The 112,860-nt window shown below is 65.4% G+C and carries 108 protein-coding genes and 3 tRNA genes (2 of these 111 only partly in view); 63 read left to right on the forward strand and 48 right to left on the reverse strand.

From position 1 onward, the window contains the following. Positions 1-224 carry the 3' portion of a hypothetical protein gene (locus QCE88_RS07025; RefSeq protein ID WP_309831672.1) on the forward strand. It extends 19 nt beyond the left edge of the window, so 224 of the gene's 243 nt are visible here — the last part of the coding sequence; its start codon lies beyond the left edge, outside the window; its stop codon occupies positions 222-224. Positions 225-259: 35 nt separating this feature from the next. Here QCE88_RS07025 and QCE88_RS07030 read toward each other — a convergent pair whose 3' ends face one another. Beyond that, the gene (locus tag QCE88_RS07030; RefSeq protein ID WP_309900437.1) at positions 260-766 is read right to left on the reverse strand and encodes a PRC-barrel domain-containing protein; all 507 of its coding nucleotides are present in this window, start codon (positions 764-766) and stop codon (positions 260-262) included. A gap of 165 nt (positions 767-931) precedes the next feature. On the opposite strand from QCE88_RS07030, the gene QCE88_RS07035 reads away from it, so the two are divergent. Continuing rightward, the gene (locus QCE88_RS07035; RefSeq protein ID WP_309900439.1) at positions 932-1,612 is read left to right on the forward strand and encodes a ribonuclease HI family protein; all 681 of its coding nucleotides are present in this window, start codon (positions 932-934) and stop codon (positions 1,610-1,612) included. Positions 1,613-1,628: 16 nt separating this feature from the next. On the opposite strand, the gene QCE88_RS07040 is transcribed toward QCE88_RS07035, so the two are convergent. Continuing rightward, positions 1,629-2,384, reverse strand: coding sequence for an SDR family oxidoreductase (locus QCE88_RS07040; RefSeq protein ID WP_309900441.1), 756 nt, complete (start codon positions 2,382-2,384; stop codon positions 1,629-1,631). 321 nt (positions 2,385-2,705) lie between these two features. Here QCE88_RS07040 and QCE88_RS07045 point away from each other — a divergent pair, with 321 nt between their 5' ends. The 4 genes from QCE88_RS07045 to QCE88_RS07060 all read left to right on the forward strand — a co-directional run bounded on the left by QCE88_RS07045 (position 2,706) and on the right by QCE88_RS07060 (position 6,696). After that, positions 2,706-3,785: a porin gene (locus tag QCE88_RS07045; RefSeq protein WP_409018104.1), complete on the forward strand. Its 1,080-nt coding sequence runs from the start codon at positions 2,706-2,708 to the stop codon at positions 3,783-3,785. Between the two features lie 66 nt (positions 3,786-3,851). Then, entirely contained in the window at positions 3,852-4,484 is a 633-nt protein-coding gene (locus tag QCE88_RS07050; RefSeq protein WP_309900445.1) for a LysE family translocator, read from the forward strand. 542 nt (positions 4,485-5,026) lie between these two features. Further along, positions 5,027-6,580 (forward strand): oligopeptide:H+ symporter, encoded by a 1,554-nt coding sequence (locus tag QCE88_RS07055; RefSeq protein ID WP_309900447.1) that lies wholly within the window; start codon positions 5,027-5,029, stop codon positions 6,578-6,580. Between the two features lie 39 nt (positions 6,581-6,619). Beyond that, positions 6,620-6,696, forward strand: a tRNA-Met gene (locus QCE88_RS07060). A 396-nt stretch (positions 6,697-7,092) separates the two neighbouring features. On the opposite strand, the gene rpsU is transcribed toward QCE88_RS07060, so the two are convergent. The 4 genes from rpsU to QCE88_RS07080 form a co-directional block, all read right to left on the reverse strand. Next, entirely contained in the window at positions 7,093-7,305 is a 213-nt protein-coding gene (gene rpsU, locus QCE88_RS07065) for a 30S ribosomal protein S21 (protein ID WP_006999077.1), read from the reverse strand. 163 nt (positions 7,306-7,468) lie between these two features. Then, positions 7,469-7,771 (reverse strand): 2Fe-2S iron-sulfur cluster-binding protein, encoded by a 303-nt coding sequence (locus QCE88_RS07070; protein WP_309903437.1) that lies wholly within the window; start codon positions 7,769-7,771, stop codon positions 7,469-7,471. Positions 7,772-7,809: 38 nt separating this feature from the next. Beyond that, entirely contained in the window at positions 7,810-8,403 is a 594-nt protein-coding gene (locus QCE88_RS07075) for a YigZ family protein (protein WP_309900449.1), read from the reverse strand. Positions 8,404-8,436: 33 nt separating this feature from the next. Further along, positions 8,437-8,997 carry an N-acetyltransferase family protein gene (locus QCE88_RS07080; RefSeq protein WP_309900452.1) on the reverse strand — a complete coding sequence of 187 codons (561 nt, stop codon included), beginning with the start codon at positions 8,995-8,997 and terminating at the stop codon, positions 8,437-8,439. A 285-nt stretch (positions 8,998-9,282) separates the two neighbouring features. Between QCE88_RS07080 and QCE88_RS07085 the strand changes: the two genes are divergently transcribed. The 12 genes from QCE88_RS07085 to astE all read left to right on the forward strand — a co-directional run bounded on the left by QCE88_RS07085 (position 9,283) and on the right by astE (position 22,335). Beyond that, on the forward strand, positions 9,283-10,890 hold the full coding sequence (locus QCE88_RS07085; protein ID WP_309900453.1) for an EAL domain-containing protein: 1,608 nt from the start codon (positions 9,283-9,285) through the stop codon (positions 10,888-10,890). A 65-nt stretch (positions 10,891-10,955) separates the two neighbouring features. Further along, the gene (locus tag QCE88_RS07090; RefSeq protein WP_309900455.1) at positions 10,956-11,372 is read left to right on the forward strand and encodes a hypothetical protein; all 417 of its coding nucleotides are present in this window, start codon (positions 10,956-10,958) and stop codon (positions 11,370-11,372) included. A 239-nt stretch (positions 11,373-11,611) separates the two neighbouring features. Continuing rightward, positions 11,612-12,301 carry a histidine ABC transporter permease HisQ gene (locus QCE88_RS07095; RefSeq protein ID WP_309900457.1) on the forward strand — a complete coding sequence of 230 codons (690 nt, stop codon included), beginning with the start codon at positions 11,612-11,614 and terminating at the stop codon, positions 12,299-12,301. A 31-nt stretch (positions 12,302-12,332) separates the two neighbouring features. Continuing rightward, positions 12,333-13,064 (forward strand): ABC transporter permease, encoded by a 732-nt coding sequence (locus tag QCE88_RS07100; protein WP_309900459.1) that lies wholly within the window; start codon positions 12,333-12,335, stop codon positions 13,062-13,064. A gap of 31 nt (positions 13,065-13,095) precedes the next feature. Beyond that, entirely contained in the window at positions 13,096-13,923 is an 828-nt protein-coding gene (locus QCE88_RS07105; RefSeq protein ID WP_309900461.1) for an ABC transporter ATP-binding protein, read from the forward strand. 61 nt (positions 13,924-13,984) lie between these two features. After that, positions 13,985-14,953 carry a GlxA family transcriptional regulator gene (locus QCE88_RS07110; protein WP_309903439.1) on the forward strand — a complete coding sequence of 323 codons (969 nt, stop codon included), beginning with the start codon at positions 13,985-13,987 and terminating at the stop codon, positions 14,951-14,953. Between the two features lie 120 nt (positions 14,954-15,073). Beyond that, positions 15,074-16,300, forward strand: coding sequence for an aspartate aminotransferase family protein (locus QCE88_RS07115; protein WP_309900463.1), 1,227 nt, complete (start codon positions 15,074-15,076; stop codon positions 16,298-16,300). A 16-nt stretch (positions 16,301-16,316) separates the two neighbouring features. Beyond that, positions 16,317-17,381 (forward strand): arginine/ornithine succinyltransferase subunit alpha, encoded by a 1,065-nt coding sequence (gene aruF / locus QCE88_RS07120; protein WP_309903441.1) that lies wholly within the window; start codon positions 16,317-16,319, stop codon positions 17,379-17,381. After that, positions 17,378-18,409: an arginine N-succinyltransferase gene (astA, locus tag QCE88_RS07125; RefSeq protein ID WP_309900466.1), complete on the forward strand. Its 1,032-nt coding sequence runs from the start codon at positions 17,378-17,380 to the stop codon at positions 18,407-18,409. The genes aruF and astA overlap by 4 nt, the downstream gene beginning before the upstream one ends. A gap of 12 nt (positions 18,410-18,421) precedes the next feature. Beyond that, on the forward strand, positions 18,422-19,894 hold the full coding sequence (gene astD / locus QCE88_RS07130) for a succinylglutamate-semialdehyde dehydrogenase (RefSeq protein WP_309900468.1): 1,473 nt from the start codon (positions 18,422-18,424) through the stop codon (positions 19,892-19,894). Between the two features lie 64 nt (positions 19,895-19,958). After that, positions 19,959-21,323 (forward strand): N-succinylarginine dihydrolase, encoded by a 1,365-nt coding sequence (gene astB / locus QCE88_RS07135; protein ID WP_309900469.1) that lies wholly within the window; start codon positions 19,959-19,961, stop codon positions 21,321-21,323. Next, entirely contained in the window at positions 21,307-22,335 is a 1,029-nt protein-coding gene (gene astE / locus QCE88_RS07140) for a succinylglutamate desuccinylase (RefSeq protein WP_309900471.1), read from the forward strand. The genes astB and astE overlap by 17 nt, the downstream gene beginning before the upstream one ends. 30 nt (positions 22,336-22,365) lie before the next feature. Here astE and QCE88_RS07145 read toward each other — a convergent pair whose 3' ends face one another. From QCE88_RS07145 to QCE88_RS07165, 5 genes are all read right to left on the reverse strand, one after another. After that, on the reverse strand, positions 22,366-22,566 hold the full coding sequence (locus QCE88_RS07145) for a hypothetical protein (RefSeq protein WP_309900473.1): 201 nt from the start codon (positions 22,564-22,566) through the stop codon (positions 22,366-22,368). A gap of 186 nt (positions 22,567-22,752) precedes the next feature. Then, positions 22,753-23,616 carry an HlyD family secretion protein gene (locus QCE88_RS07150; RefSeq protein WP_309831711.1) on the reverse strand — a complete coding sequence of 288 codons (864 nt, stop codon included), beginning with the start codon at positions 23,614-23,616 and terminating at the stop codon, positions 22,753-22,755. Between the two features lie 42 nt (positions 23,617-23,658). Further along, positions 23,659-23,862, reverse strand: coding sequence for a DUF1656 domain-containing protein (locus QCE88_RS07155; RefSeq protein WP_309807987.1), 204 nt, complete (start codon positions 23,860-23,862; stop codon positions 23,659-23,661). Further along, entirely contained in the window at positions 23,849-26,032 is a 2,184-nt protein-coding gene (locus QCE88_RS07160; protein ID WP_309900475.1) for an FUSC family protein, read from the reverse strand. The genes QCE88_RS07155 and QCE88_RS07160 overlap by 14 nt, the downstream gene beginning before the upstream one ends. 11 nt (positions 26,033-26,043) lie before the next feature. Then, complete coding sequence (locus QCE88_RS07165; RefSeq protein ID WP_409018053.1) at positions 26,044-27,567, reverse strand: efflux transporter outer membrane subunit; 1,524 nt, start codon at positions 27,565-27,567, stop codon at positions 26,044-26,046. A 169-nt stretch (positions 27,568-27,736) separates the two neighbouring features. Between QCE88_RS07165 and QCE88_RS07170 the strand changes: the two genes are divergently transcribed. After that, on the forward strand, positions 27,737-28,675 hold the full coding sequence (locus tag QCE88_RS07170; RefSeq protein ID WP_309900479.1) for a LysR family transcriptional regulator: 939 nt from the start codon (positions 27,737-27,739) through the stop codon (positions 28,673-28,675). Between the two features lie 116 nt (positions 28,676-28,791). Then, the gene (locus QCE88_RS07175; protein WP_309900481.1) at positions 28,792-28,956 is read left to right on the forward strand and encodes a hypothetical protein; all 165 of its coding nucleotides are present in this window, start codon (positions 28,792-28,794) and stop codon (positions 28,954-28,956) included. Between the two features lie 23 nt (positions 28,957-28,979). Here QCE88_RS07175 and QCE88_RS07180 read toward each other — a convergent pair whose 3' ends face one another. From QCE88_RS07180 to wrbA, 5 genes are all read right to left on the reverse strand, one after another. Next, the gene (locus QCE88_RS07180) at positions 28,980-29,690 is read right to left on the reverse strand and encodes an SOS response-associated peptidase (protein ID WP_309900483.1); all 711 of its coding nucleotides are present in this window, start codon (positions 29,688-29,690) and stop codon (positions 28,980-28,982) included. A gap of 86 nt (positions 29,691-29,776) precedes the next feature. Continuing rightward, the gene (locus QCE88_RS07185; protein ID WP_309900485.1) at positions 29,777-30,580 is read right to left on the reverse strand and encodes a metallophosphoesterase; all 804 of its coding nucleotides are present in this window, start codon (positions 30,578-30,580) and stop codon (positions 29,777-29,779) included. After that, positions 30,577-32,031 carry an FAD-binding oxidoreductase gene (locus QCE88_RS07190; RefSeq protein ID WP_309900487.1) on the reverse strand — a complete coding sequence of 485 codons (1,455 nt, stop codon included), beginning with the start codon at positions 32,029-32,031 and terminating at the stop codon, positions 30,577-30,579. The genes QCE88_RS07185 and QCE88_RS07190 overlap by 4 nt, the downstream gene beginning before the upstream one ends. A 160-nt stretch (positions 32,032-32,191) precedes the next feature. Continuing rightward, a complete protein-coding gene (locus QCE88_RS07195) occupies positions 32,192-32,587 on the reverse strand; it encodes a DUF2069 domain-containing protein (RefSeq protein ID WP_309900489.1) in 396 nt (131 codons plus the stop codon). Positions 32,588-32,595: 8 nt separating this feature from the next. Continuing rightward, positions 32,596-33,213 carry an NAD(P)H:quinone oxidoreductase gene (gene wrbA, locus QCE88_RS07200; protein WP_309900491.1) on the reverse strand — a complete coding sequence of 206 codons (618 nt, stop codon included), beginning with the start codon at positions 33,211-33,213 and terminating at the stop codon, positions 32,596-32,598. A gap of 142 nt (positions 33,214-33,355) precedes the next feature. On the opposite strand from wrbA, the gene QCE88_RS07205 reads away from it, so the two are divergent. Then, complete coding sequence (locus tag QCE88_RS07205; RefSeq protein WP_309900493.1) at positions 33,356-34,663, forward strand: YihY family inner membrane protein; 1,308 nt, start codon at positions 33,356-33,358, stop codon at positions 34,661-34,663. 4 nt (positions 34,664-34,667) lie between these two features. On the opposite strand, the gene QCE88_RS07210 is transcribed toward QCE88_RS07205, so the two are convergent. The 3 genes from QCE88_RS07210 to QCE88_RS07220 all read right to left on the reverse strand — a co-directional run bounded on the left by QCE88_RS07210 (position 34,668) and on the right by QCE88_RS07220 (position 37,277). Beyond that, the gene (locus tag QCE88_RS07210; RefSeq protein WP_309900495.1) at positions 34,668-34,988 is read right to left on the reverse strand and encodes an Mpo1-like protein; all 321 of its coding nucleotides are present in this window, start codon (positions 34,986-34,988) and stop codon (positions 34,668-34,670) included. Positions 34,989-35,112: 124 nt separating this feature from the next. Beyond that, the gene (locus QCE88_RS07215) at positions 35,113-35,955 is read right to left on the reverse strand and encodes an alpha/beta hydrolase (protein WP_309900497.1); all 843 of its coding nucleotides are present in this window, start codon (positions 35,953-35,955) and stop codon (positions 35,113-35,115) included. Then, on the reverse strand, positions 35,952-37,277 hold the full coding sequence (locus QCE88_RS07220) for an O-acetylhomoserine aminocarboxypropyltransferase (protein ID WP_309900499.1): 1,326 nt from the start codon (positions 37,275-37,277) through the stop codon (positions 35,952-35,954). Before QCE88_RS07220 ends, QCE88_RS07215 begins: the two co-directional genes overlap by 4 nt. 373 nt (positions 37,278-37,650) lie before the next feature. On the opposite strand from QCE88_RS07220, the gene QCE88_RS07225 reads away from it, so the two are divergent. The 3 genes from QCE88_RS07225 to aroC all read left to right on the forward strand — a co-directional run bounded on the left by QCE88_RS07225 (position 37,651) and on the right by aroC (position 41,416). After that, on the forward strand, positions 37,651-38,103 hold the full coding sequence (locus tag QCE88_RS07225; RefSeq protein WP_309831746.1) for a CBS domain-containing protein: 453 nt from the start codon (positions 37,651-37,653) through the stop codon (positions 38,101-38,103). A gap of 197 nt (positions 38,104-38,300) precedes the next feature. Next, positions 38,301-40,241: an MFS transporter gene (locus QCE88_RS07230; RefSeq protein ID WP_309900501.1), complete on the forward strand. Its 1,941-nt coding sequence runs from the start codon at positions 38,301-38,303 to the stop codon at positions 40,239-40,241. A gap of 68 nt (positions 40,242-40,309) precedes the next feature. Next, positions 40,310-41,416 (forward strand): chorismate synthase, encoded by a 1,107-nt coding sequence (aroC, locus tag QCE88_RS07235; RefSeq protein ID WP_309900503.1) that lies wholly within the window; start codon positions 40,310-40,312, stop codon positions 41,414-41,416. A 176-nt stretch (positions 41,417-41,592) separates the two neighbouring features. Here the strand turns inward: aroC and QCE88_RS07240 are convergent, their stop codons facing one another. Further along, a complete protein-coding gene (locus tag QCE88_RS07240) occupies positions 41,593-43,266 on the reverse strand; it encodes an electron transfer flavoprotein-ubiquinone oxidoreductase (RefSeq protein WP_309900505.1) in 1,674 nt (557 codons plus the stop codon). A 208-nt stretch (positions 43,267-43,474) separates the two neighbouring features. Between QCE88_RS07240 and QCE88_RS07245 the strand changes: the two genes are divergently transcribed. Continuing rightward, entirely contained in the window at positions 43,475-44,248 is a 774-nt protein-coding gene (locus QCE88_RS07245; protein WP_309831755.1) for an SDR family oxidoreductase, read from the forward strand. Between the two features lie 57 nt (positions 44,249-44,305). Next, on the forward strand, positions 44,306-44,743 hold the full coding sequence (locus tag QCE88_RS07250) for a thioesterase family protein (RefSeq protein WP_309900508.1): 438 nt from the start codon (positions 44,306-44,308) through the stop codon (positions 44,741-44,743). A 10-nt stretch (positions 44,744-44,753) separates the two neighbouring features. Here QCE88_RS07250 and QCE88_RS07255 read toward each other — a convergent pair whose 3' ends face one another. After that, positions 44,754-45,299, reverse strand: a complete 546-nt coding sequence (locus tag QCE88_RS07255; RefSeq protein WP_309900509.1) for a LuxR C-terminal-related transcriptional regulator — start codon at positions 45,297-45,299, stop codon at positions 44,754-44,756. A gap of 265 nt (positions 45,300-45,564) precedes the next feature. Between QCE88_RS07255 and QCE88_RS07260 the strand changes: the two genes are divergently transcribed. From QCE88_RS07260 to QCE88_RS07330, 15 genes are all read left to right on the forward strand, one after another. Next, positions 45,565-46,269 (forward strand): CoA transferase subunit A, encoded by a 705-nt coding sequence (locus tag QCE88_RS07260; RefSeq protein ID WP_309808011.1) that lies wholly within the window; start codon positions 45,565-45,567, stop codon positions 46,267-46,269. A gap of 2 nt (positions 46,270-46,271) precedes the next feature. Further along, a complete protein-coding gene (locus QCE88_RS07265; RefSeq protein WP_309900511.1) occupies positions 46,272-46,913 on the forward strand; it encodes a CoA transferase subunit B in 642 nt (213 codons plus the stop codon). A 208-nt stretch (positions 46,914-47,121) separates the two neighbouring features. After that, the gene (locus QCE88_RS07270) at positions 47,122-48,042 is read left to right on the forward strand and encodes an alpha/beta hydrolase (protein ID WP_309900513.1); all 921 of its coding nucleotides are present in this window, start codon (positions 47,122-47,124) and stop codon (positions 48,040-48,042) included. A 71-nt stretch (positions 48,043-48,113) separates the two neighbouring features. Further along, a complete protein-coding gene (locus QCE88_RS07275) occupies positions 48,114-48,467 on the forward strand; it encodes a RidA family protein (protein ID WP_309900515.1) in 354 nt (117 codons plus the stop codon). A 35-nt stretch (positions 48,468-48,502) separates the two neighbouring features. Continuing rightward, on the forward strand, positions 48,503-50,746 hold the full coding sequence (locus tag QCE88_RS07280) for a bifunctional (p)ppGpp synthetase/guanosine-3',5'-bis(diphosphate) 3'-pyrophosphohydrolase (protein WP_309900518.1): 2,244 nt from the start codon (positions 48,503-48,505) through the stop codon (positions 50,744-50,746). A gap of 137 nt (positions 50,747-50,883) precedes the next feature. Beyond that, positions 50,884-50,960, forward strand: a tRNA-Val gene (locus QCE88_RS07285). A 306-nt stretch (positions 50,961-51,266) separates the two neighbouring features. Next, entirely contained in the window at positions 51,267-53,174 is a 1,908-nt protein-coding gene (gene thrS / locus QCE88_RS07290; protein WP_309900520.1) for a threonine--tRNA ligase, read from the forward strand. Between the two features lie 47 nt (positions 53,175-53,221). Beyond that, entirely contained in the window at positions 53,222-53,749 is a 528-nt protein-coding gene (gene infC / locus QCE88_RS07295; protein WP_309903444.1) for a translation initiation factor IF-3, read from the forward strand. 231 nt (positions 53,750-53,980) lie between these two features. Next, positions 53,981-54,178 (forward strand): 50S ribosomal protein L35, encoded by a 198-nt coding sequence (gene rpmI, locus QCE88_RS07300; RefSeq protein WP_006052501.1) that lies wholly within the window; start codon positions 53,981-53,983, stop codon positions 54,176-54,178. Positions 54,179-54,204: 26 nt separating this feature from the next. Then, positions 54,205-54,564 (forward strand): 50S ribosomal protein L20, encoded by a 360-nt coding sequence (gene rplT / locus QCE88_RS07305; RefSeq protein ID WP_008350196.1) that lies wholly within the window; start codon positions 54,205-54,207, stop codon positions 54,562-54,564. A gap of 193 nt (positions 54,565-54,757) precedes the next feature. Beyond that, positions 54,758-55,771 (forward strand): phenylalanine--tRNA ligase subunit alpha, encoded by a 1,014-nt coding sequence (gene pheS / locus QCE88_RS07310; protein WP_309831771.1) that lies wholly within the window; start codon positions 54,758-54,760, stop codon positions 55,769-55,771. Positions 55,772-55,853: 82 nt separating this feature from the next. Next, positions 55,854-58,286 carry a phenylalanine--tRNA ligase subunit beta gene (gene pheT, locus QCE88_RS07315; RefSeq protein WP_309900523.1) on the forward strand — a complete coding sequence of 811 codons (2,433 nt, stop codon included), beginning with the start codon at positions 55,854-55,856 and terminating at the stop codon, positions 58,284-58,286. Positions 58,287-58,355: 69 nt separating this feature from the next. Then, positions 58,356-58,760: an integration host factor subunit alpha gene (locus tag QCE88_RS07320; protein WP_309808019.1), complete on the forward strand. Its 405-nt coding sequence runs from the start codon at positions 58,356-58,358 to the stop codon at positions 58,758-58,760. Positions 58,761-58,859: 99 nt separating this feature from the next. Continuing rightward, entirely contained in the window at positions 58,860-59,243 is a 384-nt protein-coding gene (locus tag QCE88_RS07325; protein ID WP_309900525.1) for a MerR family transcriptional regulator, read from the forward strand. A gap of 182 nt (positions 59,244-59,425) precedes the next feature. Further along, the gene (locus QCE88_RS07330) at positions 59,426-60,025 is read left to right on the forward strand and encodes a short chain dehydrogenase (protein WP_309900527.1); all 600 of its coding nucleotides are present in this window, start codon (positions 59,426-59,428) and stop codon (positions 60,023-60,025) included. Here QCE88_RS07330 and QCE88_RS07335 read toward each other — a convergent pair. The 7 genes from QCE88_RS07335 to QCE88_RS07365 all read right to left on the reverse strand — a co-directional run bounded on the left by QCE88_RS07335 (position 60,022) and on the right by QCE88_RS07365 (position 65,087). Continuing rightward, on the reverse strand, positions 60,022-60,438 hold the full coding sequence (locus tag QCE88_RS07335) for a hypothetical protein (RefSeq protein ID WP_309900528.1): 417 nt from the start codon (positions 60,436-60,438) through the stop codon (positions 60,022-60,024). The genes QCE88_RS07330 and QCE88_RS07335 overlap by 4 nt on opposite strands. Positions 60,439-60,516: 78 nt before the next feature. Beyond that, positions 60,517-60,771: a hypothetical protein gene (locus QCE88_RS07340; protein ID WP_309900530.1), complete on the reverse strand. Its 255-nt coding sequence runs from the start codon at positions 60,769-60,771 to the stop codon at positions 60,517-60,519. A gap of 121 nt (positions 60,772-60,892) precedes the next feature. Continuing rightward, positions 60,893-60,969: transfer RNA gene (locus tag QCE88_RS07345), tRNA-Pro, on the reverse strand. Positions 60,970-61,673: 704 nt separating this feature from the next. Next, positions 61,674-62,180: a hypothetical protein gene (locus tag QCE88_RS07350; protein ID WP_309900532.1), complete on the reverse strand. Its 507-nt coding sequence runs from the start codon at positions 62,178-62,180 to the stop codon at positions 61,674-61,676. Between the two features lie 139 nt (positions 62,181-62,319). Next, positions 62,320-63,213, reverse strand: a complete 894-nt coding sequence (locus tag QCE88_RS07355; RefSeq protein ID WP_309900534.1) for a LysR family transcriptional regulator — start codon at positions 63,211-63,213, stop codon at positions 62,320-62,322. A 65-nt stretch (positions 63,214-63,278) separates the two neighbouring features. Next, positions 63,279-64,202 carry a LysR family transcriptional regulator gene (locus tag QCE88_RS07360; protein ID WP_309900536.1) on the reverse strand — a complete coding sequence of 308 codons (924 nt, stop codon included), beginning with the start codon at positions 64,200-64,202 and terminating at the stop codon, positions 63,279-63,281. Between the two features lie 42 nt (positions 64,203-64,244). Beyond that, on the reverse strand, positions 64,245-65,087 hold the full coding sequence (locus tag QCE88_RS07365) for an IclR family transcriptional regulator (protein ID WP_309900538.1): 843 nt from the start codon (positions 65,085-65,087) through the stop codon (positions 64,245-64,247). Between the two features lie 240 nt (positions 65,088-65,327). On the opposite strand from QCE88_RS07365, the gene QCE88_RS07370 reads away from it, so the two are divergent. From QCE88_RS07370 to pcaC, 6 genes are all read left to right on the forward strand, one after another. After that, complete coding sequence (locus tag QCE88_RS07370; RefSeq protein ID WP_309808028.1) at positions 65,328-66,020, forward strand: 3-oxoacid CoA-transferase subunit A; 693 nt, start codon at positions 65,328-65,330, stop codon at positions 66,018-66,020. A gap of 36 nt (positions 66,021-66,056) precedes the next feature. Next, a complete protein-coding gene (locus QCE88_RS07375; RefSeq protein ID WP_309831825.1) occupies positions 66,057-66,713 on the forward strand; it encodes a 3-oxoacid CoA-transferase subunit B in 657 nt (218 codons plus the stop codon). Between the two features lie 65 nt (positions 66,714-66,778). After that, positions 66,779-67,981, forward strand: a complete 1,203-nt coding sequence (pcaF, locus tag QCE88_RS07380) for a 3-oxoadipyl-CoA thiolase (RefSeq protein WP_309900540.1) — start codon at positions 66,779-66,781, stop codon at positions 67,979-67,981. 4 nt (positions 67,982-67,985) lie between these two features. Beyond that, complete coding sequence (locus QCE88_RS07385; protein WP_309900542.1) at positions 67,986-69,362, forward strand: 3-carboxy-cis,cis-muconate cycloisomerase; 1,377 nt, start codon at positions 67,986-67,988, stop codon at positions 69,360-69,362. 3 nt (positions 69,363-69,365) lie between these two features. Next, entirely contained in the window at positions 69,366-70,154 is a 789-nt protein-coding gene (gene pcaD, locus QCE88_RS07390; RefSeq protein ID WP_309900543.1) for a 3-oxoadipate enol-lactonase, read from the forward strand. Positions 70,155-70,156: 2 nt separating this feature from the next. Then, positions 70,157-70,540, forward strand: coding sequence for a 4-carboxymuconolactone decarboxylase (gene pcaC / locus QCE88_RS07395; RefSeq protein WP_309900545.1), 384 nt, complete (start codon positions 70,157-70,159; stop codon positions 70,538-70,540). Positions 70,541-70,614: 74 nt separating this feature from the next. Here pcaC and QCE88_RS07400 read toward each other — a convergent pair whose 3' ends face one another. Together QCE88_RS07400 and QCE88_RS07405 are read right to left on the reverse strand one after the other, a co-directional pair. Continuing rightward, positions 70,615-71,919, reverse strand: a complete 1,305-nt coding sequence (locus tag QCE88_RS07400; RefSeq protein ID WP_309900548.1) for a DUF3443 domain-containing protein — start codon at positions 71,917-71,919, stop codon at positions 70,615-70,617. A 9-nt stretch (positions 71,920-71,928) separates the two neighbouring features. Beyond that, positions 71,929-72,345 (reverse strand): DUF2844 domain-containing protein, encoded by a 417-nt coding sequence (locus tag QCE88_RS07405; RefSeq protein ID WP_309900549.1) that lies wholly within the window; start codon positions 72,343-72,345, stop codon positions 71,929-71,931. 467 nt (positions 72,346-72,812) lie between these two features. On the opposite strand from QCE88_RS07405, the gene bamC reads away from it, so the two are divergent. Both bamC and QCE88_RS07415 read left to right on the forward strand, forming a co-directional pair. Further along, entirely contained in the window at positions 72,813-74,063 is a 1,251-nt protein-coding gene (bamC, locus tag QCE88_RS07410; RefSeq protein ID WP_409018056.1) for an outer membrane protein assembly factor BamC, read from the forward strand. Positions 74,064-74,558: 495 nt separating this feature from the next. Then, on the forward strand, positions 74,559-74,849 hold the full coding sequence (locus QCE88_RS07415) for a putative quinol monooxygenase (protein ID WP_309808037.1): 291 nt from the start codon (positions 74,559-74,561) through the stop codon (positions 74,847-74,849). A 30-nt stretch (positions 74,850-74,879) separates the two neighbouring features. Here QCE88_RS07415 and QCE88_RS07420 read toward each other — a convergent pair whose 3' ends face one another. The 3 genes from QCE88_RS07420 to QCE88_RS07430 all read right to left on the reverse strand — a co-directional run bounded on the left by QCE88_RS07420 (position 74,880) and on the right by QCE88_RS07430 (position 77,799). Continuing rightward, positions 74,880-75,140: a DNA-binding protein gene (locus QCE88_RS07420; protein ID WP_309831840.1), complete on the reverse strand. Its 261-nt coding sequence runs from the start codon at positions 75,138-75,140 to the stop codon at positions 74,880-74,882. Between the two features lie 161 nt (positions 75,141-75,301). After that, entirely contained in the window at positions 75,302-76,903 is a 1,602-nt protein-coding gene (gene aceB / locus QCE88_RS07425; protein WP_309903448.1) for a malate synthase A, read from the reverse strand. 74 nt (positions 76,904-76,977) lie between these two features. Further along, the gene (locus QCE88_RS07430; RefSeq protein WP_409018057.1) at positions 76,978-77,799 is read right to left on the reverse strand and encodes a haloacid dehalogenase type II; all 822 of its coding nucleotides are present in this window, start codon (positions 77,797-77,799) and stop codon (positions 76,978-76,980) included. A 138-nt stretch (positions 77,800-77,937) separates the two neighbouring features. Between QCE88_RS07430 and QCE88_RS07435 the strand changes: the two genes are divergently transcribed. Together QCE88_RS07435 and QCE88_RS07440 are read left to right on the forward strand one after the other, a co-directional pair. Continuing rightward, entirely contained in the window at positions 77,938-78,852 is a 915-nt protein-coding gene (locus QCE88_RS07435; protein ID WP_309900552.1) for a LysR family transcriptional regulator, read from the forward strand. Between the two features lie 102 nt (positions 78,853-78,954). Next, the gene (locus QCE88_RS07440; RefSeq protein WP_309900554.1) at positions 78,955-79,389 is read left to right on the forward strand and encodes a universal stress protein; all 435 of its coding nucleotides are present in this window, start codon (positions 78,955-78,957) and stop codon (positions 79,387-79,389) included. A 112-nt stretch (positions 79,390-79,501) separates the two neighbouring features. Here the strand turns inward: QCE88_RS07440 and aceA are convergent, their stop codons facing one another. The 3 genes from aceA to QCE88_RS07455 all read right to left on the reverse strand — a co-directional run bounded on the left by aceA (position 79,502) and on the right by QCE88_RS07455 (position 83,695). Next, the gene (aceA, locus tag QCE88_RS07445; RefSeq protein WP_309900556.1) at positions 79,502-80,809 is read right to left on the reverse strand and encodes an isocitrate lyase; all 1,308 of its coding nucleotides are present in this window, start codon (positions 80,807-80,809) and stop codon (positions 79,502-79,504) included. A 395-nt stretch (positions 80,810-81,204) separates the two neighbouring features. Continuing rightward, on the reverse strand, positions 81,205-82,890 hold the full coding sequence (locus tag QCE88_RS07450; RefSeq protein WP_309900558.1) for a DEAD/DEAH box helicase: 1,686 nt from the start codon (positions 82,888-82,890) through the stop codon (positions 81,205-81,207). Positions 82,891-83,425: 535 nt separating this feature from the next. After that, a complete protein-coding gene (locus tag QCE88_RS07455) occupies positions 83,426-83,695 on the reverse strand; it encodes an acyl-CoA-binding protein (RefSeq protein WP_309900560.1) in 270 nt (89 codons plus the stop codon). Between the two features lie 169 nt (positions 83,696-83,864). Here QCE88_RS07455 and tsaB point away from each other — a divergent pair, with 169 nt between their 5' ends. Genes tsaB through QCE88_RS07475 form a run of 4 tightly spaced genes read left to right on the forward strand, consistent with a single transcriptional unit; the run spans position 83,865 to position 87,265 of the window. Continuing rightward, the gene (tsaB, locus tag QCE88_RS07460) at positions 83,865-84,677 is read left to right on the forward strand and encodes a tRNA (adenosine(37)-N6)-threonylcarbamoyltransferase complex dimerization subunit type 1 TsaB (RefSeq protein ID WP_309900562.1); all 813 of its coding nucleotides are present in this window, start codon (positions 83,865-83,867) and stop codon (positions 84,675-84,677) included. After that, complete coding sequence (gene rimI, locus QCE88_RS07465; protein ID WP_309900564.1) at positions 84,674-85,168, forward strand: ribosomal protein S18-alanine N-acetyltransferase; 495 nt, start codon at positions 84,674-84,676, stop codon at positions 85,166-85,168. The genes tsaB and rimI overlap by 4 nt, the downstream gene beginning before the upstream one ends. Next, positions 85,155-86,282 (forward strand): uracil-DNA glycosylase family protein, encoded by a 1,128-nt coding sequence (locus QCE88_RS07470; protein WP_309900567.1) that lies wholly within the window; start codon positions 85,155-85,157, stop codon positions 86,280-86,282. The genes rimI and QCE88_RS07470 overlap by 14 nt, the downstream gene beginning before the upstream one ends. Next, on the forward strand, positions 86,282-87,265 hold the full coding sequence (locus QCE88_RS07475; protein WP_309900569.1) for a DUF1853 family protein: 984 nt from the start codon (positions 86,282-86,284) through the stop codon (positions 87,263-87,265). The genes QCE88_RS07470 and QCE88_RS07475 overlap by 1 nt, the downstream gene beginning before the upstream one ends. Before the next feature lie 522 nt (positions 87,266-87,787). On the opposite strand, the gene thiD is transcribed toward QCE88_RS07475, so the two are convergent. Genes thiD through lplT form a run of 4 tightly spaced genes read right to left on the reverse strand, consistent with a single transcriptional unit; the run spans position 87,788 to position 91,417 of the window. Then, a complete protein-coding gene (gene thiD / locus QCE88_RS07480) occupies positions 87,788-88,600 on the reverse strand; it encodes a bifunctional hydroxymethylpyrimidine kinase/phosphomethylpyrimidine kinase (protein WP_309900571.1) in 813 nt (270 codons plus the stop codon). Positions 88,601-88,607: 7 nt separating this feature from the next. Beyond that, positions 88,608-89,255, reverse strand: coding sequence for a thiamine phosphate synthase (gene thiE / locus QCE88_RS07485; RefSeq protein ID WP_309900574.1), 648 nt, complete (start codon positions 89,253-89,255; stop codon positions 88,608-88,610). Positions 89,256-89,257: 2 nt separating this feature from the next. Then, on the reverse strand, positions 89,258-90,073 hold the full coding sequence (thiM, locus tag QCE88_RS07490) for a hydroxyethylthiazole kinase (protein ID WP_309900576.1): 816 nt from the start codon (positions 90,071-90,073) through the stop codon (positions 89,258-89,260). A gap of 36 nt (positions 90,074-90,109) precedes the next feature. Next, entirely contained in the window at positions 90,110-91,417 is a 1,308-nt protein-coding gene (lplT, locus tag QCE88_RS07495; protein WP_309900578.1) for a lysophospholipid transporter LplT, read from the reverse strand. A gap of 280 nt (positions 91,418-91,697) precedes the next feature. Here lplT and alr point away from each other — a divergent pair, with 280 nt between their 5' ends. From alr to QCE88_RS07510, 3 genes are all read left to right on the forward strand, one after another. Continuing rightward, positions 91,698-92,768 carry an alanine racemase gene (gene alr, locus QCE88_RS07500; protein WP_309900580.1) on the forward strand — a complete coding sequence of 357 codons (1,071 nt, stop codon included), beginning with the start codon at positions 91,698-91,700 and terminating at the stop codon, positions 92,766-92,768. 59 nt (positions 92,769-92,827) lie between these two features. Then, positions 92,828-94,213, forward strand: coding sequence for a DNA repair protein RadA (gene radA, locus QCE88_RS07505; RefSeq protein WP_309900582.1), 1,386 nt, complete (start codon positions 92,828-92,830; stop codon positions 94,211-94,213). Between the two features lie 209 nt (positions 94,214-94,422). After that, a complete protein-coding gene (locus QCE88_RS07510) occupies positions 94,423-94,686 on the forward strand; it encodes a DUF2866 domain-containing protein (RefSeq protein ID WP_309900584.1) in 264 nt (87 codons plus the stop codon). Here the strand turns inward: QCE88_RS07510 and QCE88_RS07515 are convergent. Next, a complete protein-coding gene (locus tag QCE88_RS07515) occupies positions 94,683-95,720 on the reverse strand; it encodes a CaiB/BaiF CoA-transferase family protein (protein ID WP_309900586.1) in 1,038 nt (345 codons plus the stop codon). The two genes, QCE88_RS07510 and QCE88_RS07515, sit on opposite strands and share 4 nt — an antisense overlap. 16 nt (positions 95,721-95,736) lie before the next feature. Next, positions 95,737-97,674 carry an ATP-binding cassette domain-containing protein gene (locus QCE88_RS07520; protein WP_309900588.1) on the reverse strand — a complete coding sequence of 646 codons (1,938 nt, stop codon included), beginning with the start codon at positions 97,672-97,674 and terminating at the stop codon, positions 95,737-95,739. 168 nt (positions 97,675-97,842) lie between these two features. Between QCE88_RS07520 and QCE88_RS07525 the strand changes: the two genes are divergently transcribed. Beyond that, positions 97,843-98,346, forward strand: a complete 504-nt coding sequence (locus tag QCE88_RS07525; protein WP_309900590.1) for a glutathione peroxidase — start codon at positions 97,843-97,845, stop codon at positions 98,344-98,346. A 4-nt stretch (positions 98,347-98,350) separates the two neighbouring features. On the opposite strand, the gene cls is transcribed toward QCE88_RS07525, so the two are convergent. From cls to dapC, 6 genes are all read right to left on the reverse strand, one after another. Further along, positions 98,351-99,841, reverse strand: coding sequence for a cardiolipin synthase (cls, locus tag QCE88_RS07530; protein WP_309900592.1), 1,491 nt, complete (start codon positions 99,839-99,841; stop codon positions 98,351-98,353). Positions 99,842-99,975: 134 nt separating this feature from the next. Then, positions 99,976-100,860: a 50S ribosomal protein L3 N(5)-glutamine methyltransferase gene (gene prmB / locus QCE88_RS07535; RefSeq protein ID WP_309900594.1), complete on the reverse strand. Its 885-nt coding sequence runs from the start codon at positions 100,858-100,860 to the stop codon at positions 99,976-99,978. Between the two features lie 43 nt (positions 100,861-100,903). Then, a complete protein-coding gene (dapE, locus tag QCE88_RS07540) occupies positions 100,904-102,040 on the reverse strand; it encodes a succinyl-diaminopimelate desuccinylase (RefSeq protein ID WP_309900597.1) in 1,137 nt (378 codons plus the stop codon). Positions 102,041-102,137: 97 nt separating this feature from the next. Beyond that, a complete protein-coding gene (locus QCE88_RS07545; RefSeq protein WP_309900598.1) occupies positions 102,138-102,509 on the reverse strand; it encodes an ArsC family reductase in 372 nt (123 codons plus the stop codon). A 2-nt stretch (positions 102,510-102,511) separates the two neighbouring features. Then, positions 102,512-103,339: a 2,3,4,5-tetrahydropyridine-2,6-dicarboxylate N-succinyltransferase gene (gene dapD, locus QCE88_RS07550; RefSeq protein WP_309900600.1), complete on the reverse strand. Its 828-nt coding sequence runs from the start codon at positions 103,337-103,339 to the stop codon at positions 102,512-102,514. Between the two features lie 94 nt (positions 103,340-103,433). Beyond that, positions 103,434-104,654, reverse strand: coding sequence for a succinyldiaminopimelate transaminase (gene dapC / locus QCE88_RS07555; protein ID WP_309900602.1), 1,221 nt, complete (start codon positions 104,652-104,654; stop codon positions 103,434-103,436). A 189-nt stretch (positions 104,655-104,843) separates the two neighbouring features. Here dapC and QCE88_RS07560 point away from each other — a divergent pair, with 189 nt between their 5' ends. The 4 genes from QCE88_RS07560 to ligA all read left to right on the forward strand — a co-directional run. Then, positions 104,844-105,887, forward strand: a complete 1,044-nt coding sequence (locus QCE88_RS07560; RefSeq protein WP_309900604.1) for a DMT family transporter — start codon at positions 104,844-104,846, stop codon at positions 105,885-105,887. Between the two features lie 124 nt (positions 105,888-106,011). Then, positions 106,012-109,527, forward strand: coding sequence for a chromosome segregation protein SMC (gene smc / locus QCE88_RS07565; protein WP_309900605.1), 3,516 nt, complete (start codon positions 106,012-106,014; stop codon positions 109,525-109,527). A gap of 178 nt (positions 109,528-109,705) precedes the next feature. Next, the gene (locus tag QCE88_RS07570; protein ID WP_309900608.1) at positions 109,706-110,962 is read left to right on the forward strand and encodes a cell division protein ZipA C-terminal FtsZ-binding domain-containing protein; all 1,257 of its coding nucleotides are present in this window, start codon (positions 109,706-109,708) and stop codon (positions 110,960-110,962) included. A gap of 214 nt (positions 110,963-111,176) precedes the next feature. After that, positions 111,177-112,860, forward strand: partial view of an NAD-dependent DNA ligase LigA gene (ligA, locus tag QCE88_RS07575; protein ID WP_309900610.1) — the 5' portion only. The gene runs 395 nt beyond the window's last position; the window shows 1,684 of its 2,079 coding nt (coding positions 1-1,684); the start codon lies at positions 111,177-111,179; the stop codon falls past the right edge of the window.

A 112,860-nucleotide genomic window follows, 5' to 3' on the forward strand; every position in this document is an offset into this window, starting at 1 on the left:
CTTTCATCGATTCGGACGACCCGCACTTCCAACACGCACGCGCGTTGAGTCTCTCGGTAGGCGCGATTCGCCGGGCGCAGGGGAAGAGCAATCCGAACGACTTCGACGTCGGCACGCTCGAGTGGCATCTCGCCATAGAAGACTTCGCGTCCGATGTGCTCCGCGCCCTCACCGATGAAACGGAAGGCACCAACATGCAAGTCGGCGAGCGACCGCGCGACTGATCGCGGCGGCCGGTCAACGCTGTCGGATTGCTCCGCTAGAGCTTGACTCCGCCCGCCTCGGGCGCATCGACCCCCTCGGGCGGAATGGCCCCCGACGGGCTCACGTCTCTCGCACGATCAGTCGCCCAGTACGGCTCGCGCCCATAGTGCTGATGCACGGTGCTGGCCCAGACGTGATCGGCCATGGACGGCCACGCGTCCTTGTCGAAACCCGGTGAATTCCGAACCTGTTCAGCCGTTGCATCGAGGCGAAAGCAGCGGTTGTCCGTGTCGAGCGTGAGCGCGCTCCATGGAATCGCGAGCAATTTATTGCCGATTCCAAGAAATCCCCCGCTCGACAGCACCGCATACGCAATCTGCCCGTTGCTCACGTCGAGCATGATGTCCTTCAGCGAGCCGACGTCGTGGCCATCGCTGCTGATCACCGAATTGCCATCGAGCGTGCTGGCAGCCATCACATCCGGCCCCGGTCCCGCGGCGGTTGCCGCGCCCTTGCCGACGATCTTCGCGCCGCCGGAAGACGATCCCATCGAATCACTCATGTTCTGCTCCTTGGCTCAGTTGCGGACAGACCTCCCGCGTCTCCTGGACTGCGCGCGACGGTCCTGCCTTGAACCAGCAACGGCCGTACCCATACGGACGGGTGCCGCACGGCCACGCCGTACCGGTCTGCTAAGCTCGGCGTTCGCTCATTTCACCCGGGACACATGATCGATTTCGAAGAACTGCTGGCCGTTGCTTACAAACGCGAGCGCATGCAAAGCCGCAGGCTCGCGCGGGGCGCGGCCATCAGCGAACATGCGGCGCTGCTCAGGACGCTTACCAAGGCCGCTGCCGGACAGACCGTGCAAGCGCTCGTCGATGCGCGCCGGGCAGCCCAGCGCAAGGATGAAGCGGCACGGCGCCTGCGCGAGATGCATCGCGCCGAACGGTCGATCGCCGCGCCGCAGCGCGAACCCGAGTCCGTCGCGGGCGGATGGCGCGCGTGGTTCGACGGCTCGGCGCTGCCGAATCCGGGCCGGCTCGGCATTGGCGGGGTATTGGTCGGGCCGTGCGGCCTAACGGTGGAGATCAGCGCCGCCTGCGGCCATGGCGACAGCAGCGTGGCGGAATACCGCGCCCTTATCGCGGTGCTCGAAGCCGCGCTGCGCGAGCGGGCGCAGGGCGTCGTGATTCATGGCGACAGCCGCGTCGTGATCGATGACGTGAACGGGCCCGAACACATGGGCATTCGCACGCTCGCGGCTTACGCGCACCAGGCGCGCGCGCTCATTGCCCAACTCGGCGATGCGCGCATCCAGTGGCTTCCCCGTGCCCGCAACCAGCGCGCGGACGCGCTTTCGCGCGCCGCTCTCGAGCTGCCTCCCGCAGCGGGCGCGGCGGCCTGAGAGGGCGCATCCGCGCTCAGGGCAACTCGCGGACATCGGCGGTCGGGTGACTGCCGAAGGTATCGCTCAGGAGATATTGAACGAGCTTGCGCGCTGATTCTTCCGGCGTCGCGAGCTGGCCGTCGCGTTTCAGGGCGTCGAAGCGTTCCCGCAGCGGAAAGCGGTCGAGACCGATGCCGCGGATCTCCGCCTGCATGTCGGTATCGACGACGCCCGGCGCCACACTGCATATGCGCACCGACGGGTTGCCGTCCAGCGCGACCGCACGGGCGTGCTGATCGAGCGCGGCCTTGGTCGCGCAGTAGATGCTCCATCCGGGATAGGCATTGCGCGCGGCGCCGCTCGACACATGGACGATGCGCGTTTCCGGCGCCTGCCCGCCGGAACGGGCGGCCGATTCCGCGACGGCCGCCGCCAGCATCAAAGGTGCAGCGACGTTCACGCTCACCGCGCGCGCCACCTGCGCGGGCGGCTGCGCGGCAAGGGCGCCGACCGGCGCGAGCACGCCGGCATTGTTCACGAGCAGCACCTGTTGCGCGCCGTTCATGAAGCGGCTCAGCGTGTCGCCCGCGAGCCAGTCGGCGAGCGCGGACAAGTCGGCGAGATCCAGGTCGATCTGGCTCAGCGTTTCGGGATGGCGGGCGGCGAGCTCGGCATTCGCTGTGCGCGAGAGGCTAAGCACCTCGATATCCTGGGCCAGCAGTTGCGCGGCGATTGCGGCGCCGAGTCCGCGTGTGTGGCCCGTAAGAATGGCGCGAGTCGGGTAGGGCATGGTGGCTTTGACGAGTGGGCAAGTGAGGAAACGGCGTGTCGATTCTAGCGGCAAGCCGGAAGCACCGTCGGCTAGGCTCAAGCGCGGCGAATCGGCAAGACAAAAAAAGCCGCAGAACGACTGTTCGTTGGTTCCAGGACACAGATGCAGGCACGTCGGAATTTTTTCTGACAAGCCTCTTCACAAAACTGACAATCTTTCTCAAACGGAGAAACAACGGAGACTGTCATGCCGACCCGACCAAGCGCTCTCCCAGCTGTGTCGTTGTACTCCGAAGCAGACGCTCCATTCACTCCATTCACGGCCGTGCGGGCGTTGTCCATCGCGGCGGCCACCGCCCTGTTCGGCGCGCCCTGTGGCGCTTGGGCGCAGAGTTCGGTGCAACTGTATGGCGAACTCGACACTGGGCTCGCCTGGACCAACAACGTCGGCGGTCATTCGCAGTATCGGCTGACGACCGGCACCATCGACGGCAGCTACTGGGGCCTGCAGGGCTCGGAAGACCTGGGCGGAGGCGCCCGGGCGATCTTCCGTCTCGAACGCGGCTTGTCGGTCGCCACCGGCGAAGGCCTCAACGATCATCCGATCTACGTCGGCATCGGCTCGGACCGGCTCGGCACGGTCACCTTCGGCCGCCAGTACGATTCCATCCACGATTATTTCCAGACCTTCACGCTGACCGGCAACATCGGCGGCACGGCGTTCGCGCATGTGCTCGACAACGACAACGCCAACAATTCGTTCCTGGCATCGAATTCGGTCAAGTACACGAGCGCCAGCTACGGCGGCTTCAGCTTCGGCGGCCTGTATGCGTTTTCCAATGAAGCGGGGGCGTTCTCGGACAATCGCGCGTACAGCGTCGGCGCGAATTATTCGCTCGGTTCCTTCAATGCCGGCGCGGCCTATCTGCACAACAACGGCCGCGGCAACACGACGACCGGCGCCTACGAAGCTCTCACGCTGCCCGGCACGACGTCGGGCAGCGTGTTCACCGCCAATGTGCAACAGCAGAACACCTTTGGCGTCGGCATGAGTTACGAGCTGGGCGAATTCACGCTGAGCGGGGCGGTTTCGCGCGCGATCAACTCCGGCGTCATCGATGCCGACAGCGGCGACCTGGTGCCGTCGCTCGGGCTCAACAACTACGAGATCAACGGCATCTACAAGCTGACGCCGGCCATCATGCTGGCCGGCATGTACGTCTACACGAATGGCGGCGGCGCGCACTGGCACGAAGGCGCGCTGCAGGTCGACTATCTGCTCTCCAAGCGCACCGACGTCTATCTGGAGTCGATCTATCAACGCGCATCCTCGAACGCACCGGCGGTGATCAACACCAACGATCCGTCCAGCGGACGCAATCAATTGATGATCGGCACGGGCATCCGGCATCGTTTCTGACGCTTTCGCGAGCAGGACGCGCGTGCTAGCTTGACGGCTTCTCTTCGTCCGTCCCGCGGGTGTCCCATGTCGCTGCAAAGCTTCCTTATCTTCCTGCCCGCCTGCTTCGCAATCAACATGGCCTTCGGGCCGAACAACGTATTGTCGCTGTCGAACGGTGCCCGCGATGGCGTGCGCACGTCGGTGCGGGCGTCGTTCGGACGGCTCGTTGCCTTTGCGATCATGATCGCCATCGCCGGACTGGGGCTCGGTGCGCTGTTGCTGGCGTCGCAGACGCTGTTCACGGCGATCAAGTTCGCGGGAGCCGGCTATCTCGTGTGGATCGGCGTGAAGCTGATCCGTTCGGGACCGGCGCTGATCGCGACGGAGCCCGGAACTGAGGCGGGTACGGCCAGCATCGCGCGGCTGACGAAGCAGGAGTTCTGGGTGGCCGCGGGCAATCCGAAGGCCATTCTCGTCTTCACCGCCTTCTTCCCGCAATTCGTCGACCGAAGCGCCTACGCAACCAGCTTCGCCATCCTCGGCGCCACCTTCCTGCTGCTCGAACTCGTGGCCATTGTCATTTACGCGCTGCTGGGGGCGCGGCTCGGCTCGATGTCGCGGGGCGCGCGCGGTTTCGCGTGGTTCAACCGGATCAGCGGTGCGCTGATGATCGGCTTTGGCGTCATGCTGGCATTCGTTCGCCGGCCGGCCGCCTGATTATGTCCTTTTATTACGATTGCAATTTTCCGATTATCACTTCTGGTTATCGGGAATCAGCGAAGATTAATGCGTCAGGGCTATTCCCGAGTGACCGTGTGCACGAATCACCGGAAAATCCGGCACTCGTCATTCGCAATAAGCTTGCGATTGGCTTAAATCAACTGACACGCCCGAAAGCGATCCTTTTGAGTGCGTCGAGAGCCGAGAACATCGTCTTGCGATAAATTCGTGGAACGATGTGGCAATGGACGGTCGATGAATACTCCCTCTCCGCTCGTCCGGCGCGCCCGCGCCGCACGCTGCTCCCGCATCAATCTACGAAATTGTCAGTTTCACCCTTTGCGGATTGTCATTGCTCCGGCGACGGCTACTATCTGTGATTCGCAATAATCACGAGTTCTGCTTTCACGCTGAATTTTTTCGTCGCGCATTCATGATCGCGGTGAAAGCCGTGTTCATGCATTGCCGTGCTTTGTGCCGAAGAAGGCGTATCTCATCTGGCCGTTTCACCTGCCGCTGTTCGAAGGAATTCCTTGCTCATGATTAACTCATCGCCCGGTATGTCGCAGACACGCTCATTCACCACCGTCTCCCTGATCGAGATGTGGGAGCGTTTTGGCTATTACGGCATGGCCGCGTTGCTCGTGCTGTTCATGATCGACAAGATCGGTTTCGCCGACGATCACGCCAACCTGACCTGGGGCGCCTTCACCGCGCTGGTGTTTTCCGCGCCGTCGATCGGCGGCTGGATCGGCGACAAGGTGCTCGGTGCGCGCCGCACGATGATTGCGGGCGCCTTGGTGCTCGCGGGCGGCTATCTGATGCTGGCCCTGCCGGTGGACACGCTCGGCTTCATGTATGCGTCGCTTGGCGTGATCGTGGTCGGCAACGGTCTGTTCAAGTCGAACGCGGCGAACCTGGTGCGCCGCATCTACGAGGGCGACGATGCGCGCATCGACAGCGCGTTCACCCTCTACTACATGGCGGTCAATATCGGCTCGACGTTCTCGATGCTCGCCACGCCGTGGATCAAGGATCACTGGGGCTGGCACGCGGCATTCGCCGTGTGTTGCGGCGGCATGCTGCTCGGCTTGCTGAATTTCGCGCTGCTGCGCCGGTCGCTCGCACACGTCGGCTCCGCGCCGGACGACGAACCGCTGCGCGGGTCGCGCGTGTTCGCGGTGATCGCGGGATCGGTTGCGCTGGCGGCATCGACGGTCTTCATCCTGCAGCACAAGGAGGTCGCGGTGGCCTGCGTGTACGCGGCGGGCGTCGCGATCCTGGCGATCTTCGGTTTCATGCTCAAGACCTGCGACCGCAGCGAGCGCGCCGGCCTGATCGCCGCGCTGATCCTGACGCTCCAGGTGATCCTGTTCTTCGTCTTCTACCAGCAGATGTCGACGTCGCTCACGCTGTTCGCGCTGCGCAACGTTGACCCGGCGTTTTCGATCGGCGGCATTGCATTGTTCACGTGGAGCGCGGCCCAGTTCCAGGCGCTCAACCCGATCTGGATCATGGTGCTGAGCCCGCTGCTCGCCGTCGTGTACGCGCGTCAGGCCCGGCGCGGACGCGACATGCCGGTGGCGGCGAAGTACGCGCTGGGCTTCGTGGTGGTGGCCATCGGCTTCTTCGTGTTTGGCCTGAGCGGGCGCTATGCGGTGGAAGGGCGCGTTTCGTCGTGGTTCATGGTGGCCGGCTACGGGCTGTACTCGTTCGGCGAACTGCTGGTTTCCGGTCTGGGGCTCGCGATGATCGCCCGGTACGTGCCGGCGCGCATGGGCGGCTTCATGATGGGCGCGTTTTTCGTCGCGACCGGCGTGTCGCAGTATCTCGGCAGCGTTGTCGCGAACTTCGCACGCATGCCGGCCGGCAATCTCGATGCCGCGCAGTCGCTGCCGCTGTACACGCAGCTGTTCCTTGGGCTGGGCTGGCTGGCGGCGGGCGGAGCGGTGGTGGCCATCGCGCTGCTGCCGCTGCTGGGCAAGCTGTCGAGGGCGCATCAGCGGGCCGCGCAGACGGCGGCTCAGCATGCTGCAGGCCGACACGAATCAGTGAAGCCGGCCGCGGTATCGCTGAATGTAAAGAGCGTTTGACTCTGATCCTCGCTTCGGTCTATAATTTAATTCTTCAGACGCGGGGTGGAGCAGTCTGGCAGCTCGTCGGGCTCATAACCCGAAGGTCGTAGGTTCAAATCCTACCCCCGCAACCAAATCGTCAAGCAAAGAGCCCGGTTAAGCCGGGCTCTTTGCTTTTGTGCGTTCAAGTTTGCGTGTTGTGTCTACTGTCGGGTGTCTACTCTCGGTGCGTATCCGCGGCGTCTATCCGCCGTCCAGGGTGGACCACGCGCATTGACCCGCATCGTCCGCGCAGCCAAAAACACCTTCTCTCAAAAACTTTCACCCCGGAAACACGAAAAGCCTGCATGAGCATTCACTCATGCAGGCTTTGAGCAATCTTGCCGACTTTCACCGACCGGGGCGCACCAGACTGTGCGTCACTCCGCGAGCTTTCGCGCGATGTTCTCCGCGCGAAACCGCGACCCGATCGAACTCAGGCGACGATGCCGAACTGATGTGATCCGATGCGGGCAGGGCCCCGCAATCGATCAATAGAACTTCTTCGGCAGTTGTGCGCGGCGGATCTGCTTGCGCAGGCGAGCAACAGCAGCAGCTTTCTTGCGCTTGCGCTCGGTGGTGGGCTTTTCATAAGCCATGCGCGACTTGAGTTCCTGGATCAGGCCCGTACGCTCGACGGTACGGCGGAAGCGGCGCATTGCGACGTCAAACGGTTCGTTTTCTTTCAGCAGAACTTTTGTCATTGAAATCTCGGTTGATCTGGCCCTGCCAGAATTTTGGGCAAAGCGCAATTGTACACTTTTTGAGAGCCGCTCTGCACGCCCTTTGCGTGGATTGTTCCTGCGCCGGCTCCGGGAATCCAATCGTAGATCGTTGATTCAAGACGACAATACCGACAAACCCGGGTCAGAAGCCGCGCGGGCGCACGGGGCGCGTGTCCGCGATGGCCTCGCGTGTGTCGGGCTGATCGATCGTCACGTCGCCGCGCGCCAGAGCCACACAGGGCAGGATCCAGCCCTGCGCCTGTTCTTCCCGGGTCAGCCCCGGCCAGTCGATGCGATACGCAACCGCGCCATCGACGAGCCGGCACATGCAGGCGCGGCACGTGCCGTTGCGGCACGAGCGCGGCAGCGACAAGCCTGCGCGCAGCGCGGCTTCGAGCAGGCTCTCACCGTCCCTGACGGCGACCAGGTGTCCATCCGGCTCGATGACGAGGGCAAAAGCGCCTGGATCGGCGGTGGGCTGCGTCACGTCCGCACCTCGATGCCCGCGCGGCCGTTCGTCAGGTCGCGCAGTTCGAGCGCCGCCGGTTCGCGTGCAGCGGCGGCCATGCGCACGACGAGACGCACCGTCATCCCATACGCGCTCTCGACGAGTTCCGCTTCATGCTGCTCGATCCAGCGACGCACCCGCGCTTCGTCGGCGTAGTCGAGCTCGATGCCGATCAGCCCGCGCTCGACCCGCTCCACGCGCTCGGCCTGCTGCATCGCGGTGGCGATCGCGTCGGTGTAGGCGCGCACGAGGCCGCCCGCGCCCAGCTTGATGCCGCCGTAGTAACGCACGACCGCCGCCAGCACGCCGTCCACCTCGTGATGGCGCAGCACTTCCAGAATCGGGCGGCCGGCGGTGCCGGAGGGTTCGCCGTCGTCGGACATGCCGGACTGGCCGCCGGCGAGCAGTGCCCAGCAGACATGCGTCGCGCCTGGATGCGTGGTGCGCAGGCTATCGAGTTCACGCATGGCTTCGTCGCGATTGGCCACGGGAAGGGCGTACGCGATGAAGCGGCTCTTGCGGATGTCGATTTCCGCGCTGACGGAGGAGGCGAGGGTGTAAGTCGGCAAGGCTGGAAAGGCGCGGGACGTAAAGCTCGAATCTTAGCTGCTGTGCGCGGGCGGTCGCGCGGCAGTCTGAAAAACCGGGCCGAGCGTGCGCTGCATCAGCACGGTATCGACCCATTGGCCGTGCTTGAAGCCGACCTGGCGCAACACGCCCGCATGCGCGAAGCCGAGCCGCGCGTGCAGCGCGATGGAACCCGCATTGCCGCTGTTGCCGATCACCGCGATCATCTGCCGCCACGGCCCGCGCTCGCAGCGGCCAATGAGCGCCGCCAGCAACGCCCGACCGATGCCGCGTCCATGAAAACCATCGGCGACATAGACCGAATCCTCGACGGTATGCCGGTACGCCGAGCGTGGCCGGTAAGTCGACGCGTAGGCATAGCCCGCGATCACGCCGTCGACTTCGGCGACCAGATACGGCAAACCGGCCGCCGAAATCGCTGCGTGGCGCGCGCGCAGGTCGTCGGCGGACGGCGGCACTTCCTCGAAGGTCGCCAGCGCGTGTTCGACGTAATGGGCATAGATCCGGGCGATGCCGTCGAAGTCGGCGGGGTCGGCGTCGCGCACGAGCGGGGTGGAGGACAAGTCTTGGGCCATGGCGGTAACGGCGCAACGATCAGCGCAAAAAAGGAGAAATTCGCACCGGCGATTCTCGCATGGCATGACAGCGGCAAAAAAAGGACCAGGGAGCCGTGCGGAAGCCCACCAAAACGGTGTGCTTTCGGGCAAAGAAATCGTTGAACGCGGCCGGGCGCGCCCCCTACACTAAGTCGTTTGTCCGGGACTGCGCGGTGACGGCGTGCGATGCGCCGTGTCACTGTCGTCGGGGAACGAGAAAACGCGCGCGATCGGCCTGCCTCGCGCCGCGGACCATAACACGCAATGAACAACTCTCAACGTGGGGCGCTGGCGGCGCTTCTGATCGTCATCGTGGTGATTGCGGCGCTGGCGCCGGCGGGAATCGGCTTTTTGTTCGCCCAGCGCAACCAGCGGCTCGAGGAAACCGAGCGTCTCAACCTGTTCGCCGATGCCACGCTGCGCCGCGCCGAGGATCTCACCCGGCATCTCTTGGGCGCGCTCGGCGAGATCGGGCAGGTGTCGGCGGCGCCGTGCTCGCGGCCGTACCTGACCGAACTGCGGCGCATCGCGCTCGCGCATGCGCAGGTGCGCGACGCCGGCGCCTATGACCAGGACGGCCACTGGCAATGTTCGTCGCTGCTGGGCGCGGTGTCCGTGGGCGCGCTCGACGGCGTCACGGGCGGCCTCATGCTGCCGCCGCCGGACTGGCGTTCGCGCGACGGCATGCTCGCCTGGTACGGTCTCGCGCGGCTGCCGGGCGGGAAGGCGTCGCTCGTCATGGGGCGCAACGGCTTCTACATCGCCGCCGATCCCGCGCTCTACGTGGACAGCCACGGCGCGCCCGCCGCGCCGGTGGACGGCGTCGCGGTCATCAATACGGAAGTGAGCCGCGTGATCGCGAGCGCCCCGGCCGCCGATGCCGCCGCCACCGCCGCCGTCCTCGCCGTGTACCGGACCGCGCCGCCCGTGCGCGACTGTTCGCCCTACGTGGTGCGGCGCTCGGCCTCGATGCCGCTGGCGGTCGTCGTCAGCGCGCCGCATCAGCCGTGGCGCCAGCGCGTGCGCACGCTGCCGTGGGGCTGGCTGCTGGGCGGCGTCGCGGCGGGCTTGCTGGTGGCCGGCTGGGCGGCGTATTTCATTCTGCGCAGGCTGTCGCCGCGCGGCCAGCTGAGCGACGCCGTACGGCGTCATCAGTTCATCGTCGCGTATCAGCCGATCGTCGAACTGGCCACGCGCCGCTGTGTCGGGGCGGAGGCGCTGGTGCGCTGGAAGTATCACGACCGGATCGTGCGGCCGGACGATTTCATCCCGCTCGCGGAAAATCGCGGGCTGATCCAGGCCATCACGGACCAGGTGCTCGACACCGTGCTGCTCGAACTCGGCGACTTTCTGCGGCGCTATCGCGAGTACTACGTGTCGGTGAATCTCTCCGCGCCCGACCTCACCACACACCGTTTCCTCGACGTGCTCGGCCCGGCCATCGCGCGGCAGGGCGTGCGGCCGGGGCAGATCCGCATCGAGGCGACGGAGCGCGGCTTTCTCGACGCCGAGGCCGCCAAGGACGTCATCAGCGCGTTCCGTCACGCGGGGCACGCGGTCTATCTCGACGATTTCGGCACCGGCTATTCGAGCCTGTCGCATCTGCAGAACTTCCGCGTCGACGGGCTGAAGATCGACAAGTCCTTCGTCGATACGGTCGGCCAGGACGCGGCGTCGAGCAGCGTGGCGTCGCACATCGTGGACATGGCGGCGACGCTCGAGGTGCAGGTGATCGCCGAAGGCATCGAGCGCGAGGAGCAGGCCGCCTATCTGCATGCGCGCGGCGCGCAGTTCGGGCAGGGCTGGCTGTTCTCGCCGCCGCTGACCGCGGCGGAATTCATCCGCTACGCGGGCCGCACGCGGGGTGCTTGATCGCGGGCAAAACGCCCTTACTTAGGGAGCTTCCTGAAGCGCATCTCCCTACGACGAGGCCCGCCATGACCGCGAACACCGCCATCACCGACCAAGCCGCCACCGCTTTTCTGCGCGACGTGCGCCATCCGCTGCTTGCGCTTCATCGCAGCGTGCTCGCGCATTTGCGCGCGCGGCACGAGGCCGAGTTCGGCGCGGTGTCGCCGGGCGAGTTCCTGCAGATCGTGATCAACGGTTCGGCGTACCGCTGGCTGGCGCCGTTCTCGACGCTGATCGCCGCCATCGACGATGTCCTCGACGACAGCGAGGCCACGCCCGACACGCGCATCGCGCATGCGAAGGCCGTGCTCGGCATGTTCAGGGCCGGCACGCGCGATCCGGCCTTTGCGGAACAGTTCCTGCCCTTGCTGCAGGACAGCCCGGAAATCGCCGTGGCCAACGGCGAAGTGGCGCAGCATCTGCGCGCCCTGGTCGGCAAGTAAGTCTGCGCCGCGCCGCCTCTATCAGAAATGCGACCTGAAAAACGCATTTTTCGTCGGCGGCGGCGCTGCGGGTTTTCCTGTCTGTCGCGACGAAACCAAGCGTTTCAGCAAGGATCCGGAGCCGCCATCCGCCGCGCGCGCCGCATGTTGCGTCGCAGCACGTGCGTGCCCGCCGCCTTGAGCAATCGAAGCCGTCCTGAGAGCATCGCCGCCATTCCATTCAACGAAGGAGGCGGCTCGTGATCCTGCATGGTTTCGGTCCGCTCCTGTGGGCGGGTGCAAAGGAGACGCTGGCGCTCGCGCTGCTCTCCCTGACGGTGGCGGTGCTGCTCGGCCTTGCGGGCGCGGCGGCGAAACTCTCGCGACATGCGCCGTTGCGCGGCATCGCGACCGCCTACACGACGCTGATCCGCGCGGTGCCCGACCTCGTGCTGATGCTGCTGCTGTTCTACGGCATCCAGATCGCGCTGAACCACCTGACCGATGCACTCGGCTGGGACCAGCTCGACATCGATCCCTTCACGGCCGGCGTCGTGACACTCGGCTTCATCTATGGCGCGTACTTCGCGGAGACCTTCCGCGGCGCCTTTCTCGCCGTGCCGCGCGGCCAGCTGGAGGCGGGCAGCGCCTACGGCATGAACGGCCTGCGCGTGTTCGGCCGGATCCTGTTTCCGCAGATGATGCGTTTCGCGTTGCCGGGCATCGGCAACAACTGGCAGGTACTGGTCAAGGCGACGGCGCTGGTGTCGATCATCGGTCTCGCGGACATCGTCAAGGCGGCGCAGGACGCCGGCAAGAGCACCTTCCACATGTTCTTCTTCATCCTGGTTGCGGCGCTGATCTATCTCGCGATCACGAGCGCGTCGAATCTCGTGCTGACGCTGCTCGAGCGCCGCTATTCGACCGGCGTGCGCCACGCCGAACTCTGAACCCGCCGATCCCGTCCGCGAGCGCCAAGCCATGATCCAGATCTTCGCCGAATACTGGCGCCCCTTCCTGTATTCCGACGGCCTGCGCGCGTCGGGCCTCGTCGTGACGCTGTGGCTGCTGGCGGCGTCGCTGGCGCTCGGCTTCTGCGCGGCGGTGCCGCTCGCGTGCGCCCGCGTGTCGCGCAAGCGCTGGCTGGCGACGCCGGTGCGCCTCTACACGTTCGTGTTTCGCGGCACGCCGCTCTACGTGCAATTGCTGCTGCTCTACACCGGCATGTACAGCCTGGAGTTCGTGCGCACGCAGTCGCTGCTGGAGGCGTTCTTCCGCAGCGGCTTCAATTGCGCGATCCTCGCGTTCGCGCTCAACACCTGCGCCTACACGACCGAGATCTTCGCCGGCGCCATCCGCGCGATTCCGCACGCTGAAGTCGAGGCCGCGCGCGCCTACGGCATGAGCACGTTCACGATGTACCGGCGCGTGATCCTGCCGTCCGCGCTGCGCCGCGCGCTGCCGCTGTACAGCAACGAAGTGATCCTGATGCTGCATGCGACGACGGTTGCCTTCACCGCGACCGTGCCGGACATCCTGAAGGTCGCGCGCGACGCCAATTCCGCAACGTATCAGTCATTCGAATCGTTCGGCGTGGCGGCGCTGCTCTACGTGGCGATTTCGTTCGCGCTGGTGGCGGCGTTCCGGCACGCGGAGCGGCGCTGGCTCGCGTATCTGCGGCCGGCGGGCGCGGTGCGGACACGCCGTGCATGAGCCCCTTCATCGAGCGGTAGAATCCGATCCCATGCATCCCACCCTGTCATCACTCGAGGAGAACGCGTTGGAGCCCACCGTCAAGGACGTTGCGACCAAGCTCGTCGCCGAGGACATTCACAAGCGCTACGGCGACAACGAAGTGCTGAAGGGCGTCTCGCTCGCCGCGAAAGCCGGCGACGTGATCAGCATCATCGGCGCGAGCGGCTCGGGCAAGAGCACGTTCCTGCGCTGCATCAACTTTCTCGAACGGCCGAACGCGGGACGCATCATCGTCGATGGCGAGCCGGTGCGCACCAAAGCCGACAAGGGCGGCAATCTCGACGTCGCGGATTACAAGCAATTGCAGCGCGTGCGCACCAAGCTCGCGATGGTCTTCCAGCACTTCAACCTGTGGTCGCACATGACGGCCATCGAGAACGTGATGGAAGCGCCCATCCACGTGCTTGGCGTGTCGAAGAAGGAAGCGGAAGAGCGCGCACGCGAGTATCTGGAAAAGGTGGGGCTGCCGCCGCGCGTCGAGAAGCAGTATCCGTCGCATTTGTCGGGCGGTCAGCAGCAGCGGGTCGCGATTGCACGCGCGCTCGCGATGCATCCCGATGTCATGCTGTTCGACGAACCCACGTCGGCGCTGGATCCGGAACTCGTCGGCGAAGTGCTGAAGGTGATGCAGCGGCTCGCGGAAGAGGGGCGCACGATGATCGTCGTCACGCACGAAATGGGCTTTGCCCGCAACGTGTCGAATCACGTGATGTTCCTGCATCAGGGCCGCACTGAAGAGGAAGGCGCGCCCGCCGAGGTGCTCACGGCGCCGAAGAGCGAGCGTCTGCGCCAGTTCCTGTCGGGCAGCCTCAAATAACGTGGCGAATGTGGCCGGCGCGCCGCGGCAGGTGGCCATCGTTGCGCTCGCGCCGGTTTCGATGAGCGGCATCGCGCCGATCATCGACAGTCTTGCGCTCGCCAACGAGATCGACGGGCATCGGCTCTACGAGTGGCGCATCTGTTCCTGGGACGGCCGTCCGGTGCCGCTGTCGGGCGGCGCGCACCTGCCCGCCGACGGCGCCTTCAACGACACCGTCCGCTGCGACTGGCTGATCGTTGTCACGGAGCGCTACCAGCAGTTCGCCGACTACCGGCTGTTTCTCGCCAGCCTCGCGCGGGTCGCGCCGCGCACGCCGCTCGTGAGCGGCATTCATCATGGCGTGTGGTGGCTCGCGATGGCCGGACAGCTCGCGCAGTATCGCGTCGCGGTGAACTGGGAAACCTACCAGCAGTTCACCGAGCAGTTCGAACGCGCCATCGTCAGCCAGCAGATTTTCGAAATCGACCGGGACCGCGCCACGTGCACGGGCGGACAGGCCAGCATCGACTTCATGCTCGCGATGATCGCGCGCGATCACGGCCCGGATCTTTCGGAACGCATTGCGGATTCGCTGGGCGTCGGCGTGTTGCGCGCGGGCACGGAGCGCCAGCGCATTCCCTTCGTCACCGCGCCCGGCGAGCGTCATCCGCGCCTCAACGACGCGCTCCAGCTGATGGAAGCGAACATCGAGGATCCGCTCACCACCGACGAGATCGCCAGTCTCGCCGGCATTTCGCGGCGGCAGCTGGAACGCCTGTTTCGTCAATACCTCGGCGCGATGCCGTCGAAGTACTACCTCAATCTGCGGCTCACGAAGGCGCGTACGCAATTGCAGCGCACGAACAAATCGGTGGTGCAGATCAGCCTGGCGTGTGGATTTTCATCGGCGGCGCATTTCTCGAATGCCTACCGCGACCGGTTCGGCGTGACGCCGCGCGAGGAACGCCGCAACTGGATCGAAAAGCAGCGCGGCACGCCCGACGAACCGCGCGGCGGCGCGCTGATCGAGCCGCCGGGCGCTGCGTGAGTGCGCGCGTGAGTGGACGGGCAAAGCCGTGGAAGCATGTCGCGAACGCGCAAGACGGAACCCGCGTGATTGCCTAATATCGAACCTGATACCGATGCGGAACCTGAAAAGGAGTAGCTCATGACCGAGATCAATGTGAATCGCGCGACCTTCGACGAGGTCATGGTGCCGGTGTTCGCGCCCGCCAGCTTCGTGCCGGACCGGGGGCGCGGCTCGCGCGTGTGGGATACGGAAGGCCGCGATTACGTCGATTTCGCCGGCGGCATCGCGGTGACGGCGCTGGGCCATGGCCATCCGGAACTGCTCAAGGTGCTGCACGAACAGGGCGACACGCTCTGGCACATCGGCAACGGCTACACCAACGCGCCGGTGCTGCGTCTCGCGAAACGCCTGACGGACCTGACTTTCGCGGATCGCGCGTTCTTCGCCAACTCGGGCGCGGAGGCCAACGAGGCGGCGCTCAAGCTCGCGCGCCGCCATGCCATCGACCAGCACGGCGACGACAAGATCGAGATCATCTCGTTCACGCAGTCGTTCCACGGGCGCACGTTTTTTACGGTGAGCGTCGGCGGCCAGCCGAAGTACGCCGAAGGCTTCGGCCCGCAGCCGCAGGGCATTCGTCATCTGCCCTATAACGATCTGCCGGCCGCGCTCGCGGCGATCGGCCCCAAGACCTGCGCGGTGATCGTCGAGCCGGTGCAGGGCGAAGGCGGCGTGCTGCCGGCCGATCCGGCCTTCCTGCAAGGCCTGCGCGAAGCGTGCGACCAGCACGGCGCGCTGCTGATCTTCGACGAGGTGCAGACCGGCGTCGGCCGCACGGGCAGCTTCTACGCGTACATGCAGTACGGCGTGACACCGGACATCCTCACGAGCGCGAAGGCGCTGGGCAACGGCTTTCCGATCGGCGTGATGCTGACCACGGAAGCCATCGCCGCGCACTTCAAGGTGGGCGTGCACGGCACGACTTACGGCGGCAATCCGCTGGGCGCGGCGATCGCGGAGAAGGTGGTCGAGCTGATCAGCGATCCGCAATTGCTCGAAGGCGTGCGCGAGCGCAGCGACGCGATCAAGGCGCATCTCGCGCGTCTCAACGAACGCTTCGGCCTTTTCAAGGAGATTCGCGGCCGCGGGCTGCTGATCGGCGCGGAACTCAACGACGCGTACCGCGACCGCGCGAAGGACGTGCTGAACGCGGCCGCGGCGAACGGCGTCATCATGCTGATCGCCGGGCCGAACGTGCTGCGCTTCGCGCCCTCGCTCATCATGCCGATGGCCGATCTCGACGAAGGTTTTGCGCGCATCGGCCGGGCGGTGGAGCAGGTGGTCGGCGCGGCGGCAGTCAAGTGAAGCACGGGAGCCGATGATGCTCTTCGTCCGTCCCGCCCGACTCGCCGATCTCGACGAACTCGAACGCATGGCGCGCGCCGCGCAGCCGGTGCTGCACTCACTGCCGCGCGACCGGCGTGCGCTCGAACCGCGCGTCGCGCTATCGGAAGATTCGTTCCGCGCTGAAGTGGAGTTTCCCGGCGAAGAGTTCTATCTCTTTGTGCTCGAAGACACCGAAACGAAGCGGCTGCTCGGGTCGTCGAGCATCGTTGCGTCGGCGGGTTATGCCGAGCCGTTCCATGCGTTCCGGAACGATGCCTTGATCCACGCGTCGCGCGAGCTCAAGGTGAACCGCAAGATCCACGCGCTCACCATGTCGCACGAACTGACTGGCAAGAGCCGCCTGACCGGCTTCTACATCGATCCGTCATTGCGCGACGAAGAGAACGCTGCGGCGGCGCATCTGCTGTCGCGGGCGCGGATGATCTACATCGCCGCGAACCCGCGACGCTTCTCGACTGAAGTGTTCTCGCTGATGCTGGGCGTCACGGACGAGGCGGGCGCGTCGCCGTTCTGGGATGCGGTTGGCCGCAAGTTCTTCGGACGCGACTTCGAACAGGTGGAAGCGGAGTCGGGCGGACGCAGTCGCACCTTTATCGCCGAAGTGATGCCGAGCTATCCGCTCTACGTCCCGCTCTTGCCGGCCGACGCGCAGCGCGTGCTGGGCGAACCCAACGAACACACGCTGCTCGCGTACGACATCCATCTCGAGGAAGGTTTCGAGCCGGACCGCTATGTCGATATCTTCGACGCGGGCCCGGTGCTGACCATTGCCGTCGACAAGAGCGCATCGGCGAGTTCCGGCGAACTGCGCACGGTGCGGGCGAGTGGGGCGGAAGACAACCCGCCAGGCGGCACGGGCGCGCCGTATCTCGTCGCGGCGGGCGGCGCGCATGCGTTCCGCTGCCTGATCGCGCGCCTGAGCGGCACGCGTGCCGACGGCGCCGCGCTGTCGGCGGCGGCGCGAGAAGCACTCGGCGTCGGCGATGACGACACGGTGCGCTGCGTGCCCTTGCATCAGGCTTCGGGAGAATTGCCATGATCGTCGTGCGTTGCACGCAGCCGGGCGACGTCGACGCATTGCTTGCGCTCGCCCAGGAAACGGGCCCCGGGCTGACCACCTTCAAGCCGGACCGCGCGGCGCTGGCGGCGCGCGTCGAACGCGCGCGCCGCACGCTGAGCGGTGCGGCCGCGCCGTTCGAAGCAGGCTATTTCTTCGTGATGGAAGACACCGCGACGGGCGACGTGGCCGGCGTATGCGGCATCGAAACGGAAGTCGGGCTGGAGCAGCCGTTCTACAACTATCGCGTGTCGACGGTCGTGCATGCCAGCCAGGACATGGGCGTGTGGACGCGCATGGCGCTGCTCAACATGTCGCACGACCTGACCGGTTACGCGGAGGTGTGCTCGCTGTTCCTGAGCCCGCGTTATCGGACGGCGGGCGTGGGCGGGCTGCTGTCGCGCTCGCGCTTCATGTTCATCGCGCAATTCACGGAGCGCTTTCCGCAGCGTCTGTGCGCCGAGTTGCGCGGCCATTTCGACGAGAACGGCGAGTCGCCGTTCTGGAACGCGGTCGGCTCGCACTTCTACCAGATCGATTTCAACGAAGCGGATTACCTCAGTTCGCATGGCAAGAAGTCGTTCGTCGCGGAACTGATGCCGCGCTATCCGGTGTATCTCGACCTGCTGCCCGAGACCGCCCAGCGCGCGGTCGGCGTGACGCACAAGGACACGGCGCCCGCGCGCAAGATGCTCGAAGCGGAAGGCCTGCGCTATGAGAATCACGTCGATATCTTCGACGCCGGTCCGGTGCTCGAATGCCATATCGGCGACTTGCGCACGGTGCGTGAAAGCGTGCTGGCGAGCGTGCGTATCGGCACGCGGGCCGACACGGACAGCGATGCGAAGTGCCTCGTGTCCAACACGCTGCTCGACGACTTTCGTTGCGGCGCGACCGTTGGCATGGTGCAGGGCGGCACGTTCCTGCTGACGGCGGATGAAGCCGCCGCCTTGCACGTGAAGGAAGGCGACACGGTGCGCGTGTTGAGTTCGCCTTCGCGGACCCGATGACAGAGACACGACATGGATATTTCGAATCAGTTGTATATCGACGGTGACTGGCAGGAAGGCCGGGGCGCGGCGTTTGGCTCGCGCAATCCGGGCAACGGTGAAACCGTCTGGCAGGGCAACAGCGCGTCGGCGGAAGATGTCGAGCGCGCGGTGTCGTCGGCGCGGCGCGCGTTTCCCGCGTGGGCTGCGCGCGCATTCGACGAACGCGTGGCGATCGCGAAGCGCTTCGCCGCGCTGCTCAACGAGAACAAGGACGCGCTTGCGCACGCCATCGGCCGCGAAACCGGCAAGCCCTTGTGGGAAGCGCGCACGGAAGTCGCGTCGATGGCGGCCAAGGTCGATATCTCCGTGCAGGCCTATCACGAGCGCACCGGCGAAAAGCGCGCGCCGATGGCCGATGGCGTCGCGGTGCTGCGGCATCGTCCGCATGGCGTCGTCGCCGTGTTCGGGCCGTACAACTTTCCAGGGCATCTGCCGAACGGGCATATCGTGCCGGCGCTGATCGCGGGCAACGCGGTGGTGTTTAAGCCGTCGGAACTCGCGCCCGGCGTCGCGGCCGCGACCGTCGCGCTGTGGATCCAGGCGGGGTTGCCGGCAGGCGTGCTCAACCTCGTGCAGGGCGAGAAGGACACGGGCGTGGCGCTCGCGAATCATCGACAGATCGACGGCCTGTTCTTCACCGGCAGTTCGGATACCGGCACGCTGCTGCACAGGCAGTTCGGCGGACGCCCCGAGATCGTGCTCGCGCTCGAAATGGGCGGCAACAATCCGCTCGTCGTCGCGCCGGTGGAAGACATCGACGCGGCCGTGCATCACACGATTCAATCGGCGTTCCTGTCGGCGGGGCAGCGCTGCACCTGTGCGCGACGTCTGTTCGTGCCCGACGATGCCTTCGGCGAACGTTTCCTGCGCCGCTTCACCGAGGTGAGTGCGAACCTGCGCGTCGGCACTTATGACGAGGAGCCGCAGCCATTCATGGGCGCGGTGATCTCGGCGCGCGCGGCGGCGCGGCTCGTCGAGGCCCAGCGGCGGCTCGTCGAGGCGGGCGCCGTGCCCGTGCTCGCGATGCAGCAGCGCGACGCGCATCTCGGCTTCGTCACGCCCGCGATCCTCGATGTCACGCACGCGCGCGACGTACCCGACGAGGAGCATTTCGGCCCGCTGGTTCAGGTCACGCGCTACCGCAGCTTCGGCGCAGCCATCGAGCGCGCCAACGACACCGCCTACGGTCTTTCCGCCGGCCTGCTCGCCGATGACGAAAAAACCTGGACGCACTTCCAGCACACGATTCGCGCGGGCATCGTCAACTGGAACCGGCCGACCAACGGCGCATCGTCGGCGGCGCCGTTCGGCGGCATCGGGCGCTCGGGCAATCAGCGGCCGAGCGCGTATTACGCAGCGGACTATTGCTCGTATCCGATGGCATCGGTGGAGAGCGCGCAGCTGCACATGCCCGCGAGCCTCTCGCCGGGCATGCGGTTTTGAGATCCGGGTCACGCGCGATGTCACGCGAAGTTTCAGCACGGCAAGCAGTCATAGCGAAGGATTCATGATGCAGGCACCGAAAACGGCACCGACAGCATACGAGGCGAATTTCGACGGGCTGGTCGGCCCGACGCACAACTACGCCGGACTGTCCTTCGGCAATGTCGCGTCGCGCAGCAACGAAAAGTCGGTCGCCAATCCGAAGGCCGCCGCCAGCCAGGGTCTGCGCAAGATGAAGCGGCTCGCTGATGCGGGCTTCCAGCAGGGCGTGCTGCCGCCGCTCGAACGGCCCTCGATGCGGCTGTTGCGCGCCCTGGGTTTCTCGGGCGACGACGCCAGCGTGATCGCCCGCGCGGCGCGCGAAGCGCCTGAACTGCTCGCGGCGGCGAGTTCGGCGTCATCGATGTGGACGGCGAATGCCGCGACCGTGAGTCCGTCCGCCGACACCGCCGATGGTCGCGTGCATTTCACGCCCGCGAATCTGGCGGCGAAGCTGCATCGCGCAATCGAACATGACGAGACGCGCCGGTCGCTCGGCGCGATCTTCGCCGATGAGGCGCACTTTCAGATTCATCACGCGCTGCCCGGCACGCCCGCGCTCGGCGACGAGGGCGCGGCGAACCATACGCGCTTCGCCCAGGCGTACGGCGAACCGGGGGTCGAATTCTTCGTGTATGGCCGCAGCGAATATGGCGCGGGCCCGCAGCCACGGCGTTACCCTGCGCGGCAGACGCTGGAAGCGAGCCGCGCGGTGGCGCGCCTGCATGGTCTGGACGCGGACGCGACCGTGTTCGCGCAGCAATCGCCGGATGTGATCGATGCCGGCGTGTTCCACAACGATGTCATCGCCGTGGGCAATCTCACGACGCTGTTCTGCCACGAGCAGGCCTTCGTCGATCAGCACACGGTGTATGACGCGCTGCGCGCGCGGCTCGATGCGCGCGGCGCCGCGTTCACCGCGCTCGAAGTGCCGGCGGACGAAGTGAGCGTCGAGGACGCGGTGACGTCGTATCTGTTCAACAGCCAGTTGCTGTCGACGGCGGATGGACGGCAAGTGCTGGTCGTGCCGCAGGAATGCCGAGAGAATGCGCGCGTGGCCGCGTATCTGGATGCACTCGCGACGCGCTCGACGCCCATCGATGAGGTACTCGTTTTCGATCTGCGTGAAAGCATGAAGAACGGCGGCGGCCCGGCGTGCCTGCGCTTGCGCGTCGTGCTGACCGAGGCCGAGCACGCGGCTGTGAACCCGCGCGCGTGGATGAACGACGCGCTGTTCGCGCAACTCGACGCGTGGATCGAACGGCATTACCGCGATCGCCTCGCGCCGGCCGATCTCGCCGATCCACAATTGCTCGTCGAGTCGCGCACGGCGCTCGACGAATTGACGGCCATTCTCGGCCTGGGTGCCCTTTATGATTTCCAGCGCTGATTCCTCGCGCCTGCTCGACGACTTTCTCGGCTTCACGCTCGGCCACGGCGCGCCCGCGACGCGCTCCGGCACGGCGGCCTCCGGCGTGCGCTGGACCTGGCTTGGGGACGGCGTGCTGCGTCTCGAACCGGAACATTCACTGTCTCATAGCGTGCTGGCATCGGCGGGCATTCACGGCGACGAAACTGCGCCGATCGAGATGCTGACGCGGCTGGTCGCGGATATCGCGAGCGGGCGCGCGCCGCTGGCTGCGCGGCTGCTGGTGATTCTTGGCAACATCGGCGCGATGCGGGCGGGCGAGCGTTACGCCGACGACGATCTGAACCGCCTGTTCAGCGGCCGTCACGCACAGTTCGAGAGCAGTCGTGAAGCGCCGCGCGCCGTGGAACTGGAACAGGCGGCGCTCGCCTTCTTCGCGGACGCCGCGCACGACAAGTGGCACATCGACATGCATACGGCGATCCGCGCCTCGGTGTTCGAACAGTTCGCGCTGCTGCCCTACACCGGCGCGCCGCCCGCGCGCGCCATGTTCGACTGGCTGCGCGACGCGCGTCTCCAGGCGGTGCTGCTGCATCGCGAGAAGGGGCCCACGTTCACGCAGTTCACTGCGCAGCACGCGGGTGCGCTGGCTTGTACGCTCGAACTCGGCAAGGTGCGGCCGTTCGGCCAGAACGACCTGACGCGGTTCGCGGCGGCGGATGCCGCGCTGCGCCGGCTGCTCGCGGGCGCGCCGGCGGCAGAGACAGCAGGGGAGGCGCCGTTGCGCGTGTTCACCGTGGTCGCACAGATCGACAAGCGCAGCGAGCATTTCGTGCTGAACGTGGCCGGCGATGTGCCGAACTTCACCGCGTTCGCAGCGGGAACCGAACTGGCCCGGGACGGCGACTATCGCTACCAGGTTTCGCACGATGAAGAGCGCATCGTGTTTCCGAACCCGAAGGTGAAGCCGGGATTGCGCGCGGGTTTGATGGTCGTCGAAACGACGGAGGCCACGCTCGCGGCGCTTGCCTGAGGCGGGATCCATCGCCAGGGACCGCCCCGTTCACTGTTCCGGCGGCGCGGGATCGTCCTTGACGAAGAGCATCGAGATATACAGCACGGTCGACACCGCGATGATCCCGACGCCCGTGAACACCTTGGTGCGGTTGAACTCCAGCCCGCCGTTGATCGCCATGCCGATGCCGAAACACGCCGCCAGCGTGCCGGCCGCGGCCAGCGCCACGTGCGCGCGGCTCAAAAACATGCGGCGCCGTCTCCTGCCTGCTTCGCTGAACGGTCCTCGTTTCATCGCATCCTCCGCTTGATTCGGCCGCTTGATTCGGTCCGCTTGATTCGGTCCGCTTGAGTCGGCCGCGTCCGAAGTGTCCGGGTGGCGCAACCAATATCACAATCGGCGGAGCGGTCAGCGAGGACTGCGCACTGCGCCGCCCTACATGGACGGCGCGATCACCACCGTGGCCGTCGTTCCCGCCGAGAGCAGCACGCCGTCCGGCACGTGATCGATGCCCACCCGCACCGGCACGCGCTGCGCGAGCCGCACCCAGTTGAAGGTCGGGTTGACGTCGGCGAGCAGTTCGCGGCTTTGCGGATTGTCGCGGTCATAGATGCCGCGCGAGATGCTCTCCACGTGGCCCTGCAATTCGCCGCCGCTCATCAGCCGGATCGACGCGCGGTCGCCCACGCGCACGTGCGGCAGCTTGGTTTCCTCGAAGTAGCCGTAGACCCAGAACGAGTGACTGTCGACGATCGCGAGCTTCGCCGTACCCGCCGTCGCATAGTCGCCGCGAAACACGTTCAGGTTGGTCACGTAACCGTCCACCGGCGACACCACGCGCGTGCGTTCGAGATTGAGCTGCGCGGCATCGAGCGCGGCCTGGGCTTGCTGAAGCTGCGCCGCCGCCGTCGAGGCGGTCTGTTGCGCGTTGTCGCGCGCTTCCTTCGAGACGACGAGACTGTCCATGTCGGCGCGGCGCGCGGCGTCGGCGCGACGCATGCGCAATTCGGCGGCGCGTGCCGCCACGTTCGCCTGCGCCTGCTCGACGGCGATCCGGTAATGCGACGGATCGACTTCCATCAGTAGATCGCCCTTTTTGACGAACTGGTTGTCACGCACCGGCAATTGCACGACCGCGCCCGACACGTCCGGCGCCACGTTGACGACATCGGCGCGCACGCGGCCGTCGCGGGTCCACGGCTCATCCATGTAATGGACCCACAGCACGCGTCCGATGACGAGCGCCACCGCGAACATCGCGAGGGTCAGCACGAGGCCGATGATTTTTCTGAGAACCATGATGCAACTCTCTGGACTGGGTTGAAGGTTTGAAGGGCCGGCTCAGCGATACGCCACGAGCCCGAGCGTGCCGCAGATGCAGACCAGCAGGCTCGCGCGGAACAGCGCCGGATGCCAGACCACGCGATACAGTCCGGTCAGCGCGAGCACGCGGTCGATGAACCACGTCAGCACGGCGCCGGCGATGAAGAGCAGCAGGATCGTCGGCACATAGGCTTCGAGGATCGCGACGTTACGCGGCAGCATGGGGCGCTCCTTCGGGCGTGGCGGGATCAACGGGTGCATGACGCGCGAACGGTGCTTCGGGGTCGAGCAGCGCGGTTCGGATCAGATGCAGATGACTCGCCACGCGGCGCAAGCGGTGGCGATCGTCGGACGCCGTATCGGCTTCGGACAGCAATGCCTGTGTTTCCTGAATCGCACGCGCAGTGGCGGCGAGTGCGGTGTCGAAGCGTTGCGGAACGGGGCGTTCGAACAACCGAACGACGGCGTCAAGCGTCGCCTCGACCGGGCGTTGCCATTGCTTCCGAGCATTTCCCGGCGACGCCGCGAGTTCGTGCCGCAGGTCGATCACCGCATTGCCGAATTCGAGCACAGCGAACAGCCATTGCAACGCGTCGCGCTGCAAGTCGGCACGGCCGGCGGCGATGGCGTTGATCTGCGCAAGCAGGTCGCGCGTGCGGCTCTCGAAGTGCGGCTTGATGCGCGGCAGGCGGCCTCGGCGCGCGTGCGCCACTTCACGGCGCAGGTCGGCGAGCAGCAACTTGCGCAGCCACGGCGCATCGGTGGGCAGCAGCACGGCGAAGGCGATCGCGGCGACGATCATCGACAGCACCAGCGCGAGTGCGTCGTTCATGAAGCCGGTCGGATCGTAGTGGACGAGATTGTCCGGGCCCGCCAGGAAACAGAAGAAGATGCAATAGCCGATGCCCGCGCCCGCGAACCGGGGCCGCGTGCTCAGATACGCGCCGAACATGAGCGCGGGGGCGAGCGCGGCGCACATCATCGGAAAGCCGTCGACATGCGGGAACACGCCGAAGACGACCACCATGCCGGCCAGCGCGGCGAGCAGCGTGCCGGCCGCCATCTGCGCGGACATCAGCGCCGGCCGCGGCGACGACGACGCGAGCGCGCACACGGCGGCCGCGTTGAGGACCATCGTGCCGCCGCTTGGCCAGGCCGTGCCGATCCAGAACGCCGACAGCGCGAACATGACGACCGCCCCGCGCAGCCCCGACACGGCGGCCGCGAACAGGTTGGTGCGCGGCACGTAGCGGGCGACCCAGTGCTCGCGCTCGTGCGACGGCGCGCTCAGCGACGCATAGGTTTCGGCATAAGCGAGCATGTCGTCGACGAAGCGATGGAGCAGTTCCGTGGCCGTGTCGAATTCGAGCGGCACGAAGTCCGGCTGCGTTTCGCTGCCGGCGCGCGCCGCGTGCACGCGTTGCGGCAACGCGGCCCGATAGGCGCGCAATTGCGTGGCGGCCTGCGCGGCGTCGGCGGCGTTGCGCACCGGTTCGCCCGCGACCGAAAACAGCGGCGGCACTTCGCGGAAGAACGGCTCGAGCGCGGCGATCGTGGTCACCGATGCGTTCTCGCGCAGCCGGTTCATCAACTGATGCAGTGCGTGGAAGCGCGTCGAGGCGTTCATGAATTCGCTGTTCAGCCGCGCGAGCCGGCCGCCGCGTCTGCGCGATTCCGGGTCTTCGAACACTGCGACGCTGCGCGCCGCCTCGAAGCCGACGATATCCGCGACGAAGGCCAGATTGGTCCGCTCGATCTGCGCGCGCGGCATCGCGCCCGACAGCGCGCGGCACACGTAGTCGACGAATTGCGTGAAGCGGCGGCGCACCGTGGTGCGAACCTGTTCGCCCGCGTGCTGCGGAAAGATCAGCGCGCTCACCGCGCCCGAGCAGACGATGCCGAGCGTCACTTCGCCGACCCGCGTCAGCGCCGACAGATACGCGCCGTCCGGATGCTGCGCGGCCGGGATGCCGATCAACGCGGCCGTATAGCCCGCCAGCACGAAGCCGTACGAGCGGAAGTTGCGGTTGCGCGCCGCGCCCGCCGTGCAGATGCCGACCCACAGCGCGGTGGCCGACAGGAACAGCACCGGCTGCTGCGCGAACAGGCTGATGAAAATCATCATCACGACGAGCCCGACCATCGTGCCGCAGAAACGATAAAAGCTTTTGGCGAGCACCATGCCGCTTTGCGGCTGCATCACGACGAATACAGTGGTCATCGCGGTGCGTGGCTGCTGCATGTCGAGGCGCATTGCGAGCCACAGCGCCAGCAGCGCGGCGAGCACGGCCTTGAAGATGTAAATCCATGCGAGGCCGTCGGTGCGCGCCCAGTCGGCGAGCGCCTGCATCAGCGTGTGCCGTGTGCCTTCTGCGTGAGTGGAGGAGATCATGGGCGGCCGCCTCACTTCGGTCCGTTCACGCTCGACCGGCCGAGCGGACCGATGTGCCGCGACGGCGCGAGCGCGGTCTGCTCCGGGCCGTTCGACGGATCGTCGAGACCGCCGCCGAGCGCCGAGGTCAGCGTTGCATAGGCCGCGAGCCGCGCCGCGCGCACGCGCGCCTGGCCGTCCTGCGCCTTGAGCAACTGCGTTTGCGCGACGAGTACGTTCAGATAATCGGTGAGACCGCGCCGGTAGCCTTCATTGGCGAGGTCGTAGCTCTTGCGCGCGGCGGCGACCGAGCGGCCTGACGCGTCGAGCTGGGTGTCGAGCGAATGCACGCGCACGACCTGATCCGCGATCTCCTTCAGCGCCGCGACCAGCGTCGCGTTGTAGTGATCGACGGCTTCGTCGTACTGCGCCGATGCCGCGCCCAGTTGTGCACGCAGGCGTCCGCCTTCGAAGATCGGCAGCGAGATGGCCGGGCCGAAGCTGTAGCCCGACGCCTTGCTCGTGAGGAAGCTCAGCAGCGCGCCGCCCGCGAAGGCCTGGGTCAGCGACGCGGCGAGGTTGATGTTCGGATAGAAGCCGGCTTTCGCGACGTCGATGCCGCGTGCCTGTGCCGCCACCATCCAGCGGGCCGCGACGATATCCGGCCGGTGGCCGACGAGTTCGGCCGGCAGCGCTGACGGCAGCGGCAACGGGGTGGCGAGCGACAGGGCGGGCCGCGTCAGTGCTTCTCCGGCGCCCGGACCTTCGCCTGCGAGCGCGGCCAGCTGATGGCGCGCGAGGGCGATGTCTTCCTGGTAGATGTCGACCTGACGCTCGTATTCGGGCAGCGGCGCTTCGGCCTGGCTGAGTTCGAGCTGCGTGCCGATGCCGCCATTCAGACGACGGCGCGCGTGGTCGGCGATATGTTGCTGCTGTTCGAGCGTTTGCTGCGCGATGTCCAGCAGCGCGAACGCCTGCGAAAAGCCGATGTAGGCCCGCACCACGTTGGTGTCGAGATCGAGCTGGGCGGCGCGGGCGTCGGCCGCGCGCACGTGGGCGACGTCGAGTGCGCGCTCGGCGTTGTTCTCGTCGCGGCCCCAGAGATCGAGGTTGTAGGACAGCGTCAGCCCGGCCGTGTCGTCCCAGGTGGTCGTGTCCGCGTAAGGACCGGGTCCGTAGAAGTCGTTGTTCGGCCAGTTCTTGCGCGCGACGCTCATGGCGGCATCGACATGCGGATACAGGTCCGAGCGCGCGATGCCCGCCGCTTCATGCGCCTCGCGCACGCGCGCCGCCGCCATCGCGAGCGTCGGATTGCCGCTCGTCGCGCGCTCGATCCACTGGTCCAGTTGCGGATCCTGGTAGGCGCGCCACCATTGTTCGGCGGGCCATTGGGCGTCGGCGTTGGCTTGCCGGATCGCCGTGCCGACGTCGAGCGTGGATGCGTCCTTGAGCGAATCGCGAGGCGCGACGTTGCCGGTGCTGGCGCACCCGGAGATGATCAAGATAGTTGCAAGAACTGCGGCTGAAACAGTTTTGCGTGACACTCGCCCTCGCACGATTCACTCCCGAATTGGAATCAAAGTCTTGGAAGTGATTATATTTTTGCAAGATTTGTCGAATAACCCGCAAGGATGCAAAGAATTTTTACGGATTGTGTGATAATCCTTCTTGCGAGAAGTGCAACAATTCGTCGCATCACCAGTTTCATTGAGTCGGAATAGCGCTATGGACACGCTGCAGAACATGCGCGTATTTATGCGGGTCGTCGAGGCGGGCAGCTTCACGGCGGCCGCACAGCATCTCAACACGACGACCGCGTATGCGTCGCGGGCCGTTTCGGATCTCGAGGCGCATCTCCGCGCGCGCCTGTTGAATCGCACGACGCGCCGCATCGCGCTCACCGAGGCCGGCGAGCGCTATCTGCAACGCTGCGAGCAGATCCTGGCGTATGTGGATCAGGCGGAAGCCGAGGCGGGCGATGCCCATGCGCGGCCGTCCGGCAAACTGAAAGTGCATTCGATGACGAGCTTCGGCCAGCATTACATCGTGCCGATGATCTCGCGTTACCAGGAGCGTCATCCGTCGGTGCAGGTCGATTTGACGCTGGCGCAGCGCGTGCCGGATCTGCTCGACGAAGGCTACGACGTGTCGGTCGTGCTCGCCTCGGAACTGCCCGATTCGGCGCTGGTTTCGGCGCGGCTGGGGTCGGTGTTCAGCATCGCGTGCGCGTCGCCGGCTTATGTGGCGAAGCATGGCGCGCCGCATGTGCTCTCGGATTTGGTGCGCCACACCTGCCTGCATCTGATGACGCCGGTTTTTCCGCCGGATCGCTGGGTGTTCGACGGCCCGAACGGTCAGGAAACCGTGAGCCTGGGACCGTCGGTGTTCACGGTGAACGTGGCGGACGCGATGGTCGTGGCGCTGCGCGAAGGCATGGGTGTCGGCGTGCTGCCGACGTCATCCGCGCTGCCGGCCTTGCGCGCGGGCACCCTGGTGCGCGTGCTGCCGCAGTACACGATGCAGGAGCTGAATGTGTACGCGCTGTATCCGTCGCGCCAGTATCTCGACGCGAAGATCCGCACCTGGGTGGAATTCCTGCGCGAGGCCATGCCCGACACGCTCGCCGCCGATACCGATTCCCTCAAAGAGTTCGTGGTGAACTGAGCGGAAGCGAGGCTGTTACGAAATTAGGTGCGGCGCAACACTTGCTTACTCACGAAGTGTCCGCAGCTTGGTATTTTCAGCCTTCGATCACTCGCACTTTTTACGGGGACCCTCACATGAGTACGCCACTTCTGCTCGCCCTTGCCGCACTGCTGCTGCTGATCGCAGTTCCGGCTTCGCGCGACCTGTTCAATGCGATGCGTGCTCAGTCGGAACGCGAGGCACAGCGTCGTCTCGTGCCGATCCGCATCGACGACGACCGCGAGCGGCGCAGGCGCTGATGGTGTAATGACGGGCCGCGCGCTCAGCGCAGCGTTTCCAGCGGCTCGATCAGGCGCGGCTCGTCGTTGGTGGCGCGGTTGACATCGGTGGACACGCGGTGCCACACGAAATGCGACGCCGGTACGCCATCTGCCCGGACCAGCGCGGCGAGATCGTCGGGCGTGGCGTCCGGATCCAGCCAGCGTCGAGCAGCGGCGGGCGCGAATACCAGCGGCCGGCGGTCATGGACGTCGACGAGACCTTCGTCGGCCGCCGCCGTCACGATCACGAAGCCCGCACCGGGCGCGGCGGCGTCTTCATCGCGCATGATGCTCGTGAGCGCGGCCAGGTACATGGGCTCGCCGTCGGCGCGCTGGATGTAGTAGGGCTGCTTGGCGGGCTTTGCGGCTGGATCGTCCGGACGCGGCTCGATGCGCCATTCGAACCAGCCATCGGCCGGAATGAGGATGCGCGCTTTCTTCCACAGATGCTTGAAATAAGCGCTCGTCGCCGCGGTCTCGACGCGCGCGTTGATGGTCTGCGGCAGCTTCTTCTGCAGCGCCCACGGCGGGCAGTATCCCCAGTGCACGGCACGGATGGACTCATCCGGATACACGCCGAGCGGATGCGTGCCCGGCGAGAGGTTATAGCCCGGACGCCGGTCCGCGGCATCCACGAGCACGAACGGATTCTTCAGATGCAGGCGTTGCGCGTAATGCATCGGCAACCGGTACTGGCTGATTCGGCCGCACATGGCGTTCCTCCGCAGGATCCAACAGGGTTCCGTGCTGCTTCGGCTTAGCTTCCTTTAGTTCGTCCTGCCATCACGCCCGCTCTGATCTAGATCTCGACCACCTTGTCCCACGCGAACTGCTCGTTCTCCCAGCGGCCGCTGCGCTTGCTGAAGTAGCCGCGCGGATTGCACACCACGCGCGTGCCGTCTGCTTCGTAATCGAACGAGGTGTGCGTATGGCCGTGAATCCATAATGCGACGGGCGCGCGCGTCAGCGTGGGCATGTGGCTGACGAAGCCCGCCGAAACGATGTCTTCCGCATACTGCGGCGCCAGGCTCTCACGCCGGGGCGCATGATGCGTGACGACGATCGTCTGGCCGGCGAAGGGCTTCGCGAGTTCGGCTTCGAGCCAGCCGCGTGCCTGCTCGTGCAGCGCCAGCGAGTCGTCGGGTGCGAAGGCGCGCGGCTCACCGTCCGGCTCGGGCCAGGCCAGCTGGATCAAGCCCTTGTAGTCGAGCATGACTTTCGTACACGCCTCCTGGGCCCGGCCGATGTCGCTCTCGCCCGACCCGAACAGCTCGAAGTCCGTCCACAGCGTCGTGCCGAGCACGCGCCACGCGCCCCGGCGATCCACCAGCGACGCGTTGTTCAGGTAATGCACGTTGTCGACGCTGCGGGCGGCGTCCTGCATGGCCGCTTCCATCGCGCCGAATTCGGCGTCGTAATACTCGTGATTGCCGGGCACGTAGATGACCGGGACATTGGAATCGAAATTCTCGGCGGCCCAGCGCAGACCCTCGGCGTGATTGTGGATGTCGCCGGCAAGCACGACGAGATCCGCTTGCGCGTAGGGAATCGCCAGTGGCTCGTCGCACTCCAGATGCAGGTCCGACAGCACGCGAATCTTCATGCGCCGTTCTCCTTGGCAGGCGCCGCGCCGACGTGCACGACCTTGCCGGGGTTCATCAGGTTGTCGGGATCGAGCGCGGCCTTGACCGCCTGCATGAGGCGCACCTCGACCGGCGACTTGTAATGCATGGCTTCCTCGGCTTTCAGCTGGCCAAGGCCGTGCTCCGCGCTGATGCTGCCGCGATACGCATGCACCTGATCGTAGACGAGCGCGTTGATCTGCGTTTCGCATTCGGCCAGGAAGGCTTTTCCGTCGACGCCCTCCGGCGCCTGCACGTTGTAGTGCAGGTTGCCGTCGCCGAGATGTCCGAAGGTCACCATGCGCGCGCCGGGAACGGCTTTCGCGATGATCGCGTCGGTTTCCTCGATGAAGCGGCCGATGCCCGAGATGGGCACGGCGATGTCATGCTTGATGTTCAGTCCTTCCTCGGCTTGCGCGAGCGGAATGTGTTCGCGCAGCGACCAGAACGCCTGTGACTGCGCGAGGTTTTCGGCGACGACCGCATCTTCCACGATGCCTTGCTCCAGCGCTTCCTCCATCAGCCGCTCGAAGAGGGCGCGGGCGTGGGTTTCGCTTTCGCTGTCCGAGAATTCGAGCAGCACCGTCTGTGCATGCGTGGCCTCGAACGGATAGCGCAGCTGCGGGAAATGCCGGCCGACCAGGCGCATGCAGAAGTCCGACATCAGTTCGAAGCCGGTCAGCAGCGCGCCCGCGTGATGTTGCGCCAGCGAGAGGAAGTCGAGCGCGGCCTGTGCGGACGCCAGACCGGCGAGGGCCGTGACCTTCGCGACGGGCGCAGGGTGCAGCTTCATGACGGCGGCCGTGATGATGCCGAGCGTGCCTTCCGCGCCGATGTAGAGGTCGCGCAGATCGTAGCCCGTGTTGTCCTTGCGCAGTCCGCGCAGGCCGTCCCAGATCTCGCCCTGCGGCGTGACCACTTCGAGCCCGAGGCACAGCTCGCGCGTGTTGCCATAGCGCAGCACGCCGGTGCCACCGGCATTGGTCGCGAGATTGCCGCCGATCGTGCAGCTGCCTTCTGCGGCCAGGCTCAGCGGGAACAGACGCTGTGCGGCCTGCGCGCGCGCCTGGATGTCGGCGAGCACGACGCCTGCTTCGACCGTGATGGTGTTGTTGTGCGGGTCGATGCCGCGCACGCGGTTCAGCCGCTTCAGGCTCAGCACGGCCTGCGCGCCGCTGCCATCCGGCGTGGCGCCGCCGGCGAGGCCGGTGTTGCCGCCTTGCGGAACGATGGCGACGCGGTATTCACGCGCCAGCCGCACGACGCCGGCCACCTGTTCGGTGTTCGCGGGCAACACCACGGCGCAGGCGTTGCCGCGATAGCGCTTGCGCCAGTCGACGAGATAGGGCTCGGTGTCGTGCGGCTCGGTGAGAACGTGCGAAGTGCCGAGCAGGTCGATACAGGCAGAAACGAAAGCTTGGGTGGCGGTCATGTACGGTTGGGCAGGAAAGGGATTCAGGCGTAGTGCAGAGTATCGCGCAGAGCGGCGCGGCGCGAACCTCGGCCGAACGGCATAGGCGCGCGCGGCGCGTCGGGAATCGTGCTACAAAGCATCACGTCGGGGCGATGCAGGCGTGAGAAAGGCGCACAGCTCAGCGTTTCTTCGCACGCGCATCCAGTTTCGCGGCCCGCTTGAACGGCGCGACATACGCCAGCGCGAAGCCAAAAAAGGCTGCCGCGAGCAGCGCTTCGAGCCAGCCAAGCGACGCGGAAAGGCCCGCATCCGTCATGCCGCGCACCACGCCTTCGGCGAGATAGAGCAGGACGAGCATCGCGGCCCATTGCAGCGTGTAGAGGCTCTTGCGCGCCACGCCCGGCAGCGCGCATGCCAGCGGCACGGCTTTCAGCGCAAGCGCCCAGGCGCCTGGTCGCACCGGCGCGAGCCAGAGTTCCCAGAGCAGCGCCAGCACGATGAGCGCGATCAGGCTCGCCAGCGCACCGCGGGCATAGGCAGGGTGGCGGCGAGACACGGCGGCGGGTGCGTTCATCGTGCGCCTCAGGCTGCTTGCGCGCCGCGTTGGAGATGGAGCGCGGTGCGCGCGAGCCGTGCGCCGAGCGCGATGGCGAGCGCCTTTTCGTCGGCGGTGATGCCGTGGCTGGCGGATTCGCTGCCGAGGCGCGCATGATGCGACGCGCCATAAGGCGTGCCGCCGCTCTGGGTCGTGGAAAGGCGCGACTCCGTGTATGGAATGCCCAGGATCATCATGCCGTGGTGCAGGAGCGGCAGCATCATCGAAAGCAGGGTGCTTTCCTGGCCGCCGTGAAGGCTGCCCGTGGAGGTGAACACGCAGGCCGGTTTGTCCGCGAGCGCGCCCGACAGCCATTGCGGCGTGGTGCCGTCGAGAAAATACTTGAGCGGCGCGGCCATGTTGCCGAAGCGTGTCGGCGAACCCAGCGCCAGGCCCGCGCATTCTTCGAGATCGCGCAGTTCGGCGTAGGGCGGACCGTCGGCGGGAATGTCGGGCTGGGTTGCTTCGCAGACCGCGGAGACCGGCGGCACCGTGCGCACGCGCGCCTGCATGCCGGGAACGCTGTCGACGCCCTGGGCAATGGCGAGCGCAAGCTCGCGGGTCGCGCCATGGCGGCTGTAGTAAAGCACGAGGATGTCGTTCATAAGGCTTTTTTAGTGAACGGCTATTATAGGTTTTGAGTTGATTTCCGGGGCGTGCCCCCTGCCGGTAATGCAGGCATGAGGCAAGGCGGGCATGACCCGCCGCCGTCACGCACGCCCGGAAATCACGACGAGGAGAAAGCTTTTGCAGTCACTTTCCATCGATCTCGCCGCGATCAGGCGTCTCGCCAGCTTCGTGGCGCGCCGCATCGGCGAAGACCGCGTCGCGCAGGTGGCGGGCAGCCTGACGTTCACGAGCGTGCTGTCGGTGGTGCCGCTCGCCACGGTCGCGTTCGCACTGTTTACCGCGTTTCCGATCTTTGGCTCGTTCCAGGCATCGTTGCAGGATTTCCTCGCGGTGCACCTGATGCCGCCGCAGATCAACGACCAGATCTTCAAGTACCTGAACCAGTTCGCGGCGAAGGCGAAGGGGCTCACGACCGTCGGCATGATCATCCTGTTCGTGACCGCCGTGATGACCATGATGACGGTCGAATCCGCGTTCAACGTCATCTGGCGCGTGCGCAAGGCGCGTCCGTTCGCGCAGCGCGTGCTGGTCTACTGGTCGATCATCACGCTCGGGCCCATCCTGTTCGGTTGCAGCCTGTCCATCTCGTCCTATGTGTTCGCGCATTCGGTGGCCTTTGCGGGCTCGCACAACCTGATGCCGCCGATCATCGAATGGGCGCTGACGGGCGTCTCGCTGCCGCTCACCGTGGTCGCGTTCACGCTCATCTACGTGTTCATGCCGAACTGCAAGGTGGAGTGGCGCGATGCGCTGGTGGGCGGGCTGATCGCCGCGATTGCGTTCGAACTCGGCAAGCGCGGTTTCGGTTCCTACGTGCGGCGCATTCCGACCTACACCGCGGTATATGGCGCGTTCGCCGCGTTGCCGGTGTTCCTGCTGTGGGTCTATCTGTGCTGGATGATCGCGCTGGTCGGCGCCATGGTGACCTCGGCGCTGCCCGCCATTCGCACCGGGCAATATCACCGGCGCGATTTCCCCGGCAGTGACCTGCTGGATGCGCTCGAGATCCTGGCGCGGCTGGTGGAGGCGCGCGCCGAAGGCAAGCCCGGCTACACGGCGCTGCAACTCTCGACGATGGCGCGCTGCGATCTCGATACCTCGAACCGGCTCATCGCCCGGCTCGACGCGCTCGGCTGGATCGGCCGGCTGGAGGACGCGCGCCAGCCGCGTTACGTGCTCATCGCGAATCCGAACCAGATGACCGTGACAATGCTGTTCGACCAGTTCGTGATCGATCGCGCGGAACTCGAATATCAGTTGAAGCTCGATGCCGCGCAGGTGGATTGCGCCGCGCTGATGAACGCGCTCGAAAACGATGCGCTGGACATCACGGTGGGCTCGCTGATCGCCGCGCGCGCCTCGGCCCTCACCGACGCGCGCCTGCGCGAGCCGCCACCTTCCTCACTGCCCCGGCAGACTGCCTGAACCGTCAGAGCGAAATCCTGCCGATGCAGATGTCCTTGAACATCACCCAGTCGCCCATCAGGCTGTAGATCGGGTGCCGAAAGGTGGCCGGCCGGTTTTTTTCGAAGAAGAAGTGGCCGACCCACGCAAAGCCATAGCCGCAGATGACGGCCGCCGGCAGCCAGAGCCAGTCGCCGGTGGCGATCGCCATGGCAAGACAGCCGATCACGCCGAGCGAGCCGATGAAATGCAGCCTGCGCGAAACGACGTTGCGATGCTCTTCGAGATAGAAGGGATAGAACTGGGCGAAGTTCGCGAAATGCTCCCCGTGTGCGGCGTGCGCCATGGCGGCCTCCCTGTCATGCTTGACTGATGTGCTGCGGCGCGTGGCGCGCCGGCTTTCCGACACCAGCAAGAATCATTCTGCGGCGGCGGCAGGCGCGGCGCAAGCGGGGGTTCCGGGGTTTGTTTCATGCCTGTCGCAGACCGCCTCGCGCGCATTCGAGCGCGAATGCAAACAGGGCGTCGAGCGTCGCGTCCGGCTGTTCAGTCATCATCGCGTGACCGGCGTCCAGTTCCACCGTCTGCACCGTCGTGCCGGCTTTTCTCAATGCATCGACGAGCGGACGCGACGCACGCGGCGGCGTCATGATGTCGCGGCGCCCGCTCAGCACGCACGCCGGACAGCGCACCGCGGCGGCCCGTTCGAGGGCCTCCGCGTAGGCATTGCACGCGCTGAAATCGGTATGAAAGAGCAGGGCTTCGCCCAGCAGACTCACGCGTTCCATCAGCCGCCGGTTCGCCCCTTGCAGCCAGAAGCCGGGCGCAGGGCTCGAAGGCTTCGCGGCAAGCGTCGAATGCGACCACTGATTGACCATCTCGATGGCCTCCGGCTCGTGCTCGCGGGCGGCGTCGAGCAGCGTCGCGGAGACGGTCATCGGCGCGGCGGTCGCGAGCAGCGCGAGACCCAGCGCACGCGCCGGATGGCGCGCGGCGGCGTCGAGCGCGATCAGCGACCCCATGCTGTGGCCGACGAAGACCGCCTGCCGCACGCCGGCTGCATCGAGCACGCCGATCACCCAGTCGGCCAGCGCGTCAATGGTGTGCAACGGCGGGCCGGCGCTGCGTCCATGTCCCGGAAGATCGAGCGCGAGCACGCCGAAGCCGTGATGCGCGAAATAGCGCGTCTGCAACGCCCATACGCTGTGATCGTGCTCCGCGCCGTGGATGAACACGACGGCCGGCCGCGCGGCGTCGAACGTTTTGCCGCCGGTATAGGCGTAGGCGGCCTCGCCGTGATGATCGAGCATCATGCGCGGCTCCCCAGCGGGGCGGCGGCGCCTGCGTTTTCAGCGGCCTTCTGTGCCGCCTTGAGCCCGCGCTTCAGGTCATCGATCAGGTCGTCCGGATCCTCCAGGCCGATCGACAGACGGATGCGCCCCGGCCCGATGCCCGCCGCGGCGAGTGCGGCGGCGTCCATGCGGAAATGGGTCGTGGAAGCGGGATGGATGACGAGCGAACGCGCATCGCCGACATTCGCGAGATGCGAAAACAGCGTGAGCGTCTCGATGAAACTGCGCGCCGCCGGCACGCCGCCCTTGATGTCGAAGCTGAACACCGCGCCCGCGCCGCGCGGCAACAGGCGCTGAGCAAGCGCGTGGTCGCGGTGGGTCAGCAGTTCGGGATAGGCCACGCCCTCGACTGCCGCAGAACCCAGCAGGAATTCGATCACCTTGCGTGTGTTCGCGATATGCCGGTCCATGCGCAATGGCAAGGTTTCGATGCCTTGCAACAGTTGCCACGCGGCTTGCGGATGCAGACAGGCGCCAAAGTCGCGCAGGCCTTCGCGGCGGGCACGCAGCAGGAACGGCGCGACGGTGCTTTCCTCGGCGAACACCATGCCGTGAAAGCCGTCGTAGGGCTCGGTGAATTCGGGGAAGCGGCCGTTGGCGAAGTCGAAGGTGCCGCCGTCGACCAGCACGCCGCCGATGGTCGTCCCGTGGCCGCCGAGGAACTTGGTCGCCGAGTGGTAGACGAGGTCCGCGCCGTGCTCGAAGGGGCGCAGCAGATACGGCGTCGTGAAGGTGGAATCGACCAAGAGCGGCGCGCCGTGCGCATGGGCGATTTCCGCGACGCCCGCGATATCGAGCACATCGAGCCCTGGATTGCCGAGCGTCTCGCCGAAGAACAGGCGTGTTTCGGGCCGTGCGGCCGCGCGCCAGGCGTCGAGATCGTGCGGCGCGACGAAAGTGGTGTCGATGCCGAAGCGCCGCAGCGTGTAATGCAGCAGGTTGTGCGAGCCGCCGTAGAGCGCACTGCACGCGACGACATGCGAGCCCGCGCCCATCAGCGTGGCGATGGCGAGATGCAGCGCGGCCTGGCCGCTCGCGGTGCCGATCGCGCCGACCCCGCCTTCGAGCGCCGCAACCCGTTCCTCGAAGACCGCGACGGTCGGGTTCGAGATGCGCGAGTAGACGTGCCCGGAGCGCTCCATGTTGAAGAGCGCGGCGGCGTGATCGCTGTCGCGGAAGGTGAAGGAGGTGGTCTGATAAATGGGTGTCGCGCGGGCGCCGGTGGTCGGGTCGGGCGCGGCGCCCGCGTGCAGCGCGAGCGTGTCGAAACGGTTGGCTGGCATCGTGGACGGCCGGCGCGCAGGGTGCCGGCGGGCGGCGGAATATGGGCCTTTCATCGTAACATCGGGGCTGGGGGTTCAAACTTAGGGCGAACGTTAGGGCTAACGTCAGGGCTAACATCAAGGCGAAGTCACGCCAGATGCATGCTCCGAAGCAAGCACTCGACATCGCGCAAAGCCTTGTCCATCCGGCCAGTGCGGGCGCTTACCGGGCCGTTCACCTTTTCTTTTGCGAGCCTTTCCGATAGCATCGATCCATCTTTGCCACCTCGTTTGCACCGCGGCCGCACGCCGCGAGCAACGCCGCTGGCGTCAACGTTTCAGGCTGCAGCAGGTATCGTGCAGGTATCGTGCGGCCATTCGCGAGGAGACAACCATGCGAGTCAGCGACATTCTCAAGGTGAAGGGCAACACCCTTTTCACCGTCACACCGGACACCCCGCTGGGCGAGGCCGTCGACACCATGGCGGCGCATGACATCGGCTCGCTGGTCGTCATGGAGTACGGCGACCTGGTCGGCATGCTGACCTTTCGCGAAATCATCGTGACCTTGCGTGACAACGGCGGCTCGGTGGGCACGTCCACCATCCGCAAGATCATGGACGACCATCCGGTCACCTGCACGCCGGAAACCGACGTGAACGAAGTCCGCCGCATGATGCTCGAGCATCACGTGCGCTATCTGCCGGTCATGGAGAAGCGTCAGTTGATGGGCGTGATCTCGTTCTATGACGTCGCGAAGGCGGTGGTGGAAGAGCAGGGCTTCGAGAACCGCATGCTGAAGGCCTATATCCGCGACTGGCCCGAGCAGCAGGAAGAAGCGCGCTGAGCGCGTCATCGTCTTGTGGCGGAGCTTCGGACGTTGAACTTGGAGCGGCTCGGGCGGACTGCTTGAGCAGCCTGTCCGAAGCTCGCGCCCCGAAAAGCGCGCCCGACCGGCGCGCTTTTTTTCGCCTCGCCCGACACCCTCTCTCGCTCCATTGATTTCCATTCGGGCGCGCCCGATACCCGACCTACCCGTAAAACATGAGCGACCATCCGCCGCGCACCCGAGAGCGCGACTCCCGACGTGCGCATGCCGCCGGCGAAAGCCAGTTCCGCCTGCTGCGCGAGCGCCGCTTCGCGCCGTTCTTCTGGACGCAGTTCCTGGGCGCGATGAACGACAACGTCTTCAAGGTCGGCTTCACGTCGCTCGTGACGTTCCAGGCGGCCCGTTTTTCCGGCGTCGATCCGAAGACGGCCGCGTTCCTCATTTCCGCCATCTTCATCGTGCCGTTCGTGCTGTTCTCGGCCACCTCCGGCCAGATCGCCGACAAGTACGACAAGGCCGTCCTTGCGCGCCTCGTGAAGAGCTTCGAGATTGTCGTGATGCTGATCGGCGGCGCGGGTTTCGTGTGGCACAGCGCGCCGCTGCTGTACGCCTGCACCTTCCTGATGGGCGTGCACTCCACCGTCTTCGGCCCGGTGAAATACGCCTATCTGCCCCAACATCTCGACTCGCATGAACTGGTCGGCGGCAACGGGCTGGTCGAGATGGGCACCTTCGTCGCCATTCTGATTGGCACGATCATCGGCGGGGCGGCGGCGGGGGCGTCCGAACATGGCGCGCTGCTGCTCGCCTGTGCGTGCTTTGTGTTCGCGTTGGTTGGCAGGGTGGCGGCCGCGTTCGTGCCGGCATCGGCGCCGTCGCAATCGGGGCTGCGCATCAACTGGAATCCGTTCTCGGAAACCTGGCGCAACCTGCGGCTCGCGAAATCCGACCGCACCGTGTTTCTGAGCCTGCTCGGCATCTCCTGGCTCTGGTTCGTCGGCGCGACCTTCCTGACCTCGTTCTTCAATTTCGCCAAGGACGTGCTGTCCGCCGACCCCGACGTCGTCACCGTCCTGCTCGCGACGTTTTCCATCGGCATCGGCACGGGTTCGCTGCTGTGCGAGCGCCTGTCGAAACGGCGTGTGGAGATCGGGCTCGTGCCGCTCGGGTCCATCGGCATCAGCGTGTTCGCGGTCGATCTGTTCTTCGCCAGCCACCGGATGGCGCCGGCCGAGCATCTGCTCGGCGTCGGCGAGTTTCTGCTCGCGCTGCCGCACTGGCGCATTCTCGCGGACCTGTTCCTGCTCGCGATGTTCGGCGGCTTCTACAGCGTGCCGCTCTACGCGCTGATCCAGGCGCGCAGCCAGCCCACGCATCGTGCGCGCATCATCGCGGCGAACAACATCCTCAACGCGTTCTTCATGATCGTCTCGGCGCTGATGGCGCTTGCGTTGACGTCCTTCGGCGTCGGCATTCCGGGGCTGTTCCTGACTACCGCGCTGCTGAATGTGGTGGTCGCCGTGTACATCTATTCGCTCGTGCCGGAATTCCTGCTGCGCTTCATCGCGTGGTTGCTGGTGCATACGTTCTATCGCATCCGTCTGGTCGACGCGCAGCACATTCCCGCGCATGGCGCGGCCGTGCTGGTGTGCAATCACGTGAGCTTCGTCGACGCCGTGGTGATCATGGCGGAAAGTCCGCGGCCGATCCGTTTCGTGATGGACCACCGCATCTTTCGCACGCCGCTGTTCGGCTGGATGTTCCGCCACGTGAAGGCAATTCCGATCGCGCCCGCGCACGAGGACGCCGCCATGCTCCAACGCGCCTACGATGCATGCGCCCAGGCGCTGGAAGAGGGCGATCTCGTCTGCATCTTCCCGGAAGGCAAGCTCACGCGTACGGGCGAGCTGAATCCGTTCCGGCATGGCATTGCCGAGATTCTGCGGCGCCAGCCGGCACCGGTCGTGCCGATGGCGCTGCGCGGCCTGTGGGGCAGCGTGTTCTCGCGTCATGAAGATGCGCAATGGCCGCGGCCGATCCGGCGCGGCGCCATGACCCGCCTGACGCTCGCGGTGGGCGAGCCCATCGCGCCCGAGAATGCGACGCCGCAGCATCTGCAGGAGGTGGTGTCGGCCTTGCGCGGGGCGCGTCGCTAGGGCGCGTCCGCGGGCGGCGCTGGCATAATGGCGGTTTCCCCCGACACTTTTTTCTCAGGTCGACGCTCATGTCCGGCAATACCCTTGGCACGCTCTTTACCGTCACGAACTTCGGCGAGTCGCATGGTCCGGCGATCGGCTGCGTGATCGACGGCTGCCCGCCCGGCATGGCGCTCACGGAAGCCGACATCCAGATCGAACTGGATCGCCGCCGTCCCGGCACGTCGCGGCACGTGACGCAGCGTCAGGAAGCGGACCAGGTCGAGATTCTCTCCGGCGTGTTCGAGGGCGTGACCACGGGCACGCCCATCGCGCTCCTGATCCGCAATACCGACCAGCGCAGCAAGGACTACGGCAACATCGCGCAGAGCTTCCGTCCTGGCCACGCGGACTACACGTATTTGCAGAAATACGGCGTGCGCGACTATCGGGGCGGCGGCCGTTCGTCGGCGCGTCTCACCGCGCCGACCGTGGCCGCGGGCGCCGTCGCGAAGAAATGGCTGCGCGAGAAGTTCGGCCTCGAGACGCGCGGCTGCATGAGCGCGCTGGGCGAAGTGGCGATTCCGTTCGAGAGCTGGGAGCACGTGCGGGAGAACCCGTTCTTCTCGCCGAACGCGCAGATCGTGCCGCAACTCGAGGAATACATGGACAACCTGCGCCGCGATGGCGATTCGGTCGGCGCGCGCATCGAGGTGGTGGCGAGCGGCGTGCCGGTGGGTCTTGGCGAGCCGCTGTACGACCGGCTCGACGCGGACATCGCCCACGCCATGATGGGCCTCAACGCCGTGAAGGCCGTGGAGATTGGCGCAGGCTTCGCGAGCGTCGCGCAACGCGGCTCGCAGCACGGCGACGAGATGTCGCCTGAAGGCTTCGTCACCAACAACGCGGGTGGCATTCTCGGCGGGATTTCGAGCGGGCAGGACATCACGGTGTCCATCGCGATCAAGCCGACGTCGAGCATCCGCACGCCGCGCCAGTCCATCGACAAGGATGGCGCACCCGCCACTGTGGAAACCTTTGGCCGTCATGATCCGTGCGTCGGCATCCGCGCTACGCCGATCGCCGAAGCGCTGCTCGCGCTGGTGCTGATGGACCACGCGCTGCGGCATCGCGCGCAATGCGGCGACGTCGTGGTGGGCACACCGAAGATCGCGGCTCAGGCGCCCGCGAAGTAAGCGGCGCGAGCGGACTCGAAGCCTGAGCACGCGCGGCGGTACCGCGGCCAATGCGGCTCGGGCGCCGTCGAAGCAGGCGGCGCGAGCAGACCTGAAACCCGCAATGAAAAACGGGCGCCACACTGGCGCCCGTTGTCATGTGTCGAACGATGCAGCCGGAACCCGGCCGCACGCCATCACATGTTCGGATAGTTCGGCCCGCCGCCGCCTTCCGGCGTGACCCACACGATGTTCTGCGTCGGATCCTTGATGTCGCACGTCTTGCAGTGCACGCAGTTCTGCGCGTTGATCTGCAGGCGTTCATTGCCGTCGTCGCTCTTCACGAATTCATACACGGCCGCCGGACAGTAGCGGCTCTCCGGACCCGCATAGGTGCGCAGGTTGACATCCACCGGCACCTTCGGATCCTTGAGCGTCAAATGCGCCGGCTGGTTTTCCTCGTGGTTCGTATTCGAGATGAACACGGACGACAATCGGTCGAAGGTGAGCTTGCCGTCGGGCTTCGGATAGACGATCGGCTTGCATTGCGAAGCCGGCTTCAGCATCTCGTGATCCCAGTGCTGATGGTGCAGCGTCCAGGGCACGTTGCCGCCCATCACCTTTTGCTCCAGGCCCACCATGAAGGTGCCGAGGTACAGGCCCTTGCTCATCCACTGCTTGAAATTGCGCGCGCGATACAGCTCCGTCTTGAGCCACGAGCTGTCGAACGCTTCCGGATAAGCCGTGAGTTCGTCGTTCTGGCGGCCGGCCTGCACGGCGTCGAATGCGGCTTCGGCGGCCATCTTGCCGGACTTGATCGCCGCGTGGCTGCCCTTGATGCGCGAGGCGTTCAGGAAGCCGGCGTCGTCGCCTGCCAGCGCGCCGCCGGGGAAGCTCAGCTTCGGCAGCGACATCAGCCCGCCCGCGGTGATCGCGCGCGCGCCGTAGGAAATGCGCTTGCCGCCTTCGAGGAACGCGCGGATCGACGGATGCGTCTTGTAGCGCTGGAATTCCTCGAACGGCGACAGATACGGATTCGAATACCCCAGCCCGACGACGAAGCCCACCACCACCTGGTTGTTGTCCATGTGATAGAGGAACGAGCCGCCGTAGGTGTCGGGTTCGAGCGGCCAGCCCGCGGTGTGGATCACGAGACCGGGCTTGTGCTTGACCGGATCGATCTCCCACAACTCCTTGATGCCGAGGCCGTACACCTGCGGATCAGCATCGCGGTTCAGCTTGAATTTGTCGATCAGCTGGCGGCCCAGATGCCCGCGCGCGCCTTCGCAGAACAGCGTGTACTTCGCGTGCAGCTCCATGCCGAGCTGGAAGTTCTCGGTCGGCTGGCCGTCCTTGCCCACGCCCATGTTGCCCGTGACCACGCCGCGCACCGAGCCGTCTTCCGCATACAGCACTTCGGCTGCGGGGAAGCCCGGGAAGATCTCGACACCCAGGGCCTCGGCCTGCTGGCCGAGCCAGCGCGTCACGTTCGCGAGCGAAATCACGTAGTTGCCGTGATTCTTGAAGTTGTCGGGGAGCAGCCAGTTCGGCACCTGCTTCGCGTCGTTCTGGGACAGGAACAGGAAGCGGTCCTCGGTCACCTCGACGTCGAGCGGCGCGCCTTTTTCCTTCCAGTCGGGAATCAGCTCGGAGAGGCCGCGCGGGTCCATCACCGCGCCGGACAGGATGTGCGCGCCGACCTCGGAGCCTTTTTCCAGCACGCACACGCCGATCTCGACGCCTTTTTCTTCCGCCAGTTGCTTCAACCGGATGGCCGCCGACAAACCGGCTGGTCCACCGCCGACGATGACGACGTCGTATTCCATCGATTCGCGGGGACCGTACTGCTCGATGAGGCTCGCCGGGGTCATCAATGCTCCTCTGTACTTTAGAATGCCCTTTCGGGTTCGGGGATCGCGTATTGTCGGGGAAGCTCCGGCAGCCCGCAACCGATGCTCGTCATATTCGCACGAACGTACTATTATGGCGGCGCCTGTGCCATCGGTGCCGACGCCGATGGCTTGCGGCGCGCGCCCGGTGCGCCGTCGAGGCTGAATCCACCGTGGAAAAGGAAGCACAATGGGCCGTTCGATCAACCTGGAAGGCAAGGTCGCGCTGATTACCGGCGCGTCCAGTGGCTTGGGCAAACGCTTCGCGCAGGTGCTGTCGCAGGCGGGCGCCAAGGTGGTGCTGGCGAGCCGCCGCACGGAGCGGCTAAAGGAATTGCGCGCGGAGATCGAGGCATCGGGCGGCGCGGCGCATGTCGTTTCGCTCGACGTGACGGATTACCAAAGCGTGAAGTCGGCGGTGGCGCATGCCGAGACCGAAGCGGGCACGATCGACATTCTGGTGAACAACTCGGGCGTCTCCACCACGCAGAAACTCACCGACGTCACGCCCGCCGACTTCGAATTCGTCTTCGGCACGAATGTGCGCGGGGCGTTCTTCGTCGCGCAGGAAGTGGCCAAGCGCATGATCATGCGCGGCAACGGCGCCGCGAAACCGGCGTACCGGATCATCAACATCGCCTCGGTGGCGGGGCTGCGGGTGTTTCCGCAGATCGGCGTCTATTCGATGAGCAAGGCCGCCGTCGTGCAGATGACGAAGTCGATGGCGCTCGAATGGGGCCGCCACGGCATCAATGTCAACGCGATCTGCCCCGGCTATATCGACACCGAGATCAATCACCACCACTGGAAGACCGAGCAGGGGCAGAAACTCATCTCGATGCTGCCGCGCCGCCGCCTCGGCACGCCGAACGATCTCGACGGCCTGCTGCTCCTGCTCGCGGCCGACGAATCGCAGTTCATGAACGGCGCCGTGATCTCGGCGGACGACGGTTTCTCGATCTGAGCGCGGCGCTTCCATCCGGTCAAACAGGCCTTCACACGGCAACAGGTAACGCAGTTTATGAGCAGCGAGCAGACCTTCCGCACGGTCATCGAATTGTCCATGCCGATCCGCTGGGGCGACATGGACGCCTTCGGGCACGTCAACAACACCGTCTATTTCCGCTACATGGAGCAGGTGCGGATTTCATGGTTCGAGCAGCTCGGCATCGTGGGCGGCCACGGCGCGGGCCAGGGGCCGGTGATCGTGAACGCGTCGATGGAGTTTCTCAGGCAGCTGCACTATCCCGGCGACGTGATCGGCCGGATGTCGGTGGGCCAGCCGGGACGCAGCAGCTTCGACACGCACTTCGAGCTGGTGCGCGCCGATGCGCCCGACACGCTGGTCGCGCGCGGCGCGGCGAAGATCGTGTGGATCGAGTACGCCGCGGGCAAGTCGGCGCCGCTGCCGGATGCGCTGCGCCACGTGATCGAGACGGGCGTATCCGTCGCCCTGTGAGGCTGTGGATTCAGGTGCCGAGCAGCCGCTGCAGCAGTTCGGTGGCGTTGCCGGTGTCGTACTTGCGCATGAGGCGCGCGCGGTAGATGTCGACGGTGCGCGGGCTGATGTCGAGCACGCGGCCGATCTGCTTGCTGGTCTTGCCCGTCACGAGCTGCGCGGCGATTTCACGCTCGCGCGGCGTCAGTTCGATGGCGACCCGCCGCGTCGCGCTCAGGTCCTCGAAGGTCCAGACGCCCGCTGCGTGCGGCGTGGCGCGGTCGAGCGCGCGGCCGGTCACGTGGCACCAGAAGAGTTCGCCATTGTTGCGCTTCATGATGCGGTCGTCGCTATAGGTGCCTTCGCGGCTGATATGCGCGGCGATCCGCTCGCCGATCCGCGCGAATTCGTCCGGCGACGGATACAGCACCTCGAACGACTGGCCGATGAGCGCCTCGCGCGGGGCGCCGAAGATTGCGCAGAGCTGCGCGTTGCAGTCCTCGATCGTGCGATCGCGCGAGAGCACGAGCCCGACGGGCGCGAGATGAAACGCGGTTTGATAGTCCAGTGCAGGCATCTGATCCGGGCGCCCGGGCGGGTGGCGCGGCGCGGCTGACGCAGCCGGGAACCAAACGCGCGCGGGCAATGACTTATGTATTTTTGCGTATTGTGCCGGATCAGCCGGGCAGCGTACTCTTTTGCCACGCTTCTGCCTCGCCAGCAGGCCGTCCGCGCGCCGGGTGACAGCGTCGTGACGGTTCACAAGCCGACGGATCAAAGCCGGTGCAAAGCCGCTCAACAGCCGTTTCTCAGTTGGTTTCACACATGGAAGGGACACACAGATGAACAAGGTCTATCCCAGCGCGAAAGCCGCGCTCGAGGACATCGTCAAGGACGGGCAGACATTCGCCGTCGGCGGTTTCGGGCTGTGCGGGATTCCCGAGGCGCTGATCGCCGCATTGCGCGACACCGGCGTGAAGGGCATCACCTGCATCAGCAATAACGCGGGCGTCGACGGCTTCGGTCTCGGGCAGCTGCTCGAAACGCGCCAGGTGAAGAAGATGATTTCTTCCTACGTCGGCGAGAACAAGGAGTTCGAACGGCAGTATCTGGCCGGCGAACTCGAACTCGAATTTACGCCGCAGGGCACGCTGGCCGAGAAGCTGCGCGCGGGCGGGGCGGGCATCCCGGCCTTCTTCACCAACACCGGCTTCGGCACCGTGATCGCCGATGGCAAGGAAACGCGCCAGTTCGGCGAGAACCACTACGTGCTCGAACATTCGCTGACGGCGGACGTTGCGCTCGTGAAGGCGTGGAAGGCCGACAAGTCCGGCAACCTGATCTACCGCCGCACCGCGCGCAACTTCAACCCGATGTGCGCGATGGCCGGCAAGACCACGGTGGTGGAAGTGGAAGAGATCGTCGAGGTGGGCGAGCTCGATCCGGACGCCATCCACACGCCTGGCATCTTCGTGCAGCGCCTGGTACTGAACGCGCAGCCCGAGAAGCGCATCGAACAACGCATCGTCCGCGCGAAAGGAGAGTAATCATGGCTTGGAATCGTGACCAGATGGCCGCGCGCGCGGCGCAGGAACTGCAGGACGGTTTTTACGTGAACCTCGGCATCGGCCTGCCGACGCTCGTCGCCAATCACGTGCCGGACGGCATGGAAGTGTGGCTGCAATCGGAGAACGGGCTGCTGGGCATCGGCCCGTCGCCGTATGAAGACGAAGTGGACGCCGATCTCATCAATGCCGGCAAGCAGACCGTGACCACTTTGCCGGGTTCGTCGATTTTTTCGTCGGCGGATTCGTTCGCGATGATTCGGGGCGGCCACATCAACCTGGCAATCCTGGGCGCCATGCAGATCAGCAAGAAGGGCGACCTGGCCAACTGGATGATCCCCGGCAAGATGATCAAGGGCATGGGCGGCGCGATGGACCTGGTCGCCGGCGTCAAGAAGGTGGTGGTGCTGATGGAGCACGTCGCCAAGGGCGACCAGCACAAGATCCTCGAAGAATGCTCGTTGCCGCTGACGGGCGTGGGCGTCGTGGATCGCATCATCACGGACCTCGGCGTGATCGACGTCACGGAGAACGGACTGCGGCTGGTCGAACTGGCGGACGGCGTGTCGGTCGAGGAAATCCAGCAGAAGACGGGTGCGCCGCTGGATGTCTCGGGCGTGAAGTGACGCGCGGGCCAGCGGTTTAAGCGCCGGATATTGAGCGGGCGCGGCTTTCGGGCCGCGCCCGTTTTGCTTTTTGCGATTGGCGGCGCAGGCGCGCCAGGGTCATCCATTCGGCCAGCGGGATTCCTGAGAGCTTCCGGTGAGCATTACGCGCCGTACAATCGTTGCAATCCAAGTCACCACCCGCACTCTCATTCGCGAGGACCGCTTCATGACCGCATCCATCGTCGTCGAACCCGTTCATTCGGACCTGAGCGAGCCGCGCCAGCGTTTCGTGCAATGCGCGAGTCCGGCGGGCCTGCATCGCGTGGCCTACACGGAATGGGGCGATCCTTCGAACCCGCGCGTGCTGCTCTGCGTGCATGGGCTCACGCGTTCGGGACGCGACTTCGACAAGCTCGCGAAGGCCTTCGCTCACGAGTACCGGGTCGTGTGTCCGGATGTGGTCGGGCGCGGGCTCTCGGGCTGGCTGGCAGACCCACGCTACTACGGCGTGCCGCAATATGTCGCGGACATGGTCACGCTGATCGCGCGGCTCAACGTGGAGACGGTGGACTGGTTCGGGACGTCAATGGGCGGACTGATCGGCATGGCGCTCGGCGGACTGCCGGACTCGCCCATCCGCAAGCTGCTCCTGAACGATGTCGGGCCGCATATCGAGCCGGTTGCGCTCGGGCGGATCGGCGAATACCTGGGCAAGCCGGCGCGCTTCGCTTCGCTCGAAGAGGGCGTGCGGCGCGCGGCGGAACTGGCGGCAAGCTTCGGGCCGCTCAGCGACGCGGAATGGGCCAGCATCAACACGCCGCTGCTGCGCGAGCGCGACGGCGGGTGGACCTTTCACTACGATCCGGCCATCGCCTCGCCGTTTTCATCGGTGACCGAGGAGCAGGCCGCCGCGTATGAGGCGTACCTGTGGCATTCGGTAGCGGCGATCGCTTCGCCAGTGCTGGTCGTGCGCGGCGAAACGTCCGATCTGCTCTCGCGCGAAACCGTCGAGCGAATGGTGAAAACGGGGCAAGCGGTGACGAGCGTCGAGATTCCCGGCGTGGGTCACGCGCCGGCGTTTCTTGCCGAGGATCAAATCGCCATTGCCAGCGGGTTCTTTCTGGGCGGCAGCAGCAGCGGGGCATAATATCGGGCTTGGCCGGATCCGCCCGGCTTCAGCGATCGTCCCTCTCCATCAATCATCGTCAGGAACTCATCATGGCAGTCATTCGTCATCACGTCGGCCCGCGTTTGTCCGAAACCGCGATTCACAACGGTACGGTCTATCTCGCCGGCCAGATCGCCGAGGACACGGACCAGGACATCACCGGACAGACGCGTGAGGTGCTTGGCCACATCGACCGCCTGCTGGAAGAAGCGAACAGCGACAAGGCGCATTTGCTGTCGGTGCAGATCTATATCTCCGATCTCGTGCATTTCTCGGGCATGAACGCGGTGTGGGATGCGTGGGTCGCCAATGGCAACACGCCGCCGCGCGCCACCGTCGAGGCCAAACTGGCCAATCCGGCCTGCCTCGTCGAAGTCGTCGTGATCGCGGCGCAGCGCACCTGAACCGTCGTATCGGCTGAAGCCGTCGCATTTCCCGCATGAGCGATACCGCCGTTCCCACCGAGACGTGGCCCGAGCCGTCCATCGACGACGCGCTCGCGTTCGTGCGCGAGCACGCGCGGGACGCCCGGCTGTCCACGGGCGAACTGCTCGCGGAGCACGCGGTGGGCACCGCGCGCCTCATGCAGACGCTCGATGTCGATGCGTACGCGGTTGCGGCGGCGGCGCTGTTCGCGCTGGCGCCGCATCTGGACGATCCCGAGAAGCTCATCACCGAACGTTTCGGGCCGGAAGTGCAGCATCTTGTCGGCGATGTCCGCAAGCTGTTGCGGCTGGGCTCGGTCAGCTCGCGCGCCACGCTGGCTGAATTTCCCGATACGCGCGACGCGCAGGCCGCCCGCCGCGCGCAGGTCGAGTCGCTGCGCAAGATGCTGCTGGCGTTCGCGCAGGACATTCGCGTGGTCTTGATCCGGCTGGCGTCGCGGGTGCAGACCTTGCGTTTTCATGCCGCGCACAAGACCGATCCGCCGCCGGACGTGCCGCGCGAAACGCTCGAGATCTACGCGCCGCTCGCCAACCGGCTCGGTATCTGGCAACTGAAGTGGGAGCTGGAGGACCTCTCGTTCCGCTTCCAGGATCCGGTTACGTACAAGCGCATCGCCAAGCTGCTCGACGAGAAGCGCGTCGAACGCGAAAGCTATGTGACCGAGGCGATCGCGCGCCTGCAGGGCGAGTTGGACACCGCGCACATCAAGGCCGAAGTGAGCGGCCGGCCGAAGCACATCTACAGCATCTGGAAGAAGATGCGCGGCAAGCATCTCGACTTCTCCGAGCTGAACGACGTGCGTGCGTTTCGGGTGATCGTCGGCGACATCAAGGATTGCTACACCGTGCTCGGCATCGTGCACAACCTGTGGCAGCCGGTTCCGCGCGAGTTCGACGACTACATCTCGCGCCCCAAGCCGAACGGCTACAAGTCGCTGCACACGGTCGTGATCGGCGACGACGGGCGCGCGTTCGAAGTGCAGATCCGCACGCAGGAGATGCATCAGTTTGCCGAGTACGGCGTGGCGGCGCACTGGCGCTACAAGGAGGCGGGTACGCGCGGTTACGCGGGCCAGGTGACCGCAAGCGAGAAATACGACGAGAAGATCGCGTGGCTGCGCCAGCTGCTGGCCTGGAAGGACGACGTCGAGGGTGACGGCGAGGGCGATGGGGAATCGGAAAAGCGCGGCTGGCAGCATCTGCGCGACGCCACCCTCGACGACGACCACATCTACGTGCTGACGCCGCAGGCCCGCGTGATCGCGCTGCCGCACGGCGCGACGCCGGTTGATTTTGCCTATCACCTGCACAGCGAGCTGGGGCATCGCTGCCGCGGCGCGCGCGTCGACGGCGCAATGGTGCCGCTGAATACGCAACTGCAGAACGGCCAGACGGTCGAGATCGTCGCGGTGAAGGAGGGCGGCCCCTCGCGCGACTGGCTCAATCCGCAACTCGGCTATCTGCACAGCCCGCGGGCGCGGCAGAAGGTGCGTTCGTGGTTCCTCTCGGCGGACGCGGCGGAGACCATCGCCGCGGGCCGGACGATCGTTGAAAAGACGCTGCAGCGCGAGGGCAAGACGTCCGTCAGCCTCGACCAGCTCGCCACGAAGCTCGGTTTCAAGACGCCGGAGGAGTTGTACGCGGTCGTCGGCAAGGATGAGTTCAGCCTGCGCAACATCGAGCAGGCGCTCTCCGACGCGCCGCCGCCTGAGCCCGAACCCGAAGCACCCGAACAGTTCGAGAAGCGCAGCAGCGGGCAGAGCGTGGCTCATGGCGCGTCGACAGGGGTGCTCGTCGTTGGCGTCGATGCCTTGCTGACGCAACTCGCGCGTTGCTGCCGGCCTGCGCCGCCGGACCCGATCGCCGGATTCGTGACGCGCGGCAAAGGCATGTCGGTCCATCGCACCGACTGCACGACCTTCAAGCGCATGGCGCAGCGCTCGCCGGAGCGCGTGCTGCACACAACCTGGTCGGCGGAGGTGATGAACGGGCGCGGCTCGTCGGTTTATCCGGTGGATCTGTCGGTGGAGTCGACCGACCGGCAAGGCTTGCTGCGAGATATTTCCGAGGTGTTCGCGCGCGAGAAGATCAACGTGATCGGCGTGAAAAGCCAGAGCCGCCGAAACGTCGCGTACATGCAGTTCACGGTGGAAGTGTCGAGCGCCGCGCAGATCCAGCGTGCCTGCACCTTGCTGGGCGAAGTACCGGGCGTGATCCGCGCGTCGCGGCGGGCTTGACGCCATGTCGGTGTTTTCTGCCTGACTTGCTGCAGCGGATTTCACCGAAAGATCCGCGGATCGGCGAATAAACTTGAAGTTTCCCCGGGCAAACCCTTGCCAAGGTTCGAAATACTCCATATAATCTCACTTCTTTCAGGCTCGTAGCTCAGCTGGTTAGAGCACCACCTTGACATGGTGGGGGTCGTTGGTTCGAGTCCAATCGAGCCTACCAACGAAAAAGAAGGCTTGCGAATTTCGGTTCGTGGGTGTTCAAACCGCGAAGGGCGCGCAAGCGGCGCCCGGTGCAAAAGGTGAATGAAAATGGCACGTCGAACGTTGACCGAAACAGTTTCGGAGCGACGCTAGTCGAGGACCTAATTCGCCTTCTGCCAAATTGTTTCGCGGTCAGTGTGAAAAGTGAATGCGGCCCCTCGATAGCGGGGCCGCATTTTTTTTGTCTTCCGATTTTCCATGTGGAATCGGTGAGGCAAGCCTCAAACGACATCGCCCGGCGTGCGCCGGCGTTCTGGAGAACGATATGGTTTCGGTACGTTTGCCTGATGGGTCGGTCCGTCAATACGACCACCCGGTGACCGTCGCGGAAGTCGCGGCATCGATCGGTGCGGGCCTCGCCAAGGCCGCGCTCGCCGGCAAGCTCAACGGCGAACTCGTCGATACCTCCTTCCTGATCGACCGCGATGCGTCGCTTGCCATCGTCACGGACAAGGACCCGGAAGGCGTCGATGTCGTGCGTCACTCCACCGCGCATTTGCTGGCGTATGCGGTGAAGGATCTGTTCCCCGAGGCGCAGGTGACCATCGGACCGGTCATCGACAACGGCTTCTACTACGACTTCGCCTACAGCCGGCCGTTTACCCCCGAAGATCTGGAGAAGATCGAAAAGCGCATGCAGGAACTCGTCAAGAAGGACGAGCCGGTGTCGCGCCGCGTGGTGTCGCGCAACGAGGCAGTCGAGTACTTCAAGAGCATCGGCGAGAAGTACAAGGCCGAGATCATCGAATCGATCCCCGAAAGCGACGAAATCAAGCTGTACTCGCACGGCGGATTCACCGACCTGTGCCGCGGCCCGCACGTGCCGTCCACCGGCAAGCTCAAGGTCTTCAAGCTGATGAAGCTTGCGGGCGCGTACTGGCGCGGCGACTCGAAGAACGAGCAGCTGCAGCGCATCTACGGCACCGCCTGGACCAAAAAGGAAGACCAGGAAGCCTATCTGCACATGCTGGAAGAAGCCGAGAAGCGCGATCACCGCAAGCTCGGCAAGCAACTCGACCTGTTCCATCTGCAGGACGAGGCTCCCGGCATGGTGTTCTGGCATCCGAAGGGCTGGTCGCTGTGGCAGCAGGTTGAGCAATACATGCGCCGTCGGGTGAACGAGGCCGGCTATCTCGAGATCAAGACCCCGATGGTCATGGACCGATCGCTGTGGGAAGCCTCGGGCCACTGGCAAAACTATCGTGAAAACATGTTCACGACCGAGTCGGAGAAGCGCGACTACGCCATCAAGCCGATGAACTGCCCGGGCCACGTCCAGGTGTTCAATCACGGTCTGCGCTCGTACCGCGATCTGCCGTTGCGTTACGCGGAATTCGGGTCGTGCCACCGCAACGAGCCGTCGGGCGCGCTGCACGGGCTGATGCGCGTGCGCGGCTTCGTTCAGGACGATGCGCACATTTTCTGCACCGAAGACCAGTTCATCGCGGAGTCGATTGCGTTCAATACGCTGGCCATGAGCGTGTACAAGGATTTCGGCTTCGATCACATCGCCATCAAGCTGTCGCTGCGTCCTGAACAGCGCGCGGGCAGCGACGAAACCTGGGACCGCGCCGAGCAAGGTCTGCGCGAGGCGCTGACCGCGTGCGGTCTCGAATGGGAAGAGCTCGAAGGCGAGGGCGCGTTCTATGGTCCGAAGATCGAGTACCACATCAAGGACGCGCTCGGCCGTTCGTGGCAATGTGGCACCTTGCAGCTCGACATGGTGTTGCCGGAGCGGCTGGGCGCCGAATATGTCGGTGAGGACAACAGCCGCCGGCGTCCGGTGATGCTCCATCGTGCAATCGTCGGATCAATGGAGCGTTTTCTTGGAATTCTGATCGAACACCACGCTGGCGCCATGCCGTCCTGGCTCGCGCCGATCCAGGCAGTCGTGCTCAATATTGCCGAAAGTCAGGCAGAATATGCCGCGAATCTGGCCCAATCGTTGCAAAAACAAGGGCTTAGAGTCGAGTGCGATTTGCGCAATGAGAAGATTAGCTATAAAATACGCGAGCACACGCTGCAGAAGGTGCCGTATTTGCTGGTCGTCGGCGACAAAGAGCGTGATGCGCAAACCGTAGCCGTGCGTGCTCGTGGCGGTGTCGATCTGGGCGTGATGCCGGTCGACGCTTTTCTGGAGCGTCTGCAGCAGGATGTGCGGGCGTTCAGGTAAGTCACTCGCAGCGCGGCTTGTCTTTTAATTTTTAGAGGAAACGTAACATCGCTACTGATAAGTCGTCACATCGCATCAACGGTGAGATTACCGCACCGGAAGTGCGCTTGGTCGGAGTGGACAACGAGCCGCTCGGAATCGTGAAACTGGCCGACGCGTTCCGTCAATCGGAACAGCTCGATGTGGATCTCGTCGAAATCGCGCCGCAGGCTTCTCCGCCTGTCTGCCGTTTGATGGATTACGGCAAGTTCAAATACTCGGAAGCGAAGAAGCTACACGAGGCGAAGTTGAAGCAGAAGATCGTGCAGGTGAAGGAAGTCAAATTCCGCCCTGGTACGGATGACGGTGACTACAACGTCAAGCTGCGCAACCTCACCCGCTTCCTCGAAGACGGCGACAAGACGAAAATCACATTGCGTTTCCGCGGTCGGGAAATGGCGCACCAGGAAATCGGCATGCGCATGCTGGAACGGTTGAAGTCGGATCTCGACGAATTCGGCCAGGTCGAGCAGATGCCGAAGATGGAAGGGCGTCAGATGATCATGGTGCTGGCCCCGAAGAAGAAGGGCAAGTAACCTCAAGCAACATGCAATGGATCGCGCGCCGTCGAATGGCGGTTGGCGCGGCATTGCCGGCAGTTTCAGGCCGGCGTCATCTCGGTGACGCCGGTCATGAAAAGCGGCGATTCTTCACCGAGTCGTCTGCAAACAAGTGGCGCGTGGGTTTCGAAGGGCGGGAAGGGGTCTTGGCCAGCACGGAAGGATCAGCCGCACACCCATGACCATCTAATAAACTGGAGTAGTTTCATGCCGAAGATGAAGACCAAGAAGAGTGCTGCGAAGCGCTTCGTGGTGCGTCCGGGCGGTACCGTCAAGCGCGGTCAAGCGTTCAAGCGCCACATTCTTACCAAGAAAACCACCAAGAACAAACGCCATCTGCGTGGCTCCACGGCTGTTCATGATTCCGATCTGAACTCCGTCCGCGCAATGCTGCCGTTCGCCTAACCTCAACTTAACTTAAGGAGCGCAACATGCCTCGAGTAAAACGTGGGGTTACCGCACGGGCCCGTCACAAGAAGATCATCCGTCTGGCCAAGGGTTACCGCGGCCGTCGCAATAACGTCTATCGCATCGCCAAGCAGGCGGTCATGCGCGCGGGCCAATACGCCTACCGCGATCGCCGCAACAAGAAGCGTGTGTTCCGCGCACTGTGGATCACGCGTATCAACGCGGCGGTGCGTCAGCACGACATGACCTACAGCGTGTTCATCAACGGCCTGAAGAAGGCTTCGATCGAACTCGACCGCAAGGTGCTGGCTGACATGGCTGTGTTCGACAAGGCTGCTTTTGCTGCGATCGTGAAGCAGGTGAAAGCCGCCGTTGCAGCCTAATTGCGAAATTAGTACTGCGTGGTTCGCCTTCTCGTCGCCGGTTGTTGACGGCGGCACGAAGGCAGAAAACGGGGCTCTCACCGAGCCCCGTTTTTGTTGGTCGGACGGTTTTGCACATCGCATGCGCACGCATCGGCGTGGATGAGCAAAACCGAACCTCTGTTTGAACTTCGACGTTAAGAAGATGGGATCAATGGATCTGGATCAGATTGTCGCGGACGCGAAAAGCGCCTTTGAACACGCCACCGACGCCAACACGCTCGAAAACGAGAAAGCGCGCTTTCTCGGCAAGTCGGGCGCGCTGACCGACTTGCTGAAGGGCCTGGGCAAGCTCGATCCCGAAGCGAAGAAGACGGAAGGCGCGCGCATCAACCAGGCGAAGCAGCAAGTCGAAGCCGCGCTGAACGCGCGCCGCCAGGCGCTCGCCGACGCGTTGCTCAACCAGCGTCTCGCGTCGGAAGCCATCGACGTCACGCTGCCCGGCCGCGGCGCCGGCGCCGGCACGCTGCATCCGGTGATGCGCACGTGGGAACGCGTCGAGCAGGTGTTCCGCTCGATCGGCTTCGACGTCGCCGACGGTCCCGAGATCGAAACCGACTGGTACAACTTCACCGCGTTGAACAGCCCGGAAAACCATCCGGCGCGCTCGATGCAGGACACCTTCTACGTCGACGGCCAGGACGCCGACGGCCGGCCGCTCCTGCTGCGCACGCACACGAGCCCGATGCAGGTGCGTTACGCGCGCATGAACAAACCGCCCATCAAGGTGATCGTGCCAGGCCGCACGTACCGGGTGGACAGCGACGCCACGCACTCGCCGATGTTCAACCAGGTCGAAGGCCTGTGGATCGAAGAGAACATCAGCTTCGCCGACCTGAAGGGCGCTTACACCGATTTCCTGAAGAAGTTCTTCGAGCGCGACGACATTCTCGTGCGCTTCCGTCCGTCGTATTTTCCGTTCACGGAGCCGTCGGCCGAGATCGACATGATGTTCGAGCACGGCAAGAACGCGGGCAAATGGCTGGAAATCTCCGGCTCGGGCCAGGTGCATCCGACCGTCATCCGCAACATGGGCCTCGATCCGGAGCGCTATATCGGCTTTGCGTTCGGCAGCGGCCTCGAGCGCCTGACGATGCTGCGCTACGGCGTGCAGGACCTGCGTCTGTTCTTCGAGAACGACCTGCGTTTCCTGCGCCAGTTCGCCTGAAGCACGCAGGGCCCGCGACGTCCGGCTGCTCGCACTTGTCGAAGCCGGACCAGAGACTCCAAACATTTCGAACGTAGACACCATGCAATTCCCAGAATCCTGGCTCCGCAGTTTCGTCGATCCGAAGCTCTCCACCGACGAACTCGCGCACGCGCTGACCATGGCCGGCCTCGAAGTCGAAGACCTGCGCCCAGTCGCGCCGCCCACCACGAAGATCGTCGTGGGTCAGGTGCTCGAAGTCGCGAAGCATCCGAACGCGGACAAGCTCAACGTCTGCCAGGTCGATGCCGGCACGGGCGAGCAACTGAACATCGTGTGCGGCGCGCCGAACGTGGCGCCGGGCATCAAGGTGCCGGTCGCGCTGATGGGCGCCGTGCTGCCGCCGGCCGAAGCGGGCGGCGAGCCGTTCGTGATCAAGCCCGCCAAGCTGCGCGGCGTCGATAGCCAGGGCATGCTGTGTTCCGCGCGCGAACTGAAGCTGTCGGAAGATCACAGCGGCCTGCTGATCCTGCCCGCCGATGCACCCGTCGGCCAGGACATTCGCGAAGCGCTCAATCTCGACGACACCGTCTTCGAGATCAAGCTCACGCCGAACAAGGCGGATTGTCTGTCGGTGTATGGCGTCGCGCGCGAAACGGCCGCGATCACCGGTGCGCCGCTGAAAGCGCTCGAGGTGCCGGCGGTCGAGGCCACGCTCGACGAAAAACTGCCTGTGAAGATCCTCGCGCCGGACCTGTGCGGCCGTTTTTCCGGCCGCGTGATTCGCGGCGTGAACGCGCATGCGAAGACGCCGCACTGGATGGTCGAGCGGCTCGAACGCGCGGGCCAGCGCAGCATTTCCGCGCTGGTCGATATCTCCAACTACGTGATGCTGGAACTCGGCCGTCCGTCGCACGTGTTCGATCTCGACAAGATCCACGGCGCGATCGAAGTGCGCTGGGGCAAACCGGGCGAGACGCTGAAGCTGCTGAACGGCAACACCGTCGAGCTCGATGAAACCGTCGGCGTGATCGCCGATGACCGTCACGTCGAAAGCCTCGCGGGCATCATGGGCGGCGACAGCACGGCGGTGTCGCTGGATACCACGAACATCTATCTCGAAGCTGCGTTCTGGTGGCCCGACGCCATTCGCGGCCGCGCGCGCAAGTACAACTTCTCCACCGATGCCGCGCATCGCTTCGAGCGCGGCGTCGACTACGCGACGACCGTCGAGCACATCGAAATCATCTCGCGCCTGATCCTCGACATCTGTGGCGGTGCGGCAGGTCCGGTCGACGACCAGATCGTCAACGTGCCCGAGCGTCATCCCGTGGCGATGCGCGTGTCGCGTGCGCATCGCATCATCGGCGTGGAGATCGGCGCCGAGGAAATCGCGCAGATCTTCACGCGTCTCAACCTCGCGTTCGAGCGCGACGGCGATACCTTCAAGGTCACGCCGCCGCCGTATCGCTTCGATATCGAGATCGAGGAAGACCTGATCGAGGAAGTCGCGCGCATCTACGGTTTCGAGAAGATTCCGGCGCGACCGCCGGTCGCGCACAGCGAAATGCGCCGCACCGATGAGACCCGGCGTTCGATCCACGTGCTGCGTCACGCGGTGGCGGCGCGCGATTATTCGGAGACGGTGAACTTCAGTTTCGTCGATGCCGAGTGGGAGAAGGACTTCGCCGGCAATGAACAGCCGATCACGCTGCTGAATCCGATCGCAAGCCAGCTCTCGGTCATGCGCACGACGCTCTTCGGCAGCCTGGTCGAAGTGCTGCGCCATAACCTGAACCGTCGCGCCGAGCGTATCCGCGTGTTCGAGGCGGGCCGCGTGTTTCATCGCGATGCGTCCGTGCAGGCGGGCGAACTCACCGTGCAGGGCTATGCGCAGCCGAAGATGATCGGCGGCCTGGCGTATGGCCCGGTCATCGAGGAGCAGTGGGGCGCGGCGACGCGCAACGTCGACTTCTTCGACGTCAAGGGCGACGTCGAAGCGCTGTTCGCGCCGGTCGTGCCGCGCTTCGTGAAGGCCGAGCATCCGGCGCTGCATCCGGGACGTTCCGCGCGTATCGAGGTGGCAGGACGCGCGTTGGGCTGGATCGGCGAACTGCATCCGCGCTGGCAGCAAAAGTATGACCTTCCGCATGCGCCGGTCGTCTTCGAAGTCGATGCCGAAGCGCTGATGGAACGCGCGCTGCCGGCGACGTCCGAGGTGTCGAAATTCCCGCCGGTGCGTCGCGATATCGCGGTCGTCGTGGATCAGAACGTGCCGGTTCGGGCGCTGCTCGACGAGCTCGAAAACGCCCGTTCAGAACCCGCTTGCAAGCACGTCACAAGGGTTGCGCTTTTCGACGAATTTCGTCCAAAATCAAATACTTCCGGAGGGTTGGGCGAGCACGAGAAAAGTCTTGCCTTCCGTGTAACGTTGCAAGATACTGGCGGCACGCTTCAGGACGAAACAGTCGATACGGCCATCAAGACACTGGTGGATCGTCTGACTCGAGTACACGGCGCGCGGTTGCGTGGATAGCCTTCATCTGGAGTGGCCCATCCGCACAATGCCCAAGGTCTCAAGCGTGTTACGCGCCGTTCTACCGATATGAACCAAATGAACTCGAGTGATTTCGAAGCCCTTCTTTCGGCGCAGCGCAGCGCCATGACCCGAGATATCCCGACCTCGAGCGCGCCTGGCGATACGCCGACGCTCACGAAAGCCGAACTGGCCGAGATGCTGTTCGACCACGTCGGCTTGAACAAGCGCGAGGCGAAAGACATGGTCGAAGCTTTCTTCGAAGTCATTCGCGACGCGCTGGAGAGCGGCGAGAGCGTCAAGCTCTCCGGCTTCGGCAATTTCCAGTTGCGCGACAAGCCTCAGCGTCCCGGGCGTAATCCGAAGACCGGCGAGGCCATTCCCATTGCGGCGCGGCGGGTCGTCACGTTTCATGCAAGTCAGAAGCTGAAGGCGCTGGTTGAAACGGGAGCGGAAACGGATCTCGCACGTTGATCCCTGATTCACGGAAAGCATGCGGCATCGTCCGCGCTTTCCGCTGCTGCTGACCACCGCGCTTCAATCGACATCAATAACCAAGATGGTTGATCGACGATGGAAAAAGTCGTCTTGCCTCCTATCCCGGCCAAGCGTTATTTCACGATTGGCGAAGTGAGCGAACTGTGCGGCGTCAAGCCACACGTGCTGCGCTATTGGGAACAGGAGTTCACGCAGCTGAGGCCGGTGAAACGGCGGGGCAATCGCCGGTACTATCAGCATCACGAGGTTCTGCTGATCCGGCGCATCCGCGACCTGCTGTACGAGCAGGGCTTCACGATCAATGGAGCGCGCAATCGCCTCGACTCGCAAGGCCGTGCAAGCGCCGACGAAGCCGAGGGCGAGAGCATGTCGAACGAGCCGCAGACGACGCAGGCCTCAGTGGATGTCGATCAGTTGCGCAAGGAGATTCTTCAGGTGATCGGCCTGCTGGGTGGCTGAGGGCGTGCACGGATGATCGATGTGCCTTGGTTGGGAAAGCATAGAAATGCCGCGCTTCGTCGCGGCATTTTTTTCGTCTGTGCACAGCGCGGTGTTTCGTTCATGCGCTGCGTGCTGCACACATGCGCAGTACGATGAACGCCTGCTTGTTCCCGTCCCGTCCTACCGATTCAGGAGGCTTTATGCGAGTGCTGCTCGTTGGCGCAACCGGACTGCTGGGCACCGAAATCAAACGGATTCTCGAACCTCACCACGATGTGATCACCGCAAGCCGCAAGGGCTCTGATGTGGCTGTCGATCTATCGGACAAGGCGAGCATCGTCGCCATGTATGAACGAGTCGGGCAGGTGGGTGCGGTGGCGTGTGTCGGCGGAGCAGCGAAATTCGCGCCGCTCGATGCGCTCGGCGACGCGGACTTTGCCTTCAGCCTCGCCAACAAACTGATGGGGCAGGTGAACCTCGTGCGCTGCGCAAGCGGACATGTGGAGGCCGGTGGTTCGGTCACGCTGACGAGCGGCACACTGGCGCAGGAACCGATGGTCGGCGCGGCCGCGGTGAGCATCGTCAATGCAGGATTGGAGGGCTTCGTGCGGGTGGCGGCACTGGAACTGCAAGGCACGTTGCGCGTGAATGCGGTGAGTCCGGGATGGGTCGCGGAGACGCTCGAATCGATGGGCAAGGATCCGTCGCAGGGCATTGCCGCTGCGGATGTTGCCAAGGTCTACAAGCGTGCCATCGACGAGGCTATCACCGGGCAGACGCTGCTCGCAGTCAAGGGCTAGGACTTGAGAGCGGCGCGCAGGCGTCGCTTTGGGCGGAGGGCGGCGCGAGCAACGCAAGGGACGGGCGCTTTGAACTCGATCGAGCAAAACACAATGCTGGGCCCGACGCCCGAGGGCGGATAAATGCGCCAGTCGTCATTGCCGTGATGGAAGAAGTAGAGCGCGTATCGCCCGCCGGGCTTCGGCGCGCTCAGGCATACGTAGCGGCTGCCGCCGGGATAGATGCGCCCGTAGCGCGAAACGCGTGCGTGACTCGTGGAATCGAACCATCTCGAGACTTCCTCGCGCAGACGGGAGAAAGGTCGATCGGGCGGGATGCGCCCGGAGTGCGAGGGCATGGAAACGGTCGAGGGCATGGCGCGCGAATCCTTATGCGTCACCTTAAGATTAGAGCTTAAATAGCTGATCGACAAGCTTTTTTTCGCGTCTAACGTATGAGCATTGAACCCTGAACCAGCGCGGTTCGGCAACTGCGAAAAGGCGGTTGAATGTCAGACGCTGAAGCCCATCATCGCGGTGGTGCCGGAGAGGGCTTCCTGTGCCTCGCGAGCCTTGAGCATGGCGTCGGCGAGACGGTAGTAAAGCTGCGCGCGCTCTTCGAGGAAATCGGCGGAAGCATCGTTCGGCAAGGAATCGTCTGCCATGTCGCCCGCCAAGGCTTGACCTGCGAAATAGTCCCGGAGCGACATCCCGAAGTTCGTATTACCGGGAAATGCGCGCGGGTTGTTGAGCTTGTTATACGCCATTGTTTTTGCTCGCCGTGTGTACGTAACGGTTCTTCAGATTCCCAAGCGGGTGCTTGTAAAGCTTGATTGGAGCGGCAAAGAAAAAGGCTCTCTGGTCGAGACCAGAGAGCCTTTTTTGTACTGGTCGGGGCGAGAGGATTTGAACCTCCGACCACCTGCACCCCATGCAGGTACGCTACCAGGCTGCGCTACGCCCCGATTGCTTCAACAGGCCCGGCTGCGCGATGTGGCAACCGTCTGTGTAGCAAAGAGAGGCGATTGTAGCAGCCCTCTTGCGGGACTGGAAGGGCTCGCGCTTTAATCGGTGCAAGAACGCGTGATTCTTGCTCAGATTAATTCCCGCTTGGTATGTCGCGCATGAGGTGAAGCCGAGATGCACGCCTGTGCTCATGCATCGAATGCATCGAATGCACCGGGACGAATGCAGCAATCAACGTTCGCATACCCCTTCAAGCCAGCCATGTAATCTGTCGTTCTCATTGGCTTGCGGATGATAGACGTTCAACGTCAGACGGCCATAAAAAGCGCCACTGCTATCCACGATGACGGGCGGATCGGTAGCGAAAACGTTGCATGGACTGCTCGGTGAGTACGGTGATCCGAACGGGCCGTAATGATTGAAGATACTGTCAGCCGAGTACGCGGAGCCGTGGTGTCCGTACTGATTGTGAACAGAGTCCGACGCATACTCGCTACAGTTGATGCAGCCCAGATATGTCTGAGGGCTACCTGTGCCGAATAGCATCAGTTTGGTGGTTTGAGCCGGCACTTCTTTCGCGCACGTCAGTACATACGTTGCCAAGAGCGCGGTAAGCCATCTTGTCATGTGCCTCCTCAGGATGATCGCGTGGACCTGTATGCGTCAACCAGGTCGAGTTCTTTGGAAGTGCGTGATCGCATGATCAATCGACCGGAACGTTCGGGGCCGCACCTGCACAGCGATGGCGTGCAGCGTACCGATTGCTAAGCTCCGACCGCGTATAAGCCGACGTCTGGATCTGCACGACATCGCGCTGCTTGCACTGGGCGCGTCGCTCTGCCGGACACTTCGCGCAAGCACGCGTACGCGCACGCCCACCCGGCCGACAGCGAGCAAATCGCTGACGCCGTCGAAACCGCACGGCCAGCGCCAGTGCGATCGTCAACTGAATCAGGTAGGTCACGGCCCGTTCACCCCAGTCGCTCCGGGATGCGTAGCGCTCGTACTCCGTCCGCTCGTAGAAGCTGGCCGAAGCAAAGATCATCGTGAGCGCGAAGTCCAGCAGCATGGCGAGACAACAGAGTGCAAAGAAGAACAGCGCGCCGTTCCAGCGCGGAACGCCGCATCCTGCATTGACCGTGCGGCAAACGAACATCACGAAGGCCAGCAGGCACAGCCCGAAGGCCAAAGGAAGCCAGGAAAAATCCATGTCGCGCAAACCTCGTGTCAGACGAAGTGAGGGAGGGTCCCAGCGAATGCGCGACGTCGCGACACACCTCGTCGCGCGCATGCTCAGGGAAGCGGCGCGATCATGGCATGTCGTCCCTCAAGCACGAATACGAGTAATCCTAATAAGGCGGGCGATCGCTCAGCGCGTCGGAGAGAAAGTCGATGAAGGTCCGTACCTTGCTCGTCATGAACTTGCGGCTGGTGTACACCGCATACACGGACGGCGCGAAGGCCGAATAGTCCGGCAGCACCCGTAGCAGTGTTCCGGATGCAAGCTCCGGGTCCACGATCCACGCCGGAAAATACGCGAGTCCGAGCCCGGCGCGCACGAGTTGCAGCGCCATCGCGGTGTCGTTGGTTTTGAGCACGGCCTGATGCTTGACGGTGAACGCGCCGTCCGGTCCGGTCAGCGTCACCGCTTCGATATTGGTGTAGGTCGGCAACACCATCCGGTGCCGCGCCAGATCGTCCGGATGACGCGGGTAGCCCTGCCGCTCCAGGTAGACGCGCGCGCCCGCGAGCATGAAAGGCATCCTGCACAGCGGCCGCACGATCAGCGAGGGAGAAGGGTCGGAGGTCGCCCGCAAGGCCATGTCATAGCCTTCCTCGACCAGATCGACGAAGCGGTTCTCCAGCCGCAGATCCACCAGCACGCCGGGATAGCGCGCCTGATACGCCACCACGAGTTCAGCGAAAGTGGGATTCGCAAACCAGCCCGGCGCGGTCACCTTGAGCACGCCCTGGGGCTGCGCCGTCTGCGCGCCGACGGCCGCCTCCGCAGCCTGGAGAATATCGAGCGCCTCGCTGCATTGCTCGAAGTACACGCTGCCGGCTTCGGTGAGACTGAGATGCCGCGTCGTCCGGTTCAAGAGACGCACGCGCAACTGCCGCTCCAGATTCGCGACGTGCTTGCTGGTCATGGCGGTCGACATGTCGAGGCGCTCGGCGGCTTTCACGAAGCTGCCCGCCTCGACGACCTCGCGAAACACCCGGAGACTGGTCAGCGCATCCATCGATCATTCCTGCCCGGCGATAAAACTGCGATGTTAGCGGGATTCATCATCTGGAGAGAGCGAGCTTATTTCGGCCATTCGTCGAGTTCGTCGTTGAACAGCGCGGCCACGACACCGCGCAGCCATTGCGTGCGCGCGTCGTTATGGAACTTGCGATGCCAGTGCTGTTTGAGATCGAAGCGCGGCAGCGCGAGCGGCGGCTCGGCGAGCGTGATCGATGCGTGTTCGGCGACGTACGCGAAGCCGATCGCATGCGGCACCGTGGCGATCAGGTCGGTGCGCGACAGGATGAACGGCAGGCTCATGAAGTGCGGTGTTTCGAGCACGGCGCGGCGCCGCACGCGCTCGCGGTCGAGATGGTTCTCGAGGATCTCCTGGCTGCGGCCTTCCGCGCGCACCACGGCATGTCCGCAGGCGAGAAAGCGTTCGAGCGTCAGCGGTTCGCGTGCATACGGGTGATCGCGCCGCATCAGGCAGATGAAGCGGTGTGAAAACAGCCGTTGCTGGAAGAAGTTGTTGCCGCGCAGATCCGGAAAATAGCCGATGGCCAGATCGATTTCACCGGCTTCCAGCCCGCGTCCGACATCGCCATGCGAAGCCGACACCGAGCGCAGGTTCGCATGCGGCGCCTGTTGTGCGAAGGCTTGCAAGAGACGCGGAAGGAACACGATCTCGCCCACGTCCGACAGCGCAATCGAAAAGGTTTCCGCGCTCGTGGACGGATCGAAATGCTGCCGGTCGAGCATGCCGCGCTCGATGCGGGCAAGCGCCTCGCGCGCGGCGGGCACCAGCGCAAGCGTGCGCGGCGTCGGCTCCATGCCGCGCGCGGTGCGCACGAACAGCGGGTCGTTGAAATACTCGCGCAGCCGCGCGAGCGCCGTCGACACACGCGGCTGGCTCACGCCGAGCCGCTCGGCGGCGCGGCTCACGTTGCGCGTTTCCTCGATGGCGACGAGGTACGGGATCAGGTTCAGATCGAGATCGTTCATGGCGCTCGCTGCGTCCAATGTTTCAACCTGCGGAAAAAACGATCAGCCGCGCCGCGCGACCATGTCCGACACGCGCTGCGCCGCGTCCTGCAGCGGCTCGAGAAAGGCTTTCACCATCTGCTTCGCGCTCTTGCGCTGCGCATTGCCGCTGATATTGAGCGCCGCGATCACACGGCCTTGCCGGTCGCGGATCGGCGCGGACATCGAGATCAGGCCTTCCTCCAGTTCCTGATCGACGATGGCCCAGCCCTGCGCGCGCACGAGCGCAATCTCTTCCTTCAGCGCTTCGCGGTCAACGATCGTGCGCGGCGTGCGCGCCACCAGCGGATTCGCATCGAGGATGGCGTCGAGGCTGGCTTCGTCGAGCGCGGCGAGCAGGACGCGGCCCATCGACGTGCAGAACGCGGGCAGCCGGCTGCCGATCGAGAGGTTCTGCGTGATGATCTTGTGCGTCGGCACCCGCAGCACGTAGACGATCTCCGCGCCGTTCAGCACGGCCGCCGAACAGCTCTCGTGCACTTGCCCGACCAGATCTTCCATGACCGGTTCGGCGAGATTCCAGAAGGGCATCGACGTCAGGTACGCGAAACCCAGGTCGAGGATTTTTGGCGTAAGTTGGAACAGGCGGCCGTCCGCCTCGACATAGCCGAGCGCCTGCAAGGTCAGCAGGATGCGGCGCGCGCCCGCGCGCGTGAGCCCGGTGGCCGCGGCGACGTCGGTGAGGGTCTGGGCGGGCCGGCTGGCGTCGAAGGAACGGATCACCGACAGCCCGCGCGCGAACGACTGCACATACGCGTCGCCGGGCCGCGACTGCGTATCCGGTGTATCCGATGCATCCGGCGGATCGATCTCGGGAGCGGCTGAGGCTGAGGCTGATGGTTTCATATGCATGATCCAGGTGGCGCGAAGCGGCGGCGGCTCCGTGAAAACCCGCACTTCGACAGTGCTTCGTTGACACGGCAACAAACGCAGGACTACCATGCCGATGTTCGCTAAACGAATCCATGTTCGCATATCGAACATTCGCTGGCAAGACAACTTGCAAATCTGATTTCGAGCAGACAACCCCTGGAGCGGGACGGGCGCCTGCGGTAAGCGCGGCGTCCAGACTGGAGAAGAACGGCAATGATCAACAAGATTTTCGATTCGCTCGCCTCGGCCGTGGCCGACGTCCACGACGGCGCGACCATCATGATCGGCGGATTCGGTACGGCGGGCATGCCGTCCGAGCTGATCGACGCGCTCATCGAGCAGGGCGCGCGCGATCTCACGATCGTCAACAACAACGCCGGCAATGGCGACATCGGCCTGGCCGCGCTGCTGAAGGCGAAGCGCGTGCGCAAGATCATCTGCTCGTTCCCGCGCCAGACCGATTCGCACGTGTTCGACGCGCTGTATCGGGCGGGCGAGATCGAGCTCGAGCTCGTGCCGCAGGGCAATCTGGCCGAGCGCATCCGCGCGGCGGGCGCGGGCATCGGCGGGTTCTTCACGCCGACGGGCTACGGCACCAAGCTCGCGGAAGGCCGCGAAACGCGCGAGATCGACGGCAAGCACTACGTGCTGGAGTCGCCGCTGCACGCGGACTTCGCGCTGGTGAAGGCGTTCAAGGGCGACCGCTGGGGCAATCTGGTGTATCGCAAGACGGCGCGCAACTTCGGCCCGATCATGGCGAGCGCCGCGAAGACGGCCATCGTGCAGGTGTCGAAGGTCGTGCCGCTCGGCGAACTGGATCCCGAGAACATCGTGACGCCGGGCATTTTCGTGCAGCGCGTGGTGGAAGTGCCGCAAGCGGTGCATCAAGCTGAACTCGCTGCGTGAACGAACGCTGAAAGAACGTTGAGAAAGGACATAGCCATGAAGAAACTGACTCGTGATGAAATGGCCCGGCGCGTGGCCGCGGACATTCCCGAAGGCGCCTATGTGAACCTCGGCATCGGCGTGCCGACGCTCGTCGCCAATCACCTTGCGGCGGACCGCGAGATCTTCCTGCACAGCGAAAACGGCCTGCTCGGCATGGGCCCGGCGCCGGCCAAGGGCGAGGAAGACGACGAACTCATCAACGCCGGCAAGCAGCACGTCACGCTGCTCACGGGCGGCGCGTATTTCCATCACGCGGATTCGTTCGCGATGATGCGCGGCGGCCATCTCGACTTCTGCGTGCTCGGCGCGTTCCAGGTGTCGGCAGACGGCGATCTCGCGAACTGGCACACCGGCGCGCCGGATGCGATTCCGGCGGTCGGCGGCGCGATGGATCTGGCGATCGGCGCCAAGCAGGTCTACGTGATGATGGAATTGCTGACCAAGCAGGGCGAAAGCAAGCTGGTCGCGCAATGCTCGTATCCGGTGACGGGCGTGCAGTGCGTGGATCGCGTGTACACGGACCTCGCCGTGTTCGACGTCACGCCGGAAGGTTTCGTCGTGCGTGAAATGGTGGAAGGCCTGTCGTTCGATGAGCTGCAGAAGCTCGCGCAGGTGCCGCTGCAATATGCGCCGCTGAGCGAAGCCGCCTGAACTGCATACCGAGCTGAAGCCCGAGCCCGAGCCTGAGAGACACAAGACAATATTGGAGCCAAGCAATGAAAGAAGCCTTCGTATGTGATGCGATCCGCACGCCGATCGGCCGTTACGGCGGCGCACTCTCGTCAGTGCGTGCCGACGACCTCGGCGCCGTGCCGCTGCGCGCGCTCGTCGAACGCAACAAGGACGTGGACTGGGACGCGGTCGACGAAGTGATCTACGGCTGCGCCAACCAGGCGGGCGAAGACAACCGCAACGTCGCGCGCATGTCGGCGTTGCTGGCGGGCCTGCCGGTCGGTCTGCCGGGCTCGACGGTCAACCGTCTGTGCGGCTCCGGCATGGACGCGATCGGCATTGCCGCGCGCGCAATCAAGGCGGGCGAAGCCACGCTGATGATCGCAGGCGGCGTCGAAAGCATGAGCCGCGCGCCGTTCGTGATGGGCAAGGCGACGAGCGCGTTCTCGCGCGCCGCCGAGATTCATGACACGACCATCGGCTGGCGCTTCGTCAATCCGCTGATGAAGAAGCAATATGGCGTCGATTCGATGCCGGAAACCGCCGAAAACGTCGCCGACGACTACAAGGTGAGCCGCGCCGATCAGGACGCGTTCGCGCTGCGCTCGCAGCAGAAGGCGGCCCGCGCGCAGAAGGACGGCACGCTGGCGCAGGAAATCGTCGCGGTGACGATCGCGCAGAAGAAGGGCGATCCGCTGATCGTCGAGCGCGACGAACACCCGCGCGAAACCACGCTCGAGACGCTCGCGAAGCTGAAGGGTGTCGTGCGGCCGGACGGTTCGGTGACCGCCGGCAATGCGTCGGGCGTCAACGACGGCGCGGTCGCCATGTTGATCGCCGACGAAGAGAGCGCGCAGCGCCACGGTCTCACGCCGCGCGCGCGTATTCTCGGCGTCGCCACGGCGGGCGTGCCGCCGCGCGTGATGGGCATTGGCCCGGCGCCGGCGTCGCAGAAGCTGCTGGCGCGCCTCGGCATGAGCATCGACCAGATGGACGTGATCGAACTGAACGAAGCGTTCGCCTCGCAAGGTCTCGCGACGCTGCGCATGCTCGGCGTGGCCGACGACGACGCCCGCGTCAACCCGAACGGCGGCGCGATTGCGCTGGGCCATCCGCTCGGCGCGTCGGGCGCGCGTCTCGTCACGACCGCGAGCTATCAGCTGCATCGCACCGGCGGCCGCTATGCGCTGTGCACGATGTGCATCGGCGTGGGGCAGGGCATCGCGATCGTCATCGAGCGCGTGTGACCGCATGTTCGCAGCCACGGGACGTCTCACCGATCTGATCTGCGGCAGCGAGGCCGCCAACGCGCTCTGGTCACCGCGCGCAACCGTGCAGGCGATGCTCGACGTCGAAGCCGCGCTCGCGCGTGCGTCGGCGCTGCATGGCGTGATTCCGGCGAGCGCCGTGGACGCGATCGTCGCCGCATGCCGCGCCGACGAGATCGACGCGCAAGCCTTGATGAGCGGCGCGCAGGCAGGCGGCAATCTGGCGATTCCGCTCGTCAAGCAGTTGACGGCAGTGGTCAAGGCGCGCGACGCCGAGGCCGCGAAGTACGTGCACTGGGGCGCGACGAGCCAGGACATCATCGACACGGGCCTGGTGCTGCAATTGCGCGCCGCGCTCGATCTCTTCGATGCCGACCTGCACACGCTCGCCACGGCGCTTGCCGCGCAGGCGCAGGCGCACCGCGCGACGCCGATGATCGGCCGCACGTGGCTGCAGCAGGCGCTGCCGATCACGCTCGGTCTCAAGTTCGCGCAATGGCTCGACGCGATCACGCGCCATCGCGCGCGTCTCGACGAGTTGAAGGCGCGTGCGCTGGCGCTGCAGTTCGGCGGCGCGGCGGGCACGCTCGCGAGTCTGCGCGACCACGCATTGCCGGTCGCGCAGTCGCTCGCGGACGATCTTCATCTGACGCTGCCGGTCCTGCCGTGGCATACGCAGCGCGACCGCATTGCGGAAGCCGGAGCCTGGTTCGGCATGCTGACGGGCACACTTGGCAAGATCGCGCGCGACATCTCGCTGATGATGCAGACCGAGGTCGGCGAAGTCGCGGAGCCGGCGGCGGCGGGCAAGGGCGGTTCGTCGACCATGCCGCACAAGCGCAATCCGGTCGGCTGCGCGGCGGTGCTGACGGCCGCGACGCGCGCGCCGAATCTCGTCGCGACGATTTTCGCCGGCATGGTCCAGGAGCACGAGCGCGCGCTCGGCGGCTGGCAGGCCGAATGGGAAGCGCTGCCCGATCTCGCGCGGCTGGCGGCGGGCGCGGTGACGAATCTCAACGGCATCGTTGCAGGGCTCGAAGTGAATGCGGGCCGGCTCGCGCAGAATCTCGACGCCACTCACGGCCTCGTGCTCGGCGAAGCGGTGATGCTCGCGCTGGGCGATGCCATCGGCCGGATGGATGCGCACAAGCTGGTGGAAGCAGCATCGAAGGCGGCGGTCGCGAACGGCCGCCCGCTGCTCGAAGCACTCGCCGCCCATGAAACCGTGATGCGCCATCTGTCGCACGCGCAACTCCAGTCCCTGCTCGATCCGGCGAACTACGTCGGACAGGCGCAGTCGTTCGTCGATGCGGCCATCGCGAACGCCCATTTGAAAGAACCGAAAGAACAGGAGCGTTAAAGCATGCCTCTTGCTGAAGTCAACGGAACCCGGCTTCACTATCGCGTCGATGCCACGGCGGGCGACAGCGCCCCGTGGCTCGTGCTGTCGAATTCGCTCGGCGCGGATGTGTCGATGTGGACGCCGAACATCGAGGCGTTCGCGCAGCATTACCGGGTCGTGCGCTATGACACGCGCGGTCACGGTCACTCGGACGTGCCGCCCGGGCCGTACACGATCGACCAGTTGATCGGCGATGTGATCGGCCTCATGGATCATCTGAAGATCGAGCGCGCGCACTACTGCGGGCTGTCGATGGGCGGCCTCACCGGCATTGGCCTGGCGGCGCGTCATCCAGAGCGCTTTGAGCGCGTCGTGTTGTCGAACACGGCCGCGCTGATCGGCTCGGACGCCGTGTGGACGCCGCGCGCCGCGAAAGCGCGCGAGCCGGGCGGCATGCCCGCGCTCACCGACGCCGTGATCGCGCGCTGGTTCACCGCGCCGTTCATCGAACGCGAGCCGCTCGCGCTCGCCGCTATCCGCGATGTGTTCCGCCATACGTCGGGCGAAGGCTACGCGTCGAATTGCGAAGCGATCCGCGACGCCGACCTGCGTGACGAAGCGAAGACCATCACGCTGCCGGTGCTGATGATCGCCGGCACGCACGATCTCTCGACGACCGCCGAGCAGGGCCGCGAGCTGGCGGGTTATATCGAAGGCGCGCGCTACCTCGAACTGGACGCGGCGCATTTGTCGAACATCGAAAAGCGCGCCGAGTACACGAGCGCCGTTCTCGATTTCCTTGGAGCATGAGCATGACCGATGATGAACGCTACGAAGCCGGCATGAAGGTGCGCCGCGCGGTGTTGTCCGACGCGCACGTGGACCGGTCGCTGGCGAACCGCACCGAACTCACCACCGATTTCCAGAACTTCATCACGCGCTATGCATGGGGCGAGATCTGGACGCGTGACGGCCTGCCGCGGCACACGCGCAGCCTCATCACCATCGCGATGATGGTGGCGCTGAATCGGAGCGAGGAACTCGCGCTGCATCTGCGCGCCGCGAAGAACAACGGCGTGACGCAGGACGAAATCAAGGAAGTGCTGCTGCAGACGGCGGTGTATTGCGGTGTGCCGGCGGCGAACTCGGCCTATCACCTGGCGCAGAAAATTTTCGACGAAGAGAAGCAGGCCTAGCCGATTGCGCGGCCTCGAAGCCGATACTCAAGCCGTCCCGGCGCAAACCGGGACGGCTTTTTTGCATGTGCGGCTCAGAACGCATAGTAAGGACCGGGGCCGGCGGGTGTCGCGCGTTCCTGGAAAGCCGTGAAGACGCGCCGGCCGAAGAAGAACGGCAAGCCCCAGTCGAAGAGATTGCCCGACGCGCCCGCGAGATTGTCGAACGCGTAATTGCCGCTGCCGAACAGGCTCGTCGAAGGCGCGACGCTGAAGTTCACCATGCTCTGCGCGCCCGCCGGCGAGCGGATCGTCGCGCTGAGCGACTGCGTCGTCGCCGGGCAAAACCATCCGCCGCAGCGCGTGAGCGTTGTCGACGGAAAGAACAGGCCGTTCGAGCCACTGTCGATGAAACTCGCGCCGTAGCTCGTGCCGCCGAAATCCGTCGTCACATAGGCGCTCGCCGAATCGGCCGCGAGCACCGTGGCCGAGCCTAGCGCATTGTTCGCCTGCGAGCCGATGCCGAAGGTCAGCGTGCCGGCGACGCTGAAGGCGCCGTTGTCAGGCACGTCGGGCAGTTCGATCACGACGCCGTTGTTGTCGGTGGCGAAGTTCGCGACCGGATTCGTCACCTGTTGCGCGACGGCGAGCGGGCTCGGGGCGCATGCGCCCGCAGCACATTGGTAATACCAGCGCGGCATGGGCGAGTTGGCGCAGTTCGCGCCGCAATCGGCGACGAACGGCCCGATGCCGAGAATGCCGTTGCCGCGCAGGGTGGTCGCGTTGAGCATCGAGAGTCCCGACTGGTTGCAGTCCTGGGCGACGCCGGGCACCGTCGGATCGGCGATGATCTGCACCGAGGTCGAGGCCGCCAATTGGCCCGCGAGCCGGATATCGGCCTGGCGCACCGCACCCCACGTATAGCCGGAACCGAATACGGCGCATTCCGCCATCGCCGAGCCTGGCGCGCTGCCTGCGACGGGCGGCAGCGCCATGGTCGGATCGAGCGCGGAGGCCAGCACGCGAAGGCCGTGCGAGCCGGTATCGACCTGAATGCCGTCGACGGTCTGGCACGTGTTCGTGCCCGGCACGCAGAGTGTCACGCTGGTTTGCAGCATGTTGCGCGTGCCGGTGGCGGTGCGCGACACGGTGATGGGCTGCACATTGGGCGACGACGATTGCACGACGGCCGTGCTCGCGGAGTCCGGTGCGTTGGCCTGCGCGGGTGCGGCCGGGGACGCGGTTGAGGCCGGGGACACGATTGGCGCGGTCGTGGTCCCGCTTGCTTGACCATTGCCGCCGCTGCCTCCTCCTCCGCCGCCGCAGGCAACCAGCAGCGAGCAGAGCGCCGTGACGAGCAGCAGCGCGCAGGCTTCGAGGAGCGCTTCGAGGTGAGTCATGGCGGCCTCCTACTGAATGTCCGACACGTTCACGCCAGACGGCAGCGCGTTCGCGAGCCACGCGCGGCCGCTGAACTCGCGCAGGCGCATGCGGTTCTCGACGACCAGGTCTCCTGTCGCCACCTGCGCCGTGTGCAGTCCGAGCGTGCCGATCGATGCCAGTGCGCCTTCCCTGAACGTTTCGAAATGCGTGCCGAGGAGCGTCTGGATGTCCGGCATCGCGGGCCCTCGCCAGGATACGGCGTAGACGGTGCCGCTTCCGTCGACGTACTCCCGGATGACAATCCCGTTCGCATCGGTCGTTTCCCGGAATGCCGGCCCGCCCGATTGCGCCCGCCGCACGACGGCGTCCGATGCTTCGTCCGATGCGCGTGCCGTGCCGCCGAGATGGGCCGTCGCGGTCGCCGTCAGCAGTAAAGAACCCATCGCCAGCCCCCGCGCGATATTTTTAGGATGTCTGATTTTGATCATCGAATCCCTCTCTCAAATTGGGAGTTTTCGTATTGTTTGAGAGGAGATTCTAGGGTTATGGTTATGCTGCGCAATAGATGGCTGCTTTTGGTCAGATGTGCGTCGGACGTTGCGCCCTTCTGAAAAATCCAATACGAATCAGCGGGTTGCCGCGAGCACACGCGTCAATCGTCGCTCCGGTCAACCGTCATAAATTGTCATTTCTGATCGAGGCGAAGCGGCGGCTCATCCGAGCGTTTCGCTGATGTCGCGCGTTTCATCAAGTGATCGCAAATCAGGTTCATGCGCGGCGTGCTGAGTCGCCGCGCAGTGTCAGTCATGAGGGATATCCCGTGTTTTTGCACCGGCGCGCGCGGGATCGGTAAAATAACGGGTTGATCCACGGAAGAACGCCCGTGGCGTTGCGGAAGGACTTTCCAGACATGACAGATTTTCGTGTAACCAAGCGGGTAACCCAGCAGCTCAGCACGCGGGCGGTCACGCGCATGGCTGCGTTGCTCGCGGTAGCAGGAATCGTGGCGGGATGCGGCTCGACCAATCCCAATGCGTTCAATTACAAGAGCGATCAGCGTTCGAAGCAGGTGTCTTTGGCCGTGCCGCCGAATCTGATTGACGAAACGGCCGACCAGCGCTCGCTGCCGCCGCAGGGCGGACAGGCCTCGCTGTCCGATCTCCAGCAAGTACAGAAAGTCGCGCCGAACGCGCCGACCGTCGTGCCGCCCGTCTCGGGCATGCGCATCCAGCGTGACGGCGCCGAGCGCTGGCTCGTGGTCGACGGCAAATCCCCCGATCAGGTGTGGCCGCAAATCCGGCGCTTCTGGCAGGAGCAGGGCTTCCTGCTGGTGGTGGATCAGCGCGACAAGGGCGTGATGGAAACGGACTGGAACGAAACCCATCCGCAGATTTCCGACGGCCTGATCCGCGACACGCTCGCCAAGGCCACCGGCAATTCGTATGTCACGGCCGAGCGCAACAAGTACCGGACGCGTCTCGAAAAAGCGCCGGACGGCGGCACCTACGTGTTCATCAGCCAGAAGGGCATGCGTGAGGCGCTCACCGGCGTCAACAACGATTCGAGTCAGTGGCAGGCGCGTCCGAATGATCCCGCGCTCGAGAACGAGTATCTGAAGCGCCTGATGTCGTCGATGGCGCTGTCCGACCAGCGCATGGCGTCGGGCGGTGCGACCTCGCTGGATACGCCGGCCGCAGCTGGCGTCGGAGCCGGCACGCAAGCCGCAAAAGCCGGCGATGCCAAGGCGGCGTCGGTCGCGGCACAGAACGTCGCGAATGCCGGCAACACGCCGATCCGCAACGAAGTCGTGCCCGAAGCCGATTCGTCGCAGCTCACGTTGCCGGAAGCCTACGATCGCGCGTGGCTGCGCGTGGGCACCGCGCTGGATCGCGCGAACTTCACCGTGGACGACCGGGATCGCGCGAAGGGCATGTATTACGTGCGCTACGTCGATCCGACCGACAAGCGGTCGGCGGAGCAGGGCTTCTGGAGCCAGGTATTCCATGGCCGCACGGAAATGAAGGCCAAGCAGTATCAGGTCAATGTGCGGGCGGTGACGGAAGCGCAGACGCGTGTCGCCATCGTCGACGACAAGGGCAATCCGGACTCGTCGCCGCAAGCGCGTCAGATCATGGCGCTGCTCGCCGGGCAGATCAGCTGATCCTTCCCGCACCACGCTTCACTTCGCAACGCCTCCTTCGGGAGGCGTTTTTGTTTGCATCGTTCGCGATGAGCGTGGTCCAACCGGTCATCGCATGCTCGTTTCGTAATGCGCGCTAATGCGAAACTCGCCTTCGATATGCGCAGACAATTCTTTCCATCGGGAAATGTGCGCAAAAGCTTATAAAGAATAGGCCCCTGGATAGTACATTGCATCAATGGCGCGAATCGTCGCTCGAAGCTTCTTCGACAAGCGAGTCATCACGCGCAACGAACCAGACATGCCGAACATTGGCTCGCCATGACGCGAGCCCCGATGGCCCCGTCGCCTATCCTCGTAGGGCGACGGTTTTTGCCCGCGTTTCCACCGAAACGCGGGCTTTTTCTTTGTGGGTCGCGCCTGGGTGCGCTGGTCTTGCGCCTGTGCCATTCCGGCAGCGCGTGACGCGGGCGGTTATGCTCGTGCTTCGTCAATTTACGAAGACAGGAGAAGCCCATGTCGGAAGTCGCCGTTGTCGCGATATTTGTCGCGAAGCCGGGCAAGGAAGAGGAACTGAAGCAGGTGCTCGAAGCGAACGTCGAGCCGACGCGCAAAGAGCGCGGCGCCTTGCAATACGATCTGCATCGCGACAACGAGGAACCGCGCCGCTTCATCTTCGTCGAGCGCTGGGAGAGCCAGGATGCGCTCGACGCACACGGTCAGGCGCCGCATATCCAGGCATTCCGCGCCAAGGCGCCGGCGCTGTGCGAACACGGCGAAGTACGCAAGGCAACGAAGCTCCTCTAAGTTCCCCTAAGCCGACAAGGACGGACGCTGTCAGTGCGTGTCGTGCGGCACGTCGAGAATGAGGATGATGGTCCAGTCGGCGTCGCCTTCGTGATGGTACTGGCGCTCCGCGACGATGAACGGCTGCTGCTTGCCGTCCGGGCCGAGAAAGAGCACGTCGCCTTCCATCGGCAGGCATTCGACGGGCGGCAGCGCCAGGTACGCGTCCTTGTTGGCGTTGCGCGGCATCAGTTTTTCGATCTTGCGCGATGCCGCTTCGGTCCATTCGATATCGAGCTGGATGTTGCTCATGCTGTCGTTCGCACGGTGAGTGCGCTCCACGGTTGAATCGTTGAAAAAGGCGATGGGCAATGTAGCACACGCCATGCTCGGACCATGATGCGCCTCGAAGGAAAAAACGGCCCGCAGGCCGTTTTTTTTCGCACGCTGAAACGTCATCGGAGACGACGCGTTCAGATCTCCTCGTACAAGGGCAGCGTCAGGAACTCGGTGAACTCCGCCGAAGTCGACATCTCCTCGAAGATCTTCGCCGCGCGTTCATAGGGCTTCGTGTCCGTGCCCGTAGCGCCGACGGCCATTCTCACCTTCTCCAGCTCGTCGATGGTGATCTCGCGCACCAGCGCGGCCGTGACCTTGCGGCCGTCGTCGAGCGTGCCCTTCGGCGAGCGGATCCACTGCCACACTTGCGAGCGCGAGATCTCGGCGGTTGCCGCGTCTTCCATCAGGTTGTGGATTGGCACGCAGCCATTGCCCGCCAGCCACGAACCGAGATAGTGGATGCCGACGTTCACGTTATTGCGCAGACCGGCTTCGGTGATCGGGGCCTCCGGACGGAAGTCGAGCAGATCGTGCGCGGTGACCTGGACGTCGGGGCGTTGCTTGCCGATCTGGTTCGGCTGGTCACCGAGCACGTCGACGAACGCCTTCATCGCGATCGGCACGAGGCCCGGATGCGCGACCCAGCCGCCGTCGTAGCCGTCGGTGGCGTCACGCGTCTTGTCGGAGCGCACGCCGTCCATCGCGCGCTCGTTCGCCGCGGGATCGTTCTTGATGGGAATCAGCGCCGACATGCCGCCGATCGCCGGCGCCTGGCGCTTGTGGCAGGTCTTCAGCAGTTCGAGCGCGTAGGCGCGCATGAACGGCGAGGTCATCGTGATCTTCGCGCGGTCGGCGAGACAGAAGTCCGTGTCGTTCTTGAACTTCTTGATCGCCGAGAAAATGTAGTCCCAGCGGCCCGCGTTCAAACCCGAGCTGTGCTCGCGCAGTTCGTAGAGGATCTCGTCCATTTCGAAGGCGGCGAGAATCGTCTCGACGAGCACGGTTGCGCGAATCGTGCCGCGCGGAATGCCGACGGCTTCCTGTGCCGCAACGAAGACATCGTTCCACAGACGGGCTTCGAGATGGCTCTCCATCTTCGGCAGATAGAAGTAAGGACCGCTGCCGCGCACGATCAACTCGCGTGCGTTGTGGAACAGATAGAGCGCGAAGTCGAACAGGCCGCCGGACACGCGCTGGCCGTCCACGGTCACATGCTTTTCATCGAGATGCCAGCCGCGCGGACGGACGATCAGCGTCGCGATCTTGTCGTTGAGCGTGTACGACTTGCCGTTCTGCTGCAGCGAGATCGTGCGGCGCACCGCGTCGCGCAGGTTGATCTGGCCGACGATCTGGTTGTCCCAGTTCGGCGCGTTCGAATCCTCGAAGTCGGTCATGTACGAATCGGCGCCGGAATTGAGCGCATTGATGATCATCTTGCGCTCGACCGGACCCGTGATTTCGACGCGGCGGCATTGCAGGTCCTTCGGCAGCGGCGCGACGGTCCAGTCGCTCTCGCGGATCGAGCGCGTGGCGTCGAGGAAATCGGGGCGCTCGCCGGCGTCGAGGCGCTGGGTGCGTTCGACGCGCGCCGCGAGCAATTGCTGGCGGCGCGGCTCGAACTGACGGTGCAGCGCGGCGACCAGTTCGAGCGCCTCGGGCGTCAGAATGGCCTGGAAATCCGGCTGGATGTCGGCCGAGATTGCCATGCCCTTCGGCAGCGTGAGCGGGTTCGAAATTGAGGTCATTGTGTTCTCCTTGGTCGGTCAGACGGTTTTGCTGGGTGGCTTGTGTGGGGTGAATCCGTGGCGATTCAAACCGGAGACGCGCGGCGCACACTGACCGCCGTGCGGCTGCGCGCCCTCTCGGGCGGGCGCGCCGCGCTCGCTTCGACAAACGCGACGAGGTCCGCCATGCCGCGCCCGCGTCCATGCGGCGCGACGCCGAGTTCTTCCGCCGCGAGTGCCGCGCGATTGATCCAGAAACTCGTGTAGCCGAACCAGGTCGCGCCCGCGACGTTCCAGCCGCTGCCCGAGACGAACACGATGTCGCGCGGCGGCGCATCGAAGGCACGGGTGCCGAGTGCATAAGCGGCGGGGGCGGGCGGATAGGCGCGGGCGGCATCGACGGACAGCACGTGATCGAATAGACCGCTCATGCCGGCGCTCTTCACGGCGACGTCGAGCATCGGTGCGCTGCCGTTCGAGAGGATCGCGAGCGGCAGGTTGAAGCGGTCGCGTAGCGCCGTGAGCGCCGGCACGATGTCGGGAAACGTCGAGAGGCACGCGTATTCGTCGAGCAGGCGCTTTTCGGCGGCGTGGGTCAGCGCGTCGGCGAGCGCGAGACGCGCGGCGGCGTGGCGCAGCGCATCGACGGTGATCTTCCAGAATGGCTCGTAGTGCGTGCCGGCCGGATCAGCGAGGGTGCGCAGTTGTGTGTATTCGATCTGCTTGCGACGCCACAGCCGGGACAGCGCGACGCCGCGTCCGGGAAACAGCTGTTCGGCGGCGGCGACCACCGAATGGACGTCGAAGAGCGTGCCGTAGGCGTCGAAGATGACTGCGCGCGGAAGCCGGGGCATGTCGGGGAGAGACGAGGGTGTCGCAGTCGCGGTGAGTGTCGTTCTGGCCGACATGGCCGTGCGCTCCGTATCGAGGTCGGGATCGATTCTATTCGTGATCCAGGTGATGGAAAAAGCACCGCAACATCACTTGATCTTTTACTTTTCAGTATCTAATCTGTCCTCGGGCTTCCTCAATGACGACAAAAGCGCATGGATCGGTTCAAGCAGATAGAAACCTTCGCCGCGGTCGCGGCGAAGGGCAGCCTCTCGGCGGCGGCACAGGCGGAAGGCATCGCGCCCGCGGTGATCGGACGCCGGCTCGATGCGCTGGAAGAGCGTCTCGGCGTCAAGCTGCTGGTGCGCACCACGCGCAGGATCACGCTGACCTTCGAAGGCTCGGCGTTCCTGGAGGATTGCCAGCGCATCATCAACGACATGCAGAACGCCGAGGCGAGCGTGTCGGCGGGCGGCGTGAAGGCGAGCGGGCACTTGCGCGTGTCGGCGCCGGCGGGCTTCGGCCGGCGCCATGTGGCGTCGCTGGTGCCGCGCTTCACGGCGCAGCATCCGGATGTGTCGGTGAGCCTCGACCTGACCGACCGCATGGTCGACCTCGTCAATGAAGGTTTCGACTGCGCGGTGCGGCTGGGCGAGTTGCCGGATTCGTCGCTGGTGTCGCTGAAGCTCGGCGAGAACCGGCGCGTGTGCGTCGCGTCGCCGGACTATCTGGCGCGCCGCGGCACGCCCGCCGATCTCGCCGCGCTCGCGCAGCACAACTGCCTGGCGCTCGGAGCATCGGCGAATCAGCAGCGCGGCTGGGTGTTCCAGCAGGACGGCCGCGTCGTGACGATCAAGGTGTCCGGCACGATGGAGTGTTCCGACGGCGCGGTCCTGCACGAATGGTGTCTGGAAGGACGCGGGCTCGCGTGGCGCTCGTGGTGGGAGGTGGGCGACGATATCGGCGAGGGACGGCTCGTGAGCGTGCTCGAAGGCTTCGCCGCGCCGCCCATCGGCATTCACGCGGTGTTTCCGCAGCGCCGGCATCTGCCGTTGCGGGTGCGCCTGTTCCTCGATCTGCTCAAGCATACGTACAACGCTCCAGGGTATTGGGGGGACGAGGCGCAGTAGAAACGTTCGCTCGGGCAGGCCGGGCAGTCCGGCGCGAAACGTCTCGCGGCCGCGCGGCCCTGACTACAATGAAGCGTGCCCCGACGTTCGGAGGAGGACGCCATGTTCAAGCACATCCTGGTGCCGACCGACGGCTCCGAGCTGTCGCAGAAGGCCATCGACGGCGCGATCGACCTCGCGCAATCCGTTAACGCGCGCATCACGGCTTATGCGTGTCTGCCGCAATATCCGTATTCGCCGTTCGCGGATGTTGCAGTCGAGCCGCCCGACGACTTCCACGCCCGCGCCGAGAACGAAGCCCGCGAGCATCTGGATGCGGTGATGCGCGCCGCCGACGATGCAGGCGTGCCTTGCAACGGCGTCACGAGCATCGAGGCGGCGCCGTATATCGGCATCATCGAAGCGGCTGAGCAGAACGGCTGTGACGTCATCCTGATGGCGTCGCACGGACGCCGCGGGCTCGGCAGCCTGTTGATCGGCAGCGAGACGCAGCGCGTGCTCACGCATACCAAGATTCCTGTGATCGTGTATCGCTGAGGACCTGCCATTGCGCAGCGGCCGCCGCCCGCTTTCGCGAGGCGGCGGCCGCTGCTTTTCTTCACTACGCTCCCTGATTCAGCCTGTTACTGCGTGATGGTCAACGTGCAAGTCAGGCAACCTTCTTGTCGAAGAACTGCTCGTCTTCCGTCGAGCCGTGCAGCGCGGTGGTCGAAGCGTCGCGCTCGACGGTCTGCGTGACCGCGTCGAAATAGCCGGTGCCCACTTCGCGCTGATGCTTGACCGCGGTGAAGCCCCTGTCGGCGGCGGCGAACTCGGCCTGCTGCAATTCGACGAACGCGCTCATCTGCGAGCGGGCGTAGCCGTGCGCGAGGTTGAACATCGAGTAGTTCAGCGCGTGGAAACCCGCGAGCGTGATGAACTGGAACTTGTAGCCCATCGCACCGAGCTCGCGCTGGAACTTCGCGATGGTCGCGTCGTCGAGATTCTTTTTCCAGTTGAACGACGGCGAACAGTTGTACGAGAGCATCTTGCCCGGGAACTGCTTGTGGATCGCCTCGGCGAATTTCTTCGCGTATTCGAGGTCCGGCTTGCCCGTCTCGCACCACACGAGATCCGCGTAGGGCGCGTAGGCGAGTCCGCGCGACACCGCCTGTTCCAGGCCCGGCCTGGTGCGGAAGAAGCCTTCCACGGTGCGCTCGCCGGTGAGGAACGGCTTGTCGTTGTCGTCGACGTCGGAGGTGACGAGATCGGCGGCTTCGGCATCGGTACGCGCGATCAGCAGTGTCGGCGTGCCGCAGACGTCGGCGGCGAGACGCGCGGCCGTCAGCTTTGCGACGTTCTCACGGGTCGGCACGAGCACCTTGCCACCCATGTGGCCGCACTTCTTGACGGAAGCCAGCTGATCCTCGAAGTGCACGCCCGCCGCGCCGGCTTCGATCATCGCCTTCATCAGTTCGAACGCGTTGAGCACGCCGCCGAAACCGGCTTCGGCATCGGCCACGATCGGCGCGAAGTAGTCGAGATAGCCTTCGTCGCCCGGATTCTTGCCTTCCGACCACTGGATCTGGTCGGCACGCGTCAGCGTGTTGTTGATGCGCTTGACGACGAGCGGCACCGAATTGGCCGGATACAGCGACTGATCCGGATACATTTCGCCGGCGACGTTGGCATCGCCCGCCACCTGCCAGCCCGACAGATAGATGGCCTTCAGGCCGGCCTTGACCTGCTGCATCGCTTGATTGCCGGTCAGCGCGCCGAGCGCGTTGACGAACGGCTCTTCGTTGATCGACGCCCACAGCTTCTCCGCGCCGCGGCGCGCGAGCGTGTGTTCCACCGGCACTGAGCCGCGCAGGCGCACGACGTCGTCCGCCGAGTAGCCGCGCTTGATGCCCTTCCAGCGCGGGTCGGTTTCCCATTGCTGATGGAGTTGCTGTGCGAGTTGTTGGCGTGAGGTCATGGCGTTTCTCCTTGAGATTGGAATGAACGGCGATTCGTGAAGCGGTGATCTTTCTCGGACCTGAGCACCGGGCGCCGTGTCGGGCGGTTTGCGTTTGCTCAACTCTTATATAAGAGTCTAGGCAAACAGCGCCACTTGAAACACCCCCTGACACCAGAAACTACGAATATTTTTAATGTTAAAAATCAATGGACTATTTGAGTAATTCCACGACTTGAAATGACTTTTTCTATGTTGCAACGCGCGAATTTGTGCCGCGCAGCACATCTTTTGCGACGCAAAAGGCCATTGCGCATTGTGAAATATGGCGACAAGGCGAAAAAAAACCGATGCGCGGGGCATCGGTTTTCTTGTGAAGCCAGAAGCGGCACGGGCCGCTTCCTGATGGACAGGGCTTAGCTGCCGCGTCGCGGTGCGCGCGGACCGTCGTTGCGGCGTGCGCTGTAGCCGTCGCGCGAGCCGAAGCCGCCTTCGCCGCGATTGCCACCACGATAGCCGCCGTCGCTGTTGCCGCCACGGTAGCCACCACCGTCGCTGTTGCCGCCGCGATAACCGCCGCCTTCGCTGTTGCCACCGCGATAGCCGCCTTCACGCGCGCCGGTGCTCGGCTTGTTGCCGTAGCCGCTGGCGTTGCTCGGGCCATAGCCACGGCCGCTGCTGCTGCCGCCGCCACTGCCGAAGCGCCGGCCATTGCCGCCGCCGTTGCCGCCCGGACGGCCACGGCCGCCGCCGCCGAAACCGCCCTTCGGCGGGCTCTTGCGCGGCTCGAAGCCGACGACGACGTTCACCGGCAGCGGCGCACGCACGAAACGCTCGATGCGCTTGAGCGCGCCCATTTCGGCGTAATGCACGAGGCTGACCGCCGTGCCGCTGCGGCCTGCGCGGCCGGTGCGGCCGATGCGGTGCACATAGTCTTCGGCGAACTTCGGCAGGTCGTAGTTGAAGACGTGCGTGATGCCCGGAATGTCGATGCCGCGAGCCGCGACGTCGGTGGCCACCAGCACGCGCACGCGGCGCTCGCGCAGCGCGCGGATGGTGCGGTTGCGCGCGCCTTGCGGCAGGTCACCGTGCAGCGCGGCGGATTCGAAACCGGCGTCGGCGAGACGGTTGGCGATCAGGTCGGCATCGCTCTTGGTCGCCGTGAAGACGATTGCCTGGTCCAGCGCGTCGTCGCGCAGCAGGTGATCGAGCAGGCGGTCCTTGTGATCGCGGTCATCCACATAGTGCACGGTTTGCGCGATGTTGCTCTTCGCTTCGAGCTTCTGCACGATCTCGATGCGCTCCGGGTCCTTCAGCAGGCGGCCGGTCAGCGAGCTGATCTTGCCGTCGATGGTGGCCGAGAACAGCAGCGTCTGGCGCGAGGCAGGCGTAGCGGCGACGATCGTCTCGATGTCGTCGATGAAGCCCATGTCGAGCATGCGGTCGGCTTCGTCGAGCACGAGCATGTTGAGTTCGGACAGGTCGATGCGGCCGCGTTCGAGGTGATCGATCAGGCGGCCCGGCGTGGCGACGAGAATCTCGGGGTTCTTCGCGAGCAGCATCAGTTGCTGACCGTACGCGACACCGCCGAGGATGCTGACGGTGCGCAGGCGGCGCAGGTGCTTGCCGTACGTGGACGCGGCGGTCGAGACTTGCATCGCGAGTTCGCGGGTGGGCGTCAGCACGAGCAGCTTCGGACGCGCGATCGGCTGCGGACGACGGCCGCGCTGGGCGTTCGGGTCACGCGGTTCGCGCGGTTGCTGGGCTTCCAGCTTTTGCATCTGCGAGAACTTCTCGATGGCGGGCAGCATGAACGCCGCCGTCTTGCCCGAACCGGTCGGGCTGGAGACGAGCAGGTCGCGGCCGGCGAGCGCGGCGGGAATCGCGCGCTGCTGCACGGGCGTCGGGTTGACGTAGCCCGCCGCGGTCAATGCGGAGATGATGTCGGCCGAAAGACCGAGCGATTCGAAAGTGGGGCCGGTGGGCGCTTCGACCGCCGGAGCGGCGGCTGCGACGGGCGCGGCCGGAGCGTCGGTCGTGGGGGTGAGGCCAATGTCTGCTGCGAGGTTGTCCAACGGGCTAGCGGTGAAGCTCGAAGTCATGTCGATCCTTGAAACGAGGAATAAGGCGTCGGCGCCAATCGGCATACCCAAGTCGTTGGATTCAGCGAGCGAAAAAACAGCGAGCAAATCGAAAAACGAAGGCCACTCGCGCGAACGGGCGGCGAGTATCTTGGTTAGAAGCTGTATCGGATACGGCAGGCCCGTTCGGCCGGAACCGAGCGATGGGCGCTGACGTCAGCCTGATGCATGACGGGCCGGGGACACTGACTGCGTGCAAAGCAACGCAAAACGGCCTAGCAGGGAGGGGACAGTTTCTAAACTGGATTGGGGCGAAACGCTACGATGTGCCTTGCCGCGAGAGACCTGGCTGAGAAGCCGGACATCCAGCCGCAGGACACAGAGCCGCAAGTATATAGGAATATGCTGCACCGCGCCAGATTTTGACGCCGTTTTGGCGCATGGGCGCGCCAGGGGCGGGCACGAGAGGGCGCGATGCGGTTCGTTTCGGGGAATCCACGCGCCTGAATGACGCACCGGCCTGACGCATCGGCCTGACGCAGCAACGCGCGAAGGCTCAGGCCGCTTCGCCGCGTTTCAACGATTCGACCAGCTCGACGTAGCGCGCCTTGGCTTCGTCCGCGGGCGTGCCTTTCAACGCTTCCCAGGCTTCGAACTTGAACTTGCCGGCGATATCGGTGAAGCCGGGCTTTTCGCCCTGGATGTCGCCGAGGCTGCCCTGTTTGAATAGCGCATACAGGCGCAGCAGCGTGAGGTTGCCGGGCCGCTCGGGCAACTCGGTGACGTCGGTTTGGGCCTGCGTGAATTGCTGCTCGATCTCGGTCATGCGTGCTCCATTCGGGTTGAAAAAAGGCTGCGGTCGATCTTAACAAGCGACACGCGCTCTGCCTGTCGAGGCATTCTTCGAACCGAGCACGCCTTCCAGACGCGCGCGACACCCGCTGTGAGCGTCGATGCCGCGAAACCGGCGCAGGTGTCGCATTACAATACCGGCTATGACACGCACTGCCATAAGTACAGCCCGCACGGCCCTGCTGGCTCTCGACACCTCGACCGAGTTCTGCTCAGTCGCGCTGCTACTCGCCGATTCCGCTCCTGCTTTCCCTGATGCAGTCACCCCGTCCGCCGTCGCGCCGCAGTATGCGAGCGGCGCGGTGCGCATCTGGTTCCGCCACGAGGCGACCGGCGCGGTGTCCAGCACGCGCCTGTTGCCTGCGGTGCGCGAACTGTTCGACGACGCGGGCCTCGCGCTCGCGGATTGTGGCGCCATCGCGTTCGGTGCGGGTCCGGGGTCGTTTACCGGCCTGCGCACGGCAACCGGCGTGGCGCAAGGACTGGCGTTCGGACTGAATGTGCCGGTGGTGCCGGTGAGCACGCTGCTCGCCTGTGCCGAAGCGGCGCGCCTGCACGATCCCGCCGCGCCGCAGCGCGTGCTTGCCGCGCTCGATGCGCGCATGGACGAGGTCTACTGGGCCGACTATGCCTACGACGCCGCGTCGGACGAGTGGCGCACGCTGCATCCGGCCGCGCTCGATGCGCCCGGCGCGCTCGCGCTACCCGACGTGCCGTTCACGCTGGCCGGCAACGCCGCGGCGGCGTTCGGCGAGCGGCTGCCTGCGCTTGCCGCCGCCGCGCGCGTGGATCGCGAGGCGCTGCCGCATGCCTTGCCGGTCGCGCTGCTCGGCTTGCGGGCGTGGCGCGCGGGCCGCACTGTCGCGCCTGAACATGCGGCGCCGGAATACATACGCGACAAGGTCGCGCAAACCACGGCTGAGCGCATGCGGGCCCGCGAGGAGGCGCTGCGGTGAGCGGCGTGCTGCTGGCGGACCGGTATCTCACGCCGATGACCGAAGCCGACCTCGACGAGGTCGCCGCGGTCGAGAAACTCGCCTATGAGTTTCCCTGGAGCCGCGGCAATTTCCAGGATTCGCTGCGCAACGGTTATTACGGCGTGTGCCTGCGACACGTGACGGGCACGCTGATCGGCTATTGCGTGCTGATGCCGGTGGTCGACGAAATGCATTTGCTGAACCTGTGCGTCGCGCCGGCGGCGCAGCGTGCGGGAGCCGGGCTCACGCTGCTGCGCGAGGCGGTGCGCATCACGCGCTCTGAAAAGCTCGAAGGCGTGTTGCTCGAAGTGCGGCCGTCCAATCCGCGCGCCATCCAGCTTTACGAGCGCTTTGGTTTTACCGCCATTGGGCGCCGCAAGAACTATTACCCCGCGCGGCATCGCTCGCGCGAGGACGCAATCGTCATGCGTCTGTCGTTTACGAAGGAGAGTGCGCATGGCGCTCGGTGAATCGCTGATCGAAGAGCTGGGAATCGGGCCGGTGTGGGTCAGGCGCGCGGCGGCCACGGCGCCCGCGATGCAGGCGGACGCGCTCGCGGCTGTGCCCGGCGGTGACGCTGAATCGATGGCGGCGGCCGTGGCGCCAGCCACGGAGCGAGTGGAGGCGCGTGCATCTTTGCCGCGACACGCAGCGGTGCAGCCCGAAGGCGCGAAGGTTGAAGCTGCGAAGTCTGAAGACGCCAAGTCCGACGCCGCGCGGTCTGAACTCGCGAACTCTGAACCCGCGCCGTCCAAACTTGCGCCGTCCGAACGCGCGAAGTCCGAACTTGCGAAGTCCGAATTTGCGAAGTCCGATCCCGAACCCGCTAAGTCCGCCCCCGCGCAATCCGCCCCGGACCTCCCGCCGCTCGACGCCTACGACGATCTCCCATGGGCCGACGAAGCGCCCGCTGTTCCCGAACCCGCGCTGGCCGACGCCCCCGGCGACCTCGACATCCCCACGCTCGACTGGGACGCGCTTGCTGACCGCGTGGCGAACTGCCAGCGTTGCCGCTTGTGCGAGCGGCGCACGAACACCGTCTTCGGCGTCGGCGATCGCGAGGCGGACTGGATGCTGATCGGCGAGGCCCCGGGCGAGAACGAAGACAAGCAGGGCGAGCCGTTCGTCGGCCAGGCGGGCAAGCTGCTCGACAATATGCTGCGCGCGCTCACGCTGTCGCGTGTGTCGAACGTCTATATCGCCAACGTGATCAAGTGCCGTCCGCCCGGCAACCGCAACCCCGAGCCCGATGAAGTCGCGCGCTGCGAGCCGTATCTGCAACGGCAGGTGGCACTGGTGAAGCCGAAGGTGATCGTCGCGATGGGACGCTTCGCCGCGCAAAGTCTTCTCAAGAGCGACGCCAGCATTGCGTCGTTGCGAGGTCGCGTGCACGCGTATCAGGGTGTACCGGTGATCGTCACGTATCACCCGGCCTATCTGCTGCGCAGTCTGCAGGACAAGTCGAAAGCCTGGGCCGATCTCTGTCTCGCGCGTGCGACCCATCGCGACGCGCTCACGGCGCTTGGCGTCCAGCCGGGCGCCGACGAAGGGGCGCGGCAAGGCTCGGGGAAGGGCGGCCGCTGATGGCGGTCACGGCGAGCGAACTGACGCGTCTCGTCGAACGTTTCGACGACGTCACCGTGCGCGACCTCGCCTGGTTGCTGTTCGCGCCGGACTTGTTGAGCGGCGTGGATGCGGAACGGGCGCGGCCGATCGCGTCCCCCGCCGAATACGACGCGACGCTCGCGTGGCTCCAGCAACTCGACGCCGCGCCGCAGAGCCTGCACGAGCACGCGCGCGACCCGCGCTTCACCCGCCTCGGCATCTATGCGGAAAGTCTGCTGCGCTATTTTCTCGTTCATGGGCCGACCGCGCGTCTCGTCGCGGCGAACGTGCCGGTGCGGCGGCAGCGCCAGACCATCGGCGAATGCGACTTTCTGCTCGAAGCCGCGAACGGCGCGAAGCTGCACTGGGAACTGGCGGTGAAGTTCTATCTGCATATCGGCGACGATTCGACCGACGCCGCTGATGCCGCGCGACTGTCCGATTATGTCGGCCCGAACCTGCAGGATCGCTTCGATCTCAAGCACGCGCGTCTGCTCACGCATCAGCTCGGGCTGACCACGCGCGCGGAATTCGCGGTGCTCGGCTTCGACGGCCCCTGGCGGGCGCAATCCTTCATCAAGGGCCGGCTCTTCTATCACGGCCTGCATGACGAAGCGGTCATGCCAGCGCCGGAGATCGGCGCGAACCATGTGCGCGGCTGGTGGCTGACGGCGTCGGAATGGCGCGCGGCGCGTGCCGCGTCTTCGCACGACGAACGCGCGTGGGTCGTGCAGCCGCGCATGGCGTGGCTGGCGTCGCGCCGGATCGATGCGGCGGCGGCGGCCGCGCTCGTGGCCGAATCGGACCAGATTGCCCTGCGCCTTGCTCATGCCGCAACGCCGACGATGATCGCCACTTACGCGCGCAACGAAGCCGGGGAGTGGATGGAGGAATCGCGCGGCTTCATCGTGCCGGACGGATGGCCGGACGCGGCACGCGCCTTCGCCCGACCAACGGTCTGACTCTCCCGCCCATTCAGGCGCAGGTCATCCCCACGCCGCAACGCCGACGATCATCGCTACTTACGCTCGCAACGAAGCCGAGGAGTGGATGGAGGCGTTGCGCGGTTTCATCGTGCCGGACGAATGGCTGAACGCGGCACGCGCCTTTGCCCGACAAACGGTCTGACTCCCTTGCCGATTCACGTGCAGGTCACTTCCACGCGGCAACGCCGACGATGATTGCCACGTACGGGCGCAACGAAGCTGAGGAGTGGATGGACGAATCGCGCGGCTTCATCGTGCAGGACGGATGGCTGGACGCGGCGCGTGAGTTCGCGCGACAGGCAGTCTGACTCACCCGCCGATTCACGTGCAGGTCACTTCCACGCGGCAACGCCGACGATGATTGCCACTTGCGCGCGCGATGAAGCCGACGAGTGGATGGAGGAATCGCGCGGCTTCATCGTGCAGGACGGATGGCCGGACGCGGCGCGTGAGTTCGCTCGAAAGGTGGTCTGACTCACCCGTCAACCAAGCCGCGACTCACCACCAGCGGAAGAAATGATGCACCGGCCCGACGCCGTGGCCCACGTCGAGTTGTCCGCTCGCCTCGATCGCGCCGGTGAGATAACGCTTGGCCTCGGAAGTAGCGCTCGCCAGATCGCCGCTACGCGCCAGCAGCGCCGCGATCGCCGACGACAGCGTACAGCCCGTGCCATGCGTGTTCCTGAGCGGCACGCGCACGCCGCCGAGCCGCAGCGCGCCGGATGCCTCGATGAGCCAGTCCGGGCTTTCCGTCGATACCAGATGGCCGCCTTTCATCAGCACGGCCTGCGCGCCGAGCGCGCGCAGCGCTTCGCCTTGTCGGACCATCGCGTCTTCGTCGGCGGCGGATTCGGTGCCGAGCAACGCGGCCGCTTCGGGCAGATTCGGCGTGACGAGCGTCGCGAGCGGCAGCAGTTCCTCACGCAACGCCGCGACGGCTTCCGGCGCCAGCAACGCATGATGGCTTTTCGAGATCATCACGGTGTCGAGCACGACATGCTTCGGCTGGTAACGCCGCAACGCCTCGGCGACCGCGCGCACGATGCCCGCGTTCGCCAGCATGCCGATCTTGACCGCGTCGATGCGGATGTCGTCGAACACGGCGTCCAGTTGCGCGCCGATGAACGACGGCTCCGGCGCATGGACTGCCGTGACGCCGCGCGTGTTCTGCGCGGTCAGCGCCGTGATGACGCTCGCCCCGTAGGCGCCGAGCGCGGAGAAGGCCTTGAGATCGGCCTGGATGCCCGCGCCGCCGCCCGAGTCGGAACCGGCGATCGTGAGCACATTGGGAATGGTTTGGATGGCGGACATGGCGGATTCAGGTTGGAGCGCGGGCGATCGTGGCGCGCAGGGCCGCTGCGGCTTCACGCGGATCCGCGGCCCGGCAGATCGCCGATACCACGGCCAGCCCGGCGGGCCGGGCGCGCAGCACGTCGGCGGCGTTGTGCGCCTGGATGCCGCCGATCGCCACAGTCGGAAAGCGCGCGGCGGCGCGGATGGCCGCGAGGCCGTCGATGCCGCATGGCGGGGAAGCGTCGGCTTTGGTCGGCGTCGCGTAGACCGGACCCGCGCCCAGGTAATCGATGACGCCGGCGAGCGCGTCGGCCTCGGCGGTTTCCTGCAGGTTCGACACCGACAACCCGATCAACGCATCGGGCCCGAGCATGTGTCGAACGACGGCGGCCGGCAGGTCGCGCTGACCGACATGCACGCCATCGGCGCCGGCGGCGAGCGCGACATCGACGTGATCGTTGATGACAAAGGGCACGCCGTGCGCGCGCGTCAGCGGCAGGATCGCGCACGCGAGGTCGAACCACGCGCGCTTGTGCCACTCGGGCGCGCGCAGTTGCACGAGCGTCGCGCCGCCTTCGAGCGCCGCGCGCGCGACGTGCACGGCCGCGTCGTGGCCGCCGCATTGCACCGGATCGAGCACGAGATAGAGCGACAGGTCGAAGGCCGTGCGCATGATCAACTCGCGACGATATCGCGCTGCACGAGCGTCTGGCCAAACGCAGCCTGATCCAGCGACGCGAGCCGGTCCAGATACGCGACCGCGAAGCTGCCGGGCAGGGCGGCGTCGCGCGCGGCGAGTTCTCCGGCGATGGTCGAATACGCGACCGCGGCGACGGTCGCGGCCCAGAATTCGCTGGAGTCGGATGCGGTGCCGACGAACGCCGCGACCGTCGCCGACAGCGCGCAGCCGACGCCCGTCACGCGTGTCATCAAGGGCGAGCCGTTCGAGAGCGCGATCACGCGGCGGCCATCGGTCACGTAGTCGGTCTGGCCCGTCACGGCAACCACGGCCTGCGTCCTGAGCGCGAGCACCTGGGCGGCATCGAGCGCGGCGTCGGTGGCGGCGGTGCTGTCCACGCCGCGTCCGCTTGCCGCGCCGCCCGACAGACTGATGATCTCGGACGCGTTGCCGCGGATCACCGCGGGTTTGGCATCGAGCAGGTCGAGCGCGAATTCAGTGCGGAATGCGAGCGGCCCGACCGCGACGGGATCGAGGATCCACGGCGTGCCGGCGGCGTTGGCGGCGTCCACGGCGGCGCGGATCGCGCGCGTCTGCGGTACGTCGAGCGTGCCGAGATTGACCGACAGCGCCTGCGCGATGGGCGCGAACTCGGCGACTTCCTCGCGCGCGACGACCATCGCCGGAGCAGCGCCGATCGCGAGCAGCACGTTGGCCGTGAAGTTGGTGACGACGAGATTCGTCAGGCAATGCACCAGCGGGGCGCGCTCGCGCACACGGGAAACGAAGGCGAAGAGGTCGGCGGCGAGCATGACGGGAGTGGGATGAAGCGGCGCGTCAGTGACGCATCAGTGCCGCGCCTCGCCGATCAGCGCGACCGAATCGAACGCGCGCTGGTTGGCCTGATGCCGGCGCATCACAAAATACATCATGAGGCAGACGAACGAGCCGAACATGACGATGACGAACTGGATCGGCATGTCGAGCCAGACGAGCACCGCATACAGGCACAGCATGACGAGCACGGAGAGGTTCTCGTTGAAGTTCTGCACGGCAATCGAATGCCCCGCCGAGAGCAGCACGTGACCGCGATGCTGGAGCAGCGCGTTCATCGGCACGACAAAGAAGCCCGACAGTCCGCCGACCACCATCAGGAACAGATAGGCGATCAGCAGATAGCCCGGGAAGTGCAGTTTGCCGAAGTAGATGCCCCAGTGCGCCGGAAACAGATGGCGGGTGTAGAACGCCATCAGCATGACGGCGATGCCCATCATGATGCCGACCGGCAGCACTGAGAGCGAGCGTTTGAGCGGTACGCGGGCCGCCGCCAGCACGGCGCCGACCGCCACGCCGACCGCGATGACGGCCTGCAGGATGGCCGCCTGCGACAGCGTCATGCCGAGCGAGACTTCGGCCCATTTCAGTACGATGAATTGCAGCGTCGCGCCCGCGCCCCAGAAGAGCGTCGTGACGGCCAGCGAAATCTGGCCGAGCTTGTCGCGCCAGAGAATGACGAAGCAGTCGGCAAAGTCGGTGATGAGCTTGAGCGGGCGCGTTTCCTGTTTCGGATAGCGTGCGCCGGTGTCGGGAATGCGCAGGTTGAACATCGCGGCGATCACGTACATCAGCATGATGACGAGCATCGCGGCTTCGGCGGGCGTGTGGATGCGCGGAATGTTCAGCGACAGCAGGTGACTCGCGATATGCGGACTGATGAGCGCGCCGCCCATCACGGTGCCGAGAATGATGGAGCCGACCGTCGTGCCTTCGATCCAGCCGTTTGCCGCCACCAGGCGGTCGGGCGGCAGGAGTTCGGTGAGAATGCCGTACTTGGCGGGCGAGTAGGCGGCGGCGCCGAAGCCGACGATACCGTACGCGAGCAGCGGATGCGCGCCGACCAGCATGGTGATGCAGCCGACCACCTTGATGGAGTTGGTCACGAACATCACGTGACCCTTGGGCCGGGAATCCGCGAAGGCGCCGACGAAGGCCGCGAGCACCACGTACGAGAGGACGAAGAACAGCTTGAGCAGCGGCGTCATCCAGTTCGGGGCGTGAAGGTCTTTCAGCAGTGCGATGGCAGCGATCAGTAAAGCGTTGTCGGCCAGCGATGAAAAAAACTGCGCGGCCATGATGGTGTAAAAACCTTTTTTCATCTGATCCGAAGCTTTCCTCACTGCGGGTGATCCGCCCCGGGCACGTCGTGTGTGACCGGGCTTATGCCTTTCGAAATGGGTTGTGCGCACGGCTTTATAACACGAAAATAGGTGCATTCTGACTAGCAGTAATCTCGATGACGGTCGAAAAGGCACGCTCGTCCCGGAGATTCGTCATAACTTACTGATTCGCAAGGCGCCTGCGCGGCGCAGCGGGATGCACCCCGCTGGCGTATGCTCGCCGTTCCGGCCGCCTTCATTGCCTTTCAACCAGACACTCATGCCGCGCCCCCTATCCGCAACCATCCACACCGCCGCACTCGCCAACAATCTCGCCATTGCCCGGAAGTTCGCGCCGAAATCCAAGATCTGGGCCGTGGTCAAGGCCAATGCATATGGCCATGGTCTGGCCCGGGCGTTCCCGGGATTGCGCGCGACGGACGGCTTTGGGCTTCTCGACCTCGAAGAAGCCGCAAAGTTGCGTGAACTGGGCTGGGCAGGACCGATTCTTTTGCTCGAAGGCTTCTTCCGCCCGACTGACATCGACGTCATCGACCGCTATAGCCTGACCACCGCCGTGCATTGCGACGAGCAGTTGCGCATGCTGGAAATGGCGCGGCTCTCGAAACCCGTCAACGTTCAGTTGAAGATGAACAGCGGCATGAACCGCCTGGGCTACCGGCCGGAGAAGTATCGCGCGGCGTGGGAGCGGGCGCGGGCGTGCCAGGGCATCGGCCAGATCACGCTGATGACCCATTTCTCCGATGCCGACGGCCCGCGCGGCATCGATCATCAGCTCGAAGCCTTCGAGCGCGGCGCCGAGGGTATCGCCGGCGCGCGCAGCCTGTCCAATTCGGCGGCCCTGCTGTGGCACAAGGATGCGCATTTCGACTGGGTGCGGCCCGGCATCATGCTGTACGGCGCGTCGCCGTCCGGCGTGACCGCGGACATCGCCTCGATCGGACTCAAGCCCGCCATGACGCTGCAATCCGAGCTGATCGCCGTGCAGACGGTCGATGCCGGCAGCAGCATCGGCTATGGCTCGACCTTCACGGCGGGGCAGTCGATGCGCGTCGGCGTGGTCGCGTGCGGTTATGCCGACGGCTATCCGCGCGTGGCGCCGGAAGGCACGCCGGTGATCGTCGACGGCGTGCGCACGAAGCTTGTCGGCCGCGTCTCGATGGACATGCTCACCGTCGATCTCACGCCGTGCCCGAACGCGGGCATTGGCGCGCGCGTCGAGCTGTGGGGCCCGCACCTGCCGGTCGATGACGTCGCGGCCGCGGCGGGCACGGTCGGCTATGAACTCATGTGCGCGATCGCGCAGCGCGTGCCGGTGCGCGCGGAATGACGTGCCGCTGACGGCACGATTCAAGGACGCACCCCAACGACTTCAGAACAAGGCATTACGTGGCAAAAGCAGCAAAGGCGAAGACGCTTTATACGTGTAGCGAATGCGGCGGACAGTCGCCGAAATGGACAGGCCAGTGCGCCGCGTGCGGGGCGTGGAATACGCTGGTGGAGACGGTGGAGCAGGCGCCCTCGGCGCATCGCTTCCAGGCGCTGGCGAAGAGTTCGGCGGTGCGCAAGCTGGCGGACATCGAGGCCGCCGACGTGCCGCGTTTCACCACCGGCGTCGGTGAATTCGACCGCGTGCTGGGCGGCGGTCTGGTGCCGGGCGGCGTCGTATTGATTGGCGGCGATCCGGGCATCGGCAAGTCCACGCTCTTGCTGCAATCGCTTGCCGAGATCGCGCGCGAACGGCCCGCGCTGTATGTGAGCGGCGAGGAATCCGGCGCGCAGATCGCCTTGCGGGCGCAGCGGCTGGGGCTGATCGGCGGTTCGAGCGGCGTGGGCGACCTCGCGCTGCTCGCGGAAATTCAGCTCGAAAAGATCCAGGCGACGATCGACGAGCAACGGCCCGAAGTCGCCGTGATCGACTCCATCCAGACCATCTACTCCGAAGCGCTGACCTCGGCGCCTGGCTCGGTCGCGCAGGTGCGCGAGTGCGCGGCGCAACTGACGCGCATCGCGAAGCAGACCGGCACGGCGATCATCATGGTCGGCCACGTGACCAAGGAGGGCAGTCTCGCGGGGCCGCGCGTGCTGGAGCATATCGTCGACACCGTGCTGTACTTCGAAGGCGACACGCATTCGTCATTCAGGCTCGTGCGCGCGTTCAAGAACCGCTTCGGCGCGGTCAACGAACTCGGCGTGTTCGCGATGACGGAAAAGGGCTTGCGCGGCGTCGCCAATCCGTCGGCGTTGTTTCTCTCGCAGCACGAGCAGAGCGTTTCGGGCTCGTGCGTGCTGGTGACGCAGGAAGGCTCGCGGCCCCTGCTGGTGGAAGTGCAGGCGCTGGTCGATACCGCTCACGTGCCCAATCCGCGCCGTCTTGCCGTCGGGCTGGAACAGAACCGTCTGGCGCTGTTGCTCGCGGTGCTGCACCGGCACGCGGGCATTGCGTGCTTCGACCAGGATGTTTTCCTCAACGCGGTCGGCGGCGTGAAGATCACCGAGCCCGCGGCCGATCTGGCCGTGCTGCTGGCCATTCACTCGTCGCTGCGCAACAAGCCGCTGCCCAAGGGGCTCATCACCTTTGGCGAGGTCGGGCTGGCCGGCGAAATCCGGCCGTCGCCGCGTGGACAGGATCGTCTGAAGGAAGCGGCCAAGCTGGGCTTCTCGGTCGCGTTGATTCCGAAAGCCAATGCGCCCAAGCAGGCGATCGACGGACTCAAGGTCGTGGCCGTGGACCGCATCGAGGAAGCGATCGACCGGGTGCGCGATCTCGAATAGCGCGCGTTGCGTTTTTGCGTTTCCGCACCCGCCATGGGGAACGGAGAACGCAATGATCGGGCCCCTCGTAACGCGTCGTAAAAATGTCGTTGCGCAATGTAACCCAACCGCCGCGCGCTTTTCTTATCCTTCCAGTGCTACGGACCCGGCCAACCTCGCTCGCGCCTCTCAAGAAGCGAGGTGACTGGAAGGATCGAGAGGACCACGCTTTGAAACACCTGAAATCTACCCGGCCGAAGACCGCGTTCCATCTGCGCGGATGCCGCGTCTCCGCGCCGCTGCAACAGCCGTGGGGCAGCGGTTGCAGGATCGTGGAGTGGATCGACGAGCACGGCCAGATTTCGCGCCGCGCCGTTGCCGCCGACGTCACCGAGGACGAAGTGGTTGCCACCATCCGCAGGCATGTGACCGGGCGGAAGCACGTGCTGGTGGATGACGAACATCAGCCGCGCCAGGTTTTGCCCCGCCGCTAATCCGGCGCGCGACTCGCTTGCACTGCGAATAGCGGATGCACGGCCGCTTCGGCGGGGGTGAGCACCGGCGCGACGCAGCAATCCAGCGGCTCCAGCAACGCCATCCATTCGTCCCGCGTGCGTTCGCGAAAGCGCGCGGCGAGTTCCGCCGACAGTTGCGCCGCGTCCGCGCCGCCAATCGCCTGCCCGAGACTCCAATGGCGGCCGGCCCAGTCCGGGCGGCCGAGCGCTTTGCACAGCACCTGCCAGAATTTCAGTTCGAGCGCGCCCACGGCAAGGAAGCGTTCATCGCGCGTTCGATATACGTCGTAACAAGGCACGCCGCCGTTCAATAATCCCGCGCCGACGCCCGTGGCCGCGGGATTTTCATTGGCGAGCGCGATGTGGGCCATGACGTTGTGGGCGTGCATGGCGTGCGTCATCGAAACGTCGATGCGCCTTCCCGCGCCGCCGCGCGCCACTTGCCACGCTGCCGCGAGCATCTCCGTCACTGCCGACAACGCGCCGCCGAGCAGGTCGGCCAGCTGGAAATTCGGTGCGATGGGCGTGCCGTCGCGGGCCGCGAGTTGATCGAGCACACCCGCGTAGGCGATGTAGTTCAGATCGTGACCGGCCTTGTGCGCGAACGGTCCCTCGGCGCCAAAGCCCGTGATCGCGCAGTAGACGAGCTTCGGGTTGGCGGCGCGCAGCACGTCATAGCCCACCCCCAGCCGCGCCATGACCGATGGCCGGAAACTTTCCACCAGAATGTCCGCGTCGCGGGTCAGTTCGATCAGCCGTGCGCGGCCTTCCGGCGTTTTCAGGTCCAGCGTGAGTTGCCGCTTGCCGCGATTGACGATGCGATAGAACGCGCTCGGCACGCCACGCGCGCGGTCGGCGGGGCTTTGCAGCATCGTGCGTGCATAGTCGCCTTCGCCCGGCGGTTCGATCTTGAGAACATCGGCGCCAAGCTCGGCCAGCCGCAGCGTGGCGACAGGGCCGGGCAGAAGCCGCGTCAGGTCGAGGACGCGCAGGCCGGTGAGTGAAGGCGTCATGCGGCGGGTCTCCTCATCAACCGATCTGCTCCAGTTCCTCGTGCGTTTCGAGCCACTCCATTTCGAGCGTCTCGAGGCGCGCGCCAACCTCGCCCTGACGGCGGAGCGTTTCGGTCAGCCGGGCTTTCAACGCGGCGTCATAGCTCGCGGGATCGGCGACGAACGCATCGAGCTCCGCTTTCTCGGCATTGAGCGTGTCCATTTCCTTCTCGATCTTCTTGATGCGCGTCTGCAGCGGCTTCTTGAGATGCGCGAGCTTCTGTCGCTCCTGCGCGTCCTGCCGACGCTGTTCGCGCCGGTTCACGCCGCTGTCCGGCGTCTCGCCCGCCGCCGCCGTGCCCGCTTCCCGAGCCGCCGCGCGCGTTTCGGCGGCGTGTTGCAGCAGCCAGTCGCGGTAGTCGTCGAGATCGCCGTCGAACGGATGCAGCCGATGTTTCGCGACCAGCATGAAGGTGTCGGTGGTCGCGCGCAGCAGATGGCGGTCGTGCGACACCAGGATCAGCGTGCCTTCGAACTGCGCGAGCGCCATGGTCAGCGCGTGACGGGTTTCGAGGTCGAGGTGATTGGTCGGTTCGTCGAGCAGCAGCAGGTTCGGCTTCTGCCAGATGATCAGCGCCAGCGCCAGCCGCGCCTTCTCGCCGCCGGAGAAAGGCGCGATCTTCGCCGTGGCCATGTCGCCCGAAAAATTGAAGCTGCCGAGAAAGTCGCGCAGTTCCTGTTCGCGTGTGTCCGGCGCGAGGCGCGCGAGATGCTGGAGCGGGGAATCGTCGGGACGCAGGGTTTCCAGCTGATGCTGCGCGAAATAGCCGATCTGCAGACCGCGCCCCTGGCGGACGTCGCCCGACAGCGGCGCGAGCGTGTGCGCCAGCGTCTTGATGAGGGTGGACTTGCCCTGGCCGTTGGCGCCGAGCAGGCCGATGCGCTGCTCGTTCTGGATGGACAGCGAGACGCCTTCGACAATCGGAATCTCGACGCCTGTCTCGCTGCGATAGCCGCAGCGCACGCCTTCCATGACCAGCATCGGATTTGGCGCCGCGTCGGGTTCGCGGAACTCGAAGGTGAACGGCGAGCTCGCGTGCGCCGGCGCGATCAGCTCCATCTTTTCCAGCGCCTTCACGCGGCTCTGCGCCTGCTTTGCCTTGGTGGCCTTCGCCTTGAAGCGGTTGATGAAGCTTTGCAGATGCGCGACCGTCTTCTGCTGCTTCTCATACGCGCTCTGTTGCAGCGCGATCTGCTGCGCGCGCAGCACTTCGAACTGGCTGTAGTTGCCGCCATAGCGCTTCACCTGACGATTGTCGAGATGCAGCGTGACGTTGCAGACCGCATCGAGAAACTCGCGGTCGTGCGAAATCACGACCAGCGTGCCCGGATAGCGCGCAAGCCAGTCCTCCAGCCAGACGATGGCGTCCAGATCCAGGTGATTGGTGGGTTCGTCGAGCAGCAGAAGGTCGGACGGGCACATCAGCGCCTGAGCGAGATTCAGCCGCATGCGCCAGCCGCCCGAAAAGCTCGACACCGGCTCACGCGTCTGTTCCAGCGTGAAGCCCAGGCCCAGCAGCAAGGTTTCGGCGCGGGCGGGGGCGGTGTAGCCGTCGGCGTCCGCGAAGGCGGCGTGTGCTTCCGCTTCGGCGGCGCCGTCGTGCGCGGCGGAGGCGGCGGCAATGCGGGCTTCGATGTCGCGCAGATGGGTATCGCCGTCGAGCGTGTACTCGAGCGCGCTGCGGTGCACGGCGGGCGTTTCCTGCGCGACATGGGCAATGCGCCACGACGGCGGCATGGAAAAGTCGCCGCCGTCCGCATGGAGTTCGCCGCGCAGTACGGAGAAGAGCGTGGACTTGCCCGCGCCATTGGCGCCGACGAGACCGGCTTTTTCGCCCGGATTGAGCGTGAAGCTGGTGTCTTCGAAAAGCGGCTTGGTGCCGCGCGACAGGCTGAACTGGTTGAAGCGGATCACGTGGGTAGGGTGGCGAAAGGGCGCGGCTGGAAGAGAAAGCGCTATTTTAGACTGGACCGATCGCGCCACAGGGGTCGTCCGTTCGGCCAATGGCAGGCTTTCGCGCGGCGGGTTAGCATCCTCGGACTTTCATCGAATGCGCATAGCGCGCCTTTCAGGAGCAGGTTCATGAGCGAGTCCATCAACACCCCCAGCACGGATATCTACGGTTTCTCGGCTGAAACCCTCGGCGGCGGCACCGTCACCCTGGACCAATACCGGGACAAGGTGCTGTTGATCGTCAACACGGCGAGCGAATGCGGTTTCACGCCGCAATACAAGGGCTTGCAGGCGGTCTATCAGCAACTCGCCGCGCGTGGCTTCGAGGTGCTGGGCTTTCCCTGCAACCAGTTCGGCAAGCAGGAGCCCGGCGACGCCGCGCAGATCGGCGCGTTCTGCGAGCAGAATTACGGCGTCACCTTCCCGATGTTCGCGAAGATCGACGTGAACGGGGCGAACGCGCATCCGCTCTTCAAGTACCTGAAGGACAAGGAGCCCGGACTGCTCGGCATCGAGGCCATCAAATGGAATTTCACGAAGTTCCTCGTGGACCGCAACGGCGCCGTGGTCAAGCGTTATGCGCCCCAGACCAAGCCCGAGGCGATCGTCGAGGATATCGAAAAGCTGCTCTGAGGGTTCAGAGGATCGGCGAGAACAGCCGCGCCACGTGCATCGCCATGCGCCGCCAGAACACGGCTCCGCGATAGTCGTTCGTGTCAATCTCCACGGAATGCGCGAAATCGGCATCCAGCATCGCTTCCACTTCGGCTGCGAACGCGCGGTCCACGGTGAGCACCGTGATTTCGAAGTTCAGGCGGAACGAGCGGTTGTCGAGATTCGCGCTGCCCACGGACGCGGCCGTGTCGTCCACGAGCACCACCTTCTGATGCAGGAAGCCCGGCTGGTAGCGGAAGATGCGCACGCCCGCCTGCACGAGGTCGAAGGCGAAGAGTTTCGACGCCGCGAACACCACGTGATGATCGCGCCGACTCGGAATCAGGATGCGCACGTCCACGCCGCGCAGCACCGCGAGACGGAGCGCCGAGAACACGGCTTCGTCGGGAATCAGGTAGGGCGAGGTGATCCAGATGCGCTCGCGCGCCGCATTGATTGCTTCGACGAAGAACAGCGAGCAGGTTTCCTGCTTGTCAGCAGGGCCGCTCGACAGCACCATGCAATGCATGTTCTCGTCCGAATGCGGTGCGGGACCGAGTTCGGGCAGGCGCTGCGTGGCCCAGTACCAGTCCTCGGTGAAGACGAACTGAATGCTGGCGATGGCCGGTCCGCGCACTTCCACGTGCGTGTCGCGCCACGGCGAGAGGCGCGGATTGCCGCCGAGATACTCCACGCCCACGTTGTGACCGCCGATGAACGCGCGCTTGCCGTCCACCACCACGATCTTCCGGTGATTGCGGAAGTTGATCTGGAAGCGGTGTACGAACTTGCGCTTGGCCGCGAATGGATGGGCCTCCACGCCGCCCGCGCGCAGCGCGTTCACGTAGCGGTGCGGCAGGTCGAAGCTGCCGACGCTGTCGTACAGGAAGTACACGCGCACGCCCGCCTGCGCCCGGCGGATGAGCGCGTCCTTCAGCAGCGCGCCGAGGGCGTCGTCGCGAACGATGAAGAACTGCACGACCACATAGTGCTGGGCGGCGGCAATGGCGTCGAGGATCGCGGCGAAGGTGGCGTCGCCGTTCACTAGCACGCGCACCGAATTGCCGCGCAGGAACGGCATGCCGGACAGGCGTTGCAGCGTGCGGATGGTCGGATTGCCGAGATAGGCGGCCGGCCCCGGCGCCAGTTCGCCGCGCGCGCCTGAAGAATCGGGAGCGGGCAGCGTGTCGGGTGCATCGCTGCGCGCGCCGGAATCCCATTCGGCGGGTTTCGAGCGGCTGCGCAGGATATCGAGTTCGAGGCGGCGCTCGTCGATATAGCCGGCGAACTTGCTGCGGCCGAGGAACAAGTAAGGGACGAGCGTGAAGTAAGGCATCGCGACCAGCGACACGGCCCAGGCCACCGCGCCTTGCGAGGTGCGCGTGTGGATCACGGCGTGGATCGCGGCGATCACGCCCAGCACGTGCGCGGCGATCACCAGCGTGCCGATGTGGAGCCAGTCCGATGCTTGCATAGACGCGAGACGGGAGAGGGAGAAGGGTAGGCCGACGGCGATTCGCCATCTTACCCAAGCCTTCCGCGCGAAGTGTCAGCAATCGTTGCAGCGGAGCGCCTCCGCCACATGGCGCACGCCGGTTCCAGGCTGCTTCAGACCGGCAAGTCCGCGGCCTGGATCAGGAACACGTTGTCGTCGCCGGCGCTGGTCGAGAGCCAGACGAGGTCGAGGCCGCCAAGCGCAGCTTCGACGTTTGCCCGCTCGTTACCGATCTCGACCACCAGCACGCCGTCCTCGGTCAGCCACTTGCCCGCTTCGCGCACGATGCGCCGCACCACGTCCATGCCGTCCGCGCCGCCCGCCAGCGCCAGTTCCGGCTCGTGCTGGTATTCCCGCGGCAGCGCCTGCATGGACTCAGCGTTGACGTAGGGCGGGTTCGAGAGGATCACTTCATAGCGCGTGGTGGGCAGCGGCGCGTACAGATCGCCTTCGAACAGCGTCACGCGCGCGTCGAGTCCATAGTCGTCGACGTTGCGGCGCGCCACCGCGAGCGCGTCCGCGGAGATGTCGACGGCATCGACATCCGCATGGTCGAACGCGTGCGCCGCGAGAATCGCGAGGCAGCCCGAGCCGGTGCAGAGTTCGAGCACGCGCGCCACCTGGTCGGGATCGGCCACATACGGCTGCAAGCCGTCCTGCAGCAATTCGCCGATGAACGAACGCGGCACGATCACGCGCTCGTCCACGTAAAAGCGGTTGCCGTGCATCCACGCTTCCTGCGTGATGTAGGCGGCGGGCACGCGCTCGGTCGCACGGCGCTCGATCACCTTCATGACGGCGTCGATTTCATCGTCGAGCAGGCGCGCGTCGAGGAACGGGTCGAGCGTGTCGAGCGGCAGATGCAGCGTATGCAGGATCAGATAGGCGGCTTCGTCGTAGGCATTGGTCGTGCCATGGCCGAACGAGAGTCCCGCTTGCGTGAAACGCGAGACGCCGAAGCGCAGCAGGTCGCGCACGGTTGTGAAGGGTAGCGCCATGGAGGGCTCCTGTTTGTTGTCGGAGTGGATTGAGCGGACCGGTTCAGGCGATGAGCCGTTCGAGCACGCGGCGGTACACGTTTTTCAACGGCTCGATGAAGCGCACTTCCACATGCTCGTCGATCTTGTGGATGGTGCCATTCGGCGGCCCGAATTCCACGACCTGATCGCAGATCTGCGCGATGAAGCGTCCATCCGAGGTCCCGCCGGTCGTGGACAGCTCGGTGCGCACGCCGGTTTCGTCGTGGATGGCCTGCTCCAGCGCATCGGACAGCGCGCCGCGCGGCGTGAGAAACGGCCGGCCGCTGACGGTCCATGTCAGGTCGTAGTCGAGGCCATGCTTGTCGAGGATCGCGTGCACGCGGGCCTGCAATCCTTCCACCGTGCTCGCCGTCGAGAAGCGGAAGTTGAACATCAGGTCCGCGTGGCCGGGAATGATGTTGGTGGCGCCAGTGCCGGAGTGCAGGTTGGACACCTGCCAGGTCGTCGGCGGGAAGTATTCGTTGCCGTCATCCCATTTTTCCGCGACCAGTTCCGTCAGCGCCGGCGCCAGCAGATGCACCGGGTTGTTCGCCAGATGCGGATAGGCAATATGCCCTTGCACGCCCTTGACGATGAGCTTGCCGCTCATCGAGCCGCGCCGGCCGTTCTTGACCATGTCGCCCAACGTCGCGCTGGACGTCGGCTCGCCGACGATGCAGTAGTCGAGCCGCGTGCCGCGCGCCTTCAGCGCCTCGACGACCTTGATGGTGCCGTCGGTGGCGGGGCCCTCTTCGTCGCTGGTGATGAGGAAGGCGAGCGTGCCGCGATGCTGCGGATGCTGCGCGACGAATTCCTCGCTCGACACGACGAACGCCGCCAGCGACGCCTTCATGTCCGCCGCGCCGCGGCCGTAGAGCTTGCCGTCGCGGTGGGTCGGCGTGAAGGGCGGCGAGGTCCACTGTTCGAGCGGGCCGGTGGGCACGACGTCCGTGTGGCCCGCGAAGGCGAGCAGCTTGCCGGACGCGTCGGTGCCGCGCTTCACGGCCCACAGGTTGGTGACGCCGCCCGATTCGATCGTTTCGCAGTCGAAGCCGAGCGCGGCGAGCCGCTCGATCATCAACGCCTGACAGGCCTGGTCGTCGGGCGTGACGGAGGCGCGCTCGATCAGCGCTTCGGTGAGGGAAAGAGTGCCGGACATGGTGAATTCACGTAGGTGCGATGAAAAATGCCGGCGCGCGGGCCGGCACTCGAAGCAAGCGGGCGATGACCGTCGGCTGCACAGTCATCGCAAAAACTCAGGCGAAAAGCGTGTCGTACTGCTCGGCGGAAAACCCGAGCGTCTTCACGCGCCCGTTCACGACGACGACCGGCCGCTTGATGATCGACGGCTTGTGGATCATCAGCGCAATGGCGCCGGCGGTGGTGCCGGCCTCGGCCTTGTGGACCTCCGACAAACCGCGCCAGGTCGTGCCGCGCTTGTTGATGAGTTGCTCCAGCGGCACGTCCTTGAGCCAGTCCTGGATCAGCGCGGTCGACACGCCAGCCTTCTTGAAATCGTGGAACTCGAACGGCACGCCATGCTCTTCCAGCCACACGCGCGCTTTCTTCACGGTGTCGCAGTTCGGAATGCCGTACACGACGGTGGTTGGAGTCGAGCCGCGGGCCACGTTCAGTCGCCTCGCAGCAGTTCGTTCAGGCCGACCTTGGCGCGCGTCTTGGCATCGACCTTCTTGACGATCACGGCGCAGTACAGGCTGTGCGAACCGTCCTTCGACGGCAGGTTGCCCGCCACCACGACCGAGCCCGCCGGAATGCGGCCGTAGCTGACTTCACCGGTTTCGCGGTCGTAGATCTTGGTGGACTGGCCGAGGTACACGCCCATCGAGATGACCGAGTTCTCCTCGACGATCACGCCTTCCACCACTTCCGAACGCGCGCCGATGAAGCAGTTGTCCTCGATGATGACCGGGTTCGCCTGGAGCGGCTCCAGCACGCCGCCGATGCCCACGCCGCCCGACAGATGCACGTTCTTGCCGATCTGCGCGCACGAGCCGACGGTGGCCCAGGTATCGACCATCGTGCCTTCGTCGACGTAAGCGCCGATGTTCGTGTACGACGGCATCAGCACGACGTTCTTCGCGATGAACGAGCCGCGGCGCGCGATGGCCGGCGGCACCACGCGGAAGCCGCCTGCCGCGAAGTCTTCCGCGGTGTAGTTCGCGAACTTCGAGGGCACCTTGTCGTAGAACTGGGAGTAACCGCCGGCGGGCATCGGCGCGTTGTCTTCGAGGCGGAACGACAGCAGCACCGCCTTCTTGAGCCACTGGTTCACGATCCACTCGCCGTCGCGCTTTTCAGCGACGCGCATGTGACCCTTGTCCAGTTGTTCGATGGCGTGCGCGACGGCTTCGCGGACTTCGGCGGGCGCGGCCTTGGGCGAGAGCTCGGCGCGATTGTCCCAGGCGGTATCGATGATGCTCTGAAGTTGTTGCGACATAGTAGGGTTCGAGGATGGGTAGTTGGGCCGGCTGAGTCTCGGTCCTTGAATCTCAGTCCTTGAGTCTCGGTCCTTGAATCTCAGTCCGTGATACTCAGGACGCGAGCGAGCGGCAGAATTCGACGATGCGCCGTGCGCCTTCGACACATTCCCCGGTTTCGGCCACCAGCGCGATGCGCACGAAGCCGATGCCGGGATTCATGCCATGCGCCGCGCGAGCGAGGAAAGAGCCCGGCAGAACCGTCACATTATAGTCGGCGTACAGGCGCGCCGCGAACTCGGTATCCGTCAGGCCAGTGCGCTCGACGTTCGCCCAGAGGTAGAACGCGGCGTCCGGCAGGCGCACGTCGAGCACCTCGGCGAGCATCGGCGTGACGGTCGCGAACTTCTCCACGTACTTCGCGCGGTTCTCGCGCACGTGCGTTTCATCCTGCCAGGCGACGACGCTCGCGCGCTGGAACATCGTCGACAGTGCAGCGCCGTGATACGTGCGATATAGCAGGAAGTCCTTGAGGACCGCCGCGTCGCCGGCGACGAAGCCCGAGCGCATGCCCGGCACGTTCGAGCGCTTCGACAGACTCGACAGCATGACCAGCCGCTCGAAGCCGCGGCCGAGCAGGCGTGCCGCTTCGAGGCCGCCGAGCGGCGGCTTTGCTTCGTCGAAGTAGATCTCCGAGTAGCACTCGTCCGAGGCAATCACGAAGCCATGCTGGTCCGACAGCGCGAACAGTTCGCGCCAGTTGTCGAGCGTGAGCACGGCGCCGGTCGGGTTGCCCGGCGAGCACACGTAGAGCAGTTGCGTGCGGGCCCAGATGGCTTCGGGAACGGCCGAATAATCGCAGGCGAAGTTGCGCGCCGGATCGCTGTTGACGAAATAGGGCTCGGCGCCCGCGAGCAGCGCGGCGCCTTCGTAGATTTGATAGAACGGGTTCGGACAGAGTACGATGGGCGGCGCTTCCGCCGTGCCCGCGCTGCGGCTGTCGATCACGGTCTGCGCGAGCGAGAACAGCGCTTCGCGGGAACCCGATACGGGCAGGACTTCGGTCGCCGGGTTCACGTTTTCGAGGCCGTAGCGCTGCATCACCCATGCCGCGATGGCCTGGCGCAACGGCTCGCTGCCGAGCGTCGCCGGGTAGGATGCGAGACCGTCGAGGGCGGCGATCACTGCGTCGCGGATGAGCGGCGGCGTCGGATGCTTGGGCTCGCCGATGCCGAAGCCGATCGGCGTGAATCCGGCGCGCGGCTCGATGCCTTCGAAGAGCGCCCGAAGCTTTTCGAACGGATAGGGCTGAAGTGTCTTGAGAAGTGGATTCACGGCGTGATCGATAAGCAGGGGTCGACGCGCGAGCGGCATCCGAAGGGCATCGAACACGCTCGCAAGGCAAGCGGAAGATTATAGCGCGGGGCCGTGTGCGTGAAACGGCCGGCAGCCCGCCGCCTCAAGAGGTTGAACGTTCAGACCGGAGACAGTAGTGAAGAAGCACACCCTGACCGGCGCGCCGCAATGACCGGCAGCCTGCGCAACGCGTGGCCCACGTTCGCGATCATGCTCGGCGCGTCCGTCTGGGGGCTCGTCTGGTTCCCGATGCGCATGCTCGCCGCCATGGGCCTCACCGGCACCGCCGCGAGCGCGACCACCAGCGCCGCCGCCTGTCTCTTCGTGCTGCTGGTCCGGCGCCGTTCCATCAGCACGCTGTCCTGGCACTGGCTGCTGGTGGCGCTCGGGCTGGCATCGGGCGTGACCAACCTGGGCTTCGTGTGGGGCGCCATCCACGGTCAGGTGATGCGCGTGCTGCTGCTGTTCTACCTGACGCCCGCGTGGACCGCGATCTTCGCGCACTTCATCCTCAGGGAACGGCTGACGCGCGCCGATGCATGCCTGTCGCTGCTCTCGATCGCGGGCGCGGTGACGATGCTCTGGTCGCCCGACCTGGGGCTGCCGCTGCCCGCCAACCTGGCCGAATGGGCAGGGCTGATCGGCGGCATGGGTTTCGCGATGAGCAACGTGCTGATCGTGAAGGTCTCGCGCACGCTGCCTGCGATGAAAGCCGAGATGCGCACCGCCGTGATCTTCGGCGGCGCGGCCTTGCTCGCGTCCGTCGCCACGCTGTTCGAACCGATGCGCGCGCCGCCTGTCGCCGCGCTGTGGCCGGCGGTCGCCTGCATCGTGATCGGGCTTGGCATCGTGCTCGCGGGCAACAACATGATCGTGCAGCTCGGGCTCGCCCGTGTGCCGCCGAATCGTGCGTCGATCATCATGCTGTTCGAGCTCGTGGTCACGGCGCTGTCGTCCTGGCTCTTCGCGGGCGAGGTGCCCGGTCCGCGCGAATGGGCGGGTGGCGCGTGCATCGTCGCGGCGTGCGTGCTGTCGGCGTGGCTGCATCGGCCACGCGTGCCGCCCCGCGCGCCGCAAGCGCCTCAAGTGCCTGAAGTGCCTGAAGTGCCACAGCCGCCGCAATCACCGCGTTCGCCGCACGCGCACGAGGCGTCCGGCGTGAGCGCACACGCGCCGGAAAGCAAAAAGAAATCGGTTCGCGCGATGGTATGATGGTGTCCGCTTCGCCGGGCCCGGGCGCATCTGCATGCAGCGCATCGGCCCATGACGATCGACGGGCCGCACTGCGGCCTGTCTGCCATTCATCCTCCGTCACTCATTCAACAGCGATATCGCCGTGCGTCTGACCTCGATAAAACTCGCTGGCTTCAAGTCCTTCGTCGATCCCACGCATTTCCAGGTCCCCGGCCAACTGGTCGGCGTCGTCGGGCCGAATGGCTGTGGCAAGTCCAACATCATCGATGCCGTGCGCTGGGTGCTCGGCGAATCGCGCGCCTCGGAGCTGCGCGGCGAATCGATGCAGGACGTGATCTTCAACGGCTCGACGGCGCGCAAGCCCGGCAGCCGGGCAAGCGTCGAACTCATTTTCGATAACGCCGACGGCCGTGCCGCCGGTCAATGGAGCAGCTACGGCGAGATCGCGGTCAAGCGCGTGCTCACGCGCGACGGCACCTCCAGCTACTACATCAACAATCTGCCGGCGCGCCGCCGCGACATTCAGGACATCTTCCTCGGCACGGGTCTCGGTCCGCGCGCCTACGCGATCATCGGGCAGGGCATGATCTCGCGGATCATCGAGGCCAAGCCGGAAGAGCTGCGCGTGTTTCTCGAGGAAGCCGCGGGCGTCTCGAAGTACAAGGAGCGCCGCCGCGAAACCGAGAACCGCCTGCACGACACGCGCGAGAATCTGACGCGCGTCGAGGACATCGTCCGCGAACTGGGCGCCAATCTCGAGAAGCTCGAAGCGCAGGCCGTCGTCGCAACGAAGTACAAGGCCTTGCAGGCCGAAGGCGAAGAGAAACAGCGTCTGCTGTGGCTGTTGCGCAAGAAGGAAGCGGGCAGCGAGGCCGAGCGCCAGCAGCGCGCGATCCGCGAGGCGCAGGTCGAACTCGAAGCCCAGACGGCGCGTCTGCGCGAAGTCGAGGCGCAGCTGGAAACGCTGCGCGTCGCGCACTACAGCGCCAGCGATTCGATGCAGGGCGCGCAAGGCGCGCTCTATGAAGCGAATGCCGAAGTGAGCCGCCTGGAAGCGGAGATCCGCTTCATTGTCGAGTCCCGCAACCGGGTGCAGGCGCAGATCGCCGCGCTCACCGCGCAGCGCGAACAATGGCAGGTTCAGGCGCAGAAGGCGCGCGACGAAATCGATACGGCGACCGAAGCACTGGCCGAAGGCGAGGAAAAGGCCGCCATCGCGCAGGAAAACGCCGCGACGAAACACGATGAACTGCCCGCGCTCGAAGCCCGCTGGCGCGATGCGCAGACGCAGTTGAACGAGGAGCGCGCGGGTATCGCGCGGGCGGAGCAGGCGCTCAAGCTCGAGGCCGCGCATCAGCGCAACGCGGACCAGCAGCTGCAGCAATTGCAGCAGCGCCAGGAACGCCTGAAGAACGAGGCGGGCGGTCTCGACGCGCCCGATGAAGCGCAGCTCGACGAGTTGCGCATGCAGCTGGCCGAGAACGAAGAGATTCTCGCGGAGGCCCAGGCGCGTCTCGCCGACGCGCAGGAAACCGTGCCACGTCTGGACGCCGAACGCCGCGCCGCGCAGGAACGCGTGCAGAAGGAAAGCGCGCAGATCCATCAGCTCGAAGCGCGTCTTGCTGCATTGAAACAGCTTCAGGAAAGCGTGCAGACCGAAGGCAAGGTCCAGCCGTGGCTCGACAAGCACGAGCTCGGCGCGCTGCCGCGTCTGTGGAAGAAGCTGCATGTCGATGCGGGCTGGGAAGCGGCGCTCGAATCCGTGCTGCGCGAACGCCTGGCCGCGCTGGAAGTGTCGAATCTGGACTGGATCAAGGCCTTCGCCACCGACGCACCGCCGGCCAAGCTCGCGTTCTATTCGCCGCCGGTCGCGGGCAAACCGGTCGAGACGCCGCAGGGCTTGCGGCCGTTGCTGTCGCTGGTGCGAATCGACGATCCGGGCCTGCGCGCCGTGCTCAACGAATGGCTCGCCGCGACCTTCGTGGCGGACGATCTCGCGCAGGCGCTGGCGCAGCGTCAGCAACTGCCCGATGGCGGCGCATTCGTCGTGAAGGCGGGGCATGTGGTGACGCGCGTGGGCGTGCAGCTGTATGCGTCGGACTCCGAGCAGTCGGGCATGCTCGCGCGGGCGCAGGAAATCGAGAATCTGACGAAACAGGTGCGCGCGCAGGCGCTCTTGTCGGACGAGGCGAAGTCCAACGCCGTGCGTGCCGATGCCGCGCATACGCAGGCCTCGCAGACCCTTGCCGAGGCGCGCGCCGCCGCCGAGCGCGCCACCCAGCGCGTCCATGCGCTGCAGCTCGACGTGCTGAAGCTCGCGCAGGCGCATGAGCGCTATACGCAGCGCAACACGCAGATCGGCGAGGAACTGGAAGAGATCGCCGCGCAGGTCGAGGAGCAGCGTGCGTTTCGCGCCGAGTCCGAGGCCGCGTTCGAGCGTCACGACGGCGAGATCGCGCAATTGCAGGCGCGCTTCGAGGACAACCAGCTGGCTTTCGAGGCCTTCGACGAACAGCTCACGGCCGCGCGCCAGGAACTGCGCGAGCTGGAACGCGCGGCGAGCGACGCTGGCTTCGCGGTGCGCGGTCTGTCCGCGAAGATCGACGAATACCGGCGCAACATCGACACCGCTCACGACCAGAGCGAGCAGATCGCCGGCACGCTGGAAGACGCCCGCGCCGAGCTCGAGACCATCAACGAGCAGACCGCGCAAACCGGCCTGCACGACGCGCTGGACGTGCGCGGGGCGCGCGAGGAAGCGCTGCATGCGGCGCGCATCGAACTGGACGACCTGACCACGCGCCTGCGTCAGTGCGACGAACAGCGCCTGCTGGCGGAGCGTTCGCTGCAACCGCTGCGCGACCGCATCAACGAATTGCAGCTGAAGGAACAGGCGGCGCGCATCAGCGGCGAGCAGTTCGTCGAGCAGTTGCAGGCGGCGGGCGTCGACGAAGCCGAACTCGCACAGAAGCTCGCGCCGGACATGAAGCCCTCGTATCTGCAGGGCGAGGTCACGCGTCTGAACAACGCGATCCTCGCGCTCGGACCGGTCAACATGGCCGCGCTGGAAGAACTCGCGTCGGCGACCGAGCGCAAGCACTTCCTGGACGCGCAATCGGCCGACCTGACCGGCGCCATCAACACGCTGGAAGACGCGATCCAGAAGATCGACCAGGAAACCCGCGCGCTGCTGCAGGGCACCTTCGATGAAGTGAACCGTCACTTCGGCGAACTGTTCCCGCGGCTGTTCGGCGGTGGCCAGGCCAGGCTCATCATGACCGGCGACGAAATCCTCGACGCCGGCGTGCAGGTGATGGCGCAGCCTCCGGGCAAGAAGAATTCGACCATTCACTTGCTGTCGGGCGGCGAGAAGGCGTTGACCGCCACCGCGCTCGTGTTCGCGATGTTCCAGCTGAATCCGGCGCCGTTCTGTCTGCTTGACGAAGTGGACGCGCCGCTCGACGACGCCAACACCGAACGCTTCGCCAACCTGGTGCGCGCGATGGCGGTGAAGACGCAGTTCCTGTTCATCTCGCATAACAAGATTGCGATGGAAATGGCGCAGCAGTTGATCGGCGTGACGATGCAGGAGCAGGGCGTGTCGCGGATCGTTGCGGTGGACATGGAATCGGCGTCGGGTTTCGCGCAGAACGGCTGAAGGTCGCGGTTCGCGGTTTTGTTTCATGGGTTAAATGGGCCGGACGATGATCCGGCGGCGTGCGCAAGGGCGCGGAGTGGCGCGCATCGGCCAGGCGGCGGCGACAAGCCGGAACGCGGCGCGATGCGGGCGACAGATCGCGCGGCGCTTCGTAACGTAAAAGAATGATGGAGCCTGCATGGACGAGTTGACACTCGGTTTGATTGGAGCCGGAGCCGTGGTGGTGGGCGGCGTGGTGGTGTACAACGCGTGGCAGAACGCCAAGGTGCGGCGCAAGATGCCGCGCCCGATGCCGGACGAAGCCGCCGACGCGCTCGCGCGCCAGGACACGGACGACGAGCAGCCGTTCATCGAACCGGTGCGCCAGCCGCGCCGCGAGCCGGCCGCCGGAGAAGGCGCTGCCGAGCGCGATGCGCGGGTCGAGCCGAGTTTCGGCATGGCGCAGGCTGGGTCGGCGCCGCCGCCCGTGGTGCCGGTTGCGCCGGCTGACACGGCCGTCGATCTGCAGGCGGAAGCGACCGCGGCGAACGGCGCGGCCGACATCGCCGGGGATGAAGCCGAAGACGAGCGCGCCGAACCGGTGATGCCTGCGGCGACCACCGTTTCGTCGGCGCTGCCGGCGGTCGTGGATCGCCGTATCGATTGCGTCGTGCCGATCCGCCTTGCCGCGCCGGTCGCGGGCGACCGCGTGATTCCGCTGGCGCAGCGTCTGCGCCGCGCGGGCACGAAGCCCGTCACGATCGAAGGCAAGCCCGAAGGCGACAGCGCGTGGGAGTTGCCGCGCAACGGCGGGCGTTATGAAGAACTGCGCGCGGCGGCGCAACTGGCGAATCGCAGCGGGCCGCTGAACGAACTGGAGTTCTCGGAGTTCGTGACCGGCGTGCAGCGTCTGGCCGACGCGCTCGACGGCGCGCCCGAATTCCCCGACATGATGGAAACGGTCGGCATGGCGCGCGAGCTGGACGGCTTCGCCGCGCAATGCGACGCGCAACTGTCGATCAACATTCTCTCCGACGGCGCGCCGTGGTCTGCGAACTACGTGCAGGCGGTGGCGTCGCAGGACGGCCTGCTGCTGTCGCGGGACGGCACGCGCTTCGTCAAGCTCGACGCGAAGCAGAATCCGGTGTTCATGCTGCTGTTCGGCGACACCAACTTCCTGCGCGACGACCTCACCTACAAGGGCGGCCAGATGATCACGCTGGTGCTCGACGTGCCCGTTGCCGACGAAGACATCCTGCCGTTCCGCCTCATGTGCGATTACGCGAAGTCGCTGTCCGAGCGCATCGGCGCGCGCGTCGTCGACGATCAGCGCCGGCCGCTGCCGGAGTCTGCGCTGCTCGCCATCGAGAAGCAGTTGATGACGCTCTACGCGAAGCTGGAGCAGGCGGGCATGCCGGCTGGTTCGCCCGCGACCCGGCGTCTGTTCAGCCAGTAAAGGCGAGGGCTGCACGCGTTGTTCCGGCAGTGAAGATTGCGCCCCGACCGGGGCGCTTTCTTTTGCCTGCTCATCGCGTGCAGTAACGCGTCGAGCCTCATCCGCTGGCCATTCGGCCGACGCCCCGATTGTCCGATCTTCTGCGACAATCGAACGACTGCCTGTCGGGTCGCAATCATCGACAGGCGCGATCGATCTCAATCATTCCACACGCATGTCCGCAAAAACCAAAGCCGAGTCCGCCGCCAGCCGCAAGTCCGGCGCCGCCGTGCCCAGCGCCGATCATCCGGCCGAACGCGCCGCCTGGCTGCGCTCGGAACTGGAGCGCGCGAACTACGCGTATTACGTGCTGGACCAGCCGGACCTGCCCGACGCCGAATACGACACGTTGTTCAAGGAACTGCAGGGCATCGAGAGCGAGCATCCGGAACTCGTCACGCCGGAGTCGCCCACGCAGCGGGTTGGCGGCGAAGTGGCCGAAGGCTTTACGCCGGTCGTGCATGACGTGCCCATGCTCTCGCTCAACAACGGTTTCGCGGACGAGGACATCGCCGCCTTCGACAAGCGCGTCTCCGACGCGCTGGATCAGGCGCCCGTCGAATACGCCTGCGAGCTGAAGTTCGACGGCCTCGCCATCTCGCTGCGCTACGAGGACGGCCGCTTCGTGCAGGCCGCCACGCGCGGCGACGGTGCGACCGGCGAGGACGTCACGGCCAACGTCCGCACCATCCGCTCTATCCCGCTCACGCTGAAGGGTAAGCACGTGCCCAAACGTCTGGACGTGCGTGGCGAAGTGCTGATGTTCAAGCGCGACTTCGAGCGCCTGAACCAGCGCCAGCGCGACGCCGGGCAGCGCGAATTCGCGAACCCGCGCAATGCGGCGGCGGGCGGCCTGCGCCAGCTCGACTCGAAGATGACCGCGCAGCGTTCACTGTCGTTCTTCGCGTACGGCATCGGCCTGCTGGAAGGCGCGGAGATGCCGGCCACGCATGCCGGTCTGCTCGACTGGTACAAGGAGATGGGCTTGCCAGTGAACGCGGAGCGCGCCGTGGTGCAGGGCGCGGACGGCCTGCTCGGCTTCTTCCGCAAGGTGGGCGAGAAGCGCGAGAAGCTGGCGTACGACATCGACGGCGTCGTCTACAAGGTCGACCGGCGAGACCAGCAGGACCAGCTGGGCTTCGTGTCGCGCGCGCCGCGTTTCGCGCTCGCACACAAGTTTCCCGCGCAGGAAGCGCTCACGCAGCTTGTCGGCATCGACGTGCAGGTCGGCCGGACTGGCGCCATTACGCCGGTCGCGCGGCTCGCGCCCGTTTTCGTCGGCGGCGCGACGGTCACCAATGCCACGCTGCACAACGAGGACGAAGTACGGCGCAAGGACATCCGCATCGGCGATACCGTCACCGTGCGGCGCGCGGGCGACGTGATTCCGGAGGTCGTCGGCGCGATCCTGGAGCGCCGTCCCGCAGATGCGCGCGAGTTCGTCATGCCCACGGAATGTCCGGTGTGCGGCTCGAAGATCGAGCGTCTGCCGGACGAAGCCATTGCACGCTGCACCGGCGGGCTGTTTTGCCCGGCGCAGCGCAAGCAGGCGCTGTGGCATTTCGCGCAGCGCAGGGCGTTGGACATCGACGGACTCGGGGAAAAGATCATCGACCAGCTGGTCGATGAGAACCTCGTCCGCACGCCCGCCGACCTCTTCAACCTCGGCTTTTCGACGCTCGCGGCGCTCGACCGTTTCGCGGACAAATCCGCGCAGAACCTGCTCGACTCGCTGGAGAAAGCGCGCAACACGACGCTCGCGCGCTTCATCTATGCGCTGGGGATTCGGCATGTCGGCGAATCGACCGCGAAGGATCTCGCGAAGCACTTCGGGTCGCTGGACCCGATTATCGCGGCAA

The sequence above is a fragment of the Caballeronia sp. LZ035 genome (genome assembly GCF_031451175.1).
GTDB lineage: Bacteria > Pseudomonadota > Gammaproteobacteria > Burkholderiales > Burkholderiaceae > Caballeronia.

Excerpts from the sequence above, each read along its gene's own strand:
- QCE88_RS07030 (WP_309900437.1), bottom strand. The coding sequence starts at position 766 with ATGAGTGATTCGATGGGATCGTCTTCCGGCGGCGCGAAGATCGTCGGC.
- QCE88_RS07035 (WP_309900439.1), top strand. The coding sequence starts at position 932 with ATGATCGATTTCGAAGAACTGCTGGCCGTTGCTTACAAACGCGAGCGC.
- QCE88_RS07040 (WP_309900441.1), bottom strand. The coding sequence starts at position 2,384 with ATGCCCTACCCGACTCGCGCCATTCTTACGGGCCACACACGCGGACTC.
- QCE88_RS07050 (WP_309900445.1), top strand. The coding sequence starts at position 3,852 with ATGTCGCTGCAAAGCTTCCTTATCTTCCTGCCCGCCTGCTTCGCAATC.
- QCE88_RS07055 (WP_309900447.1), top strand. The coding sequence starts at position 5,027 with ATGATTAACTCATCGCCCGGTATGTCGCAGACACGCTCATTCACCACC.
- rpsU (WP_006999077.1), bottom strand. The coding sequence starts at position 7,305 with ATGACAAAAGTTCTGCTGAAAGAAAACGAACCGTTTGACGTCGCAATG.
- QCE88_RS07080 (WP_309900452.1), bottom strand. The coding sequence starts at position 8,997 with ATGGCCCAAGACTTGTCCTCCACCCCGCTCGTGCGCGACGCCGACCCC.
- QCE88_RS07085 (WP_309900453.1), top strand. The coding sequence starts at position 9,283 with ATGAACAACTCTCAACGTGGGGCGCTGGCGGCGCTTCTGATCGTCATC.
- QCE88_RS07090 (WP_309900455.1), top strand. The coding sequence starts at position 10,956 with ATGACCGCGAACACCGCCATCACCGACCAAGCCGCCACCGCTTTTCTG.
- QCE88_RS07100 (WP_309900459.1), top strand. The coding sequence starts at position 12,333 with ATGATCCAGATCTTCGCCGAATACTGGCGCCCCTTCCTGTATTCCGAC.
- QCE88_RS07105 (WP_309900461.1), top strand. The coding sequence starts at position 13,096 with ATGCATCCCACCCTGTCATCACTCGAGGAGAACGCGTTGGAGCCCACC.
- QCE88_RS07110 (WP_309903439.1), top strand. The coding sequence starts at position 13,985 with ATGAGCGGCATCGCGCCGATCATCGACAGTCTTGCGCTCGCCAACGAG.
- QCE88_RS07115 (WP_309900463.1), top strand. The coding sequence starts at position 15,074 with ATGACCGAGATCAATGTGAATCGCGCGACCTTCGACGAGGTCATGGTG.
- aruF (WP_309903441.1), top strand. The coding sequence starts at position 16,317 with ATGCTCTTCGTCCGTCCCGCCCGACTCGCCGATCTCGACGAACTCGAA.
- astA (WP_309900466.1), top strand. The coding sequence starts at position 17,378 with ATGATCGTCGTGCGTTGCACGCAGCCGGGCGACGTCGACGCATTGCTT.
- astD (WP_309900468.1), top strand. The coding sequence starts at position 18,422 with ATGGATATTTCGAATCAGTTGTATATCGACGGTGACTGGCAGGAAGGC.
- astB (WP_309900469.1), top strand. The coding sequence starts at position 19,959 with ATGATGCAGGCACCGAAAACGGCACCGACAGCATACGAGGCGAATTTC.
- astE (WP_309900471.1), top strand. The coding sequence starts at position 21,307 with ATGATTTCCAGCGCTGATTCCTCGCGCCTGCTCGACGACTTTCTCGGC.
- QCE88_RS07145 (WP_309900473.1), bottom strand. The coding sequence starts at position 22,566 with ATGTTTTTGAGCCGCGCGCACGTGGCGCTGGCCGCGGCCGGCACGCTG.
- QCE88_RS07150 (WP_309831711.1), bottom strand. The coding sequence starts at position 23,616 with ATGGTTCTCAGAAAAATCATCGGCCTCGTGCTGACCCTCGCGATGTTC.
- QCE88_RS07155 (WP_309807987.1), bottom strand. The coding sequence starts at position 23,862 with ATGCTGCCGCGTAACGTCGCGATCCTCGAAGCCTATGTGCCGACGATC.
- QCE88_RS07160 (WP_309900475.1), bottom strand. The coding sequence starts at position 26,032 with ATGATCTCCTCCACTCACGCAGAAGGCACACGGCACACGCTGATGCAG.
- QCE88_RS07170 (WP_309900479.1), top strand. The coding sequence starts at position 27,737 with ATGGACACGCTGCAGAACATGCGCGTATTTATGCGGGTCGTCGAGGCG.
- QCE88_RS07175 (WP_309900481.1), top strand. The coding sequence starts at position 28,792 with ATGAGTACGCCACTTCTGCTCGCCCTTGCCGCACTGCTGCTGCTGATC.
- QCE88_RS07180 (WP_309900483.1), bottom strand. The coding sequence starts at position 29,690 with ATGTGCGGCCGAATCAGCCAGTACCGGTTGCCGATGCATTACGCGCAA.
- QCE88_RS07185 (WP_309900485.1), bottom strand. The coding sequence starts at position 30,580 with ATGAAGATTCGCGTGCTGTCGGACCTGCATCTGGAGTGCGACGAGCCA.
- QCE88_RS07190 (WP_309900487.1), bottom strand. The coding sequence starts at position 32,031 with ATGACCGCCACCCAAGCTTTCGTTTCTGCCTGTATCGACCTGCTCGGC.
- QCE88_RS07195 (WP_309900489.1), bottom strand. The coding sequence starts at position 32,587 with ATGAACGCACCCGCCGCCGTGTCTCGCCGCCACCCTGCCTATGCCCGC.
- wrbA (WP_309900491.1), bottom strand. The coding sequence starts at position 33,213 with ATGAACGACATCCTCGTGCTTTACTACAGCCGCCATGGCGCGACCCGC.
- QCE88_RS07210 (WP_309900495.1), bottom strand. The coding sequence starts at position 34,988 with ATGGCGCACGCCGCACACGGGGAGCATTTCGCGAACTTCGCCCAGTTC.
- QCE88_RS07215 (WP_309900497.1), bottom strand. The coding sequence starts at position 35,955 with ATGATGCTCGATCATCACGGCGAGGCCGCCTACGCCTATACCGGCGGC.
- QCE88_RS07220 (WP_309900499.1), bottom strand. The coding sequence starts at position 37,277 with ATGCCAGCCAACCGTTTCGACACGCTCGCGCTGCACGCGGGCGCCGCG.
- QCE88_RS07225 (WP_309831746.1), top strand. The coding sequence starts at position 37,651 with ATGCGAGTCAGCGACATTCTCAAGGTGAAGGGCAACACCCTTTTCACC.
- QCE88_RS07230 (WP_309900501.1), top strand. The coding sequence starts at position 38,301 with ATGAGCGACCATCCGCCGCGCACCCGAGAGCGCGACTCCCGACGTGCG.
- aroC (WP_309900503.1), top strand. The coding sequence starts at position 40,310 with ATGTCCGGCAATACCCTTGGCACGCTCTTTACCGTCACGAACTTCGGC.
- QCE88_RS07240 (WP_309900505.1), bottom strand. The coding sequence starts at position 43,266 with ATGACCCCGGCGAGCCTCATCGAGCAGTACGGTCCCCGCGAATCGATG.
- QCE88_RS07245 (WP_309831755.1), top strand. The coding sequence starts at position 43,475 with ATGGGCCGTTCGATCAACCTGGAAGGCAAGGTCGCGCTGATTACCGGC.
- QCE88_RS07250 (WP_309900508.1), top strand. The coding sequence starts at position 44,306 with ATGAGCAGCGAGCAGACCTTCCGCACGGTCATCGAATTGTCCATGCCG.
- QCE88_RS07255 (WP_309900509.1), bottom strand. The coding sequence starts at position 45,299 with ATGCCTGCACTGGACTATCAAACCGCGTTTCATCTCGCGCCCGTCGGG.
- QCE88_RS07260 (WP_309808011.1), top strand. The coding sequence starts at position 45,565 with ATGAACAAGGTCTATCCCAGCGCGAAAGCCGCGCTCGAGGACATCGTC.
- QCE88_RS07265 (WP_309900511.1), top strand. The coding sequence starts at position 46,272 with ATGGCTTGGAATCGTGACCAGATGGCCGCGCGCGCGGCGCAGGAACTG.
- QCE88_RS07270 (WP_309900513.1), top strand. The coding sequence starts at position 47,122 with ATGACCGCATCCATCGTCGTCGAACCCGTTCATTCGGACCTGAGCGAG.
- QCE88_RS07275 (WP_309900515.1), top strand. The coding sequence starts at position 48,114 with ATGGCAGTCATTCGTCATCACGTCGGCCCGCGTTTGTCCGAAACCGCG.
- QCE88_RS07280 (WP_309900518.1), top strand. The coding sequence starts at position 48,503 with ATGAGCGATACCGCCGTTCCCACCGAGACGTGGCCCGAGCCGTCCATC.
- thrS (WP_309900520.1), top strand. The coding sequence starts at position 51,267 with ATGGTTTCGGTACGTTTGCCTGATGGGTCGGTCCGTCAATACGACCAC.
- rpmI (WP_006052501.1), top strand. The coding sequence starts at position 53,981 with ATGCCGAAGATGAAGACCAAGAAGAGTGCTGCGAAGCGCTTCGTGGTG.
- rplT (WP_008350196.1), top strand. The coding sequence starts at position 54,205 with ATGCCTCGAGTAAAACGTGGGGTTACCGCACGGGCCCGTCACAAGAAG.
- pheS (WP_309831771.1), top strand. The coding sequence starts at position 54,758 with ATGGATCTGGATCAGATTGTCGCGGACGCGAAAAGCGCCTTTGAACAC.
- pheT (WP_309900523.1), top strand. The coding sequence starts at position 55,854 with ATGCAATTCCCAGAATCCTGGCTCCGCAGTTTCGTCGATCCGAAGCTC.
- QCE88_RS07320 (WP_309808019.1), top strand. The coding sequence starts at position 58,356 with ATGAACCAAATGAACTCGAGTGATTTCGAAGCCCTTCTTTCGGCGCAG.
- QCE88_RS07325 (WP_309900525.1), top strand. The coding sequence starts at position 58,860 with ATGGAAAAAGTCGTCTTGCCTCCTATCCCGGCCAAGCGTTATTTCACG.
- QCE88_RS07330 (WP_309900527.1), top strand. The coding sequence starts at position 59,426 with ATGCGAGTGCTGCTCGTTGGCGCAACCGGACTGCTGGGCACCGAAATC.
- QCE88_RS07340 (WP_309900530.1), bottom strand. The coding sequence starts at position 60,771 with ATGGCGTATAACAAGCTCAACAACCCGCGCGCATTTCCCGGTAATACG.
- QCE88_RS07350 (WP_309900532.1), bottom strand. The coding sequence starts at position 62,180 with ATGGATTTTTCCTGGCTTCCTTTGGCCTTCGGGCTGTGCCTGCTGGCC.
- QCE88_RS07355 (WP_309900534.1), bottom strand. The coding sequence starts at position 63,213 with ATGGATGCGCTGACCAGTCTCCGGGTGTTTCGCGAGGTCGTCGAGGCG.
- QCE88_RS07360 (WP_309900536.1), bottom strand. The coding sequence starts at position 64,202 with ATGAACGATCTCGATCTGAACCTGATCCCGTACCTCGTCGCCATCGAG.
- QCE88_RS07365 (WP_309900538.1), bottom strand. The coding sequence starts at position 65,087 with ATGAAACCATCAGCCTCAGCCTCAGCCGCTCCCGAGATCGATCCGCCG.
- QCE88_RS07370 (WP_309808028.1), top strand. The coding sequence starts at position 65,328 with ATGATCAACAAGATTTTCGATTCGCTCGCCTCGGCCGTGGCCGACGTC.
- QCE88_RS07375 (WP_309831825.1), top strand. The coding sequence starts at position 66,057 with ATGAAGAAACTGACTCGTGATGAAATGGCCCGGCGCGTGGCCGCGGAC.
- pcaF (WP_309900540.1), top strand. The coding sequence starts at position 66,779 with ATGAAAGAAGCCTTCGTATGTGATGCGATCCGCACGCCGATCGGCCGT.
- QCE88_RS07385 (WP_309900542.1), top strand. The coding sequence starts at position 67,986 with ATGTTCGCAGCCACGGGACGTCTCACCGATCTGATCTGCGGCAGCGAG.
- pcaD (WP_309900543.1), top strand. The coding sequence starts at position 69,366 with ATGCCTCTTGCTGAAGTCAACGGAACCCGGCTTCACTATCGCGTCGAT.
- pcaC (WP_309900545.1), top strand. The coding sequence starts at position 70,157 with ATGACCGATGATGAACGCTACGAAGCCGGCATGAAGGTGCGCCGCGCG.
- QCE88_RS07400 (WP_309900548.1), bottom strand. The coding sequence starts at position 71,919 with ATGACTCACCTCGAAGCGCTCCTCGAAGCCTGCGCGCTGCTGCTCGTC.
- QCE88_RS07405 (WP_309900549.1), bottom strand. The coding sequence starts at position 72,345 with ATGGGTTCTTTACTGCTGACGGCGACCGCGACGGCCCATCTCGGCGGC.
- bamC (WP_409018056.1), top strand. The coding sequence starts at position 72,813 with ATGACAGATTTTCGTGTAACCAAGCGGGTAACCCAGCAGCTCAGCACG.
- QCE88_RS07415 (WP_309808037.1), top strand. The coding sequence starts at position 74,559 with ATGTCGGAAGTCGCCGTTGTCGCGATATTTGTCGCGAAGCCGGGCAAG.
- QCE88_RS07420 (WP_309831840.1), bottom strand. The coding sequence starts at position 75,140 with ATGAGCAACATCCAGCTCGATATCGAATGGACCGAAGCGGCATCGCGC.
- QCE88_RS07430 (WP_409018057.1), bottom strand. The coding sequence starts at position 77,799 with ATGTCGGCCAGAACGACACTCACCGCGACTGCGACACCCTCGTCTCTC.
- QCE88_RS07435 (WP_309900552.1), top strand. The coding sequence starts at position 77,938 with ATGGATCGGTTCAAGCAGATAGAAACCTTCGCCGCGGTCGCGGCGAAG.
- QCE88_RS07440 (WP_309900554.1), top strand. The coding sequence starts at position 78,955 with ATGTTCAAGCACATCCTGGTGCCGACCGACGGCTCCGAGCTGTCGCAG.
- aceA (WP_309900556.1), bottom strand. The coding sequence starts at position 80,809 with ATGACCTCACGCCAACAACTCGCACAGCAACTCCATCAGCAATGGGAA.
- QCE88_RS07450 (WP_309900558.1), bottom strand. The coding sequence starts at position 82,890 with ATGACTTCGAGCTTCACCGCTAGCCCGTTGGACAACCTCGCAGCAGAC.
- QCE88_RS07455 (WP_309900560.1), bottom strand. The coding sequence starts at position 83,695 with ATGACCGAGATCGAGCAGCAATTCACGCAGGCCCAAACCGACGTCACC.
- tsaB (WP_309900562.1), top strand. The coding sequence starts at position 83,865 with ATGACACGCACTGCCATAAGTACAGCCCGCACGGCCCTGCTGGCTCTC.
- QCE88_RS07470 (WP_309900567.1), top strand. The coding sequence starts at position 85,155 with ATGGCGCTCGGTGAATCGCTGATCGAAGAGCTGGGAATCGGGCCGGTG.
- QCE88_RS07475 (WP_309900569.1), top strand. The coding sequence starts at position 86,282 with ATGGCGGTCACGGCGAGCGAACTGACGCGTCTCGTCGAACGTTTCGAC.
- thiD (WP_309900571.1), bottom strand. The coding sequence starts at position 88,600 with ATGTCCGCCATCCAAACCATTCCCAATGTGCTCACGATCGCCGGTTCC.
- thiE (WP_309900574.1), bottom strand. The coding sequence starts at position 89,255 with ATGCGCACGGCCTTCGACCTGTCGCTCTATCTCGTGCTCGATCCGGTG.
- thiM (WP_309900576.1), bottom strand. The coding sequence starts at position 90,073 with ATGCTCGCCGCCGACCTCTTCGCCTTCGTTTCCCGTGTGCGCGAGCGC.
- lplT (WP_309900578.1), bottom strand. The coding sequence starts at position 91,417 with ATGAAAAAAGGTTTTTACACCATCATGGCCGCGCAGTTTTTTTCATCG.
- alr (WP_309900580.1), top strand. The coding sequence starts at position 91,698 with ATGCCGCGCCCCCTATCCGCAACCATCCACACCGCCGCACTCGCCAAC.
- QCE88_RS07515 (WP_309900586.1), bottom strand. The coding sequence starts at position 95,720 with ATGACGCCTTCACTCACCGGCCTGCGCGTCCTCGACCTGACGCGGCTT.
- QCE88_RS07525 (WP_309900590.1), top strand. The coding sequence starts at position 97,843 with ATGAGCGAGTCCATCAACACCCCCAGCACGGATATCTACGGTTTCTCG.
- cls (WP_309900592.1), bottom strand. The coding sequence starts at position 99,841 with ATGCAAGCATCGGACTGGCTCCACATCGGCACGCTGGTGATCGCCGCG.
- prmB (WP_309900594.1), bottom strand. The coding sequence starts at position 100,860 with ATGGCGCTACCCTTCACAACCGTGCGCGACCTGCTGCGCTTCGGCGTC.
- dapE (WP_309900597.1), bottom strand. The coding sequence starts at position 102,040 with ATGTCCGGCACTCTTTCCCTCACCGAAGCGCTGATCGAGCGCGCCTCC.
- dapD (WP_309900600.1), bottom strand. The coding sequence starts at position 103,339 with ATGTCGCAACAACTTCAGAGCATCATCGATACCGCCTGGGACAATCGC.
- QCE88_RS07560 (WP_309900604.1), top strand. The coding sequence starts at position 104,844 with ATGACCGGCAGCCTGCGCAACGCGTGGCCCACGTTCGCGATCATGCTC.
- QCE88_RS07570 (WP_309900608.1), top strand. The coding sequence starts at position 109,706 with ATGGACGAGTTGACACTCGGTTTGATTGGAGCCGGAGCCGTGGTGGTG.